The sequence below is a fragment of the Brevibacillus reuszeri genome, assembly GCF_002897295.1.
GTDB classification, from domain to species: Bacteria; Bacillota; Bacilli; order Brevibacillales; family Brevibacillaceae; genus Brevibacillus; species Brevibacillus reuszeri_A.
The window spans coordinates 115,343-230,685 of the sequence record NZ_BEXF01000003.1 but is presented as its reverse complement, the minus strand read 5'-3'; the positions used below and the strand labels follow the sequence as shown (position 1 = coordinate 230,685).

Genomic DNA, 115,343 nt, shown 5'->3' with positions numbered 1-115,343 from the left:
CCATTTCCTTAATCATCGGGATCATAGTCGCGACGAAAGGAATATTATCGACAAAGGCAGACGCGATTGCGCTCAGCCATAGAATGAGCAGGGATGTCTTCAATGGGTCGGCGCCAGTCAGCTTGATTGCTTCGCCTGCCAATTTGGCGATAACTCCCGTTTCAACAAGTCCAGAAACAAGTACAAACAGGCCGATAAAAAAGAAAATCGTGCTCCATTCTACTTTACTGATCGCGTCCTCCAAATAATGCTCACCTGTTATCAAGAGCAGAAGAAATGCTCCGGTTAGCGCGATTGTTGCTGATTCCAGATGCAGGGCACCATGCAGCATAAAACCAATAATGGTTAAAGCCATCACAGTTAAAGATTTTTTGAGCAGCTTCGTATCAGTGATCTCGTCGCGTTCATTCAATTGCATGATTTTTGCACTTAACTCTGGTGTGGTAATGAGTTGTTTCCGATAAATCAGCACCAGACAGACGATCGTTGCAGCCATAATTACGATAATGATTGGACTAAGATTCACAAGAAATGCCATGAAGTCTAGCTCTGGAACTGAGCTGCCAATCATAATATTCGGTGGGTCCCCGATTAAAGTGGCTGTACCACCAGCATTGGACGATATAATTTCACTGATTAAAAAAGGAACCGGATTGAGCTGTAGCTGTCGCGCAATGCTAAAAGTCACGGGTACAATCAATAAAACCGTCGTGACATTATCCAAAAAAGCAGAGGCGAGTGCCGTAATAATACTTAGGTAGACAAGGATTCGAATAGGCTTACCCCTGGCAGCCTTTGCTGCCCGAATAGCGACGTATTTGAAAACACCTGTCTGCGCTGTTACAGCAACGAGAATCATCATCCCTATGAGTAGTCCTAGGGTATTGAAGTCGATATGATGAATCGCTTGCTCCTGAGTTACAATACCGAATAGCACCATTAGGATTCCACCGCACATGGCAACGATCGTGCGATGCAATTTTTCACTAATAATGAATGCGTATGTAACTAAAAAAATACCAATAGCGAATAAAGCCTGATTGGTCACAGTAAAACTCCTTTCCTGCGTTAAAGTGCCTTGTCCTAATTATAGCGATAATAAAAATGCTGGTAAAGGAAAAGACCCGGTCTATAACCAGGTCTTTTCTAACGAGATATCAGAGGGTCAAAGAATTACTCGTATTATAGCTCGATTTGCGTTACGCTCTTCACTTCAGCGAGCTCACCCATGGTGTCTAACAGCTCTGCTGTCAACGGCTTGTCAACGGAAAGCATCATGATCGCATCTCCGCCAATGTCGCGACGACCCACCTGCATGGTTGCGATGTTTACGCCATTTTCACCGAGGATAGATCCGACACGGCCGATAACACCTGGACGGTCATTGTGATGGATGTACAGCAGGTAGCCTTCTGGAGCTACGTCGATTGCGAAATCATCGATTTTCACGATACGTGCACCGTATCCATTCAAGCGAGTTCCGGCAACCGTACGTGTTTCCTGCGTTGTTTTGAGTGTTACGGTCAGCAGGTTGGTAAAGCCTTTGTTCTGAGCTGCTTTTTGCTCTGTTACGGTAATATCACGTACTTTAGCCAGCAGCGGCGCGTTCACAAAGTTTACTTCCTCACCCAAGCGGAAGGAGAGTACACCTTTTAGAACCGTACGCGTAAGTGGTGCAGTATCGACCTCAGTCAATTCACCGCTGTACTTGATCTGAACTTCCGAGATAGAGCCAACAGTTACCTGTGCCAAGAAATGACCAAGCTTTTCTCCCAAAGTGAAGTATGGTTGTACTTTTTCCATCACATGTGCCGGAATTGATGGCAGGTTAACGGCATTTTTGAATGGCTCGCCACGCAATACCTTCAAGATCTCTTCGGATACATCAACAGCAACGTTTTCTTGGGCTTCAACAGTCGAAGCACCCAGGTGTGGAGTGGTCACCACTTGTGGCAGTCCGACCAAAGGATTATCGACTGGTGGCTCTACTTCGTAAACGTCAAGCGCAGCACCGGCTACCTTGCCGCTTGTAATCGCTTCGAACAGTGCTTTCTCGTCGATGATACCACCGCGTGCGCAGTTGATCAGACGAACACCGTCTTTCATTTTTGCAAACTCCTTGGTACTGATGATGTAGCGAGTCTCCTTGGTCAATGGCGTATGCACGGTGATGAAGTCAGCTTGGCGGCTAATTTCATCTACAGTTGCGTTAGTCACGCCCATTTTTTGTGCGCGCTCTTCGGTCATGAATGGGTCGTAGCCCATGACTGTCATACCGAATGCTTTGGCACGCTTTGCTACCTCCGAACCAATGCGGCCCATTCCGATGATACCGAGTACTTTATTATTCAGCTCGACACCCTGAAAGCTTTTGCGATCCCAAGTACCATCAACGAGCTTTTTATGTGCTTGTGGGATATTGCGGGCAACTGCCATCAGCATGGCAAACGAATGCTCCGCAGTAGAGATCGTGTTTCCATCTGGAGCGTTGATGACTGGGACACCTGCTTGTGTCGCAGCGTTTACGTCGATGTTATCGACACCTACACCTGCGCGGCCGACTGCCTTGAGCTTTTTCCCTGCAGCAAGGACTTCTGCCGTTACTTGTGTTTGGCTGCGTACGAGCAGGGCATCGTAATCACCGATGACGTCTAGCAGCTCGGCAGGGGAGAGGTTCGTTTTACGAACGACTTCTACATCAGATGCGTCTAGCAGTTGTTGGATTCCGTATTCGCTAAGTGGGTCAGTAATCAGTACTTTATACATGTGCGATGAGCACCTCCTGAGCAGCTTTGACACCGGCACCCAGTTCGACTGGAGCGCCAATTTGATGGAGCGACATTTCAATTGCGGAAATGACTTGTAGTACATCGAGAGGCTCGCAATAGCCCATGTGACCAATGCGGAAAATTTTCCCTTTCAGATGCTGCTGGCCACCGGCAATGGTAATGTTGTATTGCTTGGTAAGAACCTTGCGGAGCGCTTCCGCATCGAATGCGCCTTGTGGATCACACGATGTAACTGTAGTAGCACCGTAAGCATCTTCAGCCATCAATGGTACGTTCAAGGCTCTCATAGCTGCACGAGTCATGTCGCGCATCAGCTCATGGCGCTTGATAACAGCTGGCAAGCCTTCCTCGTCCAGTATATCCAGCACCTCGGCGAGACCAAAAATGAGCGAGACAGCTGGTGTATACGGCGTCGTTTGATCTGCCAAGCTTTTACGATAAGCTTTGAGGTCGAGGTAGAAAGCTAATGTTTTATTTTGCTCGATAATTTTCCATGCACGCTCACTTGCTGCGAGGAAGGCGAGACCGGTTGGAAGCATGAAAGCTTTTTGCGAGCCTGTCACGACGATGTCTACGCCCCACGCGTCCATTTCGCAAGCGACTGCACCAAGGCAGCTAACAGCGTCAACGATGAAAAGAGCGTCGGAGTTCTGGCGAATCACTTGTGCCAATTCAGCGATTGGATTTTGAACACCAGTAGAGGTTTCGCAATAGGTTGCAAAGACAGCTTTTACTTGTGGCTTTTCTTTGAGGAAAGCTTCTAGCAGTTCAGGAGTAACAGCCTCGCCCCAAGCAACCTCCAAGCGATGGGCGATGATACCGTAGCGCTCGCAAATTTTCGCGAAGCGTTCACCGAAGGCGCCGCTTACGAGGATAGCTGCTTCATCACCTGGCTGCAACGTATTCACTACGCCCATTTCGAGAGCGCTGGTTCCACTGCCGGCGAGAATATACACATCCTGCGTCGTTCCGAAGTAAGGCTTCAGTCTTTCAGCTGTGCGAGCGAACAAAGCAGAGAACTTGCCGCTTCGATGTCCGATCATTGGCTGATTCATCGCCTGCTGAACACGAGGTGGGATAGGGGTTGGACCTGGAATTCTCAAAATCATTTTGTCAGTAAACATAGCTTTCTCTCCTCCTAGTTCTAAACAAGCATGCAACAAAAAAACCTCCCGTTCCCACACTGCTCCTATTACGGAACAGTGAGGGACGAGAGGCTTGCTTCGCGGTGCCACCCTCATTCGCCCTTCTTCTCTCAAAGAAGAGCCTTGGCAGGTACATGACCTGAAGAGATAACGGATCTACCGTTCGCGTCTACTGGACAAGTCAATTGTCTGTTCAACGCAACAACTCGGAAGTGCTTATCTGCGAGTGGAACCACCGATTCGCAGCGACCATCGGCTCTCTGAGGGTTTCCATGTACACAGCTTTTCTTCGTCATCGTTGTTCGAGTATTTGTGTTACGTAAGATTTGTACTTACGATATCACGGCAAAAAAGTAACGTCAAGCACTAAAACAAGAAAAAATGAACATTACCAAAAAAATATCATTTATAGTTCGTGAATAATATGTGTTAATGAGCTTTGAATAACAGAAAAACCACCAAAACACGAACGTTAAGATATTTATCTCACAAGAAATGGGAAAAAGTCAATTTAATGTTCGTGTTTTCCTTACAGCCTCATCTTACCTAAAATTTATGAAAGAGGGAATGAGAAAATGCTGATCATATGTTCAGTGGAAATGGGAAAGCTAGAAAATGAAAAACCCCTCACGTACGAGTGTACGGAGGAGTTTTTGTCATTGTAGAAGGAATCCTATTCCACTTTAATAGAATCGGTCGGGCATCCTTCTGCAGCGTCACGGACGTCGTCTTGAAGGATATCCGGGATTTCAACGCTGTTTGCATTGTCATCCAGCTTGTTGAATGCAAGGCCCTCATCGTCGTAATCAAAGACGTCAGGAGCTGTCGCGCCACAAGCACCGCACGCAATACAAGTATCTTTATCTACCCATGTTGTCATCGTGGTTTCACCTCCCATTACGAAGTGGTACGTCCACTATCATAGATCATTGTATGCTCTTGCTGACAAGATTTCAAGATAGAATCAGTCTAAAAATGTACGACTACCTGTAGAGAGGGATTTCTGGGGCCTTTAACACCGAATAAAGTCTCCCATTTAATGCTTTAAAGTCTCCCGCGTGGACGGCATCTGTAGCGTTTACCAGCTTGACTGCAGACGCAAAATCTTTGATTCCAAGCGTTTGCGCGTCATTAGATGAAACCAACATATCGAGGCGCGCGGTCAGATCCTCAGGATTATAGTTCTGCCACTGCTTGCCTGCTGACATGGAAGCTGCTGCCAGATACGTACGGAAGTGAAACGGATACTGCTTCCACTCATCTGTGCTGACCGAGGATGGCAATTCTTTTGGCAATGGCTGTTTGGTAACGTATGCCGATTCCCATACTGCAAAAGAGTGATAAACCCTTTCTTGAGCAGTCAGCCAATTGTTGTTGAATAGCGTCATTCGGGCAGCAATTTCAGTTGGCGTTAGTGCATTACTATTCTGGTCGCTACGCACATGCTCCATACTATCCAAATACGCCCGCACACTGTCTGTAAAGAGATTGTGTGCCTGTATTAGCAAGGGTGAGGTAGGCAGAGGAACGTTCTTTTCCAATTCTTTTTCTGTTTGCTCAGCTATTTTGACTAATTGCTTGAGCGATTCAGACTGTTCCTTCTTGCTCATTTGTCCCCAGTTTTCCATGGTATTGAAATGGGCCTGCTTCATATCTAGCACAGGTGCGTATACAGCATAATAAAAACGAATAAAGTCCTGTTCACTATAAAGCTTCTGCTCACGTAAAAGTTTTTCCTTCTCAGCCTCTTTGTGCTTGGCTTCTAAAACAGCTGCTTGTTCGGCTTCAATTTTTGTCTTCATATAATGTGCACCGAAAAAAAATCCACCAACCCCGCAAGCAAGTGTTATGATGATCATGTACGCCATCATAAATTCTGACTTATTCAACCGTTTTGTCATAAAATCCTCCAAATAAAAAGTGCAGCGATTTTGTAGTCTAAGCCATATGTAGGGTGTAACATATAGAAGATGCTGCCATAATCGTAAAGATAATAGAAAGAGAGATAAAGGAGTACGAATGAACAGTCATAACAGTGCTGGTGAGGAGCTGGATTTTCTTTGCCTAATTGCTTTAAATGCAATGCTTCCTCTTTCCAACGAGCGAACGCTTCAGGCAGCCTTTTACATATTGCGAGGCCGTAAAGCCAATCAAACTCTGCAGGACGTGCATTTGTACAGCCTTTATCCGTATTATCGGATGTTTCCTCGTTTTACAAAAGAGGGTTGGGATAAAATTGTTTCAACTTTATTACAAAAAGGGTTCATTCGGACCGTTACAAGAGACGAGCAAACAAAGAAATCAACATTTTGGGTCACACAAGCAGGCAAGGATTTTGCAAAGAAGGAGTCTGATCGTTATCAGCTGAATTTTTGGCTGGCTCCTTTTAGCCAATCAGATATGGCAGAGCGGCTTGGCCTGTTCTGGTTGAGACTGCACCTTCTTGTACAGACCGTCTCCCATTTGCTTGCAAGAGAGCTTGGCTTCGTTCCTATCGTCTCGGACAAGCGTACACAGAGGTGGGTTCGCACCCAGCTTCAGGATCAGGTGTCGAGAGAGATGTGGCGGGATCAGTTGGAGGAGGAGCTGTTCAAACTGCTGCATCCGTTGCCGATTGAAGTGCAGGAGCTGATTGTCTCGCAGCTGTCTGGAGCGGCTCAGGTCGGGAAGACGCTGGGACAAATCGCTCAGCAAAAAAGAGAAACGCCATCCTACCTGCAGCTTCCATTTCGCTACGGGCTTGCTGCATGCATCCTGAGATTACAACAGAAACCCGAATCCTTTCCATTGCTGTCCCGACTCGTCATTCAAACCCATAAGTTTGATTCACGCCTCACAGACAGTGCGGCAAAGACGTATGAGCTGATTCAACGAGGATTGGGGAAGGCTGAGGTGGCGATTCGGCGGAATATCAAGGAAAGTACAGTTGAGGACCACTTAGTTGAGATGGCCTTGCGCTGCCCGGAATGGGATTACTCCAATTATTTATCAAAAGAGATCGGTGACCACATTGTTCAAACGAGTGAACAATTGCAGACCAGCCGTTTGCGGATGATAAAGGATCAGCTTGATGATTCCGTCTCCTATTTACAGATTCGTCTGGCCTTGGCCAGGAGACAGGGGGAGAAGGCTAAGTGAGCGATTTGTTGCACAACACGTTAAGCAAGCATTTCGGTCATGCTGCTTTTCGGCCGGGTCAAGAAAAAATGATCAGACAGGTGATGTCGGGACGAAATGTACTTGGGTTATTGGCAACAGGAGGGGGAAAATCGGTAACGTACCAGCTGCCGGCTTTGCTTTTACCGGGAATCACGGTTGTCGTTTCCCCGCTCATTTCTTTAATGATTGATCAGGTACAGCAGCTCCGTGCACGAAATAAAATTCCTGCTGCCTACGTAAACAGCTCACTAGACCCTTCAGAAAGCAGAGAGTTGCTCCAAGAGATTGCGGCTGGGGCGTATAAGCTGCTGTACGTTTCTCCAGAAAAGCTACAACAGTCGTACGTCCAGGATGTCCTCAAGAGAGCAGGTGTTTCACTAATTGCGATTGACGAGGCACACTGCATCTCACAGTGGGGTCATGATTTTCGAACGGATTATCTCCGCTTGCCGGATGTGATTAAAAACGTGGGGAGTCCCCCTGTTTTGGCAGTGACGGCAACTGCGACCAAAGCCGTGCGGGATGAGATTTGTGATTTATTGCATATCGAAGCAGAAGATGTGGTTGTCCAGCCCTTGAATCGGGCAAACATCGCTTTGGATCTCGCCGAGGTGCAGGACGAGGGTGAGCGACGCCAGAAAGTCGTAGAGCTAATGAACAGCCTCCAGGGGCCAGGTATCGTTTATTGCAGTACCAGACAGGCTGTTGATGTGTTGACTGCCACTTATCAGCTCGAAGGCAGCAGACGTGTGCACGGATATCACGGTGGTATGAACAGTATGGAGAGGATGCTGATTCAACAGCAATTTCTTTCCGGGGACCTGGATATCATCGTAGCCACGAATGCCTTTGGAATGGGGATTGATAAGTCGGATATCCGTTTTGTCGTCCATTATCAGCTGCCAGCGAGCATGGAGGCGTATGCTCAGGAAATTGGCCGGGTCGGTAGGAATGGTGAGCCAGGGTATGCCCTTCTTTTCAGTTCGATGGAAGATGTACATATTCATCAGCACATGCTGGAGCGCGAATATCCGACCCAGCTTCAGGTTCAGCAATTTTGCCAGCTGTTGTCAAAAGGTATCGCCATAACCAGCGAGGTGCTGGCTGCCGTGGACATGTCAGATGAAATGGCAGGGATGCTATCCTTTTATGCAGAAAAAGCAGGATATATCTCAAAGCCAGGAACCGCCATGCCATACGATCAAGAGAAGGCTTTGGATATTTGGCAGGATACCCAGGTGAGAAAAAGGCAAAAGCATCAAAAGCTGTTTGGAATGCTTGACTATGTACAGAATAATCAGTGCTTGCGTCGTAGTCTCAATCATTATTTTGAGGAAGCCGAGTACTCCTTTACGCTACAGTGCTGCGTGCATTGCGGCTTGGATCGCGCGGCTTACGTCGGGGATATCCCCCAGAAGCAGGAAAAGAAAGATGAAAAACCATGGAATTTACGGCAGGCGTTGCAAACTCTTTTGCCGAAAAGATAAAGGAGCGATAACATAAGTGAAGTACGGAGGGCAAGAGATTGACGAAGCTACATTGCGGCTGAATCTCTGGCTAACGCAAGGACTGGTTTTGATCGTGGCGGCTGGCAGCAGCTTATGGGCACATGGGATACAAGGAACCATGGAGTTGTTTCGGTCCCCATTATGGTCTAGCCTGACTTGGTCGGGGGGTGTCATTGCTGCTGTCGTCCTTTTGAGTATCGTGATGGACAAGTATTTGCCCAAGCGCTGGCAGGATGATGGAAGTGTGAACATGCGGATTTTTGGCAGCATGTCTCCTGTGACCACCCTACTTGTATGTATAGCGGTTGGGTTTGGGGAAGAATGGCTGTTCAGAGGCGTCATCCATTCTTTTGCCGGGAATTTTTGGACCAGTCTTCTGTTTACGCTTGTGCATGTCCGTTATGTTACGAAACCGCTGATGGTTATAAGCGTCTTCGGTACTAGCTGGCTACTAGGCATGCTTTTTACTTATTCGGGTTCCCTATGGTCACCGATTGTGGCTCACATTGGAATTGATCTGCTATTGGCTTTTTATTTGCAGGCCACCATGAAAAAGGAAAAGGGGGAGAAGAAGTGAATCTAGAGCCGAATCAATTGCCACCTCGACGCTCCCGTCATACGCAACGGAAAGTCAATTTCTCGTTTACAAAATGGGTCCGGTCGGGTCTGGTCGTGTTTGGCGCCGTTTTTTTCGGGGTAATCCTGGTCGAACTATATCAAGCACAAGTATCTCACCAAGCGGCGAAGCTCGGTACACCAAATCTTACGGTAAGTGAACCGACTACTGACAATATCGCTTCTGCAGGACAAGCAGAGAATGCTGCTGGCAATGCCCTGGGAGCAGCAGCGTCAACATCAACCGTACAGGAAGGAAAGACCGTTCCTGAGACAAAAGTGGATGCAACAATCAACGTGCCGCCCGTTTCAACGCCACCTTCTGTCCAGCAAGTATCGCAACCAAGCCCTTCTGCCGAGCCAAAATCCTCACCGACTGAAAATGTCCCGGCAAAGCATAACAATGCGACTGTAGCTCCGGCAACGGCTCCTGCCCCTAAGCCAAAAGTAATCAGGCATGTAGTGCAAAAAGGCGAGACCCTGTACATGCTCTCGCGCAAATATTACGGGAACAATTTGAATGTTTCGCGTATTGCCAAGTACAATGGCTTTCATGCCGATACACAGCTTACCGCTGGAAAAATCGTGATGGTGCCGTTAGCGCCGTAATGGTGCAGCCATTTTGGGGAAAGCTAGGAGGAAATGGCTGCGACAGGTGGGGTGCTCGTAATGTATGATACAGTAATCATCGGTGGAGGCATTGCAGGTTTGCAAACCGCTATCCAATTAGCCAGAAGCTTGCGACGTGTTGCTGTTTTGGACATACCCGGAGGTCGGTCTTCCGTAGCCAAAACGTATCGCAACATCCTCGGTTATCCAAAAGATGTGAGTGGGGACAAGCTGCGCCGCTTGGGGCGGGAGCAAGCTACACAATACGGTGCACACATGATTGAGGATGAAGCTGTTTCTTTGCAGGCGAGAGGCGATGATGAGTTTATTGTCCAAACGAAAAATGGAGCAAACCCACTAGTGGCCAGGACAATTGTGATGGCGACGGGGATTCGTGATCCCTTCCCATCGATTCCGGGTATAGAGGAGTGTCTGGGGAGCTCTATTTTTTTATGCCCGGATTGTGACGGCTATGAAAGCGTTGGAGAACCGATTGCTGTGATTGGAGCAGGACCGCAGGCGGTAGTGATGGCAGATGAGCTTTCTCATTATACAAAGCAAATCGCGGTTCTGAATCACGTGGGTGCTCTGACGTCATCAGACGATTTGGAGCGACTAAAAAAACAAGGCTTCGCTTTTTATGATCAGACGGTGCAGAAGCTGTTACATAATGGTGGCCAGTTGACTGGACTAGAGCTTGCATCTGGAGAGATTTTAGGTGTGACGAGAGCCTTCCTCGCTGTTCCTGGAGCGGTTGTCCAGACAGGTCTGTTACAAGGCTTTAAAGTACATGTGAATGAAAAAGGGCATGTGCGGACCGATCCGAGAACCAAGGAAACGGATCATCGCAATATATGGGCGGTCGGAGATATTACACTTCATTCCCAGCAGGTGGCCATCGCGATGGGGGATGGAGCACAGGCTGCCATCTGGATACAAAAGCGGCTACGTGAAAGTGATCGTTTCGTTCAAGCAAAAAGCTAGCGCCGTGCAGCGGCGTTTTTTTTGTGTGAGGTTTCTTATACTTGTTTCAGGAACCCGAACTAGCAGGAATCAATATAAATGGGAAGAAGAAACGGTAGTGGGGGACACCACGAATCTGCCTCCTGTTTTAGCAAGAATAACCTACTGATAACACGCGGTCGCTCCTCTCTGAGGAGGCCCCGATAGAGGTCTTTTTTATGGTGATCGTAGGAAGAAGTTTGTTGGTGGGACTATTCGCGTGGATACTGGGTAATGGAGCAATACTCATATTTCCTGCCAAAAGTCTTCACCTGAACCGCGTCGGAGACTGGATCTCCATGTTGATGTTTTCACCAATAGAAATATTTCTGTCTTTCTTGATGTTCGTAATGGCCACGCTTCTTTTGTTTGGCTTACTGCACTTTCACATCAGTCAATATTTTTATCAAAAATATACGCAAAATGTGTGGACACATCTCCTATTATGCTTGTTCTCTGTATTTGTCCTCGTGGTGCAAATCGTGAAAATGCCCGTTGCAACAATGGCGATGATGATAATGATAGGAGTATACGCAATGTCCTCTGGAGGGCAGCTTTTCCTGGGAAAGCGCAGGAATTGACAGTGTACAACAAACTATTCTTTTCAGTGGGCTTAATCGACATGTGCGTGCGAAAGTGCACGAATAAGGGCGTGGGGTGTCACGTGACTATGTTCCAGTAAGTAAATGTGATATGATAGGACTACCCCGGATTTTCCAATGTGCTAAAAAATGGATGAATGCTACCAGCTATTCGTCGGAAAATGCGGAGAACTCTTACAGGCTTACCATCATATTTTATAGTACGACTGGATGGCGAGGAGGGACAGTCATGCGTGTTGAACGCCTTGGTCAAGATAAAATACGAATCTTTTTAACGTTTGACGACCTGTCAGAGCGCGGGATAGAGAAAGAAGACATGTGGCGTGACATTCCTAAAGTTCATGAACTGTTCAACGACATGATGGAGCAGGCTTATCACGAGCTAGGTTTTGAAGTATCAGGGCCTGTTGCAGTTGAAGTGTTCGCCTTGCCAGCTCAGGGAATGGTCGTAATAGTAACACGCGGCAAAACCGGCTCAAAGGACGGGAAGGAAGAGGGAGAATACGAAGACGAGGACGTCTATGAACTAGAGGTCACTTTAGAAGAAAGCGATCTGATTATGTACGCCTTCCGCGATTTTGAGCACATGGTTGAAGCTGCTCATCGTGTAAACGCTCTTTTGACTAACGGGGGATCTGCTTACTTCTACCAGGGCAAATATCACCTGGTTTTGGAAGAGGTTGATCTGGATCAAGAGCGTTATCACAAACTAATTGCGATCCTTTCTGAGTACGGGGAAGCGACACCGACAACGATCTATGTTTTGGAAGAGTATGGAAAGGTTGTCGTAGCTGACGATGCAGTAAAAGAAATATGCAGGCATTTCACCTGATGAGCGGTGAGTGTCTGGGGAGATAAAACAGCACCTAGTCATCCAACTAGGTGCTTTTGCTGTTTTTTTGAGACTTATTTGATTCCGTAAAAGAAATCGTCCTCCTTGCCGGTGATCTTATAATCGGCAAGATTGGTCCAAGCGAGGATGTATTGATTGAGCGGTGGAACTGAGGCATATTCTCCAGTCGTGACACCAGGGAATACACGTTCGACGGATAAGTGCTGTGTACGATGCGCGCGCAAGGCTTCAGCTACTTGTGGACGATACTCAGGCCCAGCTATCTCGGTTGTAATACTCTCGATTGGATCAGAGAACGGAGGCTGGATTGCACCAAAAGTACTATTCGAAGCCCGGGTTGCGTAATACAGCTTACGAACCGAGGTGTCCTTTGGTAGGGTATGAATTGCTTGGGTAGTTGCTGCCGAGATAGCACGGTGATCCGGATGTCCGGATATGCCATGTGGTGCAAAAGTCACCACTACCTCTGGTTGAAATTTCTCAATCGCAGCGTGAATATGATGGACTAACTCGGTAGAGGGTACCTCGCCCAAGTGCTTATCTTCATAATCAAGCAGATCTACAGAGGCAAGACCAAGGATGGATGCAGCCATGCGAAGCTCCGACTCTCGCTGCTGGGGAAGCTCCTCTACAGAACAAATAGGAGGATCTCCAGCTTTTCCGGCTTGCCCTCGGGTAGCACAAAGCAGATGCGAATGGGTGTTTTTATCCTGGGAATATTTGCTGATCGTAATGCCACTGGCAAACGTCTCATCGTCAGGATGGGCGTAAATAAACAAGATGTACCTTTTTTTCATAAAAACACCTCCATGAATAAACTTCCAAAGTCTTCGATACTATTATGGCATATATTCACTGTTTTCGTAATGAAACAGCTCCCATTGGGTATGCTATTGTTACTCGAAAAGGGCGTTATGTTGCTGGTTAGACATTTTCTGAAAAATGAATCTCGATTTTTCTGGGGTTTTGCTAATTTGAATGTTTATCCAGCAGCGAAAAGTAAAAAAACATAACAAAATCGTAAAAAACTTTTTTAAGCTTCTCATCCTTGATACAAGCGTGTATACTAAAGGCTGCATTTACCGAAAACATTTTTGAGGTGGTAAGTAATGGGTAATCAAGACGTGGTAACCGAAAGCACCGAAGGGAAAGAAAAGCAAGAAAGTCTAAACTTGCTGACTTCGACTCAAACGGTGATCAAGGAAGCACTGGAGAAACTAGGTTACCAAGAATCGATGTTTGAACTCTTGAAGGAGCCGCTACGCGTTTTGACCGTACGCATTCCGGTTCGCATGGATAACGGCGAAGTGAAGGTGTTTACCGGTTATCGTGCACAGCACAACGATGCAGTTGGTCCGACCAAGGGGGGCATTCGTTTCCACCCTGAAGTTACAGAGGATGAAGTTAAAGCGCTTTCCATCTGGATGAGCCTCAAAGCTGGTATCGTTGACCTTCCATACGGTGGTGGTAAAGGCGGTATCATTTGCGACCCGCGTGAAATGTCTTTCCGTGAACTGGAACGACTGAGCCGCGGTTACGTTCGCGCAATCAGCCAACTTGTGGGGCCAACTAAAGACATTCCGGCTCCGGATGTCTTCACTAACTCCCAAATCATGGCATGGATGATGGACGAGTACAGCCGCATTCGCGAGTTTGACTCTCCTGGTTTCATTACCGGTAAACCAATCGCTCTTGGTGGTTCGCATGGTCGTGAAACAGCAACTGCAAAAGGTGTAACCATTTGCATCCGCGAAGCTGCAAAACGTCGCAACATCGACATCAAAGGCGCTCGCGTAGTAATTCAAGGTTTTGGTAACGCAGGTAGCTACCTGGCGAAGTTCATGCACGATGCAGGAGCAAAAGTAGTAGGTATCTCCGATGCTTACGGTGCGCTGCATGATCCAAACGGTTTGGATATTGACTACCTGTTGGATCGTCGTGACTCCTTCGGTACTGTAACCAAGCTCTTTACCAACACAATCACAAACAAAGAACTGTTTGAACTGGATTGCGATATTATCGTGCCAGCTGCGATTGAAAACCAAATCACAGCAGCAAACGCACACAATATCAAAGCGTCCATCGTTGTAGAAGCGGCAAACGGCCCAACTACATTGGAAGCGACCAAAATCCTGACTGAACGTGGAATTCTTCTTGTTCCAGACGTACTGGCAAGTGCCGGCGGTGTAACCGTTTCCTACTTTGAGTGGGTACAAAACAACCAAGGCTACTACTGGTCCGAAGAAGAAGTGGAAGAAAAACTGGAAAAAGTAATGGTACGTTCGTTTGAAAATGTTTACTCCCTGTCTCAAACACGCCGGATTGACATGCGGCTCTCTGCTTACATGGTGGGTGCACGCAAAATGGCTGAAGCATCTCGCTTCCGTGGCTGGGTATAATACATTTTTGACCCACCTCCATATACAAAAGAAAGCCCTCCTTGGATTCGATTCAAGGAGGGTTTTTGTTTGCGATAAACATCTCGTTACTTTTCAAACAAGTCCTGTAATTGAGCAAAATCACGGGTTTGCTGTAGGGTGACAATTAGCTTCAGGCGAGCCTTTTGACCATTCAAGCCGTTGGAGAATACGATGCCCATTTTCTTGAGCTGATTTCCTCCGCCTTCATAGTCGTAAACATCTTGTACTTGTCCGTTATAGCAACGCGATACGAGTACAATCGGAATGCCTTTGTCCAGAAGCTGTGTAAGCGTCGGGATGATGGCAGGCGGCAGATTTCCGAGCCCAAAAGCTTCGATCACTAGGCCATCAATCGGCTGCTCCAGTAAAAATTGGAGCCAAGCAGGGTCCATACCAGCTACCGCTTTGATCAGAGGGACGTTGGCATTCGCATGGGAGATGGCATAATGCTCGCGATCCAGCGGGGCATGGTGGTATTGAACATTTTTCTTTGCAATGGTGCCGATCGGCCCGTACTGGGGCGATTGAAAGGTAGCGACATTGCTCGTATGAGTTTTGGTGACATGGCAGGCAGCATGGATTTCATCGTTGAAGACGACCAGAACCCCTTTGTTTCGGCTGTCTGGGTCAGCTGCCGTACGTACGGATGAAATCAGATTGACAGGTCCGTCTGCTCCTAATTCATTACTGCTTCTCATGGCTCCAGTAACAACAATCGGCACACTCAAGGAAAGGGTTAGGTCTAGAAAATAAGCCGTTTCTTCAAGAGTATCGGTACCGTGAGTGATGACTACGCCGTCATAGGAGGCGAGGGACAGCTCCTCCTCGATGTGTTGCCGCAGTTGATTCATGATAGCAGGAGTAATGTGAGGGCTTGGCAAATTGAGGACATTTTTCATTGTAACGTCAGCATAACGCTCCAAAAAAGGAAGAATCTTGTTAACCGCTTGATCATCTAATGGTTTTACACCATCTGAAGCATCGACTGACATGGCGATTGTACCACCTGTATTCAGAACCAATATTTTTTTCAACATGATCTCTCTCCTGTAGCGGGTTTTCATGAATCAGTATTCATGGTACGATGATTAACAGCCTTGTGTAAAGGAGCAATAAACAGATGATTGCTATGATCGGAGCGGCAATTGCCCCCGGTATCGCCATCTTAAGCTATTTTTACTTGCGTGACAGCTTTGAGCCCGAGCCTATTTCCATGGTCATTCGGTCATTCGTTTTTGGTATGCTGCTGGTTATCCCGATTATGGTTCTCCAGTACATCATGCAGAATGAGTGGGACTGGCGAGGAGGCCTTGTTGCGGATGTGGTTCAGTCCGCTGTCGTAGAAGAATTCTTCAAGTGGATGGTCATTTTTTTCACCGCATACAAGCACGTAGAGTTCGATGAGCCTTATGACGGTATCGTTTATGCTGTCGCTGTATCTCTTGGATTTGCCACCTTGGAAAATCTTTTTTATTTAATCATTAACGGCTTGAATATCGCTTTTTGGCGTGCGCTGCTTCCTGTTTCCAGTCATGCACTGTTTGCAGTGTGGATGGGCTACTACCTCGGTCGTGCAAAATTCTCCAATAGCCGCAAGCAGGAGCGAACATTTTTATGGCTGTCCATTGGTCTGCCAATCGGACTGCATGCATTGTACAATGCCATTTTTCTCTCTATTCAAAACTGGATCGTCGTCATCGTGCCATTCATGCTCCTCTTATGGTGGCAAGGTTTGAAAAAGGTGCAAAGAGCACATGAATACAGTTCTAAAAAACTCTCTTCCCGTCCACAATAGACGTGAGGAGGAGACGAGACGTGTTTAAAACCGAGCGAGCAAAAGTGACTATTCGATGCAATGTATGTGGCGAAACATTCACCCTGAGAGGTCGCAGGGAACCTGAAGGGCAGGTTGAAACAGGCTTTAAACAATGCTTGTGCGACAACGATCAGCATTTTAGTATTAACGAATCTTAAGAGTTTGAGTACGAGACGAAGAAGATGGAATAATTCCTGAAAGACCGGTGCACATCGCATCGGTCTTTTTCTCGTTCCAGATTCGATGCATAATCCATTCTTCCTCCACCAACACTATGCAAAGATTTCAATACATGCCAAGGAGGTATCAGCCGTGCGCTCATGGTGGATTTCGGGAATGGTCGTTTTGTTGGTCGCAACGGTCTTTTGGGTAACTGGGCTTTTATCATCAGAAAAGAGCGTTGCAACCTCGCCAGGAGCTGAGATGGCAGCGCCAGCAAAAGAGAACAGCAAAGCAAAACAGAGCTTTCATCCTTCTCGAATATCCGCAAATGACTTAAAGCTGATGGCAAATGCTGTATACGGTGAGGCGAGAGGTGAGCCGTATGAAGGACAGGTAGCAATTGCGGCGGTCATCCTTAATCGGGTGAAAAGCCCTTCATTTCCGGATACGCCCTCCGCTGTCATTTTTGAGCCTCGGGCATTCACCGCAGTAGCGGACGGACAAATTTGGCTTGAACCAAACGACAGTGCCCGTAAAGCTGTACAAAATGCGCTAAATGGCTGGGACCCGTCAGGTGGATGCACCTATTATTTCAATCCCGCAACGGCAACCTCCAAGTGGATATGGGGTAGGCCGCAGGTAAAGAAAATCGGAAAGCATATATTTTGCCGGTAACGATAGGAGGAGTGAACAGGGATGGTTTACGGAGCAACCGCACGTATTTTATTTCCCATTGCCCTTGTTGCATTGGTTGGAGCGGGTATGTGGGGCTACCAGGAGCACAATGAAAAAAACTCAGTCTTGATTAAAGCAGAAAACTCGTACCAGCGAGCTTTCCACGATCTTACGTATCATATCGACAAGCTCCATGACGAATTAGGCAAGTCGCTAGTTGTTAACTCTCGCAGACAAATGACACCGACGCTTACAAATGTATGGCGCCTTGCTTATGCCGCTCAGGCTGATGTCGGGCAGCTGCCACTTACATTGATGCCGTTTAATAAAACGGAGGAGATGCTGTCTCGAGTAGCGGACTTTTCCTATCGTGTTGCGGTACGGGATTTGAACAAGGAACCGTTAAGTGAAAAAGAATACGGGACGCTGAAAAGTCTGCATAAGCAAGCAGCGGATATCCAGGATCAATTGCGAAGTGTACAAGCAAATGTAATCGACAAGCAGCTGCGGTGGATGGATGTGGAAACTGCGCTTGCCTCCGATGACAAAAAGTCCGATAACACCATCATCGACGGCTTCCATACGATAGAGAAAAAAGTACAGGAATATCCGGATTTGGATTGGGGAGTCGGAATCCAAAGCTTGGACAAAAAGAAGCAGCAACGGATCAAGGGCATTGACGGAAAGCCGATCAGTCCTGATGAAGCGAAGAGAGCTGCTCTGGATTTTCTAGGAATGAAGGATGGAGACAAGAAGGTCGAAGTCAATGAGAATGGCAAGGGGCAAGAATACACGGCCTACAGCGTTCGCATTCCTTCCAAAGACAATAAATCTGCCATTAATATGGATGTGACCAAGCGCAGCGGCAAAGTAGTCTGGATGATGAATGAACGAAATGTCGGTGAAGAAAAGCTTTCGATGAAGCAGGCTGAAGAGCATGGAAGAACATTCCTCAACAAACATGGATATGGAAACATGGTTGTGAGTGAAATCGATAGCTACGAGCGCAGCGCCCTGTTCACTTTTGTTCCGATGCAGGATGATGTCCGTATATATCCGGATTCTGTTATTGTGGAAGTCGCTCTCGATAATGGCGAGGTGACGGCATTTAACGCCACAGAATACTTGTTTAATCATAAAAAACGGATTCTCTCCAAGCCAAAGCTGACTAAAGAAGAGGCACGAAAAAAAGTAAATCCGAGTGTAAAAGTAACGAATCAGAGATTGGCATTGATCGAAGGGAAAAATGATGGAAACGAAGTGCTTACGTGGGAACTAACCGGTAGCTTTGAAGGAAGCGCCTACATGATCTACGTGAATGCAATAACCGGTGAGGAAGAAGAAGTGGTCAAAATGGACACCGGAGGAACTAACGAATCAGAACGGCCGAAATAAGAGAAATGGACGAGGGGAAGCTCGATTTTAGGGGCTTTCCCTATTTGCTGATTCCGCGTGGAAGGGTATATAATGGAAGCGTGAGAGGAAGAGAAGGAGGAACTAAGGCTATATGATGCTTCCCAGAATTGGACAAACCATACGACTCAATTTTATGAGTTCCTCTGAAGAGACTGAGCTACACTCCTTTAAAAGCAGAATTACAGATATTCAGGATGATGTAGCCTCCATTGAATTACCTACCAGTGAAGTTACGGGACGTACTGGTTTGTTTGGACCGGGGACAGAATGTTCTGTCTGGTATGTCGGTGAAGATGGTTCTCGTTACGAATTCAATTCTTCTATCGCTGGCAGAAAAAGCGAACACATACCAGTGCTTTTACTGCAGCTCCCGGCAAAGGAATTTATCTCGCGTACTCAGCGCCGCAACTATTTGCGAATTGAAACCACACTGGAGATCGCAGTAAAGCTGAACGATCCGATTCGTCAGTACCACTTTTTGGCGCGGACAATGGATGTCAGCGGCGGCGGATTGTCTTTTACGTGTGAGGAATCTTTTCGCTTGCAAGAAAAAGACATGCTGAAGGTCTGGATTTCGTTGCCCACCAAAAATGGACAGATCCAACATGCATTTGCGGAGATGGAAATTGTCAGAATAAAGCCAGCAGAAGAAAAAGGTTTACATCAGTGGATTTCAGGAAAGTTTATTAAAATGAGCGAGCTTGATCGGGTAAAAGTAGTACGGGCTTGTTACGAAAGACAGCTGGAGCTTCGCAAAAAAGGAATCGAGGACTGACGACTGACCGAAGGAAGTGACCTCTATGACCAGTCAGTACAATGAGCGTTTTCGGCGATTTTCAGAGCGGATCGAAAAGGGGATTTTGATAGGAATCGTCGCCTGCGCGATTGTGCTGGTGGCGGGGGAGTTCTTGATTCAATATGCACCAGTTCGTGTACTTTTGATCGAGACAGAACGGCTGGAAGGGGTATTGCGGATACCCTAAAGGTTTGCGAATGCTTCCATACTATGGTACTATTATAGATAACATAGAAACGCATCACATGAATGGGAAAGGGCTTCGGTAGAAGCTTTTCTTGTTTTATTCCCTTTCAGAACTACTGTACATAGCAGGTGAGAAGTAATGAACATTGCAATTGATGGACCAGCGGGAGCAGGGAAGAGCACTGTTGCCCAAAAAGTAGCCGGACAGCTGGAATACGTATACATTGATACGGGTTCTATGTATCGGGCATTAGCTTGGGCGGTTCACCATTATCAATTTTCCATCGAAGACGAACCTTCCGTTTCCGAACTATTGCAAAACAATGTGATTCGCCTGGTTCGCGAGCATGGAAAACAAGCAGTTTTCTGGAATGACAAAGATGTGACTGGACTCATTCGTTCTACAGAAGTAAGCCAGTTTGCATCGATTGTCGCTAGCTATGGTTCTGTTCGTGAGCAAATGCTAGTACTACAAAGGAACCTTGCCAAACAAGGGAATGTGGTTATGGATGGACGAGATATCGGAACCCACGTGCTTCCTGATGCAGAAGTGAAGATTTTTCTGACCGCCTCCAGCAGAGAGCGCGCAGAAAGAAGATGGAAAGAATTGCTCGCAAAAGGAATCCAGACTGACTTGGATGAGCTGGAAAGAGAGATTGAAGAGCGCGATCTGCGTGACATGAATCGGGATGTGGCTCCACTACGCCAGGCGGATGACGCTGTTTTGGTGGATACAACAGGGATGTCCATTGACCAGGTAGTAGATCGAATCTTACAAATCTGCGAGCGTACGGGAGAGTCTACCCAGTGAGCTATTATCGTTTATTTCGAGGTGTTTTCCGATTTATATTTTCCCTTGTCTATCGTTGGCAAGTGATCGGGCGAGAACATATACCTAAGGAAGGCCCAGTGATTCTTTGCGCCAACCACATTTCTAACTGGGATCCACCTCTGCTCGGTTCAGGCATCGAGCGTCAGGTGAATTTCATGGCAAAAGAAGAACTGTTCCGCATTCCGGTTCTGAATTTTTTACTCGTAAAATTCGGAGCATTTCCGGTAAAGCGGGGAGCTGGTGACCGCGCCGCAATCCGTGCGACGTTAAAGCTGCTTGAAGAAGGAAAAATTTTAGGAATTTTTCCAGAAGGAGCTCGCAGCAAAACGGGTGAACCGGGAGAAGCAAAATCGGGAGCAGCACTGTTTGCGCTGAAGTCTCAGGCGTCAGTCGTTCCGGTGGCGATCATCGGACCGTATCGTCTGTTTCGTCCGGTGAAAATCGTGTACGGCAAGCCGATTGATTTGTCTTCACTACGCGAGACAAAAGGAGGCTCCGATACACTTAAGGAAGCGAGCGACCTGATCATGGCTCATATCAAGGAGCTTCATGCCAAGCATCGCCAATCACTGCCTGTATAGAATTGTCAAAGGGAAGAATACTAACGAAAGCTGGAACTTACTGGCTCTGTCAAGGCTAACTGCGGCCCTCGGGCAGCAGTTAAAAATATACATGCTCCCGCTTCATGTAACGTGGTTGATATCCACCTCTACATAGATAGACTGGGACTGGATGGTATTAAGGAGGTCTTTAGGATGATGGAAGAAACGAACGTAAGCTTAACCGATGCAACAACTGTTTCCGTAGGGGATGTAGTAAAAGCGACTGTTACAAAGGTAGAAGACAAACAAGCGCTGGTTGATGTGGGTTACAAATACGATGGACTAATCCCAATTAGTGAGCTTTCTCCCCTCCATGTTGAGAAGGTTTCCGATGAAGTAGCTGTAGGCGATACGTTTGAAGTGAAAGTAATCAAGCTCAATGACGAGAAAGAAGAGCTCGTTGTTTCCAAAAAGGCTGTTGCAATGGAATCTTCCTGGGCTGATTTGGAGCAAAAAATGCAAGCTGGTGAAATCATCGAAGCGACTGTCAAAGAAGTAGTTAAAGGCGGTCTGGTTGTAGACGTAGGTGTTCGCGGCTTTATTCCGGCATCTATGGTTGAGCGCCACTTTGTTGAAGACTTCTCTGACTACAAAGGCAAAGCATTGACTTTGAAAGTCGTAGAGATGGATAAAGAAAAGAACAAAGTAATCCTGTCTCATAAAGCGGTTCTGGATGATGAAGTAAAAGTGAAGAAACAATCCATTTTGGACAAAATCCAACCTGGTCAAGTTCTGGAAGGAACAGTTCAACGCATGACTGACTTCGGTGTTTTCGTTGACATCGGCGGAGTTGACGGATTGGTTCACGTTTCCGAGCTGGCTTGGAACCGCGTAGACAAACCTTCTGATGTTGTAAAAGAAGGCGACAAGGTACAGGTAAAAGTACTGAAAGTTGACCGCGAAAATGAGCGTATCGGACTGAGCATCAAAGAAACGCAGGCTGGTCCGTGGGCGAAGGTAGCAGAAGAGTTCAAAGCAGGCTCTATTGCGACTGGAACGGTTAAGCGTCTGGTATCCTTTGGTGCATTCGTAGAAGTTGCTCCTGGAATCGAAGGTCTGGTGCATATCTCCCAAATCGCGAATCGCCGTGTGAACACTCCAGGTGAGGTGCTGAAGGAAGGTCAAGAAGTTCAGGTTAAAATCCTGGATGTAGTACCTGCTGAACAGCGCATCAGCTTGAGCATTCGCGCTGTTGAAGAAGATCGTGAAGAACAGGCAGAACGCGCTAGCAAACGCGAACAACAACAATTCCAACAAGAAAACAACCAACCGATGGGTGTAACGCTGGGAGAACTGTTCGCTGATCTGAAAGACAAGTTCAAGTAAGCTAGATAGTATGATGAAATCCTGGGGATACGCTCTATTGCGTATCCCTTTTTATTTTGAAACAGGAGGCATTGTGATGGATCGTTCCACACGAAAAATGGATCATATACGACACGCGCTGGAAAAATCAGATCGGCCCTTTAACAGTTTTGATGAGGTGAGCTTTGTTCCTACTAGTTTACCCAATATTGGTTATCAAGAAATCACGCTTGATACAGATTTGGCTACTTTTCGATTGGGGTCCCCCATTATTATTAATGCGATGACAGGAGGGGCGGAGGCCACAACACAAATCAATCAAAAGCTAGCGATTATAGCGCGAGAGAAAAATTTGGCGATCGCTGTCGGTTCACAAATGGCAGCACTGCGAGACCCTAGCGTAGCAGAAAGCTATCGGGTCGTTCGCAAGGAACATCCGGCAGGAATCGTTTTTGCTAATGTAGGGGCTGAAGCCACTGTTGAGCAGGCCCAAGCAGCGGTGAATATGCTCGATGCAGACGGCTTGCAGATTCATTTAAATGTCATGCAAGAACTGCTCATGCCCGAAGGTGACAGGGATTTTCGTGGATACATAGACAATATCCAGGCGATCAAAGAGAGTGTGGATGTGCCAGTGATGGTAAAGGAAGTCGGCTTTGGGATGGCAAAAGAGACGATTCAAAGACTGACGGAGGTAGGGATCTCAATCATCGATGTAGGAGGAAGGGGAGGGACAAATTTCGCCAGAGTCGAAAACAGACGCAGTACCCGCCCGTTGAGCATGTTCGAGGATTGGGGATTTACTACCGTTCAGAGCTTACTTGAAGCGCAAGTATTTAGTCAGGCAGGAGTGTCGATCATGGCGACCGGCGGAATTCGACATGGGCTGGATGTGCTAAAAGCACTAGTGCTTGGGGCTTCGGCAGCCGGTATTGCGGGAGAGCTGCTCCGTTTGGTACAGACAAGCACTGTTGAGGAGTGTCTGGTTGCTGTGGATGAATGGCATCATCAGCTGAGAGTAGGGATGACTGCGCTAGGTTTAAGAAAACCTCAGGACTGTAGGCGAGCTCCTGTTCTTGTCTCGGGTATAACAGGTTTTCAGGCTAGGCTGCGCGGCATCGATCTGGAAATGCTTGCACAAAGAGATTTTGACATGTTCTCGCATTCATGAAAGAGTAGCGCTTGAGGCATACTTTGGGGAGACAACCACTTTTTGAGGAGATGAACATGAACGAGGGTACCATTGCGATGCTCTTTCAATGGTCTCTGCTTTGCCTAGTCTGGATGGGGAGCTATGATTCGCTCCTGCGAGAATTGCGAATACAGCGTAGGCGACTGCTGGCTGTGCTTACGGCCTTCCTGGTCTGTTCCTTTGTTAGCTGGAAGCTCTATTTTGCTCCTGTTCAGGTAAGTCTCAGTGGAACCATACTTCCACTTTTTGCAAGCATAGTCCTTTACACTCGGCTGAGAAAAGAAAGACGGAGGCTGCATCTACTGGGCGCAATGGCTACAGCGGTACTACTGGTTTGGCTGCGTTGGCTATTTTTTACCGATCCTATTTTGTTGTTTTGGGATGAGCGCATGATCGTACCGATGCTTGCTGTTGCAGCGACCCTTGCGATGAGCCGTCAGAGTGCAGCACAGCTTTTTCAGCTGCTTTTTGCCCTGACATTTGCCGATGTCCTGCACGCTTTTTACTTCTCGAAGCTATCGGGAGCCTGTGTGTTAGGAAGTGATTATGCACAGGATCTGTTATGGACTGGCGTTTTCGTGTTAAGTCTCATCCTTATGATTTGGTCTACGATCCGGCGTTTTTCGCGAAACAAAGAGCCGGAGTCTTCCCATTCAGATGCTGGCAGGTGATGCTTGGTGCTCAAACAGCTTCTTGCAAATGAATTTGTCTTTCCGATTACTCTAGGCTTTTTCTTCGGGATTTTGTGCCGAATTCATCTGCTTCGTACAGATTATCGGCAATATCCTACATATCCACATGGAAAAATTATCCACGTTTCATTGGGAGTGATTGCTTCTGGATTAGGAGCACTGGCTGTTCCGGCCTTACTCAAGGAAAATTACACAGCAGTAACGTTTTTGACCATTGCTGCACAGCAGTTTCGCGATGTTCGCAATATGGAACGAACGACTCTCTCTGAGATCGACAAGCAGGAGCTTGTTCCGCGTGGTGGGCCCTATATCGAAGGAATAGCTATGGTCTTTGAAGGACGCAATTACATGGTAATCTTCACCTCGTTAGTAACGACGACAGCCACGATTTTGTTTCACTGGTGGGGTGGTGCTATCGCTGGGCTTATAGCGTTACTCATATCCCGCAAGCTCCGGTCTGGCAAGACACTTTCGCTTATCGTCGATGTGGAACCAGCACAGCTGCGCGTGGAGGGAAGAGATTTGTACGCCGGGGATATTTATATCATGAACGTGGGGCTGCAGGATGCTCAAAAAGTAATTGCTGAGCAAGGGATGGCGTTTATTCTAAGCCCGAAAGACGCGAATGCCAAAGTAACAATTGCCCATCCTGGTCAGCGGCAAGCGATCCTACATGACGTGGCCGCACAGCTTGGAGTATTCACAGATACAGGGGAGCCATCTCTTACACCTCTAGTTAAGCGGGATATGCATACAGGGCGACTCGGTGTCTTTTTGCTTCCGCAAGTCAAGGATTATGACCGAGCGAAAACAGTCATAGAAGCAGTGCCGATACTAGAGAGCGTATTCCGGATGCCAGAAAAGACACAAGCCTTGCACTAGGAGGTGGCGATCATGATGGGTCAAATCTTGGCAGTGATTACGACGGACAAGGAACGCATCGCTGGAGGTGCTCCAATTTTCGTAGAGACAAGCAAGGAACGCATGCAGCAAACAGCATTTACGCTGGAGAAAATCTTGGACGCTATGGTTCATGAGATCAGGGAGGATACCCTTATCATTGTTCGTCATAAGTAGTGTATGGTATGATTAGCAAGTCAAAACGTAAAATGAGAGAGAGTGTTGTTGATTATGGGATTACCAGTGGTAGCCATTGTGGGGAGACCTAACGTGGGCAAGTCCACGATTTTTAACAGATTAATCGGCGAACGTGTCGCGATCGTGGAAGACATGCCGGGAGTAACCCGTGACCGCCTATACGGAAAAGGGGAATGGTTGACCCATACCTTTCATGTGATTGATACGGGCGGGATTGAGTTTGGCGAGTCCGACGAAATCCTTACGCAGATGCGTTACCAGGCTGAGCTTGCGATTGATGAAGCCACGGTCATCATCATGATTGCGGATAGTCGTACAGGAGTTACCGACGCCGATATGGAGCTGGCGCGGATGCTCAACCGTACAGGAAAACCGATTGTGCTCGCTGTTAACAAAGCAGACAATCCTGAGATGCGTGCTGATATTTACGACTTTTACTCCTTGGGATTGGGAGAGCCGTTTCCGATCTCGGGAAGCCATGGTCTTGGTTTAGGGGACATGCTAGAAGAGGTTGTTCTGCATTTTCCTTCGGAAGACGACGAGGAAAACAAAGACGACGTTATTCGCATATCCATCATCGGCCGTCCAAATGTGGGCAAATCATCCTTGACTAATGCAATCCTGGGTGAAGAACGGGTTATCGTCAGTGACGTCGCAGGTACAACTCGTGACGCGATTGATACACCTTTTGAACGTGATGGACAAAGCTATATTCTGGTTGATACTGCTGGGATGCGTAAGCGTGGAAAAGTGTATGAGAACACAGAAAAATACAGCGTTATGCGTGCGATGCGATCCATTGAGGACTCGGATGTCGTTCTCGTTGTACTTAACGGGGAAGAAGGCATTATTGAGCAGGATAAAAAGGTTGCTGGTTATGCACATGAAGCTGGTCGTGGCGTCATTATCGTCGTAAACAAATGGGATGCCGTTGAGAAAGATGACAAGACCATGCAACGCTTCACTGAATTGATTCGGGAAGAGTTTAAATACCTCGATTACGCTCCGATCATGTACGTATCGGCAAAATCCAAGCAGCGTGTACACACCATTTTACCAAAAGTAAATGAAGTATCTCAGGCACATGCAATGCGTGTACCGACTTCTGTTCTCAATGATCTGGTTACAGATGCAACCATCCGGACACCACCACCATCGGATCGCGGAAAACGTTTGAAAATCAACTATGTTACACAGGCAACAGTTAAACCTCCGACGTTTATTCTATTTGTGAACGATCCAGAGCTTATGCACTTCTCCTATGAACGATACATAGAGAACAAAATACGCGAGGCGTTCGTCTTTGAGGGCACGCCTGTACGAATCTGGACGAGGAAGAAATCGTAGGGAGGAAAAACCGCCATGGTGTTATTGTCTTGGGTAATCAGCTATCTGATCGGGTCCATCAGCTTTAGCTATCTCATCGCCAAAAAAGTTGCAGGAATTGACATTCGCTCACATGGCAGTGGAAATGCGGGTGCCACCAACACACTACGTGTACTCGGAAAAGGACCAGGCATCGCTGTACTCATACTTGATGCGTTAAAAGGGCTAGGGGCAATGGGGATCACTCATTTGATGACGGGTGATCCTACTGCCTATGCTGTTGCAGGCCTGTTTGTGATTGCAGGCCACAACTGGCCCATTTATTTCGGTTTTCGTGGGGGAAAAGGTATAGCTACCACTCTTGGCGTGGTGCTGGGCTTTTCGCCCCTGGCCTTTTTAATCGGTGCTGTACTGGCTGTCCTTGTCATTGCGATTACTCGATATGTATCGTTAGGATCTTTGGTCTTGGTAACAGCAATGCCGATCGCGATTTACTTTTTCGACAAACCGATTGCGTTTTTTTGGACGAGCTTGGTCATCGCTCTTTTCGCTTATGTTCGTCATTATAATAATATCCGAAATCTTCTTGCAGGAAATGAGCGTAAACTCGGAGATAAGTCTCAGCGTAAGTTGGGATAGCATAACGGCATCGTGAATAACTATGGAATGGATTTAGAAATGTGGAGGGGGACGTATTGAAGAAAAACGTAACCGTGATAGGTGCAGGTAGCTGGGGAACGGCACTCGCTTCTGTTTTGGCGGATAACGGGCATCAAGTAACGATTTGGGTACGCGATCCTAAACTGGCGGAACAAATTAATACAAAGCACGTCAATGAAAAATATTTGCCTGAAGTGAATCTATCAAGCAATATTGTTGCGAAGGTCGATCTAAAGGAAGCTGTTACAGGCAAGCCAGTCATTTTGCTTGCGGTTCCTTCTCACGCGATGCGGCAAATTTGTCGGCAGCTGATACCGTTTCTTGATCCAGAGGTCTTGCTGATTCATGCGACAAAAGGCTTTGAGCTGGAGAGTCTAAAACGGATGTCTGAGGTAATCATGGAAGAGATTCCGCTTTCGATCTCATCCAAGCTGGCTGTGCTTTCTGGACCTAGCCATGCGGAAGAAGTGGTTCGCCGTCAACCGACGACAGTCGTAGTTTCTTCTGCGTTCGAAGAGAGCATGTTACGTTCTCAGGACTTGTTGATGAATGCTAATTTCCGTGTCTATACAAACCCAGATTTGATCGGTGCCGAGATTGCCGGTGCGTTAAAAAACATTATTGCTTTGGGTGCTGGTATGTCCGATGGGCTCGGCTATGGTGATAACGCCAAAGCAGCTTTGCTGACCAGGGGCCTAGCGGAAATCAGTCGCCTGGGCATGAAGCTTGGCGCCATGCCACCTACCTTTGCAGGTCTGGCTGGTGTAGGAGATCTCATCGTGACGTGTACCAGTAAGCACAGCCGGAACTGGCGTGCAGGTTATATGCTCGGCCAAGGCAAAAAGCTGGATGACGTGCTGGAGCAGATGGGGATGGTGGTAGAGGGTGTCCGGACGACACACGCTGCCTTTGCACTGGCTCATCGTGAGGGTGTTGATATGCCGATTACCTCCGTCCTGTACGGAATCTTGTTTGAGGGTAAAGAGCCTCGCCAAGGCGTGGAGGAATTGATGGGGAGAGGTAAGACGTTCGAGATGAGTTATCTCGATCCGAATGGAGCGTAGCTTTTTGCCTCACACATTTAGGCTCCTGCACATACCATAGGGTGAAAGCCTAGGTAGCAGGAGGAGAGAGGTATGAACAACTTTTTTTTGAAAAAGCTACAAGGAAAAGCAAGTGAGCAGGTGGATGAGGCCAAATTGCGTTCGCTTGCAGGTCAAGTGAAGCGAAGTGATTTTGAAGACGAGGAAAAGCTGCGCCAAATCATCCAGTCGCTTGCGGCTCTAAGCGGAAAGAAGCTCACTACCGAAAAGGAAGACAAGATCATTGAGATGTTCCGCAATCAAGAAATCAGCCTCCATGACATGTCATCCCTAACCAAGCTCTTGAAGTAGCAGAAATGGGCGATTATGCCCGTTACCTGCTGGTAATTCGATCATACAGTAAGACTAGGAACAATCATGGCTCTACAGGGACATGGCTGACCTACAGAACCAAGAAAAAAAGAGGGATCTCATCCCTCTTTTTTTCGTTGCTTGGAGATGTTGTTGCCAACGGTCTGACTTAATAAATTTTGTACGAGTGGAGATTGAAGTAGGCCTAGCAGCTGACCGATATCAATATTGGCCAGCGGGTTGCTGCCGCCACCTGACTCTGTTTCAGATGCTTGCTCGACAGTTTTCTCTGCCTCTGCACTTGCATTTGTACTTGCACTTGCACTTGCTTTACGTTTGGAGGCGGGCTTTTCAGTAGCTACTGCCGGCTCCGGTGTACGTTTCCCCAGATTTTCAAACATCTCCATCGCACCGTACAGGGTGTCCATGGTTTCCTCTACTTGCCGAATAGTCGTGCTGATCCCTTTGATATTACTGCGCATTTTGGATACGGATGTACGCAGGTCAACCGCAGGGAGCAGTTTTTTTGGCGTGACAGCAAGTGAGACGTCCTGCACCTGATCCGTTAGTTTTTTGCTGGGTATGGGAGCATAAGGATTCCGCCATTTCCGGTTATTGGTTTTGTTGCTCAACTTCCATCCCTCCAATGGGCGTTCTTCATCACGATAGTCTATGCGAATGTCCAGTAGGAGGTTCGAAGGGCGTCAGGCGACAGGCTTACGAAATATGGTATAATGAAGCAAAAAATGCAAAGGATGCTGCAATCCCGATGTATATTGATCCTATGACCAAGATGAACATCTCCTTGCTGGCTATCGGCCTGATGTTCGTCTGTAATTTACTCATGATCTTTGCACGAAAAATGACCAATGCACTATTGCGTTTTCTAGTAAAAACAATCGCTTTTTTGCTGTTAATAGCGGTGTTTGTGATGATTTTGATTGTGATATTTGTATAAGGAGAGCGAAAAATGCCACAATTAACTTTACATACGCGTGCGGGTACACATGAATTGCCAGTCGAGATGAATCAAACGATTGTTACGATTGCCAAAAAAAACAAGGTGCCTTGGGGACATGCATGCCAGCGGGGCGTATGCGCACAGTGTCGGACGCTGGTAGTAGGTGGAGCTGAATACTTGAACGAAGTAACTGCCGAAGAGAAATTGCGTCTGCGCAAGGCGGAACGGGCTGAAGGCTTTCGTCTAGGCTGCCAGATCCAAATTGTTTCGGAGGGAGATGTAACGCTCACTCATCGGCCGTATTGACAGGAGCGAGCGATTATGGGAAAAGTAACGTTTTTGCCAAGTGGCAAGAGTATGAAGGCGCGAGCAGGACAAACGCTTGTGAGTACGGCTGCAGCGGCGAGAGTCGTAATCCCGCAGAGATGTGGTGGACATGCCTCCTGCCTCATGTGCCGTGTAATCCTGGAAAGTGGAGAGCTGTCAAATCCAAGTGCTCTCGAAGTGCGCAAGCTGCCTGAACAGGATCTGGTCAAAGGCATACGCCTCGGATGTCAGGCAAAGGCAACGGAAAAGGATTGTACGATCCGTATACCCGAAAACCGTTTGAAATCAGTCGTACAGGCTGCTTTGGAACGTCAGCGCAAGGAAAATGAAGAATGGGACTAAGAGGTGTGGAAAACAGCATGTTGCAATCATGGCGTAAAACGTTCAATCTGGTTATTAGTATTACAGTCTTGACCGTTATTCTATCAGGCTGTATGTATCCGGATGAACGAAAAGCAGAAAATCAGGTTCCAAGTACGTTTTTTCTAGATGCGACCCAAAAAGCAATTGAGCAATTTCAAAAGGATACGCAAGTTTTACCTATCGTAACAAAGCCATTGGATACTCCTATTTTTGAGAAATACGAGATTGAATTCCGTAAAATGATTCCGAAATACATGCCGGACGTACCTGGAAATGCCTTTGAAAAAGGCGGGGTATTCAAGTATGTCTTGATTGATGTGGAAACGAAGCCAACAGCAAAGCTGATTCATTTGGGAGCAGTCAGTACGGTTGCTGATGTTCAGAGCGCGGTTGATCGCTATCGCAACTATTTTAATAAATTGCCGATCCAAGCTGATTTAGGGAACGGTTATTATTCCATTGACCACGCGGAAATTGGCGCAAAGGCGTGGCAGGTGCAATCCACGATGGGGAACTATCTGTTGCCGCTGGTGATGAACGCACAGGGCCAGGTAGGGATCGACTACGGGGCCGATATCGCCACGATGCTTCGTGAGTCAAAAGTGACCGTGCCACCCAATACAGATCCACGTTATGTACTAGCACGAGAGTCCATGTTTGTGCCAGCGAAGTCCTTTCCGTATGAGCTGGTCGATGGGGAACCAAAATTGCTGAAATTGTAAACAAGCCACAATCGAGACATCCGCATGAGCGGGAAGCTTCCATGCGCCCGAATTCACAAGGGGTCGGGCATATAAAGCGTATATGGGAAAAGAGAAAAACGACTCATGGAGAGTCGTTTTTTTTGTTCTAGTTATCCCAAAAATACATATATTTGTACTGTCCACGAAACTAGTACGAGATTCCCTACGAAAATACTGGCGGTCAGGGATAATTCGGAAAAACGGTCATAGTGTAAAAATAGACAAATAGAAGGAGGTCATCGATGGTGGAACGAGTCGATATCTTTAAAGACATTGCCGAACGGACGGGCGGAGACATCTACCTAGGTGTCGTTGGCCCGGTTCGTACGGGAAAATCGACCTTTATTAAGCGGTTTATGGAGCAGGTCGTCATCCCGAATATCCAGTCAGAAGCTGAGCGGATACGCGCCACGGACGAATTGCCGCAGAGTGCTTCGGGCCGAACAATCATGACGACAGAACCAAAATTTGTTCCTAACCAGGCCGTCAATGTACACGTAACCGAAGGACTCAGCATCAACGTTCGCCTCGTTGACTGCGTCGGTTATACAGTACAAGGAGCGAAAGGCTTCGAGGATGATAATGGCCCTCGCATGGTGAATACACCGTGGTATGAGGAGCCTGTCCCGTTTGAGGAAGCTGCTGAGGTAGGTACGCGCAAGGTAATCCAAGAACACTCCACCATTGGCATTGTCGTGACAACAGACGGCAGCATCGCTGAAATACCGCGCGTAGGATACATCGATGCGGAAGAGAGAGTCGTAGGTGAGCTGAAGGAAGTAGGAAAGCCTTTTGTGATCGTCGTCAACTCTACACGCCCACGCTCAGACGAAGCACAAAACCTGCGCCTACAGCTTCAAGAAAAATACGATGTTCCAGTAGTTGCCCTGTCAGTGGATCAAATGACCGAGCAAGAAGTGCTTCTGCTCATGAGGGAAGTGCTGTTTGAATTCCCGGTACATGAGGTAAACGTAAATTTGCCAAGCTGGGTAATGGTCCTTGAGAATGGACACTGGCTCCGTCAGAATTATGAAGAAGCCGTACGTGAAACCGTGCAGGATATTCGTCGGTTACGCGACGTGGACCGCGTCGTCGGCTTCTTCAATGATTATGACTTCGTAGAGCGTGCGTCCCTCGCAGGAATGCATATGGGGCAAGGGATTGCGGAGATTGATCTCTATGCGCCAGACGAATTGTACGATCGCATCCTGATGGAAATTGTGGGTGTTGAAATCAATGGAAAAGACCATCTGTTGAAAATCATGCAAGAATTTGCCCATGCCAAACGAGAGTACGATCAAGTGGCAGAGGCTTTGCACATGGTTCGGAGTACAGGCTACGGAATAGCTGCTCCGTCGTTGCATGAAATGACCTTGGACGAACCTGAGCTGATCCGTCAAGGGCCACGCTTTGGGGTAAGGCTAAAGGCGACTGCACCATCCATCCATATGATTCGTGTAGATGTCGAGTCCGAATTCGCTCCGATTATCGGCACCGAAAAGCAGAGCGAAGAGCTCGTCCGCTATCTGATGCAAGACTTTGATAAAGATCCATTATCCATCTGGAATTCGGACATCTTCGGTCGCTCCCTCCATTCCATCGTGAGAGAGGGTATTCAGGCAAAAATCACGATGATGCCAGACAACGCACGTTACAAACTGCAAGAAACCTTGGGACGTATCATCAACGAAGGTTCAGGTGGACTGATTGCCATTATACTCTAAGGACTAGGTAAAAAGTCCTAAGAATAGCGAGTTCAGAAGGGGCTCCCGCCGTGACGGGAAGCCTTTTTTTCTTGTATTTCGTTTTATTTCGACAGGAAGGGCTTGAATTTAAGAAATCGGTGTATTACTATAAGCTTGTCAGATCGGTAAAAACAACCAATCGTGTATAAAATGCTTCGTTTCGGTTAAGAAAAATAATAGCTAGGACTTGGTGTTCTTTGAGGGGAGGTGAACAAGAATGAACAAAACAGAACTGATTGCAAAAGTGGCTGAAACCACTGAGCTCACCAAGAAAGATGCAACCAAAGCGGTTGATGCGGTTCTCGACGCAATTGCTGATGCTCTCAAAACTGGTGATAAAGTCCAACTGATCGGCTTTGGTAACTTCGAAGTTCGTGAGCGCGCGGCTCGTAAAGGTCGTAACCCACAAACTGGTGAAGAGATCGAAATCGCTTCCAGCAAAGTACCTGCTTTCAAACCAGGAAAGCAACTCAAAGACTCCATTAAGTAATCGTTACGATTGCGAACGAAGCACTTACATAAAAAAATCCACATTGTCTCAATGTGGGTTTTTTTCTGCTTATATACACTTCAAGAAGAAAATCTTGTCAGATCTTTTTGTTTTTTTGTATCCAGTGTGATAAGATGAGCATGTTTCGCCTGTTGAGAGAATCGCCAGACAGGTACAAGGATTTGGCGTACCACAAGGCTTGCAAAAGTGGTAAGCCATTAAGTAGGAGGTACAAGAATGAACGTTGATTTGGATAAAATTAAGCAAGCGGTTCGAATGATTTTGGAAGCAGTCGGGGAAGATCCAGATCGTGAAGGCTTGCTCGATACTCCTAAGCGTGTAGCAAAAATGTACGCCGAAGTTTTTGAAGGCATGCACATAGACGAACAAAAATATTTTGAAACGGTGTTTAGCGAGGATCATGAAGAGATGGTTCTGGTCAAAGACATTCCGTTCTACTCCATGTGCGAGCATCATCTTGTCCCGTTCTTTGGAAAAGCCCATGTTGCGTACATCCCAAAGGGTGGCCGTGTAGTCGGACTGAGCAAGCTGGCGCGTGCTGTTGATACGGTAGCACGACGTCCGCAATTGCAAGAAAGAATCACAACCACCGTGGCAGATGCTATCGTCAGCAAGCTGGACCCGCATGGGGTAGTCGTTGTCGTAGAGGCTGAGCACATGTGCATGACGATGCGCGGAGTGAAGAAGCCAGGCTCCAAAACCATCACGTCTGCTGTACGAGGCGTGTTTGAAAATGATCCAGCATCCCGTGCAGAAGTATTTAGCCTGATTCGTTCTTAGTAAAAAGCTGATCGCTTACCTTTGCGATCGGCTTTTTCTTTTGCAGGAGGAAAAGAACTGACTAATCTGATAATAAAGTCCTGGAACATGTGAGCAAAAATAGTAACTAAGTTGGCACCCGAATTAAGGAAGTACTGCTATAATTTTGGGATATTCTGTATTTCGGAGGAGAGCTCATATGGTGAAGAAGTCCAAATTCGGTTTTGTGTCTGGATTTTTCTTAGGGTCGATCTTTTTTTCGGGTATAGCCTTGGCGGCAACGGGGTCCATCCCTGTTACGATGCAGCCAATCAAATTTATGGTAGATGGCAAGCTGCGTGAGACAAACGATGCTTTTTTATATAATGGCGTACCCTATGCACCGGTAGCATTTGTCGGGGAAGCGGCAGGGAAAAAGGTTTCTTGGGATGCAAGCGCTAGTACAGTAACCATCGGAGGACCTGCTGCAGGAACCGGAAGCGAAACGAGATTGTCATCGTTAAAGTACGACATGACATACGGGCTCAAGCATGCCAACTCTGTTGTTGATAACTGGGAAAAGGGCGTATTTTCTGCAGGAGGGACTGTATATTCTCATGGTGTGGGTTACAGCTCGATCACAAGTATAGCAACAGATAAATTTAGCAATTCGACGAGACAGGTTTTCAAGTTTGAGCTAGGTGGAAAGTACAAGGAGCTCTCTGGTGTTGTTGCTATTGACGATCAGTCACCAAATAAACAGGGAGAAATCATCTGGAGGATCATTGGTGACGGAAAAGTACTTCACGAAAGTCCACGGATGAAGGCTGGGCAAAGTCAGCTAGTAAAGGTGAATGTTGCTGGAGTCAAGACGTTGCAACTCGAACCGCGTATGGTTTCTGGTGAGACGAAGTCTAAAATGAATGTGTTTTTCGGAAATGCATTGTTAAAATAGCGCGTTATCCGGACGAGAGCCCAGGAAGGCATAAGTAGATCTCTTTAGCTAGCTGTTTCTTTCGTACATGCCAAAAGAGATCTACTTTCGCTTGTGGGAAGCTACAAACCTAAGCCCCACTGAGGAAAAATGATTGGCAAAAATTCGCTTTTTACTCTTGCGAGGGTGGGCTAACGTACTGTATAATTGAGCGCATAGGAGAAGAGAACGGTTTCATTGCTGAATGAAAAACGGTCACTCGGACCTTGAAATTTTGGTTTCCCTTTCACTTCAATGTGAAGACGTCGGGATGTGGCGCAGCCCGGTAGCGCGCACCCTTGGGGTGGGTGAGGTCCAGGGTTCGAATCCCTGCATTCCGACCATGTACATGAACAGACCAGAAGCCTGAGCGTTAGGCTTCTTTTTTTGTACATATCAACATTCGTTATCTTCACTCTCACGTGGATCCCAAGTTCACTATTGGCTTCCTGATATTTCTTTTTTATAATGGGAGGAAGACAAGCGAGGAAGGGTTGTTCGTATCCATGAATGTTCCTGTATCACTTCAGCCATATTTGAACCAGCTGTCGAAATACAACGATAGTGGCTCGCAGCAGTCTATTCTTCCATACGGTGATGAGGATCTATTTGCAAATCTTTTGCAAGAAAAGATAGCAAATGGACAAAGAGTGATTACCTCAGAGGAAATAATAGCTGAGCTGGACGGATCACCTGATCTTGACTTTTCTTCAGGAGTCTATGGTCGCAATGCCACGACATCTGAGTCCTATGCAGCTGACGGAAAAGCTGCGGCAATCGCTCCGAAAGAGATTTTGGAAAAAATCGACCGGATGGCACAAAGGATTGGTGTAAACGCAGATTTAGTGCGTGAAGTAGTAAGAGCTGAATCCAACTTTGACCCAACTGTTGTTTCGCACGCAGGAGCAAAAGGGTTGATGCAGTTGATGGACCAAACTGCAAAAGCGATGCATGTGCGCAATGTTTATAATCCGGATGAAAACCTGGCGGGAGGAACGAAGTATTTGAAGTCTCTCCTGGACCGATATGATGGCAATGTCAAGGTAGCATTGGCTGCCTACAATGCTGGCCCTGGACGGGTTGGCCGCTTGGGAATTGATACGGACGCAGAATTAGAAGCAAAGTATGATCAATTGCCGCAAGAAACACAGCGTTATGTAGAGAAAATCATGAACCGATTACAATCGAATGGGACAACATACTAGGGCATCAGCGATTGCGTAATCGTCAGGAGGGTACAGCGTGTCTCAACCATCTGCTTTTAATCAAGATTACTTTGTGGTCAAAGCAAAAGAAAATGGCGTTCATGTGATCGGACTTACGCGAGGTACAGACACTCGTTTCCATCACACAGAAAAGCTAGACAAAGGCGAAGTCATGATCTTTCAATTTACGGAGCATACTTCAGCGATTAAAGTGCGGGGGAAGGCGGTTATTTACTCTCAGCACGGTACGATTGATACTACTGAATAAGTCTCTCTTTTACATAAAAGCAGGCATAGCCTGCTTTTTTTGTTTGTACAATGGTGGAGAGGAGGGATGCCCATGCCCCGCAAACTTGTAATGGCCATCGCCGTTTCCACGTTGATTGCACTATTGCTATCTCTCGTGCCGAGTAATAGCTGGAAAAATAATGACATACCCACATTTCAGGCTGCTCGCTCAATTCATCTAAGCGAGCAAAATGCGTTGGATTTGTTTACAAGGGTGGAAACACATTATAATATTAAGCGTATAAAATGGGAAAACTCGTCAATTTATGTCGATTTGGCGGTAAAATCCGATCAAAAGGTAGAGCTTCCTCATGTTTATCACGATTTTTATGGCTTGACACATGAGTTATTGACGCTTACTGACAATGTGAAGCAGGTGTATTTTCGATTGCTAGAAGTGACCGATACCCCCAAAGAGTCAAAGCTCCTTGTGGCGATACAATCAAATGGTGAAAATCTGCTCGACCCTGCTCATCCATTAGCAGAATTGTCCGAAGTGGAAGCATATGTAACAAATACGTTTCCGGTTCGGATTGAGCCCTATTTTTATGAGAGAATTAGTCCCTGACGAAAGAAGTATGGTATGATAGCAGGGACGGCCTTTTGACCGGACGGCTAAGTATGACGGAAGTGTACGAAAGCAGGCAGACATCTTTAGGTTGCGCAGCTTGTGGAGGAGGACGCATGAGCAAAGAACACACCCCCTATGTAGACGAAGTTCGGTTGATTATCGAACAGATCTACAAGCGATCTACCCATTCCTATGTAGAATATTATGTTGATGTTCCTTCCATGGCGGAAAATCGTCTTGAGCTTTTGTACCTGTTTTTACTGGAGCAGGGCATGACCAAGGAACGGGCAGTGATTTTCTGCACAGCAACGGGACTCGTCCAGCTGGGACTGGACATGCACGAACATGTAAAGAACGAGTATGAGCAGACCCAAACGGCAGAGCGCAGCAGACAGCTGACAGTGCTTGCTGGGGACTATTACAGCGCGCGTTACTATCATCTGCTGGCTCAAAACAGTGAAATCAAAGCGATTCAAGTATTATCCGGTGCCATTCAAAGAGTCAATGAAGCCAAAATGAGGCTGTATACGGCAGTTCGAGATGGCAAGCTCCCGACAGACGAAGAATACTGGGAGCTGCGTAATATGATTGATACAGGCTTGTATGTAGCAATCGTAGAAGAATACGCCGATTCCGAGGACCATCGCCGTTTCTGGATTGATCTCATGAAGCAAACAGCAAAGGTAGAGAGTGTAATCGGAGAATGGGAGCAAATAAAGTGGCAAGAACAAGTTCCCTTTGGTTTTGCCCGTTTTTTGCTGCAAAAACCAGGTGCTACCCTCGCGCAGGTGATGTCCAGTGTCGAGCTTAAAGCCATGGAATTGATCGGTATGTGCGAGCAGATGGTGCGAACCCTGCACCCTGCAGAAACCCGCAGCATGCTGTCAACGATTACAGCTCGTTACTCCCATCGGATTAATCGTTTGAAAAGGGTTATTGAGGAGATGTAAGCCTAGTGGACCAAATCCAAATGAAAGACAAAGCAGAATACGTTCACTCTGTATTTGAAAGCATAGCGGAAGAATACGACAAGATGAACAACGTCATCAGTTTTGGTAGTCATGTTGCTTGGCGTAACTACACGATGAAGCAGATGAATATCCAGCCTGGCCATACTGCTTTGGACGTTGCGTGTGGTACAGGAGATTGGACGATTGCGCTGGCACAAGCGGTCGGTGAGGAAGGGCGTGTCGTCGGCTTGGACTTCAGCCAAAATATGCTGGATGTTGGTGCATATAAGGTTGCGAATGCCGGAGTAGGCAACAGGATCAAGCTAGTAAATGCGGATGCCATGAATTTGCCCTATGAGGATAACTCATTTGATTTTGCGACCATCGGCTTTGCTCTTCGCAATGTACCTGATGTTCAGCGAGTATTGGATGAAATGGCGCGTGTCGTAAAGCCGGGTGGAAAGGTTGTCTCTCTGGAAGTATCCAAGCCTCCCTTTATCCCTTATCGAAAGCTATTTTATCTTTATTTCTATAAAATATTGCCGTTAGTTGCGAAGTGGACAGTAAACAAGTATGAAGAGTATGCATGGCTGCCACAATCCTTGACCAATTTCCCTGACAGTCGAGAGCTGGCACACATGTTTCAAAAAGCAGGACTGGATCCTGTCCAGGTGAAGTTGTTTATGGGTGGAGTCTCCGCTCTGCACATCGGAACAAAGCAGTAGTTTTTTCAATTACTGGTACCCGTAAGCTGACTGGGTAAGCCAGTATTTCTTTAGTGGATAGGAAGTGTAACGCATGGGTCTTCGTAAATTGAAAATTATTTTGGAAATGATAAAATTTGAGCACTCCCTTTTTGCTCTGCCCTTTGCTTTTATGGGAGCTGTTTTGGGTAGTATTGTTATAGAAAAGGCTTGGCCTACTTGGATGCAAATCTTTTGGGTCACAGTAGCAATGGTTGGAGCACGCAGTGCGGCTATGTCGCTGAATCGGGTAATTGACCGAGTCATTGATGCGAAAAATCCGCGTACGGCTACACGTGCCATTCCAGCTGGACTCATCTCCATATTGGAAGTAATTTCGTTTATTGTTGTGTCTTTTGCCGTTCTTTTCATCGCAGCTTATCAATTGAATGATCTGGCTGTGAAGCTGCTGCCATTGGCTGTTTTTGTACTGGTACTGTATTCCTATACGAAGCGCTTCACGTGGCTCTGTCACTTCATTCTAGGTGTCGCTATCGGTTTTGGACCTCTGGGCGGCTGGGTTGCGACCACCGGTCAGGTAGACCCGATTGGCCTTTTGTTGTTTGTATCTGTGATGTTTTGGACAGCGGGCTTTGATATCATTTATGCGTGCCAGGATGCTGATTTTGACCGCAAAGAAGGCCTGTTTTCCATGCCAAGCCGTTTCGGAATCAAGAATGCCTTGATCGTCGCGCGTGTATGCCACATTCTTACCTTCATTGGTTTGATGTCCCTGTATGCCGTAGCAGACCTGTCTATCTGGTTCTTGATTGGCGTGTTGATTTCCGGTGCGATTCTCATTTATGAGCACAGCCTGGTAAAGCCAACGGATCTGTCCAAGCTTGATGTTGCCTTCTTTAACATGAATGGTATTTTGAGTGTCGTGATGTTTACTTTCACGATGATCGATCTGGTGATCGCATGAGCCAGCAAAAATGGGCTGTTGGGATAACAGGTGCGAGTGGCGCCATCTACGGGGTACGCCTGGTTCAGGAGCTGCTTGCCGCAGGACATATCGTACACCTGATGATTACAGAAGCAGGCTGGCAAGTTTTTCACGATGAGCTGGATTGGGAAACAGATGATAGAGAAGGATTTGTGCAGGAGAAGCTGAAGCAGGATTTTCCTGGGGAGCTGTATTACTGGGGACTGCGTGACTTCAATTGTCCAGCAGCGAGCGGTTCCTATCGCTGTGATGGGATGATCGTCGTCCCTTGTTCAATGGGCACGGTCTCAGGAATTGCGCATGGTGCCTCAGGAAATCTGCTAGAACGAGTGGCGGATGTCATGATCAAAGAAGGACGCCGCTTGGTGCTCGTGCCGCGTGAAACGCCACTGAATGCGATCCAGCTGGAAAACATGCTGAAGCTTAGCCGCTTAGGCGTAAAAATCTTGCCGGCGATGCCTGGCTTCTATCAGAAACCGCAAACGATGGATGACCTCATTCATTTTGTAGTAGGGAAAACTTTGGATGCACTTGATGTGCCACATTCGCTGTTTCGGCGTTGGGGGGAATAGGAAGCATGCAAAAGTCCTTGCGAGTCGGACAAATTTTATACACAAACGTACTCCCGGTTTACTTCTATTTTGATCAGCCCAAATTTGAGGACCGTATTCAATTTATTCGACAAGTCCCTGCCCAGTTAAATCAGGCGATGGCTGCTGGTGAGATTGATATGGGGCCGATTTCTTCCTTTAGCTACGCTGAGCATGCTTCCCAATACGTGGCGCTTGCGGATTTGTCCGTCAGCGCCAAAGGGAGAGTAGGCTCCCTTTTCTTGTTTAGCAAAAAGCCGATTGAGCAGCTGAATGGTTCTCGGATTGCACTGACGAATACATCGGCAACTACTGTCAATCTGCTAAAGATTATTCTCCATAAGTTTTACGATTATGAGATTTCTTACGTTACACAAGAACCTGTTTTAGATGAAATGCTGCTGGACGCAGATGCTGCGCTGCTGATTGGAGATGACGCAATCCAAGCAAAGCGAAATAGTCGTAACCTGCACGTTTATGATTTGGGAGAACTATGGCATCAGTTTACGGGATATTCCATGACATTCGCGATATGGGCACTGCGTAAGGCTGTGATCGCGGATCATCATGATTTGATTGCAGAAGTTCACGCTTCCTTTTTGGATAGTAAAAGGAAGACGAAAGAAAACACGGCTCCCTTGATTGATTACGTTCACACCCATTTCGGAGGAGAGAAAGAGGAGTGGGTCCGCTATTTTCAGGGATTACAGCACGATTTCGGCGACGTGCAGCGAATTGGACTGGAGTACTACTACCGATGCGCGGCTGAGCTGGGACTTCTAGCGGCACCAACTACTGTCGATCTGTGGCAGGCAGGGGGCAGACAGACCAAAACTACGTTGACGAGATAGGTGGAACGGATGAACCTGGTCGATATTTACTTCAAAATGAAAAAGGACGTTCAGTATATTGAGGATGAACTGGAAAAGTCCATCGATACAGATGTACGCGAGCTGTATCAATCCTCTACTCACCTGCTCAAGGCAGGGGGAAAACGGATTCGCCCTGTATTTGTGCTGCTCGGGGGAAAATGGGGAAAATATGATATCAAGCGTTTGAAGCACGTTGCTGTTCCACTTGAGCTGATTCACATGGCATCGCTCGTTCATGACGATGTGATTGACGATGCGGACAAACGCCGCGGGAAAGACACGGTTCGGATGAAGTGGGACAACAAGGTCGCCATGTATGCAGGGGATTATATCTTTGCACGTGCATTAGCAATTGCCTCACAGCTGCCTATCCCACAGCTGCATCAAATCTTGTCCAATGCGATCGTAGAGGTTTGCAAGGGAGAAATTGAACAGGTCAAGGATCTAAACAACTGGGATCAAAATTTCCGGACTTATTTGCGTCGGATTAAACGTAAAACGGCACTATTGATAGCGATTAGCTGTCAGCTCGGTGCTGTTGCCAGCGGTGCTACTGAAGAGCTGATTCGGAAAATGTATTGGTACGGGTATAACGTGGGGATGGCTTTTCAAATTACCGATGACATCCTGGATTTCACGGGAACAGAAAAGCAGCTGGGGAAACCGGCTGGAAGTGATCTGGTTCACGGAAATATCACATTGCCAGCGTTGTATACAGCTCATCACGGTAAAGCGGCAAAACAATTCCAGACCTGGATAGCTGAAAATACATTTTGGGATCACATTGATGAAGCGATTCGACTAGTCCGTGCTGATGAGGGAATTGCGTTTTCACAGCAGCTGGCGGAGCGCTATATTGCGCGTGCACATGCAGTATTAGCGGATTTACCTAATAATCAAGCGAAGACCTCTCTCACAGGAATTGCCAACTTTATCATTGACCGCAAATTTTAATCATTTTTTGACCGTCAGGCTGTTGCTTGACCACCATAGTTTTGATAAAATTTCTGTTGGTGTCATATACACCAATACATAGCTCTAATGGAGGCATACTTACAATGGAAAAAACATTCCTTATGGTAAAACCTGATGGTGTACAACGTAACCTGATCGGGGAGATCGTTTCCCGTTTTGAGAAAAAAGGATACCAACTCGTTGGCGCTAAGCTGATGACTGTTAGCCGCGAACTGGCTGAAGAGCATTATGCAGAGCACAAAGAGCGTCCTTTCTTCGGTGAACTTGTGGACTTTATCACTTCTGGTCCAGTATTCGCTATGGTATGGCAAGGTAACAATGTAATCACAACTGCTCGTGCTATGATGGGCAAAACAAACCCAGTAGATGCAGCTTCTGGAACAATCCGTGGCGATTTCGCAACATCCGTTGGCATGAACATTATCCACGGTTCTGATTCTCCTGAAAGCGCTGAGCGTGAAATCGGTCTGTGGTTCTCCGCTGAAGAAGTTCTTTCCTTCGAAAAAACAATCCAACGCTGGATCTAAGCCATACTCCAAAAAAACCCCCGTTTTGGGGGTTTTTTCTTTTTTTCGTCAAAATCTCCGTCAGTCCTGATAGGAATTTACGCGAATAATGGCGAATCAAGTAGAAATGTAACTGCATAAGGGGGTACCGCTCTCATGGAAGATAAGGACTTTCTCCAATTTATAGCGAGTGTTAAAAAAATGACCGGAATTGATCTTGCCCTCTACAAGGAAGCGCAAATGAAGCGTCGTCTTACCTCGCTCAGAATGAAACGGGGATATCAATCATTTGCCCATTATTTTGATGCCATCTCAAAGGACAAGGAATTGTTCTATGAGTTTTTGGACCGGATGACGATCAACGTATCGGAATTTTTCCGCAACCCTGGCAGGTGGGATGTGCTTGAAAATAAAATTTTGCCTCGTCTTGCGAAACAATCAGGGCGTGTCAAATGCTGGAGTGCAGCTTGTTCGACGGGGGAAGAGCCGTATACGCTTTCTCTGATCTTGCTTCGAAAAAGACTGGATGCGACCATCTTGGCTTCGGACATCGATGAAGGCGCATTGTCCAAAGCGAAGCAAGGGGTGTACACGGACCGTTCCCTGCAGGATTGTCCCAAAGAACTGGTCAGCAAGTATTTTGCGAAGGATACACTCAGCTATCGCATTTCAGATGAAGTGAAAAAACGAGTGACCTTTAAAAAGCATAATTTGCTGGCGGATACATTTGACGCCCAATTCGATCTCATCATTTGCCGAAACGTCATGATTTACTTCACAGAAGAAGCGAAGCATGAGCTGTACCACAAATTCAGTCGTGCACTCAAACCGGGTGGCGTGCTGTTTGTCGGCAGTACGGAACAAATTTTCCAACCTCAGCAATACCAGTTTGAGGCGGAAGACACGTTTTTTTATCGGAAAATGGGATAATTCACCAGTGCTCTAGTATATCTCTCTTCTTTTTTCCCAAGACTAGGAATACCTACTTGCAGGGGAGGCAGCAGATGGATAAGCACAAGGTCATCGAAGCATATCGTCGAGGTCTGATTACACTTCAAGAATGTGGACAAATACTAGGAGCGGAAAAGACGCAATTAGACGATTTAATGCGTGTCGACCACCTCCGTCAACCGCTCAGCTCCAATCCGTTTTTGGTGGTGGACCGCTTTTCATGAGCGCCACGTGAAAGCCAAGCGCTTCTCCAACAGGAGGGGCGTTTTTCATTCAGCTAAAAGGATTTCAACGAGTTTTGCCACTTTGGTGTTTCCACCGAGGTACAGGTATGATATTATAGCGCTTAAAAGTGATAAAGGACAGCGACCCTTTTTGAACCATATTAAGGGAGTAAAGCTGCCTTGGAGGATGGAGGAAGGAAAGAGATGCGTTACTTGACAGCAGGGGAATCTCACGGACCTCAATTGACAGCAATCATCGAAGGCGTACCGAGTAACTTGCCTATTTCCATTGAGGCGATTAACGAGCAGTTGGCACGTCGACAAAAAGGTCATGGCCGTGGAAGAAGAATGCAAATTGAAAAGGATCAAGTGAAAGTTGTTTCTGGTGTCCGCCATGGGTATACAACAGGAGCGCCGATCACGCTGGTCGTGGAAAATAGAGACTGGACTCACTGGCAAGGAATCATGAATGCGGAACCAGTCGAGGGAGCGGAAGAAAAAAGACGCGTATCTCGTCCTCGTCCTGGACATGCAGATTTGAACGGTGCGATTAAGTATCATCAACGTGATATGCGAAATATTCTGGAACGTTCCAGTGCGCGTGAAACTACCATTCGTGTAGCCGTGGGTGCAGTGGCGCGTCAGCTGCTCGCAGCTTTCGGAATTCGCGTAGGCGGTCAAGTCCTGCAAATCAATGATGTTGTGGCAAAACGTCAAGAGGTTAGCCTCGATGAGTTAATTGCACGTACAGAGGAATCGCCGGTTCGTTGCCTGGATAAAGAAGCGGAGCCATTGATGATGGCTGCGATTGATAAAGCAAAAGAAGACGGGGATTCCTTGGGTGGAATCGTCGAGGTTATCGTAGAAGGAGTTCCAATCGGATTGGGAAGCCATGTTCAATGGGATCGCAAGCTGGATGGACGACTCGCACAAGCGGTAATGAGTATTCAGGCATTCAAGGGCGTTGAAATCGGAGTCGGCTTTGAAGCTGCAGGCTTGCCAGGCTCCAAGCTGCACGATGAAATCATTTGGAACGAAGAAACAGGCTACAGCCGCAAGTCAAATCGTGCGGGTGGACTTGAGGGTGGTATGACTACAGGTATGCCAGTCGTGGTTCGCGGTGTGATGAAGCCGATTCCTACTTTGTACAAGCCACTCATGAGTGTTGACATCGATTCCAAAGAGCCGTTCTCTGCTAGCATTGAACGTTCTGATAGCTGTGCGGTACCTGCTGCAAGCGTCGTAGCGGAAGCGGTAGTTGCTTGGGAAATCGCAAACGCCATGTGCGAAAAATTCCCGAGTGACTCGATGGATGACATGGTGGAAAACGTGCGTCAATACCGCGCTTACACGGAGAAATACTAATGACTACAGAGAGCCTGACTGTTGAACTAGGAGAGCGCTCTTATCCGATCGTGATTGGAAATGGCCTTTTGCAGCAAGTTCCAAAACTGCTGCAAGAGGCAGGGGTTTCCTCCACCAGCAGCCTGCTGATTGTGACTGACGAAAACGTAGCTGTTCGCTATCTGACTTTGCTGCGAGATGTTCTTCGTGCAGCTGGCTACAAAGCCTCTGCGAGCGTGATTGCGGCAGGTGAGCAATCGAAAAGCTTGTCCGTTTACGAGCGTATCATGACGGAAGCGATTGAAGCTGGTCTGGATCGAAAATCTGCCATTTTGGCTCTTGGCGGTGGAGTTGTCGGAGACCTGGCAGGATTTGTGGCAGCCACATACATGCGCGGGATCGATTTTGTGCAGCTGCCTACGACACTGCTTGCACACGACAGCTCTGTTGGTGGCAAGGTAGCGATCAATCATCCGCTGGGCAAGAATTTGATTGGTGCCTTTCATCAGCCGCGAGTGGTAATCTACGATACCGCAGCATTACACTCCTTACCGAAGCGCGAGGTGGCAGCAGGATTTGCGGAGGTCGTCAAGCATGGACTCATTGCAGATGAGTCTTTTGTAGATTGGCTGGAAGAAAATGCAGCACAGCTGTGGGAGCTTGATTCAGAATTGTTAGGGAAAGCAATTCAACGTGGCTGTGCTGTCAAAGCTGCAATCGTCTCTGAGGACGAGACAGAGCAGGGGAAACGAGCGCTGCTTAATTTAGGGCATACGTTTGGACATGCGTTTGAGGCGTTATCGCAGTACTCTGTGCTAAATCACGGTGAGGCAATCTCGATCGGCATGTGCTTGGCGGCCAAGGTTGCTGAGCGTATCGGCTTTGCTGAAAAAGGAATTTACGCGCGTACAGAGAGAGTACTCCGTCTCTATCATCTCCCAACCAGCTGGCCGGGCAATGTAACCCCAGAGGCTGTATTGGAAGCGATGAAACGGGATAAAAAGACAATCGGCGGAAAGCTGGCTCTTGTATTGCCACGTGCAATCGGAGAAGTAGAAGTCGTGAAAGATATTGATGAACAATTGATTTTGACTGTTATGAGAGAAGAAGTGGAGGCATAAGCGATGGGAGTGCGAGGTATCCGTGGCGCTGTAACGGTGGAAGCCGATACGCGCGAGGAAATTGTTTCAGCAACAAAATGGCTGCTGGAAGAGATGGTAGGACGCAATCAAGTAAATCCGGAAGACATCGGTAGCATCATCATTACGACGACACCGGATCTGTGTGCGACTTTTCCGGCTCAAGCTGCACGTATGATTGATGGAGAAGCTTGGGCATTCGTGCCATTGATGTGTGCACAAGAAATTCCGGTCCCAGGTGGTCTGCCTCTTTGTGTGCGTGTCATGATGCATGTAAATACAGACAAGACTGCCAAGGAGATCAATCACGTTTTTCTGCGTGAAGCAGTTAAGCTACGTCCAGATTTAACAAATCACAGTTGACAATCGAGGCGCTCTCTTTTACCATAAGTGAAACGAGAGCGCCTCGTTTACCGGTTATAAGCAAATTCCGGCTGAGAGCAGAGCAAGTAGAGCAGAGTAGAGATGAGTTAGGTTGAGGAGAGAAGAGCAAGCTGGGTACATACACATACCCAAAATCCAGGTCCGTACTGGATTATTTTTCATATTTTTCTCCCCCTATCTCTCGCTCTAAGAAGCGGGTAGAGAAAAGGTGAGCACTGTCCCTTTTCACTCCCTCTAAAAAGGAGATGAGAGTCCATGTATTTCCCCTCCCTGGCCGAAGTGCACTCACTTTCGGCATCGTATTCAATGATCCCTGTAAGCATGACCTTGTTAGCTGACCAAGAAACACCTATTCGTTTGTACCAAAAGATTCGGACGAGTGATTCGTTCCTGTTAGAGAGTGTGGAAGGCGGTACGCGTTGGGCACGTTTTTCATTTATCGGGATGAACCCGTTTCAAATCGTCGAAGCAAAAGGAGAAGAAATTTCCGTTTCGAAACGGAATGGCGAGCGATTTGTCCATACAGGCAATCCAGTGAACTTTTTGCGTGAGGAAACAGATCGATATAAAAGTCCAAAGCTCCCTCAGTTCCCCAGACTGAGTGGTGGCGCGGTCGGATTTTTTGGCTACAATACGCTGCGTTATTTTGAAAATCTGCCTCCACATCGACAAGAGGCAGTGCGTGTACCGGATATGCGCTTCCTTTTCGTAGACGAGATGATTGCATTCGATCACTTGAAGCAGGAAATCCAGCTGATCGTAAATCTGCATGTGGAACCAGGAGATTCAGCCGCCCGGATTGCTGAAAAATACAAACTAGTTTGTGAACGGATCGAGCTTTTGGCAACAAAGGTAACGGCACCTCTGCAAGTAGACAGTCGCATACAGGTAGCCGCTCAATCACCATCAGCGCTGACTGTTGAACCCAACATGAGCCAGCAGCAATATGAGCGGATGGTAGAGCAAGCCAAGGAATACATTGCGGCAGGCGATATCTTTCAAGTAGTGCTTTCACAGCGTTTTTCCGTAAAGACTGAAGTAGATCCGTTTGCCGTCTATCGCTTACTGCGTACACTGAACCCTTCGCCGTACATGTACTATTTGGAATACGAAGGCGAAACAGTCGTTGGTACATCTCCCGAACTATTGGTGCGGGTTGAGGACGAAAAAGTGGAGATGAGGCCGATAGCAGGGACACGCAAACGCGGTTCAACTGCACAAGAGGATGCTGAGCTGGCAGCTGATTTGCTCGCAGACAACAAAGAGCGGGCGGAGCATTACATGCTGCTTGATCTCGGGCGAAATGACGTCGGAAAAGTGTCCTCCTACGGCACTGTAAAAGTGGAAGAGGCGCTCGTGATCGAAAACTATTCCCACGTCATGCACATGGTATCTCATGTGACTGGAAAGCTGCGTGAAGGACTCCATGCCTTTGATGCTCTCCTGTCTGCTTTTCCGGCGGGGACGGTATCCGGCTCTCCTAAGCTGAGAGCGATGGAGATCATTGCTGAGCTTGAGCCAGATGCGAGACACCTATACGCAGGAGCGATTGGTTATCTGTCGTTCGATGGCTCACTGGATAGCTGCATTACGATTCGAACCTTGTTTTTCCAAGATGGCTATGCACATGTGCAAGCAGGTGCGGGTATAGTCGCGGACTCGGTTCCGGCAAGTGAATATCAGGAGACGATTAATAAAGCAGCGGCGATGATTTCAGCGTTGGAAAAGGCGGAGCAGCTATTCGCGCGGAAGGAGGAATTGCCATGCTAACCCATGCATTGGACCAAATTTTAAAAGGAAGCCATTTGAACCGAAATGTCGCAGAAGAAGCGATGGGCGAGATCATGGATGGAAAAGCAACTCCTGCCCAGATCGGAGCTTTTCTAGCTAGCTTGCGCTTGAAGGGAGAACAGGTTGAAGAGATTATCGGCTTTGCTCGAGCGATGAGAGAGCGTGCGACTCGTTTTCCGATCGATCTTCCCGGGTTAGTAGATACATGTGGGACTGGTGGAGACGGCAGCAATACGTTTAATATATCGACGGCGAGTGCCATTGTGGCAGCCAGTGACGGAGTGAGAATCGCCAAACACGGTAACCGAGCCGTTTCGAGTAAAAGCGGGAGCGCGGACGTACTGGAAGCATTGGGCGTACCGGTCAATCTGTCACCAAAGGATGCGGCTGATTGTCTCCGGGCTACGAATTTGTGCTTTCTGTTTGCGCCTTTGTATCACCAGGCGATGAAGCATGCTGCAGGGCCACGCAAGGAACTGGCTATTCGGACTGTTTTTAATCTTTTGGGTCCTCTGACGAATCCGGCAGGGGCAACTCACCAGCTCATGGGTGTTTATGATGCCGAGCTGCTTCCTACAGTAGCTGCTGTACTCAGAGAGCTGGATGTCCATCGGGCACTAGTGGTTGCGGGTTCGGATGGACTCGACGAACTGACAGTGACGGGAATCAGTCATATCGCTGAGCTTCGTGACGGTCAAATCCACACATATGAGGTTGATCCGGAGCAATTTGGACTGCGTCGCCATGAAAAGGATGCTCTGCGCGGTGGAGATGCGAATGAAAATGCCGCGATCATTCATGACGTGTTCGCCGGAAAACGCGGGGCCCCGCGAGATATCATCTTGCTTAATGCAGGAGCCATTCTGTATCTCGCCGATCGGGTTAGCACCATAGGAGAAGGTGTGATTCGAGCGGCTGAACTTATCGATGACGGACTCGTCCTCCGCAAACTGGAGCAGTTCCGTCAAATTGCAGGAGGAATGATTCATGCTTCGTAAAATCGTAGAGAAAAAACAAGAAGAAATCGCGCGTCTAAAAGCCGCTGTGACTATAGCTTCTCTTTTAGCAGATACGAAGACGGTCCAAGATCCTCGAGGATTCCAGAAGGCACTGGAAACGAGTGCTCGTCCTGTCAGTGTGATTGCGGAAGTGAAAAAAGCATCTCCGTCAAAAGGGCTGATTCGTCCTGACTTTGATCCGATTGCAATTGCCAAGGCTTATCAAGCTGCTGAGGCGGAGTGCATTTCCGTTTTGACCGACGAAGCATTTTTCCAAGGCAGTCTGTCATATCTGACTCACATTCATGAAGCGATTGACCGGCCGCTGCTGCGAAAAGATTTTCTCATTGACGAAATTCAAGTAGTGGAAGCAAGGGCGGCAGGAGCAGACTGCATTTTGCTAATCGCGGCGATTCTGGAGCGTGGGCAGCTGCGTCACCTCGCCCAAACTGCGGAAGCTCTGGGCATGGATGTCCTGGTTGAAGTACACAACAGAAGTGAATGTGACATGGTTTTCCAAGCAATTGAACCGAAACTGCTCGGAATAAACAATCGAAATCTAAATACGTTCCAAACCGATCTAGCAGTCACACATGAAGTCATCGCTGACATTCCCAAAACGATTACAGTGGTGAGTGAGAGCGGAATATCGGTCCCCGCAGATATTGAAAATGTCAGAAAGGCAGGCGCACGAGCAGTATTGGTCGGCGAGCACTTCATGCGACAAGAGGATGTGGAGCAGGCAGTGCTATCGCTAGTCGGTTCAGCGTCTGCAATGGGGATGAGCAAATGACCCAAATCAAAATATGCGGCATTAAGCGATCGGACACATTAGCTCTACTCAAAGAGCTTGACGTTGATTTCGTCGGCTTCGTCTTCGCACCAAGCAAGCGCAAGGTAGATGCGCAGACGGCGAAAAGTCTCCTGGCATCGGTACCGGGCCATCCTCCAGCGGTAGGCGTGTTTGTAAATCCGAGTATAGAGGAGCTGGATGAAATTCTCAGCCAGGTTCCGCTTGCAGTGGTTCAGCTCCACGGACAGGAATCGCCAGCATTTTGTCAAGAGGTTCAGGAGCGCTTCTCCATTCCGGTTTGGAAGGCTTTGTCGGTTGGGGGAGAGTCAGATGCAGCAAGCGAGATTGAGCGATATGCCGGAGTTGTACATGCGTTTTTGTTCGATACGTACGACCCGAGCATGGCTGGCGGAACTGGAAAACGCTTCTCATGGGAGCAAATACCGAAGCTGCAGGAAAGCTGCGGTGAGGCAGCGTGCGTTATCGCAGGTGGGATAAATACGGACAATGTGGGAGAGCTTGTTGGACGTTATCAGGCCAAGATGATTGATGTATCCAGTGGAGTCGAAACAGATGGCGAGAAAGACGCTTCCAAAATAAAAACATTGGTGGAAAGGGTGAAAGCGCATGAACACGCAGCAAACAACGATTCCGGTCGTGCCTGATGAAAATGGTCGCTTTGGACAGTTCGGAGGAAAGTTTGTCCCTGAGACATTGATGAATGCAGTAGCAGCTTTGGAGGTAGCGTTTGAAGCAGCGCGTCGTGACCCTCAGTTTGTTCAGGAGCTGGGTGGGCTACTGAGTGAATATGCAGGACGACCAACGCCACTTACCTATGCGGAGCGATTGACGGAGGCACTTGGAGGAGCGCAGATTTATCTCAAGCGTGAAGATCTTAACCATACTGGTGCACACAAATTGAACAACGCTCTCGGTCAAGCCTTGCTTGCGAAGCGTATGGGGAAAAAATCAATTATTGCTGAAACGGGCGCTGGACAGCACGGGGTAGCCAGTGCGACGGTAGCAGCTAAATTGGGTCTCTCCTGCAAAGTCTTCATGGGCGAAGAAGACATTCGCCGCCAGTCGCTGAATGTATTTCGCATGAAGCTGCTCGGTGCCGAGGTCATCCCTGCTGTTTCCGGTTCACGTACGTTGAAGGATGCAACGAACGAAGCGATCCGTCATTGGGTTACTCATGTAGAGGAAACGTTTTATGTCATCGGTTCGGTTGTGGGTCCCCATCCTTATCCGTACATTGTGCGTGAATTCCAGAAGATCATCGGAGAAGAGACGCGTAGTCAAATCTTGCAAATGCTGGGCAGACTCCCGGACGAGGTCATTGCCTGCGTGGGTGGCGGCAGCAATGCTATCGGCATGTTTTATCCGTTCATTCAGGACGAGAATGTTGCTTTGCGTGGTGTAGAGGCTGCGGGGCATGGAGTGGATACAGACAAGCATGCGGCTACGCTGAGCTTGGGGCGTCCGGGTGTTATTCATGGCTCGCTTACTTACTTGCTGCAGGATGAGCATGGGCAAGTACAGGAGGCCCATTCCATTTCTGCGGGACTCGATTATCCGGGGGTAGGACCAGAGCATTCCTATTTAAAAGACAATGGTCGGGTTACGTATACATCTGTAACGGATGCAGAGGCTTTGGAGGCAGTACAGCTGTTGTGTCGGACAGAGGGCATCATCCCAGCTTTGGAGAGTGCCCATGCTATAGCAGAAGCGATCAAGCGCGCACCCCAAATGTCAGGTGACCAGATTCTCGTTATTTGCCTGTCAGGACGCGGGGATAAAGATGTACTGACCATTCAGGAGGCTTTGGAAGAGCAAAGCAAAGGGGGCGAGCAATAATGACGGCAACAGCTAACAGAATTGACCGCTTGTTTGAGGATCGTAGTCGTAAACGTTTTATTCCGTTTATTACGGTTGGAGACCCGACGATCGAAGCTACTTTTCAGATTGTAACGGCGATGGTAGAGGCCGGGGCAGATGTAATTGAGCTGGGAGTGCCGTATTCAGACCCACTCGCCGACGGACCGACAATCCAGCGCGCATCAGAGAGAGCGCTCCAAAATGGGGTGTCAATCGCGGATGCATTACAGTTGGTAGCACGCTTGAGAAATTCAGGGATCGAGGCGTCTCTCGTCCTGTTCTCCTATGTCAATCCTGTGCTACAATATGGCATTGATCGCTTTTTTGCGGACCTGGCTGCCTATGGAGCAGATGGAGTTGTCATTCCAGATTTGCCGATTGAGGAAAATGGTCCAGCTGTAGAGGCTGCGAAGAAAAACGGCATACATGTCATATCGCTAGTTGCGCCGACATCTGAATCACGCATCAAAAAAATCGGAGAACAAGCAACTGGATTTCTGTATTGTGTTTCCTCGCTAGGAGTGACTGGGGCACGTACAGATTTGCGCGATGATCTTGCCGTGTTCCTACAAAAAGTAAAATCGTCTACGAATGCGCCGACAGCTGTCGGGTTCGGTATTTCCACACCGGAACAAGTGCGGGCAGTAGCACCGCATACTGATGGTGTGATTGTCGGAAGTGCGATTGTACAAGAGATCGAGAAGCATAACGAGCAATTGAAAGACCCGGAACAAATGCCGCAAGCAATTGAAAAAATAAAAACGTTTGTACAACAGTTAGCGAGTGCGCTACAATAATGGGAAAAATGTGACTGGAGTGAACGTGGATGCAACCGAAGCAACGCATACTCAATGCCCCGGTATATCAGCCTGGGAAACCCATTGATGACGTTAAGCGCGAATATGGTTTGACAGAAGTGATTAAGCTGGCGTCCAACGAAAATCCTTATGGTTCTTCACCAAAGGCAAAAGCAGCTATCGTCGAGCAATTGGACAATTTGGCGCTTTATCCAGATGGCGCAAGCTTGAATCTGCGCTGGGACCTAGCTGATTTTCTCGGAGTAAAGCCGGGTCAGTTGATTTTTGGGAACGGTTCTGACGAAAATCTGTTGATGATTTCTCGCGCTTTCTTGAATGAGGGCACAAATACGGTAATGGCATCCCAGACGTTCTCTCAGTATCGCTCCAATGCCATTATTGAGGGGGCAGAGCTGATCGAGGTTCCGTTGAAAGACGGCGTTCACGATCTGGAAGCAATGGCTGCTGCCATCAATGAACAGACGCGTGTCGTGTGGGTATGTAACCCGAACAATCCGTCTGGTACGATCGTTACTACTTCCGAGCTGGAAGCTTTCATGAAAAAAGTGCCAAAAGACGTGCTTGTTGTGTTGGATGAGGCATACTACGAATATGTTGTGGACCCTGAGTACCCACAAACGATTCCAATGCTTGCTGAATATCCAAACATGATCATCTTGCGCACCTTCTCAAAAATCTATGGCCTCGCAACGTTGCGTATCGGTTACGGTGTCGCGTCTGAGGAGCTCGTTTCCCAACTGGAGCACGTGCGCGAGCCATTCAATACTGGCGCACTTGGACAAGTGGCAGCCCGTGCTGCACTGAAGGATCAAGAGTTCGTCATTAGCTGCCGTGACCGTAACAGAGAAGGCGTGAAGCAATTTACGGATCGTTTTGATGAATGGGGTCTCTCGTATTATCCTACTCAAACAAACTTCATCTTGGTTGACCTGAAGCAGGATTCAGATGCCGTTTTCAAGAAGCTGCTGAGTCAGGGAATCATCGTTCGCTCCGGAAATGCGCTTGGCTTCCCAGGCTATCAGCGTATTACGGTCGGTACGAAGGAGCAAAATGAAAAGATTCTGACCGTACTTCAAGAAATTGTTGCTGGTGCATTGAAATAACCCGAAAAATGCCGGGCATCTGTCCCGGCATTTTTGTCTACGCAGACGAAGGAAGGATAGAAAGTGGAGATGAAAAAGACCACCGTTGCTGTAATCGGTGTCGGATTGATCGGCGGCTCCATCGCGCTGTCGATGCGACGCGATCCAAATATTCGGGTCGTCGGTTACGATGTACGCCAAGATTGTTTAGACAAAGCATTAACTCTTGGAGTTATTCATGCTGGAACGACGGATTTGCAAACTGCTGTCAGAGAAGCGAATGTGATATTCCTTGCTTCGCCGGTTGAGCAAATTTTTAGTACACTGCGATTGCTGACTGAGTTGGATTTGCAGGATGATGTGATCATTACCGATGTGGGGAGCACCAAATCCAATATCGTTTCGCAAGCTTTGGCTGTTATACCGGAGCATGTGACCTTTATTGGTGGCCACCCTATGGCTGGTTCTCATAAATCTGGAGTAGAAGCTGCCTCAGACAGATTGATGGAAAATGCCTACTACGTGCTGACACCTGCTCTGGGGACCGACCAGAAAAAACTAGAGCGTCTGACAGAGCTGCTGGCTCTAACCCGTGCAAAGGTTGTTCATATGGATGCCAATACCCACGATCAGGTAGTGGGAGCGGTTAGTCACTTTCCGCATGTTCTTGCTTCTGCCTTGGTCAACTTGGTCGCAGGCTACGATGACGAGAATGCTTGGCATGCTAGACTCGCTGCAGGAGGTTTTCGTGACATCACGAGAATTGCATCCAGTAATCCGCGCATGTGGCGTGATGTATTGCTGCAAAACCGTGATCATATCTTGAAAATCGCCAATGACTGGTCGAATGCCCTGCAGGATGTGGTGGCCCTCGTTGAAAAGGGAGACCCAGACGGTATCGAGCATTTTTTCAAGACTGCGCGTGATTTTCGTGACGGATTGCCTGAACGCAAAGCAGGTGCACTGCCTCCGCTAAACGATTTGTACATTGATATCCCTGACCATCCTGGGGAAATCGGCAGAATTACTACCCTTTTGGGAGCCAGACAAATTAATATTACGAACCTGCAAATTAGGGAGACACGCGAAGATATTTATGGGGCTTTGCGAATTACGTTTCAATCCCAAGAAGAAATGGAAAAAGGCGAGGAATTACTGCGGTATTTCGATTACAATGTATACAAGCGATAATAGATTTGTTGTGCCTGCGTGCTTTACAACGAAGACGCTTCACAGCATGACTAGCAATAGGAAAAGGGGAGTGGAACTGTGCTTCGCGTAAGACAAACCCAAAAAATAGAAGGAACAATCCGTGTTCCTGGAGATAAATCGATTTCACACCGCGCGGTTATGTTTGGTGCTCTAGCTAACGGAACGACGACCATCGAAGGCTTTCTGCCAGGAGCTGACTGTCTGAGCACGATCAGCTGCTTCCGTAGTATGGGCATCGAGATCGAACAGCAAGGTGACAAAGTGACGGTACAAGGAAAAGGCTGGTTTGGGCTAGAGGAGCCTTCCGAGCACCTGGAAGTAGGGAATTCAGGAACGACGATCCGGCTGATGGCAGGGATTATGTCGACACAGCCTTTCCACGTTGTGATGGAGGGGGATGAATCGATCGCAAAGCGTCCAATGCGTCGTGTGATCGGTCCTCTTCGTCAAATGGGAGCTAAAATTGATGGACGCAAAGATGGCGAGTTCACTCCGTTGTCGATCCGAGGTGGCGATTTGCAAGCGATCTCGTACCAATCTCCAGTTGCCAGTGCTCAAGTGAAATCAGCGATTTTGCTGGCAGGCTTGCAAGCAAAAGGTGTTACCAGTGTAACGGAACCACACTTGTCTCGTGACCATACGGAGCGTATGCTTCAAGCCTTTGGTGTTCAAGTTGTACGGGATGGTCTGACTGTTTCAGTAGAAGGCGGTCAAGAGCTAAAAGGCCGTGCCATTTCTGTACCGGGTGACATTTCTTCTGCAGCATTTTTGATCGCGGCAGTAATGGTGGTACCAGGCAGCTCGCTTTTGATCGAAAATGTTGGCATCAATCCGAGCCGCACCGGAATTATCGATGTGGTCAAAGCGATGGGAGGAAGCCTTGAGCTTTTGAATGAACGGATTGTCAATGAAGAGCCCGTAGCGGATCTGCTGGTTACACATTCCGAGCTGCATGGAATTGAAATCGCTGGGGATATCATACCGAGACTCATTGACGAGATTCCGGTTATTGCAGTGATGGCTTCCCAGGCAAAAGGACAGACGATCATTCGTGATGCTGAGGAGCTCAAAGTAAAAGAGACGGATCGAATCGCAACTGTGGTTAGCCAGCTGTCCAAGTTTGGTGCCAAGATAACACCGACAGACGATGGGATGATAATTGAAGGCGAGACGTCTTTAACCGGGGCTGTCATTGATAGCCATGGTGACCATAGAATCGGGATGGCAATGGCTATTGCTGGTCTGGCGGCTTCAGGTGAAACTGTAGTAGAGAATGACGAGGCGATCGATGTTTCGTTCCCGGGCTTTGCACAGTTGCTTGAAAAAGTTAGTAAATAAGAGGAGGGAACCCGCAAAAAGATTGCGGGTTTTTTCACATAGTAAAGGATTCTTTTTTTAGCAAAAATGATTTGACAAGCGCTTACATTCCGTTTATTATAAAACTACAGTATGGTTTCTCTCCACTCCTATCCAATATAATAAAGCACAAATGTGCTACCGTCGTTTGAATGCGCTTACAATCAACGGCGGTCTTTTTTTTTGTACTTTTTTACGAACTTGTGCATAAGCTCGTACTAATCGTAAATCTCGATAGTGCTGATCGAGAGGAGGACGAGCTGTGTCACAACAAGGTATGGTTATTCGCGGTGGATCAATCGCTACGTCACAAGGGATCAGGCAAGCAGATATATGGATATCTCAAGGTAAAATCATTCGGATAGCCAAAGACACCTTGTACAAAACATGGGAATCACAAACGGCGTCCTTTTCAGAAGTGGATGCAACAGGCATGTATCTCTTGCCTGGACTCATTACGCTCTCAGATCAGTCATTATATAAAATTCGTGAAATGCAACCATACATAGAAGCGATTCGCTCGCTCATCCGAATGGGCTGTACAAGCCTCGTGGATGTTTTTTATCCAGATCGCTGGATGAGTACGTCACAGATGAATTATCAGCAAACCCAGCATTACAATAGCCTGATAGATTACAGCTGGCATGTAGGGATAAAGGCTTCTGAGCTGCGCGATACGGAGGCATGCAAGTGGAGCAGAAGAGGGTATTCAGGCATTCATATCACGATTCGAAGCCCAGAAGAAATTTCCAGCCTAAATTGGGAAACGATTTCTTCACTTCATACGTCTTATAAGACGATATTTCATTTACACATACCGCAAGAGGCCTCTGTGAAAAAAGATCGCAGGGATCAGATCCTACAGCAGTGGATTTCCATGACACGGTATTGGAAGATTCGTACGGTGCTTCCCGAACCAACGTTACTCTTTGACACAAAGCAGTACGATCCGTTTTATCATGTTTTTTGGTTGAATAAGGATTGGACTGACCAGGCACTGCGTCACATGTATCGCCATTGGTATGAAATGTGGCCAGTCGCAGCTCCCTTGCACGATGTCCGGTTCGATTATCGTAGGAGATGGTGTACACCCGAAGAATTGCTCTGCTTATTTATTCGACTCACTTCGACGAACGTAGCCAAGGTTTTGGGATTGTATCCGCGAAAAGGATGCTTGACACTCGGCGCAGATGCGGATATTGTTTTCCTAAAAAAGGAAAACTGGTTGACAAAGCAGGATCTTTCCACTATTCTCAATTTTAGCGAAATATTTTTTCCAACTTCTGTTATGTCGAACGGTAAGTGGATATATCGAAATGGCGAGTTTTTCTCTACGATTGGGATGGGCAGGTGCATTCGAGACGTAAAGCCCTACACATATGTTATTTAACCCCAGGTTTGGGGGTTTTTTCGTGAAGGATTCATGGAAAATATCGAGAAAAAGAATGTTACATTAGCGCAACTTTTTACATCCCTAGCAGTCTAATGTTACAAAGGCTGCTGAGGGATCGGAATCGCTAAGGAGGTAATCCTGGTTATGACCGATTCCCAGCTTATCCGAGAGATTAAAGAAGGTAATCTGGAATGCTATGCTGAACTGATTCGTCGATACGAAAAAAAGATCCTCTCCTTTGTTACACATTTATTGCGTCAGGCACATTTAGAGCACATCGCTGAGGATATCTGTCAGGAGACGTTTTACAAGGCGTACAAAAGCATTCATTCTTTCCGAGATGTAGAGGCCACCTTTTCTACCTGGCTCTATACGATTGCTCGCAACTCAGTGCTTAGTGAATTGCGGAAAAGCCGCAATTCTGACGTCTATTTGGACGACACCCTTCAGGTTCCTATGGCATCCCCGAAAACCTTGCCCGAGCAGGTTTTATTACGCAATGAACGGGAGAGCATGGTGAGACTGGCGATTAACAGCTTGCCAGAAAAACAGCGCTCAGCCTTGATCCTGAGAGAGTACGAGCAGATGGATTACACCGAGATCGCCACTATTTTGGATTTGACAGTTAGCTCAGTGAAATCCTTGCTGTTTCGAGCGAGACAAAGTATCAGAGGACAGTTAGAAACCTACATCCTGGACCCTCATTTGGATGAAGCTGAAGGGATGAATCGATGATGAAATGTGAAGAAGTTCAGGGAATTCTGCCTGAATACGCCGATAAACTTTTGCCAGAGATGACTCAACGCCGTGTTGATCATCACATGGCATCATGTTACGCCTGTCGTGCCGATTACGAGATGTGGTCGGATAGCGGTGAGTGGATGGAGACACACAAGGAAGAATATCATTCTGTGACTCCTACTCGTTCTATTGTAGACGCTGTAATGGCCCGGATTCTATCAGAAGAGAAGTGGGCTATTCCGATTGGACGTAAAATTTTCAGCGTAACAGCCAGAATGAGACGCATTGGTGCAAGTGTCGCCGTTCTTTTGTTGATGTTGTTTACGTTTACTTTATATGTAAATACGAGTACAACAGAGCAAGCGAACTCACTAGTTATCAATGGAGAAGTAATGGCGATGAATACACCAAAAGCACAGGTGATTTCCTCGTCCATGCAATCGGATGATGGTACATATGTAGTAGAGGCGACACCTCTTTCTTCCCAGGAAGAACCATTAGCTAATGCTACGGCATCCATCATTCCGCTAGATGGCAAACCCAGTACGCCTGAGTTGCCGAAGCCAAATTACAGCATTGTGCTCAGTGTTTTCGGTATTTTAATTACTGTTCTTACGATGAGCTGGCTAACGAGAGCATAATGGTATATGATGGGGAGTAAAGAAAAAGACCGTCTGCGGACGGTCTTTTGTGACTCTTCTGTAAGGGAGTCGTCAAAGCAACTATACATATGAGGTGAACAAAATGCCGAAGAAGTGGCTATATGTCATAGATGAAGCAATCAAGCGAATTGAAAACGATGAGGTGGAATTAGGTCTGACTGCCCTGCAAAAAGTACAAGAGCACGGGAAAGATTTGCCCGATGTCATGATGTATTTGGCGGAAGTATGGTATCGTCTGGGGCATTTGGACGAAGCCGTTCGTTTACTGAATGACGTCATGGAAAAAAATCCTGACATGGAGCCGGCGCTGCGTCGCGAATGTCAGTTGCTGCTGGCAGAGATTGCTCTGGATTCCAGTGATTTTGAGACGGCACAGCATTTGTTGTATGAGTGCAAGGAATCTGGTTTTGAAGGTATTCAGCTTGATCTGCTGTTGGCTGATTTGTATGCATTGCAGGACTTGGATGAAGTGGCTGTCAAATATTTGGAGCAAGCTCGTCAAAAAGAACCTGATAATCAAGATATTATGGCAGCGCTCGGTAACCTGTATTTCCGCATCGGAGAAGATGAGAAAGCGATGCAGCTGCTGGAGCTGGCAGGAGCGGAAAGCCTTGATTTGCTGTTGACCAAAGGACGCTCCTTGGCACAGAATGGCCAATTCGAGCAAGCGTATCAAGTGTTCCGGCAAGCGCTTGTTCTGGACGGGTCACCAGAAGTACTGTTTGGCAGTGCAATGATGGCGTTCCATGTGGGACGACTGGAAGAGGCAGTAGAACTGGTGAAAAATTTGCAAGCAATCGATGAAGAATATGTCGCTTCCTATCCGTTGGCTGCAGATATTTATTTGTCGCTGGGGAAAACAGAAGAGGCGATTGACTCCTTGAAGCAGTACGTTTCCCTATCCGGTTTTGATCTCGATCAGATCCGTAGGCTGATTGCTCTCTTGACACAGTCGGGACGCTATGACGAAGCCAAAGAATATCAACAATTGCACGATAGCTGGAATGAGGAAAGCGACGAAGAGTAAGTGCTTTACCTGAACCATTTCCGAATAAAATCAGTCAAACAGGAAGTCACTTCTCGTGGCTTCCTGTTTATTTTTCCGCTTTTTGGCAAGAATGAGGGATACAAGAAAGCCATCGTAAAGAAGGGATGCGCAGATGAACTTGGCTGAGATCTTGGTGTATACCGATATCCGGCAGCTCCATCAGATTGCCAACCACTATGGATGCGAATGCAACCCTCATTCTAAAAATGACCTAATCACGTCACTGCTGTCCAGCTTGAGACACCGGTTGACAATCACAAAAGAGGTTGAACAGCTAACAAACGAAGAAACCCATTTCATGCTGCTTTTGTTCCTGGACAAGCGTACGATCATGTCATTGGAGGATTTACTCGCAAAAGCCGGAGTGGCACTGGAAAACCAGAAGGAAAAAAAGCAAGAAGAAGCAAGACGGTACATAGCACAAGCGATGAGACGCGGCTGGTTCTTTCCTGTGAAAAGCAAGACGGTCGGTCAATATCAGGTTCCCCTCGATATTCGTGAGCCGTATTTACACGCATGGCTAGAAAAGTGGAGAGAGCAAAATGCACTGGTGATGGATGGGCCAGAAGCTTATCGCGACGAAGGCACAGCGCTCTGTGACGACATCATGCAGTTTCTGCGTTTCCTCTCCCAAGAGCCCATTCCTCTGACAGCCGAGGGAGGCATGTACAAGCGCTATCAACAGCAGCTTTTTCAATTTCTCCATGTCAAGGAAGAGCCTCTTTTGCCACAGAAATGGCGATTCGGTTATGGACTGCATTTTGATCTATACCCTGACCGATTTTCGCTGCTGTATGATTTCTGCTATTTTCATAAGTGGATTGAGGAGAGAGAGGGGAAAGTTGCCCTCACTGACAAGGGGGCTGAGCGCATAGAGCTTCAATACAATGATCAGCTCTACCATGATTTCATCCGATTCTGGATGAGGCTGTATAAACGGGCAATACCCAACCTGCCGATGCTGGTCCAGCTTATTCCAATGATCGCTTCAGGTGGATGGGTGAGTCAGCAAGCTTTGTTAGATGCTTTGCTACCATGGATCAAGGTGTTTTATTACGATTCGCCCACAGATATATTAATCAATCGCGTATGCAAGATGATGGTGCACCTAGGACTGCTGAGAGTAGGCCAAGACGATCAGAAGCAGTGGTTGTACACAGCCACCTACGCCAGCCAGACTTGGCTTCACAAATATAATGGTTTTACCGAAACGACTATTTTATTGAAGTGAGGGATGGGTATGGAGTGGCCAAATTTCTATTCCAACGCGTACGGAACGAACAATCAAATGGTGTCAGGTCTATTGTCTGAGATGGTCATCGATGAACAGATGAGGCAATATCGAAAAAGAGTGCTGTATCAAGAAATAGATGATGCTTTGGTTGGGAAAAACAAGGAATTGTTCTTGAAGCTCACAGATGAATTGAAAGTGATTATGGCTTACGAAAAAGTGTAGGAAGCATAGAAGTAGGCTGTATTGCTTGTTTCCTCAGATTCATGGTACGCTAGTTTCCAGAATCTACAGGTGAAGAGGAGACGACCCTATGCAGTGGAATATGAACGAATTCGAAAACTGGGAGGAGTTGCGGACCTTTGTGGATACCGCACTGCTCCCTCTTTATTTGTATCGCCCTGGCTTCTCCGTCGAAGAGCATGTCCTGCGAATGAACTATTTATTGAATGTAGCTGCAGCGATTGAGCAACGATTAAAAGGGAGAGTATTGCTTTTTCCCATAAGCTATCAGTTTGCGGAAGAACAGCTGGCGCAGACGATCCCCGAATCGTTTGGCTACCATGTATTGTTGCACTTTAGAGGGGATCGTATCCGGCTTGCGGAGGGAATTGATTCAGGTGTTCTGATGCTGCCGGTAGGGGATGAGGATCTCGATTCTTCTCTGCGCTTTGAGGTGACTGTCGATGTTTTATATAAGGAAGTCATTCGACTTTGGCAACAAAAACGGGATCAATAGAGAAAGCGTTTTCTGGTAATACTATAAAAAATCAGCAGGTACAAGTTGCTATTTTTGACAAAATGGCAACAATCACATCACTATAAGGGATTGGACGAAGACATGTCTACTGGACATTCTTGACAACTAATTAGGCGTTAGCTATGATTGGGATTGACCTAGTGTATGTGTGTGAAAACGCCATCGTTGCGCTATTTTTCAGGATAAGGAGGGAAAAAAGAGATGGGAGACAAACGCGAAATTTCCAGACGTACTTTTTTAAACTACGCACTGATGGGAACTGGCGGGTTCCTAGCTGCGGGAATGATCACTCCAATGATTCGATTCGCGGTTGACCCACTTCTGCAGGGACATGCAGGTGGGGATCAAGTAGCTGTTGGCAGTCCGGACGAGTTTAGTGCCGAGCCAAAGCGCGTTGAATTCAAGGTCCATACCAAGGACGGTTGGTATGAATCCGAATCCACGTTGTCTGCATGGGTTACCAAAAATGACAAGGGTGAGATTCTCGCTCTGTCCCCGATCTGTAAGCATTTAGGGTGTACAGTTGACTGGAATACCAGTCCAGAGCATCCAAATGAATATTTCTGTCCGTGTCACTTGGGCCGTTACTCGATTAACGGTGAACACATCTTGGGAACGCCACCAACAGCATCCCTCGATGAGTACGAGACAGAAGTAAAAGACGGAAAATTGTATTTGGGTAAAGTAAAAGCAAATCCTCGTCCGGGGGTGAACGGCTAAAATGTTGCAAAAAATGTATGACTGGGTCGATGAGCGCTTAAACATCACTCCGATGTGGCGTGACTTGGCCGACCACGAAGTACCTGAGCACGTGAACCCGGCACATCATTTTTCTGCTTTCGTTTACTGCTTTGGTGGACTAACGTTCTTTATTACCGTTATTCAAATCCTGTCTGGGATGTTCTTGACGATGTACTACGTTCCAGACATCATCAACGCTTATGAATCCGTAAAATACCTGCAAAACGAAGTAGCCTTCGGGGTAATCGTTCGCGGTATGCATCACTGGGGCGCGAGCTTGGTCATCGTTATGATGTTCCTACATACGTTACGTGTTTTCTTTACAGGTGCATACAAAAAGCCTCGCGAGTTGAACTGGGTAGTCGGCATGTTGATTTTCTTCGTCATGCTGGGTCTTGGTTTCACAGGATACCTGCTGCCGTGGGATAACACCGCTTACTTTGCGACCAAGGTAGGTCTGGAGATCGCAAACTCCGTACCACTCATTGGTCCATATGTAAAAATGCTGCTTACTGGTGGAGATATCGTAGGGGCGCAAACCCTGTCTCGCTTCTTCGCGATTCACGTGTTCTTCCTCCCAGGTGCACTTCTTGGACTGTTGGGAGCTCACTTTGTGATGATCCGTTCGCAAGGTATCTCGGGTCCACTATAATCGGTCTTCGATAAAAAGGAGGAAATAGCATGGCAAAACTAGATAAAGATGCTACCTTCGTCGGAGATTCCCGAGTATCGGCGAAGCGTATCCCTAACATTTCTCCATCCTACTCCGACTTCCCAGGGAAAAATGAGCCATTCTGGCCGAACTTCCTGTTGAAAGAGTGGATGGTGGCAGCTGTTTGCTTGGTCGGATTCCTCATTTTGACGGTTTCTCATCCGTCACCATTGACTGACAAAGCAAACCCGAACGATACATCCTTCGTTCCGTTGCCTGACTGGTACTTCCTGTTCCTGTACCAAATGCTGAAATATCCTTGGGCTGCTGGTGATTGGGTAGTCCTTGGTACGATTATTATTCCTGGTATTGCTTTCGGTGGTTTGATGCTTGCTCCTTGGTTGGATACGAGCAAAGACCGTCGTCCAAGCAAACGTCCTGTAGCAACTGGCTTGATGCTGACTGCTCTTGTAGGCGTTTTCTATCTGACTTGGGCAGCAGACCATGAGCATTCCGCGAACCACTCCGCAAACAAAGGTGGCGGAGCAGCAGGTGGCGGAGGCTCCAGTGCAGCAGCTCCTGCACCGGCTGACACCAGCTTTACAGCAGATGCTCTGTGGAAAGCTCAGACAAGCTGCATGGGATGCCACGGAAAAAACATGGAGGGTGGCATGGGTCCTAACCTCCAAAAAATCGGCGCACAATTAGACGCAACTCAGATTGCTGATGTCATCAAAAATGGTAAAGGTGCAATGCCTGCCGGTATGATCAAAGATGATGCAGAAATCGCAAAGCTGGCTGAATACATGGCGAGCTTGAAATAAGCTAGTGAAGAAAAAGCTGACGAATGGTCAGCTTTTTCTTTAGCGGCGTACACAGCGGGAGACGATAATCATGATCTGGATATGGGAGTGGTTTAGGCATTCATTGGGGAAAAGATGGTTTCTTTGGACACTGCTTGTTGTAAACCTGTTAGGAACCATATACGGATTCATCTGGTATGGCGACCAATTGGCTTCAACACCAGTGTTCTTGCGTCCTTTCGTCCCGGACAGCCCGACAGGTAGCGGACTTTTTACTTTGGTACTCCTTACCTATTTGTTGGGTCGCCACATTCCTGTACTGGAAGCCCTGGCTGGCATCACCAATTTTAAGTACGGTGTCTGGGCAGTCTGCATTATTTTGGCTGGCTGGATGATGGGTAATGAAGTGCGCTCTACGGACGTAATGTTGATTATCTCTCATACAGGAATGGCTGTAGAATCAGTCCTGTATGCACGCTTTTACAAGCTGAGTATTTTGCCGGTAGGGATCGCCGCTCTATGGACGCTCAACAATGACTTTTTAGATTATGTCATGAAAATCCACCCGTGGCTGCCGAGTGTACTTGACCCTTACGACGGGTTTGTAGGTCTGTTTACGGTGCTATTAAGTTTGATTTCCATATCCGTCATCTGGTTAGTGAATATGAAGTATACGACAAACAAGGTCTAATCTTGTCCTCCTTTCCATACGCTGTAAAAGGGAAGGAGGTTTTTTGCGTTGAAGAAAAACATCCGATTTTTGCTGTTTTTCCTAATCATTGGTCTATTTTTATCGTGGCCGATTCACAACCTTTATTCCAAGCTGGATCAACCAATAGAGGAGAAACAACTGGCTGCGCTGGATCAAATTGCACATGAGCTATTATCTTATGCGAAGAAGGGTGATTTGGAGGGCGCACAGCAAAGGATCATGGAGCTTGCGGATCGATTCCCGAATCAGCATTTGCCAGTACCGATTCGAATTGAAAGTTTAAATGCAGTCACGCAGTCCATTTTAGCCGCCAAAAAAAGCTTTGCTTCAACAAACGTGAGCGAACAGCAGCTTCTCTGGCATGCAACGCAGGTCCGTGTAGCCATTGACGCGCTTACGCATATGAATCAGCCGATGTGGCGTAGCTACTATCCTTCCCTCGCAAACCAAGTGCAAAATTTGCAGCAATCGGCAGTAGAAAGGAATTTCTTCCAATTCCGAGAGCAGTTTGATGAAAACTATCGTCTTTTTTTAGCGATTAAGCCAGCGATGAGCATTCAGTTGCCGGAAGAACAGATGTCCTCTCTGGCGAATGCTTATGATGTGATTTACAAAGAGATGAGAAATACAAAAATGGACTGGCAAGTCGTACGAGAGGCCTTGCGCGATTTGAACGGCTCCATGCAATTGGCTTTTGTGGGGGCAGAGGAGAGTACGTTTGCCAGATTAATGATGCGCCCTGATTCTCCGATGGTTATGCTGCTTTCTGTTGCCATTGCGTTGTTAATTGCCCTGTCATACGCTGCGTGGAAAAAATACGATGGAGAGATACGATCCGCGTAACAAAAACGTGGGTATGAAAAAACCTTGCCGCTTGTATTGGGCAAGGTTTTTTTGTATCGTGATGCCGGAATTATTGATGTATCGGCTTTTTATTTTCGTCCAGCGTGAAGCCTTCTCCCAATACTTCGTGGACATCGTTCACGATGACAAAGGCGTGTGGATCAATTTCCTGAACGATATTTTTGAAGCGCATAACCTCATTTCGACTCACGACGACATAAATGACTTTTTTCTCTTCACCAGAATAAGCCCCTTTTCCTGCGAGAAGGGTAACTCCGCGGCCTAGATCGAGAATCTGTGCGGAAATGCTTTCTGCATGATTGGAAATGATCGTCAAGGCTTTACCTGCATAAGCCCCATCCTGCAAGAAGTCGATAACACGTGCGGCAATAAAGACAACAACGAGTGTGTACATGGCACTTTCCAAATTGAGATAAACCAGGGATGCGCCAATTACGAGAATATCACCTAGAAACAGTGTACGCCCCATACTTACACCCATGTACTTTTGCAGCAGGCGGGCGATGATGTCGACGCCTCCGGTAGTGCCTCCATAACGGAATATAATTCCTAAGCCAACACCAACAGCGACACCGGCATACAATGAGGCAAGCAGGCGGTCCTGCATCGGAAGCGGAAGTACACCATCAAAGACGGAGAGGAATACCGAAAGCGAAACGGTCCCTAGAATCGTGTAAAAAAAAGCAGTTCGTCCAAGAATTTTCCAACCTAGAAAAAATAATGGTATGTTCAGTGCGAAAAAGACGACACCTTGATCCACAGCAGGAAACAACAGTTTTATCAAAATACTGATTCCTGTAATTCCACCTTCCGCCAAATGGTTGGGGATGTTGAACGCATTGATGCCAAATCCCATAATGGCAGAACCGATAATGATGGCGATGATGCTTTTCATACGATGATTCATAATGTCCTCCTGTTCGCCGATCGAAGCCAATTCTGACCCGACCGACATGAGATGCAGGTAAATAAAAAAGCACAAAAAAGGCCCAACGAATGCCATTATATAGGAACAAATCTTGAATTGTCCATATGTTGGAAGGCTCAGTACTTCAGATTTGGCAAACGAAGCCTTTTCGGGTACGATAAGTGAAAGAGAGAAGTAAGTGAAGGAAAAGGAGTGACCCGATGGAACGGCAAAAGACCATCCAGGAAATGCAGCAGGAAGTAGATCAGTACATATCTCAATTTAAAGAAGGCTATTTTTCACCGCTTGCTATGCTCGCCAGAATGACAGAAGAAGTAGGGGAGCTGGCCAGAGAAATTAACCATTTTTATGGTGAAAAACCAAAGAAAAAGGACGAGGGCGAAAAGACAGTTGAGGAGGAGCTGGGAGATGTGCTCTTCATCGTGATTTGCTTTGCAAATTCCCTCGGAATTGATTTGCAGGAAGCCTTTGATCGTATTATGCACAAATTTAATACACGCGATAAAGATCGCTGGACGAGAATAGAGGAGAACGAATCACAATGAGCAAACAAATTCGTGTAGCGGTTGCGGGTGCAAATGGTCGAATGGGCCAGGAAGTCGTAAAGATGCTAGGTACAGATACTGAGCTTGTTTTTACGGGGAATTTGGATACCCGTGTAGAAGATGCAGCAGTTATCGCCCAACTAGATGAAATGAAGCCGGATGTACTCGTTGATTTTACAACACCACACAGCGTATTTCGTCATATGGAGCTATGCTTAGCGCATGGCGTTCGACCTGTTGTAGGAACGACCGGATTGACACCAGAGCAATTGCAAGAACTGACTGATCGCTATAAAGAAGCGGGTTTGGGCGGGATTATTGCCCCGAATTTTGCTATCGGTGCCATCCTCTGCATGAAATTTTCGGCGATGGCTGCAAAATACATGCCGCATGTTGAAATTATCGAGCTGCATCATGATCGCAAGCTGGATGCGCCAAGTGGAACCGCGTTGAAGACAGCTGAGATGATTGCTGCTGTTCGAGAAGAATTGAAGCAGGGTCACCCTGAAGAAGTGGAAACGATCCCTGGTGCACGTGGTGCGGATTATGAAGGCTTCCGTATTCACAGTGTTCGTCTGCCAGGTATGGTCGCTCACCAGGAAGTGCTTTTCGGTGCCACTGGTCAAACACTGTCGATCAGACATGATTCAATTAACCGTGAATCCTTTATGCCAGGGGTAAATATGGCGATTAAAGCTGTGATGAATATGAACGGACTGATCTACGGACTGGAGCATTTGATTGATTAAACGTTTGTTTAAATGTGTTCTCTAGTGAAAAACAGGGGAGAGGTTTGCGTGAAAATTGCATTGATAGCCCACGATCGAATGAAGGAAGAGATTGTACAACTGGCAATGGCATACGAAAACATCTTGTCACAGCACGACTTGTTTGCAACAGGTACAACTGGATCACGAATCATGGCAGCTACTTCACTTCAACTCACCCGTTTTCTGTCTGGTCCTCTTGGAGGGGATCAACAGATCGGAGCGATGATTGCACGCAATGAAATGGATTTAATTATTTTCCTGCGTGATCCGCTTACTTCCCAACCGCATGAACCGGACATTATTGCGCTGATTCGTCTATGTGATGTCCACAAAATTCCGGTTGCGACAAATTTAGGCTCGGCCGAAATTATGCTGAAGGCTTTGGCGCGTGGAGAGCTGGACTGGCGTGAAGTGGTACATAAGGAGAATGAAGCATGAGTTCACTCGATATTCTGGCGATCGGAGCCCATCCTGATGATGTGGAGATCGGGGCTGCGGGCACCTTGTTATTAGCATCGAAAAAGGGGCAAAAAGTAGCGATATTGGATTTGACCTATGCCGAGCTGTCTTCAAACGGGGACGTTGAGCGGAGGCAGCAGGAGGCAGCAGCCGCAGACAAACTGATAGGCGTTACTGAACGCTTTAATTTTGGACTGCCAGATCGGGGACTGGAGCAGGTGCGAGAGCAGGCGATCAGCCGTGTTGTTGACCTCATTCGTCAAACACGTCCACGCATTGTTTTGGCTCCTTATTTTTCTGATCGTCATCCTGATCATGAGAGTGTCAGCCGGATTGTTCGCGAAGCTGTTTTTAACGCAGGCATCCGGAAATATCAGTCGGAGTCTGCAGCAAAAGCGTACCGACCTTCGCAATTACTTTATTATTTTATTAATTCTACGGTGACTCCACAAATTGTTGTAGATGTTACCGCTATTTACCCGGAAAAAATGGAGGTGCTTCGCTGTTACCGCAGCCAGTTTGAACTGGAAGAGGGCAGCGTGCAGACACCACTTACCAACGGCTATTTAGATATGGTGGAATATCGTGAACGCTTATTTGGTCAGCAGGCGGGTGTAGCCCTGGCAGAAGGCTTTGTAAGTGCCGCACCATATGTATTGACCAGCCTGTAAGAAGGAGTGACACCCAGATATGAACATCGGTATTACTTGTTATCCCTCATTAGGAGGCTCCGGCGTTGTGGCAACTGAACTGGGTAAATTATTGGCAGAACGGGGCCACCAGGTGCATTTTATTACTGGAGGCATGCCGTTTCGCTTGGGTGCCTTCCACCCAAATATTTTTTACCATGAAGTTGAAGTGAACAACTACGATGTGTTTAAATATCCGCCCTATGATCTAACCTTGGCAAACCGGATGGCACAAGTTGCTAAAAACGAAAAACTGGATTTATTGCATGTACATTATGCAGTACCACATGCTTTATGCGCTTTTTTGGCAAAGCAGATGGTAGGTGACCATCTCAAAATCGTTACGACTCTCCATGGCACGGACATCACGGTATTGGGATATGATTCGAATTTAAGTGATATGATCCGATTTGGGATCGAGCGAAGCGACATGGTTACAGCTGTCTCCAATGATTTGATCCAGCAAACAAACGAGCTACTGCATGTGGAAAAAGAGATTGTCCCTATCTACAATTTCGTGGACAAACGTCGCTATTATCCAAAAGAGGTCAGTAAGCTGAAGAAAAAGTTTGCTCCAAACGGTGAGAAGATTCTCATGCATATCTCCAACTTCCGTCCTGTGAAAAGAGTACCGGATGTCATTGATATTTTTTCAAAGGTCAAGGAGGAAGTACCAGCCAGACTGATTCTGATCGGAGAAGGCCCGGAAATGGGAGCGGTAAGAAAGATGATTGCCGAGCGTGGATTAACGGATGATGTTTGTTTTCTTGGCAAACAGGAGGACGTGGCCGAAGTTCTCTCCTTGGCGGATCTCATGCTACTGCCGTCAGAGAAAGAAAGCTTCGGCCTCGTCGCCTTGGAAGCAATGGCGTGTGGAGTGCCTGTCGTGGCAACAGTAGCTGGTGGGTTGCCAGAGGTAGTACTGGACGGTGTGTGCGGATACTTGAGACCGATCGGTGATGTAGAAGGCATGGCCTCGGCAGCGATCCAATTGCTGAAAAATAACGAGCTTTATCAAACGTTTTCCAAGAACAGTATCGAGCGTTCTTGCACGACGTTTTGTCATGAACGAATTGCTTCCCAGTACGAAGCACTTTATGAGCAGATGCTAGGTTAATGCCCCTTTACGATTTGTAGGGCTTTGGATATAAAGATGAACAATCCGTATAAAAATCTCAAGCGAATCGCCTCCTAATTTTTCGGTTGCGGACGGCGTCGGAAGGAGGGAGCAGGATTGGTTGTCGAATTGGCAAATCGTGTGCTGGAAACCTTGGAAAAGAACGGATTCGAAGCATTTTTCGTTGGTGGATGTGTCCGCGACTGGCTCTTGAACAGACCTGTGCACGATATAGATATATGTACGAATGCCCATCCTGGCGACGTGATGCGTCTATTCCCCGACCATGTTCCTACCGGGCTCAAGCATGGCACGGTTTCTGTGAAAATGGAGAAGCATCTATTTGAGGTAACGACCTATCGGACAGAGGGAAAGTACGAGGATTATCGCAGACCTGTGGACGTTCAGTTTGTGTCGGAATTGCGCATTGACCTGGAGCGGCGCGATTTTACCATCAATGCGATGGCGATGGACCGAAATCGAATCCTGCAGGACCCATTTGACGGAAGTGCAGATTTGTCGTCCAGACTTATACGCGCGGTTGGCAATGCGTCTGAGCGCTTTCAAGAGGATGCCTTGCGCCTTTTACGCGGGGTTCGCTTTGCCGCACAGCTTGGTTTTTCGATTGAGGCCCAGACGCTTTTTGCGATGAAGGAAACAGCCCCACTGTTATCTCATATTGCAGTTGAGCGAGTACGAGAAGAGCTGAACAAAATCATAAACAGTACAGGGGTCGAGCTCGGCTGTCAGCTGCTCTGCGATACCAGACTGCTTGCTTTCTCGCCGCCTTTAGAGGATATGTTTAGCCGAGCAGGTGACCAGGCATGGAGACTTAGTCAACTGATAACCAGCGCGCAAAAATGGTCATTGCTGATGTATGCGGCAGAATACACCCATGCAGAAGCCAAAGAAGTGTGCACTTACTTGCGCATGTCCAATCGGGAAACAGAGATGATCGTCGGTTTTGTGAGATTGCTTGGTCAACTATCCGTAGAGTGGGATTGTCCTGGGGACGTAGACTGGGGTCAGTTACTTTTGGCAGAAGGCTGGGATGTGTGTCAAGAGCTGGAAGTATTGCTAGAGGCATGCTGGTCAAAGCATGGAGCTGTTCACTCTGCACAGTCGCTCGCGAACGTTTATGAGCAAATGCCTGTGAAAAAAGTGAAAGATCTGGCTGTATCAGGCTTGGACTTGCAAATCGCTTTGCAAAAGAAGCCTGGGGAGTGGATTATGCGATTACTAAACGTTCTCTTAGTTAAAGCAGCTTTACATGGATTGCCCAATACGCCGGAAGCCTTGATCGAGTTTGCAAAGAAAGAGGTTGCAGATAATGAATATTAAACAGGTGATACTGCAAGCGTTCCGCGATCATCCGGGAGCTTTTATTTCCGGAGAGGAATTAAGCCAGACTTGTGGCTGCTCGCGAACTGCCGTGTGGAAGCACATCGAAGAGCTGCGCAAGGATGGGTACGAGGTGGAAGCAGTCCGCAAGTCGGGATATCGACTGATCGTGGCTCCAGATCGACTGTCGGCGGCGGAAATTATGGCGGGACTCCAAACAAAACGAATCGGACAAAACGTTTTTGCTCACGATGAGGTCATCTCAACGCAGCCACTCGCACACGAGGCAGCTGTCAAGGGTGCTCCTGAAGGAACGCTTGTTCTGGCTGAACAGCAGACCGGGGGAAAAGGGAGACTGGGACGACCATGGCACTCTCCCAAAGGAACCGGGATATGGATGAGCCTGATTGTGCGTCCTGCAATTCCACTTCCCAAAACGCCTCAAATGACGCTTTTAACAGCTGTATCGATGGCCAGAACCATTCGCGAAGCGACAGGGGTCCCTGTAAAAATTAAATGGCCGAATGACATCTTTTGCGGAGATAAAAAGCTATGCGGAATTTTGACAGAATTAAACGCAGAAGCAGATCGCGTAAACTACCTCGTCATCGGGATTGGACTAAATGCAAATAGCGTGGATTCTGATTTCCCAACAGAACTATTGCCAATCGCCACTTCACTACGCATCGAATCGGGCGAGGAAGTAAAACGAGCAGACTTTATCCAGCATTTTTGCCGCAATTTTGAAGAGGAATACGACCACTTTTTGCAGCATGGCTTCCAGCGGGTAAAGCAAGAGTGGGAAAAGCGCTCATATTCGATCGGACGATGGGTAACTGTCCAAACCATCTCGCAATCATTTGAGGGACGAGCAGTCGGCTTAGATGATGAAGGCGTGCTTATGGTCGAGGATCGATCAGGGAATATTCACAAAGTGTACTCGGCTGACGTCAATTATCGTGCAAATGAATGAATCTTTTGTTATACTCCAGTTGGAGACCGTATCACATTCCTGAACGGTACTCTTGGAGTATTTTTTTCAGTTCTGGTGTATAGCTAATTCAATAGGTGTATGGACAAAAATCTGCTCAGAGCCTATGTGGACCGAGACAGAAGGATTCCGTAAAGACGCAAGATGTCTCTTTGGCATGGACAACCTTCTCCCGATTCGGCGAGAAGGTTTTATTTTTCCATACGATCCACAGGCTAGGTGCGTACGGGGAGAAATGAAAATGGCTAACGCAATGAAACAGGTAACAACTGCAGACATCCGCAAGAAAAAAGAGACTGGCACACCGATCACGATGATGACTGCTTATGATTATCCTTCGGCAAAACTGGTAGACGAAGCGGGAGTGGACATGATTCTGGTCGGAGATTCGCTTGGTATGGTTGTGCTTGGGTATGACTCGACACTTCCAGTCACGATGGAAGACATGATCCATCATACAAAAGCGGTGACGAGAGGGGCAAAACGGGCATTTGTCGTAGCAGACCTGCCTTTTTTGAGCTATCATGGCACGCTCGCCGAGGCTGTCAAAAATGCGGGACGATTGATGCAGGAAGGATTGGCCAAGGCTGTGAAAATGGAAGGTGGCAGCGAGCTCGCTCCGATCATCACGCGTTGTGTTCAGGCTGGAATACCGGTTGTCGCTCATATTGGACTCACACCACAAGCAGTTCATCAGCTTGGTGGATACAAGGTGCAAGGAAGAAGCATAGAAGCAGCGCAAAAAATGCTTGAGGAAGCACTGGTGCTGGAGGAAGCAGGCGCATTTGCGATCGTGCTGGAATGTGTACCTGAAGAAGTAACAGCGATGATCGCTTCCAAACTGGAGATTGCTGTCATTGGTATCGGCGCTGGTGCGCAATGTGATGGACAAGTCCTCGTATTCCACGATTTAGTCGGGTATGCTTCTCAGCTGGCACCCAAATTCGTCAAGCGTTATGCCGAGGTAGGAGATACAATTCGCGACGCCGTTGCTGCCTACGTTAAAGAAGTAGAAGCCAGGAGCTTCCCGGCTGCCGAGCATGTATTTCACGCATCGGAGGACACGATTAAACAGCTGTACGGGGAAGGTGTGGGTCAAAAATGATTAAAACGATGGAACAAATAACTACTATTGCCGAAATGCGCATTCATATAAAGGAAGCAAAACGTCAAGGAAAACGAATTGGGATCGTACCAACGATGGGATTTTTGCACGAGGGCCACATCAGTTTGGTCAAGGCAGCAAGAGAGATGTGCGACTTGGTCGTGATGAGTATTTTCGTAAATCCGTTGCAGTTTGGTCCAAACGAGGATTTTGAGCGGTATCCAAGAAATATCGAGCGGGACTCGGAGCTGGCAAGCGCAGCCGGAGTGGATTTATTGTTTACTCCAGATGTGAGCGAAATGTATCCACGTCCGATATTGACCAATGTTTCTGTTGCCAATGTCACGGCACCTTTGTGCGGCGCTTCCCGTCCCGGTCATTTTGATGGTGTAGCGACGGTTGTCACCAAATTATTTCAGATCGTTCAGCCTGATTATGCTTTCTTCGGACAAAAAGACGCCCAACAGGTAGCGGTCATTACCCAGATGGTAGCGGATTTGTCTATGCCGATCCAGATTGTGCCTTGTCCGATTATTCGCGAGGCGGACGGTCTTGCTATGAGCTCCCGCAATGTATACTTGTCACCGGAAGAGAGACAACAAGCACTTGTGTTGTCAGCGAGCTTGAAGCAAGCAAATGAGTGGTTGGATGAAGGCGTCGCATTGGGCGAGATTAAAGAACGTGTCGTACAAAAAATAAATGAAATGCCGCTAGCAAAAATTGACTACGTAGAAGTTTTGGGCTTCCCTGATTTGGAGCCAATCGAAAAAGAGGTAGCAGGACAAGGCATAATCATTGCACTGGCTGTCTATTTTGGGAAAACGCGCCTGATCGATAATCTGATTACGCAAAGCCGGTAAGAAGTGAAGTCAACCATGAGAACCAAGGGGAGGAATTACCTGTGCTGCGCACAATGATGACAGCAAAAATCCATCGCGCTACCGTGACGGAAGCAAATCTCAATTATGTCGGAAGCATTACGATCGACAAGAATCTTTTGGATGCATTGGATATTTTGCCAAACGAAAAGGTCCAAATCGTAAACAATAACAATGGTGCACGTCTCGAAACCTACGTTATCGAAGGAGCACCAGGCAGTGGCGTCATCTGCCTGAATGGAGCAGCTGCCCGCCTGGTACAGGAGGGGGACATCGTCATCATCATAGCGTATGCGCTGATGTCTGATGAAGAAGCTCGTACGTACAAGCCTCGGGTTGCCATTATGGATGAGAAGAATCAAATTAAAGAACTGATCGCAGAAGAAATACACGCGACCATTTTGTAAATCCCAATTAGATGCTTTTGCATAGAGCCACCTGCCTTGTGAGACAATGAGAGTACTCACGCCTCATAGGGGGTGGCTTTTGCGTGAAAATAGAAGATTGGTTCCAAACACTACGCCGAAAGGCTGAGATCATTGAAGAAAAGTGGTCAGATGCCTCCGAACAGGAACGGCATCAAATGGCAGATCAGCTGTTTCATTTGCGCCAAGTCAGCGATACGGTCGTAGATCTTTGGCTGCAATTTGAAGAACGCTTGTCCAATGCAATTCGTACCATCAAACAATATGAGGGGCAATTGCCCGAGCAGCAAAAAGACAAGTCAGAAATGAAAGCAGACGCATCTGAGGAAGCTGTTTCCTCCGCAAAGGGAACTGCGCAAAAACAGCAACTAGCCACTAAAGGTGCGACTGAAAAGACAAAGAGCGATTTGAATGGGTATGAGCCGTTGTTTCGCAAGGGCGAGGGCTTCTATCATCTGAGAATGTATCAAGACGCAAAGAAATGCTTTTCAGAGCTCGTAGGCGAGTCACCCGATTGGGAAGTCGGTCGCTTGTACTATGGGTACAGTTTATTGTTTTGCGAGGAGCCTGAGAATGCCTTTCGGGAGTTTCGCCTTTTGAGCAAATCAGCCAGCTCTCCCGCCGTAATAGCAATCAGCTACAATGCCATGGGGTGTATTCTGGCAGAAGAAGAACAATGGCTCGAAGCTACGCAAGCCTTCAAGGCATCTCTTGAAATCAAAGAGGATCAATTCGAGGCCAAGTATAATTTGGCGCTCTGCTTTCTAATGGATGGCGATGCGCAAGAAGCATTGGATGAAATTGAAGCGTATTTCGTGAAGAATGAGCATGATTGGGAAGCGCAAATGCTCTGGTTGCGTGCTGCACAACTGCTTCAAACAATGGATGAGGATGTCGAACTTGTCCCACCCGAGTCGCTGCGCCTTCCTACGCGTGATTTGGATAGCGATACCCTGCAGGAAATGGCGTCCTTATACGAATCGGTAGGAAATTATCATCGCGCACAGGTATGTTATCACTTTTTAGCGGAGCGCTTGCCCAAAGAAGGATGGACGTGGCACGGCTTAGCATGGAACACCTGGTTGATTGCAGGAACCAAGCGAGCTTTGACACTCGTGAAAAAAGCCATCAGCTTATCTCCGACTAATGACGATTTTACGTTTAGCTATGGGTGGATGCTGTTGTTTGACGGGAAGCTGGAGGAAGCAGTCCAGGTGTTTCGCAGCATTCTTGAAAAAGACAAGGACAATCGCTTGGGGCAGTCAGGAATGATATCGGCATACGAAAAAATGGGTGATCTGCAGGAGGCAAAAAGACTTGCCAAGCAGTTCACTCTGGATGAACAATCATACATCCGCTCTCTGGGCTACTTCCATCTGGGGCGACTCGCAATCTTAGAAGAAAACTGGCGTTTGGCGGAGCAGTATTTTCAGCGGACACTTCCACATAGTAATCAGTTCCGTGAGATCCCGATCTATCTGCAATTATGTGCCATTAAATTAGGCGAGCAGGGGGAAGAGGAATCTGCCAATCCGCTTTTGCAGTCTTAAATGTATGACGGGAGCAGGAAAAACCCTTTCACTGACGAATGTGAAAGGGTGCGGATAACAGTATCCGCCAGGTTACGAGGTGACAGACGTTTGAAACGATTACTGGTAGTAGATTTCGAAACAACGGGTAGCCATCCGCGTCAGGGAGATAGCATCATTCAAATCGGAGCGGTAGCGATTGATGATGGTCAGATTACAGACAGCTTCTCCACTATGATTAACCCCGGACAGGCTATCCCGCCATTCATTACGCAATTAACAGGGATTACAGACGAGATGGTAGCGGACGCACCTTCATTGGAGGAAGTGTTTCCCCGCTTCTTGCGCATGTTAGATGGCCGCACCTTTGTTGCACACAATGCCAGCTTTGATCTCCAATTTTTGCAAGAAGCCCTGCTAAGTCAGGGCTATTACGCGTTTGACGGCTATGTATTGGATACAGTTGAGCTGTCACGCATTCTTTTGCCGATGCAAAACAGCTATCGGCTGGGAGAATTGGCTTCCGACTTGGAGATCGAGCATGATAACCCACATCAGGCGGATAGTGACGCGATGGCAACAGCGCAGCTCTATCTGCATTTGTTAGATATTTTGGAGCATATGCCATTGGTTACGATTCAACGTTTGCAAATGCTTGTAACATCCTTTCGCTCAGACATCGAAGTGCTTTTACGCCAAATGGAGATGGAAAAACTGGCTTCGTTGCCTGAGCTGGACGAATCTGCTAACCTAAACGAAAATGCAGAGTCTGACATGTGGGATATTTACCGCCAGTTGGCCCTGAAAAAGCGTCCAGATAAGCTTACGGCTTCCTTTCAGCGCCCTGATTTTGCTTTTGTGGAGCAAAAAGCTTTCGTGGATCGACTGGATGAGGTAATCGGTGATCAGGGGAGTATGCAAACTCATGTACCAGGCTACCAACGTAGAGATGCTCAGGAAGCCATGATGCACGCAGTATTTGAAGCGATGCAGGAGGGCTCGCATCTATTGGTGGAGGCAGGTACTGGCACGGGCAAATCGCTTGCATATTTGCTACCGGGGATCATTTGGGCAAAAGACAATCAGCAGCAGCTGATCATCAGTACAAATACCATACAATTGCAGGAACAGCTTCTTCATAAAGAAATAGCCACTTTGCAGCAGTCTTTACCGTTTTCGTTCTCCGCTTCTACGTTAAAAGGACGCGGGAACTACCTCTGTCTGCGCAAGCTGGAGCAGGCATTGGACGAGCCAGTAGAGGGAAGCAGCCAGGAGCTTCGTCTTGTTAAAGGCCAAATGCTGACATGGTTGACGCAAACGAGCACTGGCGATGTAGAGGAGCTTAGTATGCCCCCTACAGGCCAATTATTTTGGCAGCAGGTGAAAAGTGATACCGGCTCTTGTCTCAATCGAGCATGCCCTTGGTTTAGTCGTTGCTACTACTTCCAGGCAAAGGAACGCTCGCGCGATGCAGATGTACTCATCGTCAACCATGCACTTCTCATAAGCGACCTGCAAGCAGAAAACCGGATACTGCCACCTTACGAGGTTGCTGTCATCGACGAGGCCCATCATTTGGAGGAAGCAGCAACCCAGCATTTGGGCAAGCAATTTACGACGACCCAGCTTCTCTTTTTGCTGGATCGGGCTTCTTTAGACGATGGAGGTGTTGTGCCACGCTATGCGGAGGAATTGCAGAGCTGGCTCCCGTCTATAAGTGATGTGGTAACAGAACAAATGTCAGACTTGAAAAAGCTGTTACCAACGCTTCGCGATAAAGCACAGCAGTGGACGCAGCATTTGTACGCATGGGCATCTGATCGAGCAGAGGAAACAACGGATGCAGGGCGAGAAACGGTTCGCTATCGCATTGAATCTTTTTCGGGCAAGCATGAAAAAATTCGCAAGATCACCAAAAAACTGATTGACGCCATGAGTTCTTTTGCCAGTCATCTGGACGGACTCCTTCGGGCAGTTCCGACAGACGAGAAGCCGACTTTTGCTGTTCGCAGCTTGCGCACGGATTTACAGGGTCTGGTTAACGAATGGCAAAAAGTGATGGAGCACCTGCATTTCTTTTTGCAGGAGCATGATCCAGAGTACGTGTACTGGATGGAGGTCGAGTCCCGCGTAGCTCGCAAACAGGTGCATCTGTCTGCGGCGCTTTTGAAGGTGGCTGATTCACTCGCTCAACCATTATTTGCACAAAAGCACAGTTTGATTCTGACCTCTGCCACATTGACCGTTAAAAACAGCTTTTCCTATGTCAAAAGTCGTTTTGGCCTAGACCAACTGCCAGAGGAACGCGTGAGAACGCTCGCTTTGCCATCTCCATTTGCGTACGAAGAGCAGGGGCTTTTGCTCATACCCGCTGACTTTCCAGCTCCCGGCAAGGAGAATGACCAGTCCTACCTAGAGGCAATCATTCAGGGCTGTCTGGATGTTGTGATTGCGACAAAGGGGAGGACGCTCATCCTGTTTACGTCCCACTCCATGCTGCGGATCGTGTACCAGGCGCTTAAAGAAAGACTGGCAGACGCACCAGAAGCTTACACGCTGTTTGGTCACGGCATTGACAGCAACAACCGCAGCAAGCTCGTTCGTCTCTTCCAGAGCTTGGATCGAAGTGTACTCTTAGGGACGAGCAGCTTTTGGGAGGGGGTGGACATTCCAGGTGAATCTCTCAGCAGCCTGGTGATTGTTCGCCTGCCGTTTACTCCACCTAATCATCCGGTTTATCAAGGACGTGCTGACCTGTTGAAGGCAGAGGGGAAAAACGCATTTATGTCCATGGCACTGCCACAAGCAGTCATATTGTTCAAGCAAGGAGTGGGTCGATTGATTCGTCATCATCTGGACCGCGGAGTCGTAGTCGTTTTTGATACGCGTGTCGTGGAATCCCGGTATGGCCGATCGTTCCTGCAATCATTGCCGCCGTATCAGATCGAGAGTGGGCCGTGGCCGATGCTTCGTGAGCGGATAGAACCATTCCTTAGTATGCAATCCCTGCCAGATTCATAAAATGAAGCAATAGTCTAGCAGAGATTTAGGTGATAAAATAAATGTTATGGAAAAAAGAGTGGCGCTGGTTGCTCGTTTTTGGAGTAATACTTCTAGCTGGTTGTTCGATTGACAGCCATTTGCAGGAAGCGGTAAAAGTAGAGGACCCTTATGAAAGTGAAAACGAACAGGATTTTTCTGGCCTCGTGATCTCCTATTGGGCACTGCCGCATGGCGAGAGCACATTAGTGCGCTTACCTTACGGCAAAACCATGCTAATCGATACCGGAACTGCCGAGGATTGGCCTGTTTTGTCGGAGTATTTGGCAGAGCAAAAGCTGACGCGGTTGGATTACTTGGTGCTGACGAATGATCAGCCGGAGCATGTAGGGGGATACTCGCTTTTATCCAAGCAAATTTTGGTGGAGAACGTCATTTTACCCAAACTGGTGAAAGAAACGATTCAGCGCGTAACACCCTTTCGTTCAGACGTAAGGCAGCTGGCAGTAGAAGCGGGGCAGATGGTTACCCTCGATAAAGAGGTATCCATGAACGTATTGCTTCCAGATGAACCATTGTTTTTATCACCCCAAAACAATTCACTCGTTTTCCGACTTGTGCACGGCAATCTGCGTTTTTTGTTTACCAGTGGCGTAAATGAAAAGGCGGAGGAACGCTTGCTTGAGCGATATGCAGGCCAGCTCAAGGCGGAAGTGCTCAAGGTCGGAGACGAGGGTAGCAGCCAAGGAACCTCTCAGCCTTTTCTTACAGCAGTCGATCCGCAGGTTGCCATCATTCAAACTGGGAAACCGCGCGATAAAATGAAGGAAGGGCAAACGGAGGTTCTTGAGCGTTTGGGGGAATCATGGGCAGAAACTTACATTACAAGTGATGCAGGAACAATCACGATTTTATCAAATGGGAAAGATTACCGTATTTTGAAGCAAAAGAAATAAGGGGGGAAGACCGAACGTGGCGAAACACGAAAAGATTTCGGAAGCGGTCGTCCGCCGCCTGCCGATTTATCTGCGTTACCTCAGTTATTTACAGCAAGTCGAGGTGACAACCGTTTCTTCCCAGCAGATGGGCAGGAATCTCGATGTAAATCCCGCCCAAATCCGAAAAGACCTGGCTGCATTTGGTGATTTCGGGAAAAAAGGTATTGGCTATGATGTAAATTACTTGGTGGAGAAGATCCGGCAAATTTTGAAATTGACTGATGAAATCAGAGTTGCTCTCGTAGGGGCCGGAAATTTAGGACACGCCATCAGCAACTATAACGCTTATTTGAAAGATAACATGCGGATTGCGGCTATTTTTGACAGCAATCCCAAAAAGGTAGGGAATGAGCTTGCTGGTCTATCCATTCAGCCGTTGGATGAGCTGGCAGAAACCATTGCTGCAAAGCAAATCAAGCTGGCGATTATTACTGTTCCGGCGCCAGCTGCGCAATCCGTATGTGATCTGTTGACTCAAGCGGGGATCAAAGGCATCCTGAATTTTGCACCAACGACGATCCGAGCACCAAAGGATGTAAGAATCCATTACGCAGATGTGACTTCCAATCTGCAAAGCTTGGCCTATTATTTAACGTAGAGAACGGAGTGTACTCATGAAAAAAACGATCCTCATTCATGCAACTGTCATCACAGCAAATGACCAAAACGAAGTCATCCATGATGGTGCTGTAGCTTTTGAAGGCAACAAGATTACTTATGTAGGACCGACTCCAGAAGATCTGTCTGACGCCGGCTACGATGAAGTCATCGACCAAAAAGGAGACTTCATCCTGCCAGGTCTGATTAATACACACGGACACGCAGGTATGTCCTTGCTACGCGGCTATGCGGATGATCTCCCGTTGCAGCAATGGCTGGAAGACAAAATGTGGCCATTGGAAGCTCAATTTACTGGCAACTCCGTTAAATGGGGTACACAGCTGTCTCTGATTGAGATGATTCGCACAGGTACTACTACCTTCGTCGATATGTACGATCATATGGACGAGGTGGCAAAGGCCGTAGAAGCATCCGGTATGCGTGCGCGTCTGTGCCGCGGTATGATTGGTCTTTGCTCAGAAGAAGAGCGTCAAACCAAGCTGAAGGATGCTACGTTGTTTGCGAAGGAATGGCATAACCAGGCAGATGGTCGTATTACCGTGATGATGGCACCCCATGCGCCGTACACCTGCTCTCCAGAATTCATCACCCAAATCATCGAAAAGGCAGATGAGCTGTCCCTGCCTCTCCACATTCATATGTCAGAAACGGCGTGGGAAGTGGGACAAAATGAAAAAGATTACGGCCTGCGACCAGTTGCTCATCTGGAAAAGCTGGGCATGTTCGCACGTCCGACCCTGGTTGCGCACGCAGTACATTTGACGGATGAAGAGATCGACATCTTGGCAAAATATAACGTGAAGGTTTCCCATAACGTTGTCAGCAATCTGAAGCTGGCAAGCGGGGTAGCTCCTGTACCAAAAATGCTGGCAAAGGGCGTAAGTGTTTCCTTGGGAACCGACAGCTCTGCAAGCAATAACAACCTCAATTTGTTTGAAGAATTGAAGCTGGCTGCGATTCTGCATAAAGGCGTGAACAACGATCCGGTAGCAGTGCCTGCCGAAGAAGCCTTGCGCATGGCTACCCGTTATGGTGCAGATGGCGTGTTCCAGGCTGATACACTCGGCTCGCTTGAAGTGGGCAAGCAGGCAGACATCATCGTTCTCGATAGTCACCAAGCCCATTTCCACCCTGCTCATGAACCAATTTCACATGTGGTGTACGCTGCCAATGGACGAGATGTAAAAGATACGATTGTAGCAGGTAAGTTTCTCATGCGTAACCATAAGCTGTTGACGATTGATGAAGAACGTGCCATTTACGAAGCAAATCGCGTATTCCAATCGTTGAAACGGTAAAAAGGCTCCTGTCAGGTGTGGACAGGAGTAAAAGAAGTAAAGGTGTAGGTAGGGGAAATTGGGTATTACTCGGGTCGTTCGCTCATTTTCGCCATAGCTCTGTCAGGGAATGATGGCGAAAATGTAGTGTGGGTGTGTGCGACAATCGACGTAGTGGTGAGGACAAACCTGCCCATGAGACGCGGTATTCCTGTAACAGAAACCCTAGTATGTCAGGAGAGGGGGTTTGTTGCGACCATTTCACGCGCTCACCTCCTCGGGGTGTATAGGTAGTATGACCGACCGCCACCATGCTATGATTAGCAAGTTTTCCGTGCCGTTCTAAAACCTTCCCGTATAGCATAGGCTAAAGACAAAAATGGGACAGGGGGAACGGTATGTGTATATAAGGCCCAAACAGATGTGGTGGCTCATTCCTATTTTTATTGGGCTATTCCTCATCGGGATTACACTCGGGGCGGTCGGCAACAAAATGGGGACAGATAAAACAGCATCGTCTGATCAGGCAATAGATGGAGATCGCAATCCTGTGGCATTGTCTGAGCTCTTGGATCAATTGACACAAGATGAGGAGCGTTCTTTCATTGTTTATATGCAGGACAGTGCTTTAAATGGACGATATCAGCATGAACGGTTTGAGCTGAATGGAGAAGTTAGTGGACACAAATTTGAGATGTCACGCGATGCGCAGCAGCGAATCGCTATTCAAATTGATGGACAGATTCAAAATGATGCATCACTGCCGTATGCTCTTTTCACGCCGTATGAGCATGCAGCCTTGATTAAAGGGGTATTGCAATCGGTGAAGGCAAAAAGCATTCAAGACCCAGGTGGGCAAGGCTTGCATGGATATCGTTTGTCTGTACCTGCACATGAGGTGACCTCTCTGCTGTCGATGTGGCTTGGACCGTCTTTCCCCATGAACGATTTGCCGGCAGATGTAGCGAAAGGAATTGGCGTTGATTATCAGCTCTGGTATGATTCTGAATCCAAGCAAATTCGGCAGCTGGAGCTTGAACTGAGCATGCAGACGGCAACGGGAGTAAAGCAGCAACAGCTCCGTTTCCGATTATAAGGTCAAGCAAATAAAGGAGTAATTTAGCAGTGTTTGTAAGAATTGTTGTGGGAGTAATCGCAGTCATCCTGCTTACAGGAGCGGGATTTGCGTACCATTTGACTTCCTCTGTTGCAGGGGAGAGACAAGCTTTTGATGAGGGTGTTCGTCAATGGGTCCAAGATCGAACCACGATCACCGAGATTGAATCCATAGATGAGTATCGTGGCAAAGAAAGCTATGCCGTTGTATTGGGTAAAAATAAAGCAGGTACTTCAGTTGTCGCTTGGCTGACAGATAAAACGGCAGCTTTTGATAGTATGGAACGGGCCGTGCCTAGGAAAAATGTAGAAGCAGCTGTGCAAAAGAGCTTTCCCAATGCTGAAATCAGGCATATCGTTCCGGGATTGGACGCTGAAAAGCGTTTTTGGGAAGTAACCCTCAAAGATCAGGATGGACGATTTCATTACCTTCATTACGATCTTTTTAGTGGGACACTGATTACAGCTTACACGCTATCTCCAACCTAATAATCGCCGCTATGAACAGACCTTTTCCCTAGTGGGAGAGGTCTGTTTGGCATTTGAGCCAATAACTGTATAAAAAATTGATATACTCATATGATATACTGGTTTCGTTGAAGAGAGAGAAACAAGAACGAGAAAACATGACATAGGGGGAGTAGCTGTGCAGTTGAAAAAAAGTGCGATAGGCTTGTCCTTGCTGGCGACACTGGTACTCCTGTTCGGTGGATGGTTCTTGTATCAAAAGATGGAGATCGAAGAACCGATCCGTACAGAGGTAGGCCAGATTCATTCAGCCACGCTGGGTCAATTGATTATAGGGAAAGACAAGATTGAGATAGATTTGAAGGTTACAAAACCAGAAAACTTTCCACAAGAATATCGTGAGCTGGTAGCGAATACATCCAAGCTTGCTGGTGATAAAGAGGTAGCAATTCGCGTGGTGAACCAATCACAAGCGATGAACGACATTTGGAAAAATGGACAGTTTTTGTTTACAGAAGCGATTGATTTGCACCAATACAGCCGTATTCCGCAAATGGTGTCGGAATGGAAAGCGGAAAACAAGCTGGATGAAGCGACAGCGCTCATGGATGATGCCAATATTTATGTTTACATGAAAAAAGGAACGGAGGATTTTTATACGATCGTACCCCGTTCCAAGGAAAAAGAGGTGACGGCTCGTGGGTAAAGAATTACTGATCGGCGTCGTTCCCGGAGTCCTGATTTTCTTGATGTTTCTAGGTGTGAACATTACTCCTTTCCTGCTTTTTGCTCTGGTACTTGGGGCTATTTACTTCATGGTCATAAGACAGCAGGGAGGCCGGGGCGGCAACGTTGCACTCGGCGGGAAACGAAAGCAAAACAAACACGAGATTCCCAAATCGGATGTACAGTTCGCTGACATCGGTGGCCAAGAGCGCGCGAAAAAGGAGTTAAAAGAAGCGCTCGATTTTCTCGTCTACAAGGATAAAATTGCACAGTATGGCATTCGCCCTATAAAAGGTGTGCTTTTGACAGGGCCCCCAGGTACAGGAAAGACGTTGATGGCAAAGGCAGCAGCGAATTACACAAATTCTGCTTTTGTAGCAGCGTCTGGCTCGCAGTTCGTGGAGATGTACGTAGGGGTTGGGGCACAACGTGTGCGTGAGCTGTTTAAAGAAGCGAAAACCATGGCAGAAAAAAACAATCAGGATAGCGCGATTATTTTTATTGATGAGATTGATGTAATCGGCGGAAAACGAGATGGCCAGCAGCAGCGGGAATACGATCAAACGTTGAACCAGCTGTTGACCGAGATGGATGGAGTGGCCACGAGTGACAAGCCGCGTGTCCTTGTCATGGCTGCGACTAACCGCAAAGATATGCTGGATGCTGCGCTGCTTCGCCCAGGTCGTTTTGACCGACACATCATTGTCGATTTGCCTGATAAGCCGGCGCGTGAACAGATTTTGACGATTCACACAGCCAACAAGCCGCTTGGCTCCGACGTTACACTGGAAAAGGTCGCACAGGAGACATTCGGATTCTCCGGCGCCCAGCTGGAAAGCGTAGCCAATGAAGCCGCGATTTATGCAATGCGGGACGCTTGTGAGAAGATCGAAGCGAAGCATTTTGCGTATGCCGTCGACAAGGTCATGCTTGGGGAAAAGGTAGACCGGGAAGCGTCCGAGGAGGAGAAGAAGCGTGTCGCTTTGCATGAGCTGGGTCATGCCATCGCTAGTGAAATGGTTCGGCCTGGTTCTGTATCGCAGGTAACACTCAGTCCTCGTGGCAAAGCACTCGGATATGTTCGCCAAAATCCGATGGAAGACCGTTACTTGTACACCAAGGAAGCGATGGAAAAGCAAATCATGGTTTGTCTGGGTGGAGCGGTCGCCGAAGAGATTTACTATGGCGGTCGCAGTACAGGCTCCAAAAACGATTTTGAGCAAGCGCTGGGTATGGCCCAAGAGATTGTACAAAGCGGGATGTCTCGTCTGGGGATTGTCCATCTGCAATACGTAGACAAAACGCGCATTCACGATGAGGTAGAACGACTGCTAGATAATATGCTGGAACAGACTCGTACCTTACTCAAACAGTTTGATGCTGTATTCCAGACTGGGCTGCACACACTGATGGAGGCTGAAGTGCTGCAAGGTGACGAGTTCCGCACATTGCTAAAGCAAGTGAAAAAAGAAGAAGTAGCTGTCTAATAGCGTTTATCAAGTAGACTGCAGGCTGGTGCGAAAGCGCTGGCTTGCGGTTTTTTTGCGTCGTCCGCTAAACATTTTTCCTATGACGGTACCAAACGCCTATACAGATGAATATCCTACAAAATGATAAGGGAAAGACATCAGGAGGCAAGGAGACTCTATGGCGAATGTGAACCGACGTAAGTTAAACAAGAACCTTGGGAAAACCATCAGGCAGACCCCGGCTGAAATTCCGTTGATGCAATCACCTCCCGAAGTAGAATGGATGCATGATTTGGAAACGGAGCTGTTAGAAACGGATTCGAGCAATATACAGCAATCGAGCTCATATGCAGGGAAGGGTGCACAGCATTACCCACCTCTGCAAAAAATCCCTAAGCAAAGTGTTTCCTCCAACCAGACTACGTACTCGAAAGTAATAAAAGAGCGCAATGATGATCGTGTTCAATCATTTGTATATACCGATGATTTGACGGATCAATCCGTAACCACAGAAAAAATCGCAAATCGAGCCATTGATTCCTCCAAAATCAAACCAGGAACGATCGATAGCGTCCTGTTAAAGGATTATGCAGTGGATAGCAGCAAGCTGGCTGACAGGAGTATCACGTCCAACAAAATCGCACCCCATTCCATTCACGGCGAGCATTTAGGCAGAAATGTAATTACGAGTGATATGATACAGGATCATTCGATCTCTGGCCAAAAACTAGTCAATAATAGCATCACTTCCGAAAAGCTTGCGGACAAAATGATCGACTCGATGAAATTTGCCGATGGAGCAATCCAGAGTAAGCATATTCAAGAGCAGGCGATTACAAGTGAGTTGATTCAAGATCAGTCGATTACAAGTGAGTTGATTCAAGATCAGTCGATTACATCAGATAAAATAAAAATGGGTAGCATCCTGACAAGAAACCTTGCCAACTATTCGATTAACACGGTCAAAATCGAAGATGGAGCTGTCACGAATGACAAACTGCGTGACGGAGCGGTAACAGCACCAAAAATTGATGAGGATGCGATCGAGTCCCGGCACATCCGAGAGGGAGCTATTTTTCACCATCATTTGGCTGAGCAAGTCATTGACAGCAACAATTTGAGTCCTGGCAGTGTGACAGATCAGCATATTGCTTTTCAAACGATCTACAGTCAACATCTGCATCCAGAGGCGGTCACCAGCGATAAGATCAGTCCGTATGCGATCTTGACGGAACACTTGGATCATTCAAGCGTAACCGCAGAAAAGGTAGCAAAGGAATCGATCAGCAGCGTGCATCTTAAGGCATCCAGCATCTTGACTAGCCATATGCAGGATGGTTCTATAACGACGAAGAAAATTGGCAATCAACAAGTTACAACGGACAAATTGGCAGACAAGGGCGTTACGATAGAAAAGCTTGCAAATCGAAGTGTTGGCGAGCATCAGATTGTGGAAGATAGTGTAGGAGCGAAGCATCTGACTAATGGTGCAGTCCGCGCTGAAAAAATAGCCAAACGATCGATTGAGGATCAGCATCTGACCGAGCGGCTCATAGGCAGTAATCATATAATTGAATACGCTGTTCAAACGCTGCATCTCGCAGACCATGTCGTTACGACCTCCAAGCTGGCGCCAGAGTCCGTTTCAACGGACAAAATTACCGAGCTGAGTGTCACGACTAACAAGCTGGCTGATTCCGTTATTACAGCCCCAAAAATGGCCACAGAAGCGGTCAAAACAAGACATTTGGGAAAAGCATCAGTCACGAGCGATAAAATTGCTGACAAAGCAGTAACGTCTACTCATCTTGCCAGTCTGTCTGTGCAAAATGAACATATTCAGCCTAAATCCATTTCCAAGGAGAAGCTGCAAGAGGGTAGCGTCACCCGCGATAAAATTGCAGAGCAAAGCATCGATGCCACCAAGCTGGATATGCAATCGGTGAGAGGCGAGCATGTAGTAAAAGGAACCCTGACCGGAATTCATCTCAAGAAAGGCTCGATCACATCAGAGCATTTGGCTGAAAACAGTGTAGAATCGCAGCATCTCGTAACTCGTGCTATTACTGAGGATAAAATCGCGAACGGCGCAGTGAACGGGGCCAAGATAGCACCTGGTTCCATCGGGCAAAACCATATCGCTGACAACTCAGTTACTCCGCAAAAGCTGTCATTTCAGCCAGTGGAAACGACTAGCCATTTGGGAGTGACACTTCAGCAGTTTGGTTTTATTCCGTTTCGGATGGCTGCCAACACGCAGTCAACAGATGTCACAGTCAGATTACCGCAGCCCTATGCAGATACGCATTACTGTATAGTAGCGATGACGAATCAAGCAGGCTTCTATGCCTCGTTAAAATATACGAAGCGTACTTCGGCGATCATTACTGTAACTCGCTTAGCAGGCGAACAGGAAAGCGCAGGAGTCCTCCAGTGGATTGCTATCGGTGAAAAGGGAACGGAAGTGGAGGAAACGCTTTTGGACAATGTCATTGAGGAAGAATGGGAAGAGAATCAGGATGACGAGGATGAGATGGATCTCGAACTGGAAATCCATGATGAAGATCAAGATGAATCCTATCTAGAGGAAGACGATCAAGGGCTTGCCTCAGAGGATGAAAATCACTCCTAAATGTTTGCGCGGAAGCAAGAAGAATATGAGTCTTTAAACGGGCCTTGATAAAGGGAGCTTTTCCTAATAAGCGAAGGACTCCCTTTTTTATCTTTTTTAGGTAACATAATTAAGTTATGGTCAACTATATATGACGAGACTTTCATTGAATTTGCGACAACCCAATAGTATAATTGCTCTGTATCCTTAGTCTGTATTTGTGTGGCATGGTAAATGGAGGGAATATCCGATGTTGACGACGATTGCCCAGGTTGGGCAGCATGTTGGACAAGAAGTACGTATGGGTTGCTGGTTATACAATAAGCGCAGCAGCGGTAAGATTCAATTTCTGCAGCTACGGGATGGCTCCGGCTTCATTCAAGGGGTAGTAGTGAAGGCAGAAGTAGCTGAGGACGTTTGGGAGAAAGCATCCCAATTAACACAAGAAAGTTCTTTATACATAACAGGTGTAGTTCGTGCCGATGACCGTGCGCCAAGCGGGTTTGAACTCACTGTAACCGGAGTGGAAATCATTCAGATCGCTCAGGAATATCCGATTTCGTTGAAAGAGCATGGCGTTGATTTCTTGATGGATCACCGTCATCTGTGGCTGCGTTCCCCGCGTCAACGTGCCGTTATGGCTGTTCGTTCTGAAATTATTCGTGCCATGTACGAGTTTTTCCAAGAGAACGGATTCTACAAGGTGGACCCACCGATTCTGACTCCAACCTCTGCGGAAGGAACGACGAATCTGTTCCATACTAAATATTTTGATGAAGACGCGTATTTGTCTCAGTCTGGTCAGCTTTATATGGAAGCGGCAGCAATGGCTCTTGGCCGGGTTTATTCTTTTGGACCAACTTTCCGTGCGGAAAAATCCAAAACACGCCGCCATTTGATTGAATTCTGGATGATTGAGCCGGAGATGGCTTTCGTCGATCACGAAGAAAACCTCCGTATCCAGGAAGCATTTGTATCCCATGTTGTGCAGTCTGTTCTGAAAAACTGTGAGCGTGAGCTGAAAACATTAGAGCGCGATACAACCAAACTGCAAAATGTAACAGGATCGTTCCCACGCATTACATATGATGATGCAATCAAGCTGCTTCAGGAAAAAGGCAGCGAGATCAAGTGGGGCGATGACTTCGGTGCACCAGATGAGACGATGATCGCTGAGCATTATGACAAGCCTGTTTTCATCACGCATTATCCGACCGAGATCAAGGCATTTTACATGAAGCCACATCCTGAGCGTCCGGAAGTGGTGTTGTGTGCAGACATGATCGCACCGGAAGGATACGGTGAAATCATCGGAGGCAGCCAACGGATTGATGACCCAGAGCTTTTGGAAAAGCGCTTTGCAGAGCATGAGCTATCCGAAGACGCTTATCGTTGGTATCTGGATCTTCGCAAATACGGTACAGTTCCGCATTCCGGCTTTGGTTTGGGCCTGGAGCGCACGATTGCCTGGATTTGTGGATTGGATCACGTTCGTGAAACCATTCCGTTCCCACGCATGCTGAACCGTCTCTATCCGTAGAGATTTTGTAACCGAAACACCCTGTTGCTATAGGGCAGCAGGGTGTTCCTATTGTGTGTACAGCGCGACTATCGTACTTCCTAGCCATTCCAACTCAGAGGTGAACATGCTTTATGGATTCACATATTTTGCGATTGTTGCAAGAAGGTGCAACATCCGTATCGAATCTACTACTCAAAATGTACAAACGGATGTCGTTGGCTGATGACGAAATGATGCTGCTCATCCAACTGCTCTCTTTTCAACAGGAAGGGAATCGTTTTCCTACCCTGACAGAGCTGGAGGAGCGCATGTCCATGTCTAGCATGAGACTGATTCAGTCGCTGCAAAAGCTGCTAAAAGAAGACTGGTTAAGCATTGATGAATTTATTGATCCGCAAACAGGGATGCGGCACGAGCAATACAATTTGACCCCGTTGTATCGAAAGCTGTACCAGACGTGGCGTGAACAGCAAACAGATACGCGTGCTGTAGAACCGCTTTTGGAGCCTTATCTGGAAACAGCTGCATCTCTCGAGGCGGAGCCAGTGGCCATTTATTCACGCTTTGAACAAGCATTTGGTCGTCCACTGTCACCGTTTGAACTGGAGAGTATTCATATGTGGACGGAGCAGGACGGTTATCAGGAGGAGCTGATTTTGACTGCACTCCGAGAAGCCGCGACTGTAGGAAAGCTGCACATTCGTTATATTGACCGGATCTTGCTGGAGTGGCAAAAGCAGCAAATCACCAGTGTAGAGCAGGCGCGCCTGTACAGCCTCAATTTCCGTAGACAATCTAGTGCAAAGGATTATCGGCAACCGCTTTGATTGATGACAATCAAGGCGGTTTTTTTGTACCTGCTGTTTTGCACGTACACGTACCCATTTTCCGCGACTGTCATACCATATTACGTAGATTCAAGTTTCAGGAGGGGAATGTCTTGTGGAAAAAAGAAAAAAAGGGGATTTACCTCACTGGGTAACACCTGGTGTCTTCTCTGGTACTTATGCTGTCGATGAAGCTGTAGAGCGTATTTCCATCGTGAAGCCAGTAGAGAAGCCACCAGAAGCAGAGATAAAGGTAACCGTACAGGAGGGAGAAGCCAAGCTGGAAGCAGCTCCCAATACAAAAGCGGAATTGGTGCTAGAGCCTTCCTTCGAGATCATCATGCGCGAGACGGATGTAGCGACAAGTGAAGAGCTACAAAACTTGGAGCAGGAAGTTGCTTCCTTAAAAGAAACGGTCGCGGCATGGGAGAAGAAGTGGAAGGAAGCGGAGGAGAGTCAAAAAAAAGAAATGCAATACCTCTATCAGGTGGTCCTTTCCCTGAAAAAGGAGTGGGAGATCGAGCGGAATGAACATCGCCATAATTAGTCCCGGGCCATTCTCGGTGCCACCCGTCAAAGGCAGCTCGGTGGAGCATGATATTGACGAAGTGACCAAAATGATTGATCCCGAGCATCAGGTGACGATCTATACCCGCAAGTGCGCCACTTATCCAAAATCCTCTGTGGAAGAAAATCGCGAGTTTATTCGATATGCGTATAATGGACCGACCCCGTATTTGCAAAAAATTATCAAGCATATTCGCAAGCACAAGCCAGATGTCATTCTTGTAGAGAACAGACCGACTTATGTGCTTGCACTCAAGCGTCATTTTCCAAAAATCCCTGTGTTCGTCAACATGCATTCACATGTATATGGCTCTACCGCGATTATTAGCAAGGAAAAGATGAAAAAGGTTGTGCGTCAGGCGTCAGGCTTTTTCACTAACAGCGAATTTTTGCGGCAGCATTTTATGAAAGCAAGCCGTATTCCTGCACACAAAATTCATGCGGTTCATCTCGGGGTCGATGTCTCTCCGTATCAAGTAGCAAAGCAGCACTATTCGATCAAAAAGCTGCGCAAGCAAATCGGTCTCAAGGCAGAGGATCGTGTTCTCTTTTACGCTGGGAGACTCATGCGCGGAAAAGGAGTGCATGTCCTTCTAAAAGCTTTCCGGCAGGTTAGTGAAAAAGATCCATTGGCCCGTCTAGTCATTGTCGGTGGTACAGGATACGGGAGCAATCGGTTAAACCCATATGTGAAAGAACTGAAGAAGCTGGCCAAACCATTGGGTGACAAAGTAAAGTTCGTCAATTTTGTCCCCAGTGCAAAAATGCCACTCTACTACCAGATCGGGGATATCGTTGCGACTCCTTCGGTTTGGAAAGAAGCTTTTTGCCGAGTGAATCTGGAAGCCATGGCATCTGGTAAGCCCGTTATTTCCACGCCACGTGGCGGGATCAAAGAGGTTGTGACCCATCAGGGAAGCGGCTTCTTAATTCCTCCTAAAGAGTGGAACAAAGAACTGCCAATCATTTGGGAGTTATTATGGAGCGCTCCCCATATTCGCACGGAAATGGGAAAACAGGCACTGATGCGAGCGAGACATTTTTCCTGGTACGCTACAGCACAAGGGTATCTAAAAGTATTTGAAAATGCTATAGAAAAACGAGATCTGGGAAAACAGCCACTTCAAAAAATCGGTTGAGAAACACTATCGGCCTATAGGTTGTTGCCCTTTCTTACTTCTGTGTGGACGTCTGCCCTGTCCAGAAACCAAGGTACGCATACCTTATAAGTATCGCAGAGCATAACTGGGGAGTGATACTTGTGAAAGGGTTAATCTTGTGTGCTGGACGTGGTACGCGACTGCACCCCTTCTCCTATTCGCAACCGAAAACCCTCCTCCCTGTGGCCAATCATCCGGTATTACACTATTGCATCCGCAAATTGCGTGAAGTGGGTGTCCATGACATCGGGATCGTCATTCACCCTTCTCAAGTGCAGATTCCTCCGTTCGTAGGTGATGGTAGTCAATTCGGGGCTGCCATTACGTTTATAGAGCAGGAGGAACCGCTGGGAATAGCTCATGCCGTCCAATTAGCGCAACCGTTCTTGCAAGACGAACCGTTTATCTTGTTACTTGGTGATAACTTGTTGATGGATTCGCTGCACGGGCTGAAGCGTGCGTTTTCCGAAGAAAATTCAGACGGTGTTGTGATGCTAAGTGAAGTGGAGAGACCACAGGATTATGGGATCGCCGAAGTACAGGAAGGGCGTCTGGTCTCAGTAGAGGAAAAACCCCGTCAGCCGAAGAGCAATCTGGCGGTAATTGGCGCATACCTGTTTACCAAATCCATTTTTGAGTCGATTGCTACACTCCAGCCATCCAGCCGTGGTGAATATGAGATCACGGATGCGATTCAGTCTTTGATTGATCGCGGTTTTCATATTGCTCATGCCGTTACAAGTGGCAAGTATTCGGATGTGGGAACCATAGATCGTTGGCTGGAGGCTAACCGGTGGGTACTGACACGGGATTTGGGTGTCACTCATCAGGTTGGCGATGAAACCAGTGTAGTCAATTGTGAAATTGTCGGCCCGGTATTAATCGGGAAAGGATGCAAAATTGAAAATTGCCGTTTAGGCCCATTTGTTTCCATTCAAGATGGTGTTCATCTCAAAAATTGTACACATATTGAGAATAGCATTCTTCTTGAAAACAGCTCGTTGCAGGACGTCACCTGGAAATTGACCGATAGTGTATTCGGCCGTTCCTCCAATTTAGAGGGTCATTCTACTGATAGCAGCGGCGTGTTCATTTTGAGTGACAAATCATCGATTCGCATTCCGGCTGTGAAGAGGGAGGAGCTATGATTCCGACCTTTACTGTTGTTATCCCAACCTATAATCGTGCTTCATTCATCCGCAAAGCAATCAGAAGTGTCCTGAAGCAAACCTCAAAGGACTGGAAGCTGTTGATCATGGATGATGCATCGACGGACAGAACAAGGCAAAAGGTAGAAAAGTATCTCTATCATCCAAACATCATGTACTATCGCATGGAGAAAAATTCAGGGATATCCAAAGTGATGAACCAAGCACTGTCCATGGTGGATACACCCTACCTCGTACAGCTCGATTCCGATGATTGGTTGCCAAAGCGAACCTTGGCGATTTTGAAGAAGTACATTAAGAAGAGCAAAAAAAGCACGGCACTGTTTTACGGAAACATAAAAATTTGGCGCGTAAAGCGGGGGAGGTATTACAACCCGTTTCTGGTCAAACACAAACATTTCCGCAACAAATATCAGTTTTTAAAGTACAACCGCTGGATGGTCGCTCCTCGTTGCTACCGGGTAGCTGCCCTGCATGAAGTAGGAGGCTGGGATACGTCCGATAAATACGAAGGTAGAATTATGGAGGACAGACGAATCGTCCTGCGTTTAATCGAAAAGTACCGAGTCCGATATATTAATCGCAAGCTGTATAACCGGACAAAACACCGAGGACAGCTGACAGACAACAAAATGAAGCGTAGACGCAATCACCTCCGGAAAAAGACGTTCAAGCATTACTTGAAACGATGGGGGAAAAAGTACAAAGCAGTTTACGGGTATAAAAATGGATATCTGGTAATCAAACGGCTGAAGAAAGTGAGGCGGCGTCGTCGATGACAAAAGCGCTTGTTACCGGTTGTGCCGGTTTTATCGGGTCTCATTTGACTCAGCGCTTGCTGAATGACGGAGTAACAGTCATCGGAATTGATGGGTTTGTGGACAATTACGATGTGGCTGCGAAGCTTCGTAATTTGGCAGAGATCGGGAATCGCCCTGCCTTTACCTTTCACTCGACTATGCTGCAAGCACAACGCTGGAAGGATTGGCTAGATGGAGTTGATGTTGTCTATCATCTAGCCGCCCTACCAGGTGTTCGAAATAGCTGGGGTAAGGCTTTTACCGATTATGTCAGCCACAATATTTTGGCAACGCAATTTTTACTGGAGGCATGTCTACAGCTCCCAAAACCACCTGTAGTAGTCGTCTCCTCTTCATCCTCTGTCTACGGAACGATGCAAGGCTCTTATACAAATGAGAGCGCACCGCTTCGTCCCGTTTCCCCGTATGGAATGACAAAGGAAGCGATGGAGCAAATTTGCTTGGTTTATGTGAAAGCATTCGGGTTACCCATTACGATGCTGAGGTACTTCACGGTCTACGGCCCAAGGCAGCGGCCTGATATGGCATTTCACCGTTTTTTCCGCCAACTGATGAAGGGAGAACCGGTGGCAGTATTTGGCGACGGCCAGCAGACGAGGGACTTCACCTATGTGACTGATGCGGTAGAGGCAAACTTGCTGGCTGCCAAGCATGCAGCTCCAGGGGAAATATTCAATGTCGGCGGTGATCGTGAAATAAAGCTCATTGATGTATTAAATATCATGGGTGGGTTACTCAGCACGACCCCACAAATTGTTTATCAGAACGGTCCAGCAGGGGATTCGAAGCGCACTTGTGCGGATATCACTCTGGCACAAAGCCGTTTGGGATACCACCCGAAGGTGTCATTGGAGGATGGTTTACGCCAACAGTTAGCTGATATGCGTTCGCAAAGAAAAGGACCATGACATATACAGGAGGACAGCCCTATGCATCGGGTCCTCGTTTATCGAAGAAAGTTTCTCCCTAAGAGCGAAACCTTTATTTATGAGCAATTGATTGGACATCGTCAGGTCAAAACGATGGTCTTGACGAGACAACGACCATTTAATCGAAAACAGTTTCCATACTCGCCGGTCTATGTGCGCAAGCGTATGACCGGCCTCTCCACATGGTTGAGACGAAAAAAAATAAAATGCCTGCACGCCCGTTTTGGGCCGGCTGGCTTGGAATTGCTGCCGTATGCAAGAAAAACGAAGCTGCCCTTGATTACGTCCTTCCACGGGTTTGATGCGACCAAAAGGGTCAGGGAAAATCCTGTGTACCGACGGGCTTTGAAACGTCTTTTTCGACGGGGAAAAGCTTTTACAGTTGTAAGTAACCACATGAAAAAACGGCTCATTCGTTTAGGATGCCCAGCGAGAAAAATTACGCTTGTTCGTTCGGGGATTGATTTGCGAAAATTCCCGATGCTGCCCGCGCAGCCCGTTGAGAACGGCGAATTCCGACTGCTGAGTGTTGGCAGGCTGACTGAGAAAAAAGGGATGGACACCTTAATCAAGGCGTTCTCACGGGTTCATAAGTCACATCCGGGAGCCAAGCTGATCATCGTCGGTGAGGGAGATCAGAAAAAAAAGCTGAAGCGACTGGTGAAAAAATATAGCTTGGGCAAACGGGTTGTCTTTAAGGGGGCTTTGCCACATCGAGAAGTGCAGCACGAGCTGGCGAGATGTCATCTGTTTGTCATCGCTTGCAAGACAGCGCGAAATGGCGATCAAGAAGGGATTCCCAATGTGTTAATGGAAGCGATGGCGTCTGGACGTCCAGTCATTTCTACCTATCATTCAGGTATTCCAGAATTGGTGGAAAACAAGCAGACAGGATACCTTGTACCAGAGCGTTCTCCTACAAAATTGGCGAAGATGATCACCCACGTTCTGTCGCAGCGAAATGAATGGGCAGAAATCGTCTCACGCGCGAGAGAGAAAGTGGAAAAAAACCACGATATCAACAAGCAGCGGGCTAAATTGGAAGAGTTGTATTTGCGCGTGATGAAAAAATGATGAGGTGAAACAATGAAAGTTGCCGTTATCGGTACCGGTTATGTAGGCTTGACGACTGCAATCTCTTTGGCCATGCATGGTCATGAGGTTGTGGGAATCGACCTTGTCGAGGCGAAAATAAAGATGCTAAGGCAAGGTCAGTCACCCATCTACGAGCCGGGACTGGAGGAGGCGCTCGCTGCCGTCCTGCAACAAGGGGTTTTGACATTTACGACAGATCTACTGGAAGCAAAGGAATCAGAAGTTCTTTTTGTTTGTGTCGGAACACCAGAATCCGCCGATGGGACAGCCGATTTGTCGTATTTGCTGGCATCTGTATCCGAAATCGGAACGATGCACAGCAGTGTACCACGTGCTCGTACGGTGGTAATAAAAAGCACGGTTCCAGTAGGGACAGGAGACCGAGTTGCTGGTTTATTGGGGGACTTCAAATCACTTTTTGTAGTGTCAAATCCCGAGTTTTTGCGTGAAGGCAATGCCCTCGTAGATGCATTGAAGCCTTCGCGAATTGTTATCGGGGCAAATCATGAGGAAGCCAAGGCTGTCATGGAGCGATTATATGACGGAGTTGCTGCGCCGCGCGTCTTGACGACAAGGGCCAATGCAGAGCTGATCAAATACGCCTCCAATGCCTTTTTAGCTACACGGATTTCCTTTATGAATGAGCTGGCACGATTAAGCAACGTACTTGGCACGGATATTTTGACAGTTGCCCACGGCATGGGACTCGATAGCAGAATCGGACCCGATTTTTTACGTGCAGGTGTAGGCTATGGGGGCTCCTGTTTTCCAAAGGATACGATTGCTTTGCTCCAGCTCGCGCAGGAACAAGGAGTTTCCCTGAACCTTTTAGATAAAGTACGGGAAATCAATCGGACCCAGCCGTTGTGGTTTTTACAGCTAGTCAAAAACGCAATTCCTGAGCTGAAAGGCAAAGAAATAGCTTTGCTCGGATTAGCTTTTAAGTCTGATACCGATGACATCAGGGAAGCGCCGGCACTTGCGCTCATCGAGGAATTACAGCGCTGCGGGGCCAGTATTCGCGCTTACGATCCGATTGCATCTTCTGCAGTTCAAAAGTTATTTCCAGGCGTTTCGTATTTCGGTACCCCCGCAGAAGCCTGCCAGGGTGCTCACGCCGCTTTACTCGTAACGGAGTGGAAGGAATGTGTTCAACTGCCTTGGGATGAAATTTATTCGAATATGGCTCATCCAGCACTTTTTGACGGTCGAAACGCATGGCCAGTGAAAGAAGTGAGGGAGGCCGGCTTTCACTATACAGGCGTGGGCAGAAGCTGACTTTTCCAAACCGGAAGAGCTCAGCTTTTTTTCTGGAAACTGCTTGTTCCCGGATGAAACGGCTTCTTATTCCTGAGTAGCCGCGATAAAGGTTTTCTTCTCATTTGAACCGAATAACAGAATAGGATAGGATAAGAATATGGATGATTTGGCCATATCAAAGACAAGAATCCGAGGGAGTGATCACGGTGAACAAAAGCAAAACACTGCCTAAACGCAGTGACGTCCCCGCTGAATACAAATGGCGTTTGGAAGATATTTATCCAAGCGATGCTGATTGGGAAAAAGATGTACAGAAAAGCAAGCAGCTTGCTGATCAGATTGCAGCACTGAAGGGTACTCTTGGTCAATCGGGCAAGCAATTGCTACAGGCATTGACATTGCAAGATGAACTGCTAAAGACACTCGATCAGGTATACGTCTATGCTCGCATGAGACGAGATGAGGACAATGCCAACAGTAAGTACCAAGGTCTAACCGACCGTGCAACAGGTTTGAGCACACAAGTATACGGTGCGATTTCTTACATACAGCCGGAAATTCTGGCTATCTCCAATGAAGAGCTGGAGAATTGGATCAAAGAGGAAGAAGGACTTGCGCATTACCGTATTCTGCTGGAGGAGATCATGCGCTTTAAACCGCATACGTTATCCTCAGAGGAAGAGGCACTACTGGCAAACATGAGCGAGCTCGCTTCCTCCCCCTCCAAAATATATGGAATGCTCAATAATGCCGATATGAAATTCCCGATGATTAAAGACGAAAACGGGGAAGAGGTAGAGCTGACCAAGGGACGCTATACGCAGTTTATGGAGAGCAAGGATCGTCGTGTGCGCAAAGAGGCTTTTGAGGCATTGTATGAAACGTACGGGAAATTCCGCAATACGATTGCCGCTTCGCTGACATCAGCGATCAAAGGTGATGTGTTCTACTCACGTACTCGCAAATATCCATCTGCTCTGTATGCAGCTCTGTTTGCTGACAATGTGGACTTGTCCGTGTACGACAATCTGATTGCTACGGTACGCGAGCATTTGCCACTGATGCATCGATACATCGCGCTGCGCAAAAAGCTGCTCGAAGTAGATGAGCTGCACATGTATGATCTCTACGTGCCAATCGTACCTGAGGTGGAGATGAACATACCTTACGACCAGGCGGTATCAACGATCAAGGAAGCACTGCATCCGCTCGGAGAAGAGTATGGACGCATCCTGGAGGAAGGGTTCTCCAATGGATGGATAGACGTTCATGAGAATGAAGGGAAGACGAGTGGTGCCTACTCATGGGGCGCTTACACGACTCATCCATTCGTCTTGATGAACTATCAGGATAACGTCAATAACATGTTTACTCTCGCTCATGAAATGGGACATGCGCTGCACAGCTACCATTCGAATCATGCACAGCCATACACGTATGCTGACTATAAAATTTTCGTTGCCGAGGTCGCATCTACTCTGAATGAGGCGTTGTTGATGAATCATCTGCTTGAAACGACGACAGACAAAAAGCAACGGATGTATTTGATTAACTACTATCTGGAGCAGTTCCGTGGCACGGTGTTCCGTCAAACGATGTTTGCTGAGTTTGAGAAAATCGTCCATGCAAAAGAAGAGCAGGAGGAGCCGCTCACGGCTGATTCCCTGAGTGAAATTTATCGGGAATTGAATGTAGCCTACCACGGACCGGACATGGTTGTTGACAAAGAAGTTGATTTGGAGTGGGCGCGAATTCCTCACTTTTACCGCAACTTCTATGTCTACAAGTACGCGACTGGCTTCTCAGCGGCGACCTCACTCTCCAAGCAGATTTTGGAGGAGGGAAAGCCAGCAGTTGATCGCTACTTGCAATTCCTCAAGGGCGGCAGCTCCGATTATCCATTGAATTTGCTCAAGACAGCGGGAGTAGACATGACCTCGGCCGCGCCAATCGCAGAGGCATTGAGTGTATTCAAAGGCCTCTTAGAAGAGATGGAGCAGCTTGTAGGAGAATAGGTTTCTGAGTCAAATAATAGTCAGGCAAAATGACAGCCGAGGGACAATCCCTTTGGCTGTTTTTTCATGTTTAACCTTTTCATAGAAAAATGACTAAAAAACGGTAACTGAATCATATTTCCATCGTATATACTTTTGACTTGCGCATATTCTCCGACTTGGGACGGAGGGGAAGTTCCATCCGGTGACTGTTTTGCAGTGTAGGGAAAAACTGGCACAATAACGCAAGGGAATGATTGTAAAACTTGGAGGAATCACTGTGAAAAAACGAGTGTCGGTTGTTTTGGCTTCACTTTTGCTCGTCACGGCTGGATGCGGCGGACCAGCTGCTGAAACACCACAGCAGGCAGAGGCAGAAGTAAAAGCAAAAGTAGTGGAGGTAGTCACGGTTAAAAAGGAAAGCAGCCCAGTATTACTGCGGGTAACGGGAATGGTCGAGGCAAAACGCGATGCCATGCTGCCGTTCGGAACCGGAGGAACGATCTCTACAATTTCAGCGATCAAGGGAACGAAAATTTCCCAAGGTCAAGTTTTGGCAACATTGGACGCCAAGTACTTCCAGAGAGAAGTAGAGGCAGCTGCAAGCCAGGTGGAAGAGGCGACAGCACGTCGTACGAAGACACTCAAAGGAGCAACCGCAGAAGCGATTGAAAAACAACGTCTGCAAGTCAAAAGTGCGCAAGAAAAATTGGAAAAGGCGAAGCAGGATGTCGCAACGGATGAAAAGCTATTAGCCGGTGGAGCTATCTCGCAAAGCGAAATAAATGAACGAAAACGTGCCCTCACTCAAGCAGAAATTTCTGTGCGAGATGCCCAGCTGGCGCTAGATGAGTTGATGCGCGGGGCACAGCCAGAGGATATTGCTTTGGCGAATGCTTCAATCAAGCAAGCGAGCGGTCAGGTTGAACGGGCCAAAAAGAGTCTGGATGATGCCAAGATTCAAGCGCCTTTCTCGGGAACCATCGTAGATGTTTACAAGCAGGTAGGCGAGCAAGCATCAGGTGGCGAGAATATTATCCATCTGGTTGATCTATCTGAGGTAAAGGTGACTTTGGACGTAACGAACGATTTGATCAGCCAGTTCCAAGAGAAAGCAAAGGTACAGGCTGCATCTGATGATGGCAAAAAGAGCGAAGGAACAGTTACGTTTGTCTCGCCAGTCGTTGACAAGCAGACAGGTAAATATCGTGTGGAAGTAACGATTCCAAACTCAGATGGGTACTGGCGTGGTGGAATGGCAGCTGTTGTGGAGATGCCACGCAAAGTCAACGGCTTCCTCGTTCCGCTTGAAAGTGTCGGCGTAAGTCAAGAGCAGCATTATGTGATGGCAGTCGAAAATGGCTTGACTGTGAAAAAACAGGTCAAAACGGGACAGATGGTCGATGACCAGATTGAAGTTGTTTCTGGAATCAAAGAAGGAGACCAGCTTTTGCGCAGTGGAATCACGTTCTACGTCGAGGGGCAAAAAGTTGAGGCGAAGGGAGAATAGAGCATGAACAAGATGATTCTCTTTTTGCTGAAAAGACGGTTAATCGTCTACCTCTTTACGTTCTTGATCGTGATTGCGGGACTAGGCTCATTAATGAGCTTTAACATCGAGCTGGTTCCGAAGACGAACTTCCCGATGCTCTCTGTCAATATTTCAGGTGGGTCACTTCCTCCAGAAGAGATGGAAGAGAAGATCACGAAGAAAATTGAGCAGGAATTGAAGACGCTGGCAGATATCAAGGAATATTCTTCAAACACAGGCACGGGCTATGTCAACATGACGATCAAAGCGAAAGAGGGTAGAGGAGAGCAAGCCAAGCAGGATGTACAAAATGCAGTGAATCGCCTGCGCAACGGCTTTCCTAAAGCAGTAGATACGGTCAACGTTTCCCAAATGAATTTCGGTGACGAACAAATGATTGACTACGCGTTGGTTGGAGCAGATCCTCAAGCTATGCTGAGTATCGCCAAAACGACGATAAAAGATAGAATTGAAGAAGTACCAGGAGTAAAGGAAGTGAAAGTCTCCGATAGGAGCTTTGAAAATCAGATTGCGATCAGCTTACTGCCAGAACGCCTTAATGCTTACCGGACAACACCTGAAGCGGTTATTTCCCAGCTGAAAGAAACAAACTGGAAGCAAGCGATCGGAACCTTGGAAAATACCGGGTTTGATACAGTTGTCATGATTGATAACACATACAATACGGTTCAAGAAATGACTGTGCTGCCGATTAATACGCCAAACGGGACAGTCACGCTGGAACAGCTCGCAACCATTGAGGATTTGCGTGGAAAAGTGAAAAACTCCGTTGCACTCACCAATGGTAACGTATTTGTTCACTTGAGTGTATCGCGAGCTGATGGCAGCGATTTGATTACGACACAAGGCTTGGTAGAAGATGTGGTCCGTGAAATCAATGCGGAGGCAAACGGACAGTATAAAATGAAGGTCATGTTTGAAGCAGTGTCCTACATTCAGCACGCTGTTTCCAACTTGAGCCGCGATGTTATGATCGGTGGCGCGCTGGCGATCATTATCCTGTTCGTCTTCTTGCGCAACTGGCGTGTGACACTGGTAATTGCCACAACCCTCCCGCTCTCGGCATTTATGACGTTTATCGCAATGAAGCTTGGCGGTTACAATATCGACATGATTACGCTCTTGTCAATGAGTCTTTCGGTCGGTCTGATCGTGGACGCAGCGATTGTTGTACTTGAAAGCATTTATCATTTCCGAGAGAAGGGCGAGCCGCTCTCTCAAGCGATTGTAAAAGGGACAAGGGAAGTATTGACCCCTGTTTTTACATCGCAGCTGACAATCATCATCGTATTTTTGCCACTCATTTTCGCTGATTTTGAAGATTGGCTAAAGCCGATCCTGACGACGATTGCTTTTACGGTATCATCAGCGATTATTGCATCGACGATTGCAGCCTTTTTCTTTGTACCTGTGTTCTCTGACCGATTCTTGCAGAAGGACAAAAATGTTTCTATCGAAGGAGAAGGAAAAGAAAATGCGATTAATCGCGCATTCAATGGCTTACTTAAATTAGCTTTGCGCCATCGTGTCAAAACAATGATTCTATCTTTGGCGATGCTTGTTGGCGTAGTATTCCTGATGCCATTTATGAAGATGGGGCAAGGGATTAACCCGAACGAAAATTTGGTGTTTGCCACGATTCAAATGCCAACCGGTTCTACCTTAGAGCGTTCGCAAAAAGCGGCGCTGACAGCTGAGGATGCATTGCGGCAAATTCCTGAAGTAAACGACATCTTTTTCTTCTCCTCCAAGGAAAGCTCAGAAATCTTCATCTCCTTGAAGCCAAAGAGCCAGCGTGAGAGAGACAAGGATGCATTGACGCTGGATATTAATGAGAAGCTGAAGTCTGTCCCTGAAGTTGATTCCATTTCTACATCGTTCGGCAGTCAAGGAGCAAGTGCTCCGATTCAGCTGGATATTGTCGGGGAAGAAATGGAGCCGATGAGCAAGCTCGCGACAGATGTCGAAGGCATGCTGGCGACGATTCCAGGTTTGGATAATATCCGCAACGACTTTAAAGAGGGTAAAGAAAAAGTAACGCTCGTACCTAAGCAGGATGCACTAGCTCGTCTGGATGTCGATCACCGTTCTTTGCTGCAACAGCTGAGCATGATGATTGGAAATCAGCAAATCACCTCCATTACGAAGCATGGAATCGAGGTAGATGTGATCGCCAAGATGCCAGACAATTGGCTGAAGCACCCTGATCAACTGCGCAATGTTACCGTAAGCGCAAGAAATGGCGCGCAAATACCGCTTGTAGACTTAGTTGACATCACATACAGCAAATCACCTGTGACCATTACTCATGAAAAAGGTCATCGCATCGTAAAAGTATCAGCCGAGATGCAAGGTACTGACCTCGGTACAGTTGGCCGCGAAATCAATGAGAAATTGCCGACATTAGCGGTTCCGGCAGGACTCAAAATCGAAATCGCAGGAAAGCTGAAAGAGCAAAGTGCCAACATGACACAAGGGATCTTTGTATTCGTTGGTGTCCTTGCCTTGATTTACGTGATCATGGTCGCTCAGTTTGGCCGTTTGTCCCAACCGTTTATCATTTTGCTGACTATACCGATGGCATTAGTGGGCGTGGTGATTGGGTTTGTCATAACACAACGGGTGTTTGGGGAGCTCGCGATGATTGGGATTATCATGCTGGTTGGTATTGTCGTTTCGAATGCGATTTTGCTGATCGACCGAATCAACCTGCTTCGTAATCGTGGAATGAAGACAGGCGAAGCGATCATTCAAGGGACGAAGGATCGGGTACGTCCAGTTATCATGACCAAGCTGACTGCGATCCTCGGGATGCTCCCGATGGGGCTCGCGATGGCGGAAGGCTCCGACCTGGAAGCGCCTCTCGCGACTGCCGTTATCTCCGGCTTGATCTTCCATACAATGGTTACTCTGGTTCTCGTGCCGGTTTTGTACTCGCTATTTGAGGGGGCAAAAGAACGCCGACTTGCTCGCAAAGAAGCACGGAAGGAAAAGCGCGAGAGCAAGAAGGCACTCAAAGAGAAACTTCCGCAAGATACCGATTTGTAAATAAGATGAGAGGAGAAGGGGAGTGTGCGAAAACCCTTCTCTTTTTCTTTTCGTTCGTTTGAAAGTTCGGTAGAATAAAGGAATAAGCATACATAACAAGATCGCTTGAAGGGAGAATGGACATGGATTTGCAGCTTCAAGGGAAAACGGCTATCGTACTGGCTTCTTCCAAAGGACTAGGAAAGGCAACTGCATTATGTCTCGCGCAAGAGGGGGCGAATGTGACGATTTGTGGGCGTGATGAGGCGGCACTCGCATCTGTTCGTTCGGAGATTGAGCAGGCTACTGGCAAGGCACCTTTGGCGGTTACGATCGACGTGACAAAAGAAGAGGATATCAAACGCGTAGTAGAAGAGACAGTCAATCACTTTGGCACCGTTCACATTTTGATTAACAACTCCGGCGGACCAGCTGTTGGAAAATTTGATCAATTGACAGATGAGCAGTGGATTTCCGCCTTTGAGCTGAATTTGCTCAGCTATGTTCGCGCCATTCGGGCTGTGTTGCCACATATGCGCGAAAACAAGTTTGGACGAATCATTAATTTTGCTTCATCGTCATTTAAACAACCGCTGGAAAACCTGATTTTGTCCAATACATTCCGCACGGGAGTTCTCGGACTTGCGAAAACCCTGTCATCGGAGCTGGGGCCAGACGGAATTTTGATTAATACAATTGGACCAGGACGGATCGCAACCGATCGTGTAGCACAATTGGATGGTCTGAGTGCAGAGGCGCAAAGCACCAGCGCTGATGAGGTTCGCGCAAAATGGGAAAAACAAATACCACTTGGACGCTACGGTCAGCCAGATGAGTTTGCTCGCATGGTGACATTTCTCGCGTCTCCAGCAAATAGCTACGTAACCGGTCAGGCACTTCTCGTAGATGGTGGTATAGTAAAGGCGATCTAATTGCAGAGGACACGTAAAAAAATTACGAGAAGGAGGAAGAACGAATGAGTAAAGAAAGCTCTTTTGATATCGTTTCCAAAGTAGAGATGTCTGAGGTAAATAATGCGATTCAGACTGCACTGAAGGAAATTGAAAATCGTTTTGACTTTAAAGGAAGCAAAAGTAACATATCACTGGATAAAGAGGAACTCGTCCTGATTTCCGATGATGATTTCAAGCTGACCCAAGTGAAAGATATTTTGCTTGGTAAGCTGGTGAAACGCGATGTGCCGATCAAAAACCTGGATTACGGGAAAGTCGAGCCAGCTGCGGGCGGTACTGTACGTCAACGCGTCAAGCTGGTTCAAGGCATCGATAAAGACAATGCCAAAAAAATCAACAATATTATTAAAGAAGCAGGGGTAAAGGTAAAAACGCAAATTCAGGACGATCAGATCCGTGTGACTGGCAAAAGCAAAGACGAGCTCCAGCAAGTCATCCACGCTATTCGCAAAGCAGACTTGCCATTGGACGTACAATTTATCAACTATCGATAATTACTAGAAAAGTTTTGCTTCTAACTCTCTACCTCCTTGCGTATGCATGTACTAATAGGTGACAAGCACTTGCGAAAGGGAGAGTAGAGACATGAAGGTCTTTATTATCAGTATGCGCAATCTCATTTTAGGTGGAATCGTCTTCGTCGTGGTCCTGGTGGCAGGAATCGTGCTATTGGTGAAAGATCCTTTGCACGTCTCAGACTCGTACCGACCAGGAGAAGCGAGTGTTCCCACAACGGCTACTGCGCTAGATAGTCAGCCGACCAGCACGGAAAAACCGTTGTTGAACATGGATATCAAGGTCGACGGCACTACAGCAGAAGTCTCCTTGCTCACGCAGAACTTTCAGTTTGTCCAAGATAATGGCGAGCTGAACCAAAAGCCTGTATTTGGTCAAGGACATGCGCACCTGTATATTGATGGGGAAGCAAAAGGGATGATCTATCACCCAGAGTTCTTGCTGAAAAAGCTGCCCAAGGGTGAGCATGAAATTCGCGTAGAGCTAAACTACAGTAACCATCTGCCGTACAAGGTGGAAGCGACACAAAAATTTGTGGTCAAATAAGAAGGAAGCGTTCCAATCGAGGGACGCTTTTCTTTTTGCAGGTGAGCAGGAATAGGCTGGAAGGAAGAAGAATCATGATGATATATAGCTGAATAGTCTGAATTTTTAAGGAGGGGGAGCTTTTAATGCTGCGATCCATTACCATTGGTGATTTATTGGATGAAACAGCCGGACTTTATCAGGAAAAAGAGGCAGTCGTTTACCAGGAGAAATCACTCCGGTATACATTCGGGCAATTTCAGGAAAAATGCAACCAGGTAGCCAGAGGCTTCATGTCGTTGGGAATTGAAAAAGGGCAAAATGTAGCAATCTGGGCGACAAACGTTCCTGAATGGGTCATTTCCCAATTTGCTACGGCCAAAATGGGCGCTGTGCTCGTGACAGTCAATACCAGCTATCGAGCACATGAGCTGGAATATTTATTGCGCCAATCTGAATCAACCACGCTGCTCTTGATTGAATCGTATCGAGATGCCAGTTATATAGAGATGATTAGAGAAATATGTCCTGAGCTGGCAGAGTGCAAACCAGGAGAGCTCAAATCAAAGCGACTCCCCCACTTAAAAAATGTGATCTTTTTAGGAGAAGAACGCCAACCTGGGATGTTCCTCTGGAAGGACCTTTTGGAGCGATCAGAGCAGGTTACAGAAGAGGAACGTGTCGATAGACAGAAATCGCTCCATCCTGACGATGTGATCAATATGCAGTACACATCCGGTACGACAGGATTTCCAAAAGGGGTCATGCTCTCTCATGTAAACATCGTCAACAATGCGATAAAGGTAGCCGAGTGCCAAGGCTTGGGCGTCGAAGACAGGGTATGTATTCCCGTTCCTTTTTTCCACTGCTTTGGCTGCGTAATGGGCACGCTCGCTTGCGTGGCCACAGGAGCGACGATGGTCCCTGTAACCGCATTTGATCCCGGACTTGTCCTCTCCATCGTAGAGCAGGAGCGATGCACGGCTTTGTACGGTGTACCGACTATGTTCATCGCAGAATTGAACCATCCGACCTTTGCGGATCGTGACCTCGGCTCGTTACGAACAGGGATCATGGCGGGTTCCTTGTGCCCGATTGAAGTGATGAAAAATGTCGTCGACAAGATGGGGATACGAGACATTACGATCGCATACGGGCAAACAGAGTCATCTCCAGTAATTACGCAGACAAGACCGGAGGATTCGATTGAGCGAAAGGTAGCTACAGTGGGACGGCTTCATGAAGGCGTGGAAGCAAAAATTATTGATCCAGCAACAGGAGAAAGCCTTCCTCCAGGTGTCCAGGGAGAATTGTGCACACGCGGATATCTGGTAATGAAAGGATACTATAACATGCCTGATCAGACTGAAAAGGCAATCGATGCTGATGGTTGGCTGCACACAGGAGATTTGGCGACCGTAGATGAAGAAGGCTATTTCAAAATTACCGGTAGACTCAAGGACATGATTATCCGCGGAGGAGAGAATATTTATCCGCGCGAGATCGAGGAATTTCTATACACCCATCCAAAAATTCTCGATGTACAAGTGGTTGGTGTACCAGATCCGAAATACGGGGAACAGGTACTGGCTTGCATCCGCGTAAAACCAGATACAGATTTGACCGAAGCAGAAATCCGTTCCTATTGCGAAGGAAAGATTGCGCACTTCAAGATCCCTCGTTATGTACAGTTTGTCACCGAGTATCCAATGACGGCTTCTGGAAAAATCCAAAAATACAAATTGAGAGAGCACGCGTTGCAGTTGCTTGGTTTGTCTGCCAATGAGGCGACTGAAACAGCGTAGGGGTTCTTTACAACTCTTCCTGTGTCTACTATGATGAGTGGACATGTACAGAGAGGAGCAGCAGGGAAATGGAGATACGTTTATTAGGTCCAGAGGATGCAGCAGCTTTTTCCAAGGTAAGGCTTGAAGGGCTGCAGAAAGATCCAGATGCGTTTGGAGCTTTGTATGAAGAAGAGATCAAACGGACGGATGCAGAATGGAAAGAAAGACTCTCTAATGCCCACACGGGGGACAGCGGCTTTTTTGGAGCCTTTGTTGAAGGTGAAATTGTAGGAATTATCGGCTTCTTCCGAAATAGGGGGACAAAAGTTCGTCACAAAGTTTCGGTCGTCTCCATGTACGTAAGTGAAGCCCATCGTGGAACAGGGATTGCAGCAGGGCTGATGCAGGAAGAGATTTCCTATTTGAAAAAGCTTGGCGATGTTGATCAAGTCCAGCTCGCAGTCGTGACTTCCAACCCGGCAGCCGTTCGTTTTTATGAAAAAATGGGCTTCCTCCCTTATGGCTTTGAGAAAAAGGCATTGAAAATAGGGGATCGTTACGTTGACGAAACCCATATGTACATGATGATAAACGAGTAGCACTAAACTTACATGAACAAATAAAAGCGAAGGCATGCCTATGCAGAATGCCTTCGCTTCTCTATGGTTATTCATTAATCGGTGAAAATTAGCGGCGGTTTGCCTCGTAAGCAGCGATTTTGTCCTCATACTGCAAAGTAATGCCGATGTCATCCAGACCGTTCAACAGGCAGTAACGGCGGTAGGAATCTACTTCAAACGGGTAGGAGAGACCTTCACTGTCACGAACGACCTGTTCTTGCAAATCGACGGTCAGATGATAATCCTTTTTGCCTTGAGCACGATTGAACAGCTCATCTACCTGCTCTTCACTGAGAGTGATTGGCAGGATGCCATTTTTAAAGCAGTTGTTGTAGAAAATATCAGCGAAAGATGGAGCAATCACCACGCGGAAGCCATAGTCCATCAAAGCCCACGGTGCATGCTCACGAGAAGAGCCGCAGCCAAAGTTGTTACGGGCAAGGAGGATCGTGGAATCTTTATATTCCGGTGTGTTCAGAATAAATGAGTCAATGGTGGAGCCATCAACTGCAAAGCGCCATTCGTAGAACAGGAATTGACCAAATCCGCTGCGTTCAATGCGTTTCAAAAACTGTTTCGGGATAATGGCGTCTGTATCGACGTTTACACGATCCAGGGGTGCTACGAGTCCGTTATGGATGACAAATGGATTCATTGGAATACCTCCTTGCTTGCGTTTTCGCTTTTCCATTCACGTACGTCAACAAAGTGACCAGCAATCGCTGCTGCTGCAGCCATTTCAGGGCTGACAAGGTGAGTACGACCTCCGCGTCCCTGACGACCTTCGAAGTTACGGTTGGAAGTAGAAGCGCAACGCTCGCCTTCTGACAGGATGTCTGGGTTCATAGCGAGACACATGGAGCAACCTGATTCGCGCCAGTCAAAGCCAGCTTCTTGGAAAACGAGGTGCAAGCCTTCTTGCTCAGCAAGTTGCTTCACTGCTTGAGAGCCTGGTACAACCATTGCATGAACGGAAGGGGACACCTTGCGGCCTTTTGCTACTTCAGCGGCTTTACGCAAGTCCTCAATCCGACCATTGGTACAGGAGCCAATGAAAACACGGTCGATTTTGATTTCACTCATTGGTGTGCCGGGTGTCAGATCCATATAAGCAAGAGCGTCCTGAGCAGCTTTGCGTTGAGCTGTTGTTTCAAAGGACTCAGGGTCTGGAACTGTGCTTGTAATATTCGTACCCATACCTGGGCTAGTTCCCCACGTTACTTGTGGTGCGATTTGAGTCGCATCGATCTCTACACAGGTGTCATATTGTGCACCTTCGTCTGTGCACAGCTGTTTCCAAGCTTCTACAGCAGCGAGGAAGTCTTCGCCTTGTGGCACAAAGCGTTTGCCCTTCAAATAATCAAAAGTGGTTTGGTCTGGTGCGATCAGTCCTGCACGAGCACCACCCTCGATTGTCATGTTGCAGACAGTCATGCGCTCTTCCATCGTCAGGTTACGGATGGCAGCGCCTGTATATTCAACTACATAACCTGTTGCGAAATCTGTTCCGTATTTTGCGATAATCGCCAAAATCAAGTCCTTAGCGCTTACACCGAAAGGCAGGTCGCCGTTTACACGCACTTCCATTGTTTTTGGCTTCAGCTGCTGGAGACATTGGGTAGCGAGGACATGCTCTACTTCACTCGTACCGATCCCAAAAGCGAGGGCGCCAAATGCACCATGCGTGGAGGTATGGCTATCACCACAAACGATTGTTTTTCCTGGATGAGTCAGTCCCAGCTCAGGTCCGATAACGTGTACGATGCCTTGGTCAGGGCTGTTCAGGTCAGCCAGCGTAATACCAAACTCTTTGCAGTTTTCAGTCAATGTTTCCATCTGTTGACGGGAGATCGGATCCGCTACATTGAAGCGATCTGCTGTAGGAACGTTATGGTCCATCGTTGCAAAAGTCAGCTCTGGGCGGCGCACCTTGCGACCAGCCAAACGGAGTCCTTCAAAAGCTTGTGGGGAAGTCACCTCGTGAACCAGGTGCAGGTCAATATACAAGAGGCTCGGTTTACCAGCTTCTTCGTGGATCGCATGATTGTCCCAAATCTTTTCAAACATAGTACGGGCTTTCATAGTGATTCCTCCTCCTTCGTGCGAAAACTCTTACAACGGTTGTAACATGGCAAAGAAAATAGTTCAAAGATATAATAATTATGAGAAGGATAGTTTTTGCCTATCGGGAGGTTTTTATGGAGTTACGACAAGTTCGTTATGTGCTGGCAGTTGCGGAAGAACGCAGTTTTTCCCGGGCAGCCAACCGGCTGCATTTGGCACAGCCCTCGCTGTCCCAGCAAATTGCCAAGCTAGAAAAAATTCTCGGGGTGAGCCTGTTTCACCGTTTGCCGCAGCATGTGGAGCTGACGGATGCAGGTCAGCGCTTTGTGCAAGTCGCACAAACGCTCGTCGATATGTCAGAAGGGCTGGAGCGAGAGATGCGCTCGTATGCGGTCGGAGAGAGCGGAAAATTATTGGTTGGAAGCCTCCCCATTACTGGAGCGTATGTGCTCCCGAGAGTCCTGACAACATTTACGAAGCAGTTTCCGGGTGTTGAGCTCCAATTGATGGAAGACACTTCTAGCCATTTAGAACAATTGCTTGTAAGAGGAAAAATTGATGTTAGCTTACTGACGATGCCAATCAGTGATCCATCACTGGAGATAGTCCCAGCGATCAAAGAAGAAATCTTTTTAGCGGTTCCTCCTCACCATCCATTAGCTGACAAGGATGAGGTGGATTTGGCAGAGGTTGCAGATCAGCCCTTTATTTTGCTAAAAGAAGGACAGGGCTTTCGCACAATTTCTTTGCGACTCTGTGAGCAGGCTGGTTTTCGTCCTCGCATTGTTTTTGAGAGCAGTAATATCCAAACGGCTCAATCCCTGGTTGCTTCCGGGATGGGACTGTCTTTTGCACCGAAGATGATAACCATGGCGCCTGGTACTGTCGAGCCGCCTGTTTATGTCCGAATCAGCTCCAAGCCATCACGTACACTGGTAGTTGCTTATCGAAAGGACAGACCGCTTTCACGCCCAGCAGAAACGTTTGTCCGATGCTTGATTGAGCAGGGTGGTAAAATATAAGTAGAAAAAGCCCAACGTGTCGCGAATGTTGCGATCACTGGGCTTTTTCCATTTCCACATATTCTTCCTGTACAAGCTCTGAGAATACAACAAGTCGTCGGGCATGCTCTTGTTTTTTCTTGTTGAACTTACCTGCGCACGTAATCAGGTTGAGGTGTGCTTTATCAGTCGTACCAAAAATTTCTTCAATTGGAGCCTCGTCGTTTTTATAGCTGAGAACCCTTTTTACCTCAAAGGTTAAATGCTTCCCGGTTTCCTCAAGTATCTTGATGTGATCACCGGCCTGTAGCTTTCGCAAGTTATAGAAGATGGCAGGTCCAGTATAGTGATCAAAATGTCCTGCCATTACAGCGTTCCCTTTCATTCCCGGTTTCGTCCATGGCGACAAAATTCCTACATGGTCAAATGATTTCGGCACATCCATCTGGCCATTGGCCAAAACGCCAACGGGCTCCACAACAGCATGAAGATCAATGGAGGGAATTTCGATGCTCTTAGGATTAAGGCCATCTATAAGAGGAGGAGCCGGAACCATTTTTTTCTTAGGCGGTACAGCTGGTCCGTAGACAACGACCTTTTGCTTTTGCTCCTGTTCGATTTCTTGCGTCTGCATGACTTGTTGCTCTGGCACGGGCTGAGGAGGAGGGGGCTGGGTAACCTGACTACATCCTGTCAGGACGAGACCTACCAGGAGTAATTTTAACAAGGTGCTCTTCATGTGTTTAGTCTCCTTGAACAAACGAAGTAAAAGGGGGGAAGCCCCCCTTACTCCATTTCGCTAGCGCCACCCATGCCTGTTTTCGGCATTGCCTTGATATGCGCTTTGTGCAGAGCTTTCGTGTGCATCTTGTGAGCTTTTGTTTTCATATGGTGAGATTTTGTATGAACCTTGTGATGCTTTTTCTTGTGATCATCGTGAGTAGCAGCAGAAACAGGGAGAGCAGTACCCAGCAAGCAGAGAACCATTACAAAAGCAGCAAACTTTTTCATCTTTACACCATCCTTTTGGGTTCTTGTTCTTACAAGCCATATCATTTCCGACAGTTGAATTGTTAGTAATGGCAATTGTTTCACACCCAGAAAATAGGCATTGCACTTCTGGATACACAAAAAAGCACAAGCTATGATACACTATTGCCAAATCATTCTGGGAGGCAGATCGACCATGAGAGAAATTAAAACCGAAGCAGACTTTGAGCAAGTAATTTCCAACACGAAACCTGTTATTGTCAAATTTTTCACCGATTGGTGCCCAGATTGCCATCGCATCGATCCATTCATGCCGGCAGTAGAGGAAAAATATAAGGACGATCTGGACATGATAGAAGTAAATCGTGACACGCTTCCTGACTTGTCTCAAAAGCTGGATGTATTCGGAATTCCTAGCTTCATCGCTTTTCATGAAGGGAAGGAATTGATTCGTTTCGTCAGCAAGCTGGGTAAAAGCCGCGAAGAAATCGAGCATTTTCTCGATCGGGTCATTCAAGTGAGCAAAGGCTTGGAACAGGCCTAAGAAAGAGACCACAAGACAGGGAGATACAAGCCCATGCAAGACATGAAAAAAGAAGGGGAATGGCTTATCACTCACTTGCGTGCTGAGGATGCGACCATTCCAATTGGGAACCTGTTGCGGGAGGAGTGGAAGCTCCCTCGTAAACAGGTCCATCTTTTATTTCAATACAAAGAAGTTCTGCTTGACGGTGAGCCAGTTGCCCAGCATATAAAAGGCGCAGAGGGTCAGGAAATTCGCTTGCGCTTGTGTCCGCCAGAGCCGCTTGGACTAGATCCCGCGAGTGAGGTGCCAGACATCCTGTATGAGGATGATCACTTGCTGATCGTAAACAAGCCGGCTGGGCTGCTTTTGCATCCGACCGAATCGCATCACCATCTCACACTGGATCATTTAGTCGCAGGTCATTTTTTTCGGACGGGCTTGCAGGCAAAAGTACGTCACGTACACCGACTTGACCAGGACACATCAGGCGTTGTTCTTTATGCCAAGCATGCGTGGGCGTCAGCTCTTCTGGATGAGCTTTTACGTGAGAGAAAAATCAAGCGTACATATTGGGCATTTGCTCATGGCAAGGTGTCAAAAGATAGCGGGAAGATCAACGAGCCGATTGGAAAAGACCGCAATCATCCGACCAGAAGACGGGTTACGCCAAATGGCGACCAGGCAATCACGCATTATCAGGTTCGGGAGCGGTATAAAACAGCGACCCAGCTGGAATGTCGGCTAGAAACAGGGCGTACCCATCAGATTCGGGTTCATCTGAGCTATATCGGTCACCCACTACTGGGCGATGACCTGTATGGCGGCAAACGTGATCTTATCCGAAGACAAGCGCTACATGGGGCTATTCTGCGCTTTGAGCATCCGTTTAGCCAGCAGGTCGTAGAAGCACAAGCCC

118 protein-coding genes, 1 tRNA gene, 3 pseudogenes and 1 other annotated feature (2 of these 123 running past the window's edge) are annotated in these 115,343 nt (G+C 47.4%); of the genes and pseudogenes, 109 read left to right on the top strand and 13 right to left on the bottom strand.

The window, feature by feature from the left end:
* The 5 genes from C3B52_RS06620 to C3B52_RS06600 form a co-directional block, all read right to left on the bottom strand.
* A protein-coding gene (locus C3B52_RS06620; RefSeq protein ID WP_103105287.1) for an SLC13 family permease crosses the window boundary here: on the bottom strand, positions 1-1,048 show its 5' portion. It extends 236 nt beyond the left edge of the window; only the first 1,048 of its 1,284 coding nucleotides appear in the window; its start codon is at positions 1,046-1,048; its stop codon lies beyond the left edge, outside the window.
* A 134-nt stretch (positions 1,049-1,182) separates the two neighbouring features.
* On the bottom strand, positions 1,183-2,766 hold the full coding sequence (serA, locus tag C3B52_RS06615; protein ID WP_103105286.1) for a phosphoglycerate dehydrogenase: 1,584 nt from the start codon (positions 2,764-2,766) through the stop codon (positions 1,183-1,185).
* The gene (locus C3B52_RS06610; RefSeq protein ID WP_103105285.1) at positions 2,759-3,913 is read right to left on the bottom strand and encodes a pyridoxal-phosphate-dependent aminotransferase family protein; all 1,155 of its coding nucleotides are present in this window, start codon (positions 3,911-3,913) and stop codon (positions 2,759-2,761) included. Before C3B52_RS06610 ends, serA begins: the two co-directional genes overlap by 8 nt.
* A 78-nt stretch (positions 3,914-3,991) precedes the next feature.
* Positions 3,992-4,239: a binding site (T-box leader), on the bottom strand.
* A 368-nt stretch (positions 4,240-4,607) separates the two neighbouring features.
* Positions 4,608-4,814 (bottom strand): ferredoxin, encoded by a 207-nt coding sequence (locus C3B52_RS06605; RefSeq protein WP_031305339.1) that lies wholly within the window; start codon positions 4,812-4,814, stop codon positions 4,608-4,610.
* A 103-nt stretch (positions 4,815-4,917) separates the two neighbouring features.
* Entirely contained in the window at positions 4,918-5,835 is a 918-nt protein-coding gene (locus tag C3B52_RS06600; RefSeq protein WP_103105284.1) for a hypothetical protein, read from the bottom strand.
* A gap of 118 nt (positions 5,836-5,953) precedes the next feature.
* Here C3B52_RS06600 and C3B52_RS06595 point away from each other — a divergent pair, with 118 nt between their 5' ends.
* The 6 genes from C3B52_RS06595 (at position 5,954) to C3B52_RS06565 (ending at position 12,261) form a co-directional block, all read left to right on the top strand.
* The gene (locus tag C3B52_RS06595) at positions 5,954-7,072 is read left to right on the top strand and encodes a helix-turn-helix domain-containing protein (protein WP_103105283.1); all 1,119 of its coding nucleotides are present in this window, start codon (positions 5,954-5,956) and stop codon (positions 7,070-7,072) included.
* Positions 7,069-8,580: a RecQ family ATP-dependent DNA helicase gene (locus C3B52_RS06590; RefSeq protein ID WP_103105282.1), complete on the top strand. Its 1,512-nt coding sequence runs from the start codon at positions 7,069-7,071 to the stop codon at positions 8,578-8,580. Before C3B52_RS06595 ends, C3B52_RS06590 begins: the two co-directional genes overlap by 4 nt.
* A 16-nt stretch (positions 8,581-8,596) precedes the next feature.
* On the top strand, positions 8,597-9,178 hold the full coding sequence (locus C3B52_RS06585) for a CPBP family intramembrane glutamic endopeptidase (protein ID WP_103105281.1): 582 nt from the start codon (positions 8,597-8,599) through the stop codon (positions 9,176-9,178).
* Positions 9,175-9,825: a LysM peptidoglycan-binding domain-containing protein gene (locus C3B52_RS06580; RefSeq protein ID WP_103105280.1), complete on the top strand. Its 651-nt coding sequence runs from the start codon at positions 9,175-9,177 to the stop codon at positions 9,823-9,825. The genes C3B52_RS06585 and C3B52_RS06580 overlap by 4 nt, the downstream gene beginning before the upstream one ends.
* 60 nt (positions 9,826-9,885) lie before the next feature.
* Positions 9,886-10,809, top strand: a complete 924-nt coding sequence (locus tag C3B52_RS06575) for an NAD(P)/FAD-dependent oxidoreductase (RefSeq protein WP_103105483.1) — start codon at positions 9,886-9,888, stop codon at positions 10,807-10,809.
* Between the two features lie 849 nt (positions 10,810-11,658).
* Complete coding sequence (locus C3B52_RS06565) at positions 11,659-12,261, top strand: genetic competence negative regulator (protein ID WP_049740144.1); 603 nt, start codon at positions 11,659-11,661, stop codon at positions 12,259-12,261.
* Between the two features lie 74 nt (positions 12,262-12,335).
* Here C3B52_RS06565 and C3B52_RS06560 read toward each other — a convergent pair whose 3' ends face one another.
* Positions 12,336-13,079 carry a PIG-L deacetylase family protein gene (locus C3B52_RS06560; protein WP_103105278.1) on the bottom strand — a complete coding sequence of 248 codons (744 nt, stop codon included), beginning with the start codon at positions 13,077-13,079 and terminating at the stop codon, positions 12,336-12,338.
* Positions 13,080-13,391: 312 nt separating this feature from the next.
* Between C3B52_RS06560 and C3B52_RS06555 the strand changes: the two genes are divergently transcribed.
* Positions 13,392-14,681 (top strand): Glu/Leu/Phe/Val family dehydrogenase, encoded by a 1,290-nt coding sequence (locus C3B52_RS06555; protein ID WP_103105277.1) that lies wholly within the window; start codon positions 13,392-13,394, stop codon positions 14,679-14,681.
* Positions 14,682-14,767: 86 nt separating this feature from the next.
* Here C3B52_RS06555 and C3B52_RS06550 read toward each other — a convergent pair whose 3' ends face one another.
* Positions 14,768-15,739, bottom strand: a complete 972-nt coding sequence (locus C3B52_RS06550) for an asparaginase (protein WP_103105276.1) — start codon at positions 15,737-15,739, stop codon at positions 14,768-14,770.
* Positions 15,740-15,822: 83 nt separating this feature from the next.
* Here C3B52_RS06550 and prsW point away from each other — a divergent pair, with 83 nt between their 5' ends.
* The 16 genes and pseudogenes from prsW (at position 15,823) to C3B52_RS06470 (ending at position 28,854) form a co-directional block, all read left to right on the top strand.
* Positions 15,823-16,497 carry a glutamic-type intramembrane protease PrsW gene (prsW, locus tag C3B52_RS06545; protein WP_103105275.1) on the top strand — a complete coding sequence of 225 codons (675 nt, stop codon included), beginning with the start codon at positions 15,823-15,825 and terminating at the stop codon, positions 16,495-16,497.
* Between the two features lie 208 nt (positions 16,498-16,705).
* Positions 16,706-17,355 (top strand): annotated as a pseudogene (locus C3B52_RS06540) (cell wall hydrolase).
* 21 nt (positions 17,356-17,376) lie between these two features.
* On the top strand, positions 17,377-18,750 hold the full coding sequence (gene ypeB, locus C3B52_RS06535; RefSeq protein WP_103105274.1) for a germination protein YpeB: 1,374 nt from the start codon (positions 17,377-17,379) through the stop codon (positions 18,748-18,750).
* 112 nt (positions 18,751-18,862) lie between these two features.
* Positions 18,863-19,546 (top strand): flagellar brake protein, encoded by a 684-nt coding sequence (locus C3B52_RS06530; protein ID WP_103105273.1) that lies wholly within the window; start codon positions 18,863-18,865, stop codon positions 19,544-19,546.
* A 25-nt stretch (positions 19,547-19,571) separates the two neighbouring features.
* Positions 19,572-19,754 (top strand): hypothetical protein, encoded by a 183-nt coding sequence (locus C3B52_RS06525; protein WP_103105272.1) that lies wholly within the window; start codon positions 19,572-19,574, stop codon positions 19,752-19,754.
* A gap of 138 nt (positions 19,755-19,892) precedes the next feature.
* Positions 19,893-20,564, top strand: coding sequence for a (d)CMP kinase (cmk, locus tag C3B52_RS06520; RefSeq protein WP_103105271.1), 672 nt, complete (start codon positions 19,893-19,895; stop codon positions 20,562-20,564).
* Positions 20,561-21,166 (top strand): lysophospholipid acyltransferase family protein, encoded by a 606-nt coding sequence (locus C3B52_RS06515; RefSeq protein ID WP_103105270.1) that lies wholly within the window; start codon positions 20,561-20,563, stop codon positions 21,164-21,166. Before cmk ends, C3B52_RS06515 begins: the two co-directional genes overlap by 4 nt.
* Before the next feature lie 174 nt (positions 21,167-21,340).
* On the top strand, positions 21,341-22,513 hold the full coding sequence (rpsA, locus tag C3B52_RS06510) for a 30S ribosomal protein S1 (RefSeq protein ID WP_103105269.1): 1,173 nt from the start codon (positions 21,341-21,343) through the stop codon (positions 22,511-22,513).
* Positions 22,514-22,589: 76 nt separating this feature from the next.
* A complete protein-coding gene (gene fni, locus C3B52_RS06505; protein WP_103105268.1) occupies positions 22,590-23,663 on the top strand; it encodes a type 2 isopentenyl-diphosphate Delta-isomerase in 1,074 nt (357 codons plus the stop codon).
* Positions 23,664-23,719: 56 nt separating this feature from the next.
* Entirely contained in the window at positions 23,720-24,355 is a 636-nt protein-coding gene (locus C3B52_RS06500) for a YphA family membrane protein (protein WP_103105267.1), read from the top strand.
* Between the two features lie 6 nt (positions 24,356-24,361).
* On the top strand, positions 24,362-25,258 hold the full coding sequence (locus tag C3B52_RS06495; protein WP_103105266.1) for a YIEGIA family protein: 897 nt from the start codon (positions 24,362-24,364) through the stop codon (positions 25,256-25,258).
* A 12-nt stretch (positions 25,259-25,270) separates the two neighbouring features.
* Positions 25,271-25,453, top strand: coding sequence for a capping complex subunit for YIEGIA (locus C3B52_RS06490; protein WP_103105265.1), 183 nt, complete (start codon positions 25,271-25,273; stop codon positions 25,451-25,453).
* Positions 25,454-25,507: 54 nt separating this feature from the next.
* Positions 25,508-26,821, top strand: a complete 1,314-nt coding sequence (der, locus tag C3B52_RS06485) for a ribosome biogenesis GTPase Der (RefSeq protein WP_103105264.1) — start codon at positions 25,508-25,510, stop codon at positions 26,819-26,821.
* A 15-nt stretch (positions 26,822-26,836) separates the two neighbouring features.
* A complete protein-coding gene (gene plsY, locus C3B52_RS06480) occupies positions 26,837-27,439 on the top strand; it encodes a glycerol-3-phosphate 1-O-acyltransferase PlsY (protein ID WP_103105263.1) in 603 nt (200 codons plus the stop codon).
* A 56-nt stretch (positions 27,440-27,495) separates the two neighbouring features.
* Complete coding sequence (locus C3B52_RS06475; RefSeq protein ID WP_103105262.1) at positions 27,496-28,524, top strand: NAD(P)H-dependent glycerol-3-phosphate dehydrogenase; 1,029 nt, start codon at positions 27,496-27,498, stop codon at positions 28,522-28,524.
* A 72-nt stretch (positions 28,525-28,596) separates the two neighbouring features.
* On the top strand, positions 28,597-28,854 hold the full coding sequence (locus C3B52_RS06470; protein WP_103105261.1) for a stage VI sporulation protein F: 258 nt from the start codon (positions 28,597-28,599) through the stop codon (positions 28,852-28,854).
* A 119-nt stretch (positions 28,855-28,973) separates the two neighbouring features.
* Here the strand turns inward: C3B52_RS06470 and C3B52_RS06465 are convergent, their stop codons facing one another.
* Positions 28,974-29,486 (bottom strand): hypothetical protein, encoded by a 513-nt coding sequence (locus tag C3B52_RS06465; RefSeq protein ID WP_103105260.1) that lies wholly within the window; start codon positions 29,484-29,486, stop codon positions 28,974-28,976.
* Between the two features lie 152 nt (positions 29,487-29,638).
* Between C3B52_RS06465 and C3B52_RS06460 the strand changes: the two genes are divergently transcribed.
* The 46 genes and pseudogenes from C3B52_RS06460 to C3B52_RS06245 all read left to right on the top strand — a co-directional run bounded on the left by C3B52_RS06460 (position 29,639) and on the right by C3B52_RS06245 (position 66,417).
* Complete coding sequence (locus C3B52_RS06460; RefSeq protein ID WP_235615615.1) at positions 29,639-29,812, top strand: DUF2768 family protein; 174 nt, start codon at positions 29,639-29,641, stop codon at positions 29,810-29,812.
* A gap of 12 nt (positions 29,813-29,824) precedes the next feature.
* Positions 29,825-30,121 carry a 2Fe-2S iron-sulfur cluster-binding protein gene (locus tag C3B52_RS06455; protein WP_103105258.1) on the top strand — a complete coding sequence of 99 codons (297 nt, stop codon included), beginning with the start codon at positions 29,825-29,827 and terminating at the stop codon, positions 30,119-30,121.
* A 15-nt stretch (positions 30,122-30,136) separates the two neighbouring features.
* Positions 30,137-30,484 carry a 2Fe-2S iron-sulfur cluster-binding protein gene (locus C3B52_RS06450; protein WP_103105257.1) on the top strand — a complete coding sequence of 116 codons (348 nt, stop codon included), beginning with the start codon at positions 30,137-30,139 and terminating at the stop codon, positions 30,482-30,484.
* Between the two features lie 17 nt (positions 30,485-30,501).
* Positions 30,502-31,227: a hypothetical protein gene (locus C3B52_RS06445; RefSeq protein ID WP_103105481.1), complete on the top strand. Its 726-nt coding sequence runs from the start codon at positions 30,502-30,504 to the stop codon at positions 31,225-31,227.
* A 266-nt stretch (positions 31,228-31,493) separates the two neighbouring features.
* Positions 31,494-32,972: a stage IV sporulation protein A gene (gene spoIVA / locus C3B52_RS06440; RefSeq protein ID WP_103105480.1), complete on the top strand. Its 1,479-nt coding sequence runs from the start codon at positions 31,494-31,496 to the stop codon at positions 32,970-32,972.
* Positions 32,973-33,210: 238 nt separating this feature from the next.
* A complete protein-coding gene (locus C3B52_RS06435) occupies positions 33,211-33,483 on the top strand; it encodes an HU family DNA-binding protein (RefSeq protein WP_005831316.1) in 273 nt (90 codons plus the stop codon).
* A 237-nt stretch (positions 33,484-33,720) separates the two neighbouring features.
* Complete coding sequence (gene folE / locus C3B52_RS06430; protein ID WP_103105256.1) at positions 33,721-34,284, top strand: GTP cyclohydrolase I FolE; 564 nt, start codon at positions 33,721-33,723, stop codon at positions 34,282-34,284.
* Between the two features lie 181 nt (positions 34,285-34,465).
* Positions 34,466-35,197, top strand: a complete 732-nt coding sequence (locus C3B52_RS06425) for an NPCBM/NEW2 domain-containing protein (protein ID WP_164684714.1) — start codon at positions 34,466-34,468, stop codon at positions 35,195-35,197.
* 285 nt (positions 35,198-35,482) lie between these two features.
* Positions 35,483-35,559, top strand: a tRNA-Pro gene (locus tag C3B52_RS06420).
* Positions 35,560-35,721: 162 nt separating this feature from the next.
* On the top strand, positions 35,722-36,420 hold the full coding sequence (locus C3B52_RS06415) for a lytic transglycosylase domain-containing protein (RefSeq protein WP_103105254.1): 699 nt from the start codon (positions 35,722-35,724) through the stop codon (positions 36,418-36,420).
* A gap of 37 nt (positions 36,421-36,457) precedes the next feature.
* Positions 36,458-36,688, top strand: a complete 231-nt coding sequence (gene mtrB, locus C3B52_RS06410) for a trp RNA-binding attenuation protein MtrB (protein WP_103105253.1) — start codon at positions 36,458-36,460, stop codon at positions 36,686-36,688.
* 72 nt (positions 36,689-36,760) lie between these two features.
* Complete coding sequence (locus tag C3B52_RS06405) at positions 36,761-37,276, top strand: hypothetical protein (RefSeq protein ID WP_103105252.1); 516 nt, start codon at positions 36,761-36,763, stop codon at positions 37,274-37,276.
* Positions 37,277-37,392: 116 nt separating this feature from the next.
* Entirely contained in the window at positions 37,393-38,229 is an 837-nt protein-coding gene (locus C3B52_RS06400) for a heptaprenyl diphosphate synthase component 1 (protein ID WP_103105251.1), read from the top strand.
* Between the two features lie 5 nt (positions 38,230-38,234).
* Positions 38,235-38,954, top strand: a complete 720-nt coding sequence (locus C3B52_RS06395) for a demethylmenaquinone methyltransferase (RefSeq protein ID WP_103105250.1) — start codon at positions 38,235-38,237, stop codon at positions 38,952-38,954.
* A 73-nt stretch (positions 38,955-39,027) separates the two neighbouring features.
* Positions 39,028-39,897, top strand: a complete 870-nt coding sequence (locus C3B52_RS06390; protein ID WP_103105249.1) for a UbiA-like polyprenyltransferase — start codon at positions 39,028-39,030, stop codon at positions 39,895-39,897.
* A complete protein-coding gene (locus C3B52_RS06385) occupies positions 39,894-40,490 on the top strand; it encodes a UbiX family flavin prenyltransferase (protein ID WP_103105248.1) in 597 nt (198 codons plus the stop codon). Before C3B52_RS06390 ends, C3B52_RS06385 begins: the two co-directional genes overlap by 4 nt.
* A 5-nt stretch (positions 40,491-40,495) precedes the next feature.
* On the top strand, positions 40,496-41,359 hold the full coding sequence (locus C3B52_RS06380; RefSeq protein ID WP_103105247.1) for a menaquinone biosynthesis protein: 864 nt from the start codon (positions 40,496-40,498) through the stop codon (positions 41,357-41,359).
* A gap of 9 nt (positions 41,360-41,368) precedes the next feature.
* Positions 41,369-42,334, top strand: coding sequence for a heptaprenyl diphosphate synthase component II (gene hepT, locus C3B52_RS06375; protein ID WP_103105246.1), 966 nt, complete (start codon positions 41,369-41,371; stop codon positions 42,332-42,334).
* Between the two features lie 104 nt (positions 42,335-42,438).
* Positions 42,439-42,882, top strand: a complete 444-nt coding sequence (ndk, locus tag C3B52_RS06370; protein ID WP_007716560.1) for a nucleoside-diphosphate kinase — start codon at positions 42,439-42,441, stop codon at positions 42,880-42,882.
* A gap of 135 nt (positions 42,883-43,017) precedes the next feature.
* Complete coding sequence (locus C3B52_RS06365; RefSeq protein WP_103105245.1) at positions 43,018-43,791, top strand: CheR family methyltransferase; 774 nt, start codon at positions 43,018-43,020, stop codon at positions 43,789-43,791.
* A gap of 74 nt (positions 43,792-43,865) precedes the next feature.
* Complete coding sequence (locus tag C3B52_RS36335; protein ID WP_164684713.1) at positions 43,866-44,036, top strand: hypothetical protein; 171 nt, start codon at positions 43,866-43,868, stop codon at positions 44,034-44,036.
* A gap of 204 nt (positions 44,037-44,240) precedes the next feature.
* Positions 44,241-45,401, top strand: a complete 1,161-nt coding sequence (gene aroC / locus C3B52_RS06360; RefSeq protein ID WP_103105244.1) for a chorismate synthase — start codon at positions 44,241-44,243, stop codon at positions 45,399-45,401.
* Entirely contained in the window at positions 45,401-46,501 is a 1,101-nt protein-coding gene (gene aroB / locus C3B52_RS06355) for a 3-dehydroquinate synthase (protein ID WP_103105243.1), read from the top strand. The genes aroC and aroB overlap by 1 nt, the downstream gene beginning before the upstream one ends.
* 3 nt (positions 46,502-46,504) lie before the next feature.
* Positions 46,505-46,882, top strand: coding sequence for a chorismate mutase (gene aroH, locus C3B52_RS06350; protein WP_103105242.1), 378 nt, complete (start codon positions 46,505-46,507; stop codon positions 46,880-46,882).
* 276 nt (positions 46,883-47,158) lie between these two features.
* On the top strand, positions 47,159-48,673 hold the full coding sequence (gene trpE, locus C3B52_RS06345; RefSeq protein ID WP_103105241.1) for an anthranilate synthase component I: 1,515 nt from the start codon (positions 47,159-47,161) through the stop codon (positions 48,671-48,673).
* Entirely contained in the window at positions 48,667-49,692 is a 1,026-nt protein-coding gene (gene trpD / locus C3B52_RS06340; protein WP_103105240.1) for an anthranilate phosphoribosyltransferase, read from the top strand. The genes trpE and trpD overlap by 7 nt, the downstream gene beginning before the upstream one ends.
* The gene (gene trpC, locus C3B52_RS06335; protein ID WP_103105239.1) at positions 49,682-50,485 is read left to right on the top strand and encodes an indole-3-glycerol phosphate synthase TrpC; all 804 of its coding nucleotides are present in this window, start codon (positions 49,682-49,684) and stop codon (positions 50,483-50,485) included. Before trpD ends, trpC begins: the two co-directional genes overlap by 11 nt.
* Entirely contained in the window at positions 50,482-51,150 is a 669-nt protein-coding gene (locus C3B52_RS06330) for a phosphoribosylanthranilate isomerase (protein WP_103105238.1), read from the top strand. Before trpC ends, C3B52_RS06330 begins: the two co-directional genes overlap by 4 nt.
* Positions 51,113-52,342 (top strand): tryptophan synthase subunit beta, encoded by a 1,230-nt coding sequence (trpB, locus tag C3B52_RS06325; RefSeq protein WP_103105237.1) that lies wholly within the window; start codon positions 51,113-51,115, stop codon positions 52,340-52,342. Before C3B52_RS06330 ends, trpB begins: the two co-directional genes overlap by 38 nt.
* Positions 52,342-53,160 (top strand): tryptophan synthase subunit alpha, encoded by an 819-nt coding sequence (gene trpA, locus C3B52_RS06320; RefSeq protein ID WP_103105236.1) that lies wholly within the window; start codon positions 52,342-52,344, stop codon positions 53,158-53,160. Before trpB ends, trpA begins: the two co-directional genes overlap by 1 nt.
* A 29-nt stretch (positions 53,161-53,189) precedes the next feature.
* Positions 53,190-54,284: a histidinol-phosphate transaminase gene (hisC, locus tag C3B52_RS06315; RefSeq protein ID WP_103105235.1), complete on the top strand. Its 1,095-nt coding sequence runs from the start codon at positions 53,190-53,192 to the stop codon at positions 54,282-54,284.
* A gap of 69 nt (positions 54,285-54,353) precedes the next feature.
* Positions 54,354-55,454: a prephenate dehydrogenase gene (locus tag C3B52_RS06310; RefSeq protein WP_103105479.1), complete on the top strand. Its 1,101-nt coding sequence runs from the start codon at positions 54,354-54,356 to the stop codon at positions 55,452-55,454.
* A 78-nt stretch (positions 55,455-55,532) separates the two neighbouring features.
* Entirely contained in the window at positions 55,533-56,813 is a 1,281-nt protein-coding gene (gene aroA, locus C3B52_RS06305; RefSeq protein ID WP_103105234.1) for a 3-phosphoshikimate 1-carboxyvinyltransferase, read from the top strand.
* Positions 56,814-57,093: 280 nt separating this feature from the next.
* The gene (locus C3B52_RS06300) at positions 57,094-58,221 is read left to right on the top strand and encodes an amidohydrolase family protein (RefSeq protein ID WP_103105233.1); all 1,128 of its coding nucleotides are present in this window, start codon (positions 57,094-57,096) and stop codon (positions 58,219-58,221) included.
* Positions 58,222-58,368: 147 nt separating this feature from the next.
* Complete coding sequence (locus C3B52_RS06295) at positions 58,369-58,959, top strand: RNA polymerase sigma factor (RefSeq protein ID WP_103105232.1); 591 nt, start codon at positions 58,369-58,371, stop codon at positions 58,957-58,959.
* Positions 58,959-59,606, top strand: a complete 648-nt coding sequence (locus C3B52_RS06290) for a zf-HC2 domain-containing protein (RefSeq protein WP_235615614.1) — start codon at positions 58,959-58,961, stop codon at positions 59,604-59,606. Before C3B52_RS06295 ends, C3B52_RS06290 begins: the two co-directional genes overlap by 1 nt.
* A 103-nt stretch (positions 59,607-59,709) precedes the next feature.
* On the top strand, positions 59,710-60,654 hold the full coding sequence (locus tag C3B52_RS06285) for a tetratricopeptide repeat protein (protein ID WP_103105230.1): 945 nt from the start codon (positions 59,710-59,712) through the stop codon (positions 60,652-60,654).
* A 133-nt stretch (positions 60,655-60,787) separates the two neighbouring features.
* On the top strand, positions 60,788-61,906 hold the full coding sequence (locus C3B52_RS06280; RefSeq protein ID WP_103105229.1) for a hypothetical protein: 1,119 nt from the start codon (positions 60,788-60,790) through the stop codon (positions 61,904-61,906).
* A gap of 9 nt (positions 61,907-61,915) precedes the next feature.
* The gene (locus C3B52_RS06275; protein WP_103105228.1) at positions 61,916-62,131 is read left to right on the top strand and encodes an IDEAL domain-containing protein; all 216 of its coding nucleotides are present in this window, start codon (positions 61,916-61,918) and stop codon (positions 62,129-62,131) included.
* An 88-nt stretch (positions 62,132-62,219) separates the two neighbouring features.
* Positions 62,220-62,645, top strand: a complete 426-nt coding sequence (locus C3B52_RS06270) for a DUF2487 family protein (protein WP_103105227.1) — start codon at positions 62,220-62,222, stop codon at positions 62,643-62,645.
* 222 nt (positions 62,646-62,867) lie between these two features.
* On the top strand, positions 62,868-63,386 hold the full coding sequence (locus C3B52_RS06265) for a ubiquinol-cytochrome c reductase iron-sulfur subunit (RefSeq protein ID WP_103105226.1): 519 nt from the start codon (positions 62,868-62,870) through the stop codon (positions 63,384-63,386).
* A gap of 1 nt (position 63,387) precedes the next feature.
* A complete protein-coding gene (gene qcrB / locus C3B52_RS06260) occupies positions 63,388-64,059 on the top strand; it encodes a menaquinol-cytochrome c reductase cytochrome b subunit (RefSeq protein ID WP_049740092.1) in 672 nt (223 codons plus the stop codon).
* Positions 64,060-64,088: 29 nt separating this feature from the next.
* A pseudogene (locus C3B52_RS38395) lies at positions 64,089-64,556 on the top strand (menaquinol-cytochrome c reductase cytochrome b/c subunit); the annotation flags it as partial.
* Positions 64,545-64,880, top strand: a pseudogene (locus C3B52_RS38390) (c-type cytochrome); the annotation flags it as partial. The pseudogenes C3B52_RS38395 and C3B52_RS38390, both read left to right, overlap by 12 nt.
* A 73-nt stretch (positions 64,881-64,953) precedes the next feature.
* Positions 64,954-65,553 (top strand): DUF1405 domain-containing protein, encoded by a 600-nt coding sequence (locus C3B52_RS06250; protein ID WP_103105224.1) that lies wholly within the window; start codon positions 64,954-64,956, stop codon positions 65,551-65,553.
* Between the two features lie 48 nt (positions 65,554-65,601).
* Positions 65,602-66,417, top strand: coding sequence for a sporulation protein YpjB (locus C3B52_RS06245; protein ID WP_103105223.1), 816 nt, complete (start codon positions 65,602-65,604; stop codon positions 66,415-66,417).
* A gap of 70 nt (positions 66,418-66,487) precedes the next feature.
* Here the strand turns inward: C3B52_RS06245 and C3B52_RS06240 are convergent, their stop codons facing one another.
* Positions 66,488-67,345, bottom strand: a complete 858-nt coding sequence (locus C3B52_RS06240; protein ID WP_103105222.1) for a YitT family protein — start codon at positions 67,343-67,345, stop codon at positions 66,488-66,490.
* Between the two features lie 221 nt (positions 67,346-67,566).
* On the opposite strand from C3B52_RS06240, the gene C3B52_RS06235 reads away from it, so the two are divergent.
* From C3B52_RS06235 to C3B52_RS06055, 37 genes are all read left to right on the top strand, one after another.
* A complete protein-coding gene (locus C3B52_RS06235; protein ID WP_103105221.1) occupies positions 67,567-67,911 on the top strand; it encodes a nucleotide pyrophosphohydrolase in 345 nt (114 codons plus the stop codon).
* Positions 67,908-68,660 carry a 4-hydroxy-tetrahydrodipicolinate reductase gene (gene dapB, locus C3B52_RS06230; protein ID WP_103105220.1) on the top strand — a complete coding sequence of 251 codons (753 nt, stop codon included), beginning with the start codon at positions 67,908-67,910 and terminating at the stop codon, positions 68,658-68,660. Before C3B52_RS06235 ends, dapB begins: the two co-directional genes overlap by 4 nt.
* A gap of 48 nt (positions 68,661-68,708) precedes the next feature.
* A complete protein-coding gene (locus tag C3B52_RS06225; protein ID WP_103105219.1) occupies positions 68,709-69,119 on the top strand; it encodes a methylglyoxal synthase in 411 nt (136 codons plus the stop codon).
* Positions 69,116-69,811: a bacillithiol biosynthesis deacetylase BshB1 gene (gene bshB1, locus C3B52_RS06220; RefSeq protein WP_103105218.1), complete on the top strand. Its 696-nt coding sequence runs from the start codon at positions 69,116-69,118 to the stop codon at positions 69,809-69,811. Before C3B52_RS06225 ends, bshB1 begins: the two co-directional genes overlap by 4 nt.
* 19 nt (positions 69,812-69,830) lie before the next feature.
* Positions 69,831-70,946 carry an N-acetyl-alpha-D-glucosaminyl L-malate synthase BshA gene (gene bshA, locus C3B52_RS06215; RefSeq protein WP_103105217.1) on the top strand — a complete coding sequence of 372 codons (1,116 nt, stop codon included), beginning with the start codon at positions 69,831-69,833 and terminating at the stop codon, positions 70,944-70,946.
* A 117-nt stretch (positions 70,947-71,063) separates the two neighbouring features.
* Positions 71,064-72,287, top strand: a complete 1,224-nt coding sequence (locus C3B52_RS06210; protein ID WP_103105216.1) for a CCA tRNA nucleotidyltransferase — start codon at positions 71,064-71,066, stop codon at positions 72,285-72,287.
* Positions 72,277-73,260 (top strand): biotin--[acetyl-CoA-carboxylase] ligase, encoded by a 984-nt coding sequence (locus C3B52_RS06205; RefSeq protein WP_103105215.1) that lies wholly within the window; start codon positions 72,277-72,279, stop codon positions 73,258-73,260. The genes C3B52_RS06210 and C3B52_RS06205 overlap by 11 nt, the downstream gene beginning before the upstream one ends.
* 259 nt (positions 73,261-73,519) lie before the next feature.
* On the top strand, positions 73,520-74,383 hold the full coding sequence (gene panB, locus C3B52_RS06200; RefSeq protein WP_103105214.1) for a 3-methyl-2-oxobutanoate hydroxymethyltransferase: 864 nt from the start codon (positions 73,520-73,522) through the stop codon (positions 74,381-74,383).
* A complete protein-coding gene (gene panC / locus C3B52_RS06195) occupies positions 74,380-75,243 on the top strand; it encodes a pantoate--beta-alanine ligase (RefSeq protein WP_103105213.1) in 864 nt (287 codons plus the stop codon). Before panB ends, panC begins: the two co-directional genes overlap by 4 nt.
* Before the next feature lie 41 nt (positions 75,244-75,284).
* Complete coding sequence (gene panD / locus C3B52_RS06190; RefSeq protein WP_103105212.1) at positions 75,285-75,668, top strand: aspartate 1-decarboxylase; 384 nt, start codon at positions 75,285-75,287, stop codon at positions 75,666-75,668.
* 83 nt (positions 75,669-75,751) lie between these two features.
* Complete coding sequence (locus tag C3B52_RS06185) at positions 75,752-77,236, top strand: tetratricopeptide repeat protein (protein ID WP_103105211.1); 1,485 nt, start codon at positions 75,752-75,754, stop codon at positions 77,234-77,236.
* Positions 77,237-77,326: 90 nt separating this feature from the next.
* Positions 77,327-80,236 carry an ATP-dependent DNA helicase DinG gene (gene dinG / locus C3B52_RS06180; RefSeq protein WP_103105210.1) on the top strand — a complete coding sequence of 970 codons (2,910 nt, stop codon included), beginning with the start codon at positions 77,327-77,329 and terminating at the stop codon, positions 80,234-80,236.
* Between the two features lie 41 nt (positions 80,237-80,277).
* A complete protein-coding gene (locus C3B52_RS06175) occupies positions 80,278-81,171 on the top strand; it encodes a ComEC/Rec2 family competence protein (protein WP_103105209.1) in 894 nt (297 codons plus the stop codon).
* 16 nt (positions 81,172-81,187) lie between these two features.
* A complete protein-coding gene (locus tag C3B52_RS06170) occupies positions 81,188-81,811 on the top strand; it encodes a redox-sensing transcriptional repressor Rex (RefSeq protein ID WP_103105208.1) in 624 nt (207 codons plus the stop codon).
* 16 nt (positions 81,812-81,827) lie between these two features.
* Positions 81,828-83,132, top strand: a complete 1,305-nt coding sequence (locus C3B52_RS06165) for an amidohydrolase (RefSeq protein ID WP_103105207.1) — start codon at positions 81,828-81,830, stop codon at positions 83,130-83,132.
* Between the two features lie 379 nt (positions 83,133-83,511).
* Positions 83,512-84,207 (top strand): hypothetical protein, encoded by a 696-nt coding sequence (locus C3B52_RS06160; RefSeq protein ID WP_103105206.1) that lies wholly within the window; start codon positions 83,512-83,514, stop codon positions 84,205-84,207.
* Between the two features lie 29 nt (positions 84,208-84,236).
* Positions 84,237-84,716: a cell wall elongation regulator TseB-like domain-containing protein gene (locus C3B52_RS06155; RefSeq protein WP_103105205.1), complete on the top strand. Its 480-nt coding sequence runs from the start codon at positions 84,237-84,239 to the stop codon at positions 84,714-84,716.
* A 157-nt stretch (positions 84,717-84,873) separates the two neighbouring features.
* Positions 84,874-85,401 carry a hypothetical protein gene (locus C3B52_RS06150; protein ID WP_103105204.1) on the top strand — a complete coding sequence of 176 codons (528 nt, stop codon included), beginning with the start codon at positions 84,874-84,876 and terminating at the stop codon, positions 85,399-85,401.
* The gene (locus C3B52_RS06145; protein ID WP_103105203.1) at positions 85,394-86,908 is read left to right on the top strand and encodes an AAA family ATPase; all 1,515 of its coding nucleotides are present in this window, start codon (positions 85,394-85,396) and stop codon (positions 86,906-86,908) included. The genes C3B52_RS06150 and C3B52_RS06145 overlap by 8 nt, the downstream gene beginning before the upstream one ends.
* A gap of 160 nt (positions 86,909-87,068) precedes the next feature.
* Positions 87,069-89,522 (top strand): WIAG-tail domain, encoded by a 2,454-nt coding sequence (locus C3B52_RS06140; RefSeq protein ID WP_103105202.1) that lies wholly within the window; start codon positions 87,069-87,071, stop codon positions 89,520-89,522.
* Positions 89,523-89,751: 229 nt separating this feature from the next.
* Positions 89,752-91,041, top strand: a complete 1,290-nt coding sequence (gene asnS / locus C3B52_RS06135; RefSeq protein ID WP_103105201.1) for an asparagine--tRNA ligase — start codon at positions 89,752-89,754, stop codon at positions 91,039-91,041.
* Between the two features lie 113 nt (positions 91,042-91,154).
* Entirely contained in the window at positions 91,155-91,850 is a 696-nt protein-coding gene (locus C3B52_RS06130) for a DnaD domain-containing protein (RefSeq protein ID WP_103105200.1), read from the top strand.
* Between the two features lie 115 nt (positions 91,851-91,965).
* Positions 91,966-92,397 (top strand): hypothetical protein, encoded by a 432-nt coding sequence (locus C3B52_RS06125; RefSeq protein ID WP_103105199.1) that lies wholly within the window; start codon positions 91,966-91,968, stop codon positions 92,395-92,397.
* On the top strand, positions 92,378-93,556 hold the full coding sequence (locus tag C3B52_RS06120; protein ID WP_103105198.1) for a glycosyltransferase family 4 protein: 1,179 nt from the start codon (positions 92,378-92,380) through the stop codon (positions 93,554-93,556). Before C3B52_RS06125 ends, C3B52_RS06120 begins: the two co-directional genes overlap by 20 nt.
* A 122-nt stretch (positions 93,557-93,678) precedes the next feature.
* Positions 93,679-94,725, top strand: coding sequence for a glucose-1-phosphate thymidylyltransferase (locus C3B52_RS06115; protein ID WP_103105197.1), 1,047 nt, complete (start codon positions 93,679-93,681; stop codon positions 94,723-94,725).
* The gene (locus C3B52_RS06110) at positions 94,722-95,525 is read left to right on the top strand and encodes a glycosyltransferase family 2 protein (protein ID WP_103105196.1); all 804 of its coding nucleotides are present in this window, start codon (positions 94,722-94,724) and stop codon (positions 95,523-95,525) included. Before C3B52_RS06115 ends, C3B52_RS06110 begins: the two co-directional genes overlap by 4 nt.
* On the top strand, positions 95,522-96,475 hold the full coding sequence (locus C3B52_RS06105; RefSeq protein WP_103105195.1) for an NAD-dependent epimerase/dehydratase family protein: 954 nt from the start codon (positions 95,522-95,524) through the stop codon (positions 96,473-96,475). The genes C3B52_RS06110 and C3B52_RS06105 overlap by 4 nt, the downstream gene beginning before the upstream one ends.
* 21 nt (positions 96,476-96,496) lie before the next feature.
* Positions 96,497-97,570: a glycosyltransferase gene (locus C3B52_RS06100; RefSeq protein WP_103105194.1), complete on the top strand. Its 1,074-nt coding sequence runs from the start codon at positions 96,497-96,499 to the stop codon at positions 97,568-97,570.
* A 12-nt stretch (positions 97,571-97,582) separates the two neighbouring features.
* Positions 97,583-98,869 carry a UDP-glucose dehydrogenase family protein gene (locus C3B52_RS06095; protein ID WP_103105193.1) on the top strand — a complete coding sequence of 429 codons (1,287 nt, stop codon included), beginning with the start codon at positions 97,583-97,585 and terminating at the stop codon, positions 98,867-98,869.
* 188 nt (positions 98,870-99,057) lie between these two features.
* Positions 99,058-100,866, top strand: a complete 1,809-nt coding sequence (pepF, locus tag C3B52_RS06090; RefSeq protein ID WP_103105478.1) for an oligoendopeptidase F — start codon at positions 99,058-99,060, stop codon at positions 100,864-100,866.
* A gap of 259 nt (positions 100,867-101,125) precedes the next feature.
* Entirely contained in the window at positions 101,126-102,355 is a 1,230-nt protein-coding gene (locus tag C3B52_RS06085; protein WP_103105192.1) for an efflux RND transporter periplasmic adaptor subunit, read from the top strand.
* A 3-nt stretch (positions 102,356-102,358) separates the two neighbouring features.
* Positions 102,359-105,445: an efflux RND transporter permease subunit gene (locus tag C3B52_RS06080; RefSeq protein WP_103105191.1), complete on the top strand. Its 3,087-nt coding sequence runs from the start codon at positions 102,359-102,361 to the stop codon at positions 105,443-105,445.
* A 122-nt stretch (positions 105,446-105,567) separates the two neighbouring features.
* Complete coding sequence (locus C3B52_RS06075; RefSeq protein ID WP_103105190.1) at positions 105,568-106,356, top strand: SDR family oxidoreductase; 789 nt, start codon at positions 105,568-105,570, stop codon at positions 106,354-106,356.
* A 44-nt stretch (positions 106,357-106,400) separates the two neighbouring features.
* Complete coding sequence (locus C3B52_RS06070; protein WP_103105189.1) at positions 106,401-106,892, top strand: YajQ family cyclic di-GMP-binding protein; 492 nt, start codon at positions 106,401-106,403, stop codon at positions 106,890-106,892.
* 91 nt (positions 106,893-106,983) lie between these two features.
* Positions 106,984-107,460 (top strand): hypothetical protein, encoded by a 477-nt coding sequence (locus C3B52_RS06065; protein WP_103105188.1) that lies wholly within the window; start codon positions 106,984-106,986, stop codon positions 107,458-107,460.
* A gap of 125 nt (positions 107,461-107,585) precedes the next feature.
* A complete protein-coding gene (locus tag C3B52_RS06060) occupies positions 107,586-109,244 on the top strand; it encodes an AMP-binding protein (RefSeq protein ID WP_103105187.1) in 1,659 nt (552 codons plus the stop codon).
* Between the two features lie 68 nt (positions 109,245-109,312).
* Positions 109,313-109,825 (top strand): GNAT family N-acetyltransferase, encoded by a 513-nt coding sequence (locus tag C3B52_RS06055; RefSeq protein WP_103105186.1) that lies wholly within the window; start codon positions 109,313-109,315, stop codon positions 109,823-109,825.
* An 88-nt stretch (positions 109,826-109,913) separates the two neighbouring features.
* On the opposite strand, the gene leuD is transcribed toward C3B52_RS06055, so the two are convergent.
* Both leuD and leuC read right to left on the bottom strand, forming a co-directional pair.
* Positions 109,914-110,501: a 3-isopropylmalate dehydratase small subunit gene (gene leuD / locus C3B52_RS06050; protein ID WP_103105185.1), complete on the bottom strand. Its 588-nt coding sequence runs from the start codon at positions 110,499-110,501 to the stop codon at positions 109,914-109,916.
* Positions 110,498-111,928, bottom strand: coding sequence for a 3-isopropylmalate dehydratase large subunit (gene leuC, locus C3B52_RS06045; RefSeq protein WP_103105184.1), 1,431 nt, complete (start codon positions 111,926-111,928; stop codon positions 110,498-110,500). Before leuC ends, leuD begins: the two co-directional genes overlap by 4 nt.
* Positions 111,929-112,044: 116 nt before the next feature.
* Here leuC and C3B52_RS06040 point away from each other — a divergent pair, with 116 nt between their 5' ends.
* Complete coding sequence (locus tag C3B52_RS06040; protein WP_103105183.1) at positions 112,045-112,932, top strand: LysR family transcriptional regulator; 888 nt, start codon at positions 112,045-112,047, stop codon at positions 112,930-112,932.
* Between the two features lie 34 nt (positions 112,933-112,966).
* On the opposite strand, the gene C3B52_RS06035 is transcribed toward C3B52_RS06040, so the two are convergent.
* Complete coding sequence (locus C3B52_RS06035; RefSeq protein WP_103105182.1) at positions 112,967-113,650, bottom strand: class F sortase; 684 nt, start codon at positions 113,648-113,650, stop codon at positions 112,967-112,969.
* Positions 113,651-113,697: 47 nt separating this feature from the next.
* Complete coding sequence (locus C3B52_RS06030; RefSeq protein ID WP_103105181.1) at positions 113,698-113,922, bottom strand: hypothetical protein; 225 nt, start codon at positions 113,920-113,922, stop codon at positions 113,698-113,700.
* A 175-nt stretch (positions 113,923-114,097) separates the two neighbouring features.
* Between C3B52_RS06030 and C3B52_RS06025 the strand changes: the two genes are divergently transcribed.
* The gene (locus C3B52_RS06025) at positions 114,098-114,445 is read left to right on the top strand and encodes a thioredoxin family protein (RefSeq protein ID WP_103105180.1); all 348 of its coding nucleotides are present in this window, start codon (positions 114,098-114,100) and stop codon (positions 114,443-114,445) included.
* A 33-nt stretch (positions 114,446-114,478) separates the two neighbouring features.
* On the top strand, positions 114,479-115,343 hold the 5' portion of the coding sequence (locus C3B52_RS06020; RefSeq protein ID WP_103105179.1) for an RluA family pseudouridine synthase. It continues 41 nt past the right edge of the window; only the first 865 of its 906 coding nucleotides appear in the window; its start codon is at positions 114,479-114,481; the stop codon falls past the right edge of the window.

Bases quoted from the DNA above. Each gene is read 5' to 3' on its own strand.
- serA (WP_103105286.1), bottom strand. From the start codon at position 2,766: ATGTATAAAGTACTGATTACTGACCCACTTAGCGAATACGGAATCCAA.
- C3B52_RS06610 (WP_103105285.1), bottom strand. From the start codon at position 3,913: ATGTTTACTGACAAAATGATTTTGAGAATTCCAGGTCCAACCCCTATC.
- C3B52_RS06605 (WP_031305339.1), bottom strand. From the start codon at position 4,814: ATGACAACATGGGTAGATAAAGATACTTGTATTGCGTGCGGTGCTTGT.
- C3B52_RS06600 (WP_103105284.1), bottom strand. From the start codon at position 5,835: ATGACAAAACGGTTGAATAAGTCAGAATTTATGATGGCGTACATGATC.
- C3B52_RS06595 (WP_103105283.1), top strand. From the start codon at position 5,954: ATGAACAGTCATAACAGTGCTGGTGAGGAGCTGGATTTTCTTTGCCTA.
- C3B52_RS06575 (WP_103105483.1), top strand. From the start codon at position 9,886: ATGTATGATACAGTAATCATCGGTGGAGGCATTGCAGGTTTGCAAACC.
- C3B52_RS06565 (WP_049740144.1), top strand. From the start codon at position 11,659: ATGCGTGTTGAACGCCTTGGTCAAGATAAAATACGAATCTTTTTAACG.
- C3B52_RS06560 (WP_103105278.1), bottom strand. From the start codon at position 13,079: ATGAAAAAAAGGTACATCTTGTTTATTTACGCCCATCCTGACGATGAG.
- C3B52_RS06555 (WP_103105277.1), top strand. From the start codon at position 13,392: ATGGGTAATCAAGACGTGGTAACCGAAAGCACCGAAGGGAAAGAAAAG.
- C3B52_RS06550 (WP_103105276.1), bottom strand. From the start codon at position 15,739: ATGTTGAAAAAAATATTGGTTCTGAATACAGGTGGTACAATCGCCATG.
- prsW (WP_103105275.1), top strand. From the start codon at position 15,823: ATGATTGCTATGATCGGAGCGGCAATTGCCCCCGGTATCGCCATCTTA.
- ypeB (WP_103105274.1), top strand. From the start codon at position 17,377: ATGGTTTACGGAGCAACCGCACGTATTTTATTTCCCATTGCCCTTGTT.
- C3B52_RS06530 (WP_103105273.1), top strand. From the start codon at position 18,863: ATGATGCTTCCCAGAATTGGACAAACCATACGACTCAATTTTATGAGT.
- C3B52_RS06525 (WP_103105272.1), top strand. From the start codon at position 19,572: ATGACCAGTCAGTACAATGAGCGTTTTCGGCGATTTTCAGAGCGGATC.
- cmk (WP_103105271.1), top strand. From the start codon at position 19,893: ATGAACATTGCAATTGATGGACCAGCGGGAGCAGGGAAGAGCACTGTT.
- rpsA (WP_103105269.1), top strand. From the start codon at position 21,341: ATGATGGAAGAAACGAACGTAAGCTTAACCGATGCAACAACTGTTTCC.
- fni (WP_103105268.1), top strand. From the start codon at position 22,590: ATGGATCGTTCCACACGAAAAATGGATCATATACGACACGCGCTGGAA.
- C3B52_RS06500 (WP_103105267.1), top strand. From the start codon at position 23,720: ATGAACGAGGGTACCATTGCGATGCTCTTTCAATGGTCTCTGCTTTGC.
- C3B52_RS06490 (WP_103105265.1), top strand. From the start codon at position 25,271: ATGATGGGTCAAATCTTGGCAGTGATTACGACGGACAAGGAACGCATC.
- der (WP_103105264.1), top strand. From the start codon at position 25,508: ATGGGATTACCAGTGGTAGCCATTGTGGGGAGACCTAACGTGGGCAAG.
- plsY (WP_103105263.1), top strand. From the start codon at position 26,837: ATGGTGTTATTGTCTTGGGTAATCAGCTATCTGATCGGGTCCATCAGC.
- C3B52_RS06470 (WP_103105261.1), top strand. From the start codon at position 28,597: ATGAACAACTTTTTTTTGAAAAAGCTACAAGGAAAAGCAAGTGAGCAG.
- C3B52_RS06460 (WP_235615615.1), top strand. From the start codon at position 29,639: ATGACCAAGATGAACATCTCCTTGCTGGCTATCGGCCTGATGTTCGTC.
- C3B52_RS06455 (WP_103105258.1), top strand. From the start codon at position 29,825: ATGCCACAATTAACTTTACATACGCGTGCGGGTACACATGAATTGCCA.
- C3B52_RS06450 (WP_103105257.1), top strand. From the start codon at position 30,137: ATGGGAAAAGTAACGTTTTTGCCAAGTGGCAAGAGTATGAAGGCGCGA.
- C3B52_RS06445 (WP_103105481.1), top strand. From the start codon at position 30,502: ATGTTGCAATCATGGCGTAAAACGTTCAATCTGGTTATTAGTATTACA.
- C3B52_RS06435 (WP_005831316.1), top strand. From the start codon at position 33,211: ATGAACAAAACAGAACTGATTGCAAAAGTGGCTGAAACCACTGAGCTC.
- folE (WP_103105256.1), top strand. From the start codon at position 33,721: ATGAACGTTGATTTGGATAAAATTAAGCAAGCGGTTCGAATGATTTTG.
- C3B52_RS06415 (WP_103105254.1), top strand. From the start codon at position 35,722: ATGAATGTTCCTGTATCACTTCAGCCATATTTGAACCAGCTGTCGAAA.
- C3B52_RS06405 (WP_103105252.1), top strand. From the start codon at position 36,761: ATGCCCCGCAAACTTGTAATGGCCATCGCCGTTTCCACGTTGATTGCA.
- C3B52_RS06400 (WP_103105251.1), top strand. From the start codon at position 37,393: ATGAGCAAAGAACACACCCCCTATGTAGACGAAGTTCGGTTGATTATC.
- C3B52_RS06390 (WP_103105249.1), top strand. From the start codon at position 39,028: ATGGGTCTTCGTAAATTGAAAATTATTTTGGAAATGATAAAATTTGAG.
- C3B52_RS06385 (WP_103105248.1), top strand. From the start codon at position 39,894: ATGAGCCAGCAAAAATGGGCTGTTGGGATAACAGGTGCGAGTGGCGCC.
- C3B52_RS06380 (WP_103105247.1), top strand. From the start codon at position 40,496: ATGCAAAAGTCCTTGCGAGTCGGACAAATTTTATACACAAACGTACTC.
- hepT (WP_103105246.1), top strand. From the start codon at position 41,369: ATGAACCTGGTCGATATTTACTTCAAAATGAAAAAGGACGTTCAGTAT.
- ndk (WP_007716560.1), top strand. From the start codon at position 42,439: ATGGAAAAAACATTCCTTATGGTAAAACCTGATGGTGTACAACGTAAC.
- C3B52_RS06365 (WP_103105245.1), top strand. From the start codon at position 43,018: ATGGAAGATAAGGACTTTCTCCAATTTATAGCGAGTGTTAAAAAAATG.
- C3B52_RS36335 (WP_164684713.1), top strand. From the start codon at position 43,866: ATGGATAAGCACAAGGTCATCGAAGCATATCGTCGAGGTCTGATTACA.
- aroC (WP_103105244.1), top strand. From the start codon at position 44,241: ATGCGTTACTTGACAGCAGGGGAATCTCACGGACCTCAATTGACAGCA.
- aroB (WP_103105243.1), top strand. From the start codon at position 45,401: ATGACTACAGAGAGCCTGACTGTTGAACTAGGAGAGCGCTCTTATCCG.
- aroH (WP_103105242.1), top strand. From the start codon at position 46,505: ATGGGAGTGCGAGGTATCCGTGGCGCTGTAACGGTGGAAGCCGATACG.
- trpE (WP_103105241.1), top strand. From the start codon at position 47,159: ATGTATTTCCCCTCCCTGGCCGAAGTGCACTCACTTTCGGCATCGTAT.
- trpD (WP_103105240.1), top strand. From the start codon at position 48,667: ATGCTAACCCATGCATTGGACCAAATTTTAAAAGGAAGCCATTTGAAC.
- trpC (WP_103105239.1), top strand. From the start codon at position 49,682: ATGCTTCGTAAAATCGTAGAGAAAAAACAAGAAGAAATCGCGCGTCTA.
- C3B52_RS06330 (WP_103105238.1), top strand. From the start codon at position 50,482: ATGACCCAAATCAAAATATGCGGCATTAAGCGATCGGACACATTAGCT.
- trpB (WP_103105237.1), top strand. From the start codon at position 51,113: ATGAACACGCAGCAAACAACGATTCCGGTCGTGCCTGATGAAAATGGT.
- trpA (WP_103105236.1), top strand. From the start codon at position 52,342: ATGACGGCAACAGCTAACAGAATTGACCGCTTGTTTGAGGATCGTAGT.
- hisC (WP_103105235.1), top strand. From the start codon at position 53,190: ATGCAACCGAAGCAACGCATACTCAATGCCCCGGTATATCAGCCTGGG.
- C3B52_RS06310 (WP_103105479.1), top strand. From the start codon at position 54,354: ATGAAAAAGACCACCGTTGCTGTAATCGGTGTCGGATTGATCGGCGGC.
- C3B52_RS06295 (WP_103105232.1), top strand. From the start codon at position 58,369: ATGACCGATTCCCAGCTTATCCGAGAGATTAAAGAAGGTAATCTGGAA.
- C3B52_RS06290 (WP_235615614.1), top strand. From the start codon at position 58,959: ATGAAATGTGAAGAAGTTCAGGGAATTCTGCCTGAATACGCCGATAAA.
- C3B52_RS06285 (WP_103105230.1), top strand. From the start codon at position 59,710: ATGCCGAAGAAGTGGCTATATGTCATAGATGAAGCAATCAAGCGAATT.
- C3B52_RS06280 (WP_103105229.1), top strand. From the start codon at position 60,788: ATGAACTTGGCTGAGATCTTGGTGTATACCGATATCCGGCAGCTCCAT.
- C3B52_RS06275 (WP_103105228.1), top strand. From the start codon at position 61,916: ATGGAGTGGCCAAATTTCTATTCCAACGCGTACGGAACGAACAATCAA.
- C3B52_RS06270 (WP_103105227.1), top strand. From the start codon at position 62,220: ATGCAGTGGAATATGAACGAATTCGAAAACTGGGAGGAGTTGCGGACC.
- C3B52_RS06265 (WP_103105226.1), top strand. From the start codon at position 62,868: ATGGGAGACAAACGCGAAATTTCCAGACGTACTTTTTTAAACTACGCA.
- qcrB (WP_049740092.1), top strand. From the start codon at position 63,388: ATGTTGCAAAAAATGTATGACTGGGTCGATGAGCGCTTAAACATCACT.
- C3B52_RS06250 (WP_103105224.1), top strand. From the start codon at position 64,954: ATGATCTGGATATGGGAGTGGTTTAGGCATTCATTGGGGAAAAGATGG.
- C3B52_RS06240 (WP_103105222.1), bottom strand. From the start codon at position 67,345: ATGAATCATCGTATGAAAAGCATCATCGCCATCATTATCGGTTCTGCC.
- C3B52_RS06235 (WP_103105221.1), top strand. From the start codon at position 67,567: ATGGAACGGCAAAAGACCATCCAGGAAATGCAGCAGGAAGTAGATCAG.
- dapB (WP_103105220.1), top strand. From the start codon at position 67,908: ATGAGCAAACAAATTCGTGTAGCGGTTGCGGGTGCAAATGGTCGAATG.
- bshB1 (WP_103105218.1), top strand. From the start codon at position 69,116: ATGAGTTCACTCGATATTCTGGCGATCGGAGCCCATCCTGATGATGTG.
- bshA (WP_103105217.1), top strand. From the start codon at position 69,831: ATGAACATCGGTATTACTTGTTATCCCTCATTAGGAGGCTCCGGCGTT.
- C3B52_RS06205 (WP_103105215.1), top strand. From the start codon at position 72,277: ATGAATATTAAACAGGTGATACTGCAAGCGTTCCGCGATCATCCGGGA.
- panB (WP_103105214.1), top strand. From the start codon at position 73,520: ATGGCTAACGCAATGAAACAGGTAACAACTGCAGACATCCGCAAGAAA.
- panC (WP_103105213.1), top strand. From the start codon at position 74,380: ATGATTAAAACGATGGAACAAATAACTACTATTGCCGAAATGCGCATT.
- C3B52_RS06175 (WP_103105209.1), top strand. From the start codon at position 80,278: ATGTTATGGAAAAAAGAGTGGCGCTGGTTGCTCGTTTTTGGAGTAATA.
- C3B52_RS06165 (WP_103105207.1), top strand. From the start codon at position 81,828: ATGAAAAAAACGATCCTCATTCATGCAACTGTCATCACAGCAAATGAC.
- C3B52_RS06140 (WP_103105202.1), top strand. From the start codon at position 87,069: ATGGCGAATGTGAACCGACGTAAGTTAAACAAGAACCTTGGGAAAACC.
- asnS (WP_103105201.1), top strand. From the start codon at position 89,752: ATGTTGACGACGATTGCCCAGGTTGGGCAGCATGTTGGACAAGAAGTA.
- C3B52_RS06130 (WP_103105200.1), top strand. From the start codon at position 91,155: ATGGATTCACATATTTTGCGATTGTTGCAAGAAGGTGCAACATCCGTA.
- C3B52_RS06120 (WP_103105198.1), top strand. From the start codon at position 92,378: ATGAACATCGCCATAATTAGTCCCGGGCCATTCTCGGTGCCACCCGTC.
- C3B52_RS06110 (WP_103105196.1), top strand. From the start codon at position 94,722: ATGATTCCGACCTTTACTGTTGTTATCCCAACCTATAATCGTGCTTCA.
- C3B52_RS06105 (WP_103105195.1), top strand. From the start codon at position 95,522: ATGACAAAAGCGCTTGTTACCGGTTGTGCCGGTTTTATCGGGTCTCAT.
- C3B52_RS06100 (WP_103105194.1), top strand. From the start codon at position 96,497: ATGCATCGGGTCCTCGTTTATCGAAGAAAGTTTCTCCCTAAGAGCGAA.
- C3B52_RS06095 (WP_103105193.1), top strand. From the start codon at position 97,583: ATGAAAGTTGCCGTTATCGGTACCGGTTATGTAGGCTTGACGACTGCA.
- C3B52_RS06080 (WP_103105191.1), top strand. From the start codon at position 102,359: ATGAACAAGATGATTCTCTTTTTGCTGAAAAGACGGTTAATCGTCTAC.
- C3B52_RS06075 (WP_103105190.1), top strand. From the start codon at position 105,568: ATGGATTTGCAGCTTCAAGGGAAAACGGCTATCGTACTGGCTTCTTCC.
- C3B52_RS06070 (WP_103105189.1), top strand. From the start codon at position 106,401: ATGAGTAAAGAAAGCTCTTTTGATATCGTTTCCAAAGTAGAGATGTCT.
- C3B52_RS06065 (WP_103105188.1), top strand. From the start codon at position 106,984: ATGAAGGTCTTTATTATCAGTATGCGCAATCTCATTTTAGGTGGAATC.
- C3B52_RS06060 (WP_103105187.1), top strand. From the start codon at position 107,586: ATGCTGCGATCCATTACCATTGGTGATTTATTGGATGAAACAGCCGGA.
- C3B52_RS06055 (WP_103105186.1), top strand. From the start codon at position 109,313: ATGGAGATACGTTTATTAGGTCCAGAGGATGCAGCAGCTTTTTCCAAG.
- leuD (WP_103105185.1), bottom strand. From the start codon at position 110,501: ATGAATCCATTTGTCATCCATAACGGACTCGTAGCACCCCTGGATCGT.
- leuC (WP_103105184.1), bottom strand. From the start codon at position 111,928: ATGAAAGCCCGTACTATGTTTGAAAAGATTTGGGACAATCATGCGATC.
- C3B52_RS06040 (WP_103105183.1), top strand. From the start codon at position 112,045: ATGGAGTTACGACAAGTTCGTTATGTGCTGGCAGTTGCGGAAGAACGC.
- C3B52_RS06035 (WP_103105182.1), bottom strand. From the start codon at position 113,650: ATGAAGAGCACCTTGTTAAAATTACTCCTGGTAGGTCTCGTCCTGACA.
- C3B52_RS06030 (WP_103105181.1), bottom strand. From the start codon at position 113,922: ATGAAAAAGTTTGCTGCTTTTGTAATGGTTCTCTGCTTGCTGGGTACT.
- C3B52_RS06025 (WP_103105180.1), top strand. From the start codon at position 114,098: ATGAGAGAAATTAAAACCGAAGCAGACTTTGAGCAAGTAATTTCCAAC.